The organism is Streptomyces sp. NPDC005263, assembly GCF_042872365.1.
GTDB lineage: Bacteria > Actinomycetota > Actinomycetes > Streptomycetales > Streptomycetaceae > Streptomyces.
Genome location: NZ_JBIAKJ010000009.1, coordinates 284,219 through 396,461, shown reverse-complemented (window position 1 = coordinate 396,461; position 112,243 = coordinate 284,219). Strand labels below are relative to the sequence as shown.

The following is a 112,243-nucleotide window of genomic DNA, read 5'->3' as shown; positions in this document are numbered from 1 at the left end:
GTGCTGGCCGAGCTGCGTTCGCTGGCCGACCGGAACCAGGTTCTCGACTCCATGGTCGGCCTCGGGTACTACGGGACGTTCACGCCGCCCGTGATCCTGCGCAACGTGATGGAGAACCCGGCCTGGTACACGGCGTACACGCCCTACCAGCCCGAGATCTCCCAGGGGCGCCTGGAGGCGCTGCTGAACTTCCAGACCATGGTCGCCGAGCTCACCGGCCTGCCGACCTCGGGTGCCTCGCTGCTCGACGAGGGCACCGCGGCGGCCGAGGCGCTGGCGCTGTCGCGGCGCATGGGCAGGAACAAGAAGGGTCTCTTCCTGGTCGACGCGGACACGTTGCCGCAGACCGTCGCCGTGATCCGGACGCGGGCCGAGCCGACCGGCGTCGAGGTCGTGGTCGCGGACCTCGGTGACGGCATTCCGGCCGAGATCGCCGGGCGCGAGATCAACGGTGTGCTGCTCCAGTACCCGGGCGCCTCCGGTGCCGTACGCGACATCAAGCCGCTGATCGAGCAGGCCCACGAACTCGGCGCGCTGGTGACGGTCGCCGCCGATCTGCTGGCGCTGACGCTGCTGAAGTCCCCGGGTGAGCTCGGTGCGGACATCGCCGTCGGGACGACCCAGCGGTTCGGGGTACCGATGGGCTTCGGCGGGCCGCACGCCGGATACATGGCGGTGCGCGAGAAGTTCGCACGCAGCCTGCCGGGGCGGCTCGTGGGCGTGTCCGTCGACGCCGACGGGAACAAGGCCTACCGGCTCGCCCTGCAGACGCGGGAGCAGCACATCCGGCGCGAGAAGGCGACCAGCAACATCTGCACCGCGCAGGTGCTGCTCGCCGTGATGGCGGGCATGTACGCCGTCTACCACGGGCCGGAGGGCCTGAGGGGCATCGCGCGGCGCACCCACCGGTACGCCACGATTCTCGCCGCGGGGCTGACGGCCGGCGGGATCGAGGTCGTGCACGGCTCCTACTTCGACACCCTGACCGCCCGGGTGCCGTCACGGGCAGCCGAGGTCGTCGCGGCCGCGCGCGAGAACGGCGTCAACCTGTGGCTCGTCGACGACGACCTGGTGTCGATCGCGTGCGACGAGACCACCTCGCGGACGCAACTGGCTGCCGTGTGGGCCGCGTTCGGGGTCGAGGGGGACATCGAGGCGCTGGACGCGGCCGCCGAGGACTCCCTTCCGGCCGCGCTGAGGCGTACCGACGCGTACCTCACGCACCCCGTCTTCCACCAGTACCGCTCCGAGACCGCGATGCTTCGCTACCTGCGTCGGCTGGCCGACCGGGACTACGCGCTCGACCGCGGCATGATCCCGCTGGGCTCCTGCACCATGAAGCTCAACGCGACCACCGAGATGGAGCCGGTCACCTGGCCCGAGTTCGGTCAGCTGCATCCCTTCGCGCCCGCCGAGCAGGCCGAGGGCTATCTCGTCCTCATCCGCGAGCTGGAGGAGCGTCTCGCCGAGGTCACCGGCTACGACACGGTGTCGCTGCAGCCCAACGCGGGTTCGCAGGGCGAACTCGCGGGACTGCTCGCCGTACGCGGATATCACCGGGCCAACGGGGACGAGCAGCGGACCGTGTGTCTGATCCCGTCGTCGGCGCACGGCACCAACGCCGCCAGTGCCGTGATGGCCGGGATGAAGGTCGTCGTGGTGAAGACCGCCGAGGACGGCGAGATCGACGTCGAGGACCTGCGGGCGAAGATCGAGCAGCACCGGGACGAACTGGCGGTGCTGATGATCACGTACCCCTCGACGCACGGTGTGTTCGAGGAGCACGTCGCGGACATCTGCGCGCAGGTGCACGAGGCCGGCGGCCAGGTGTACGTCGACGGCGCCAACCTCAACGCCCTGGTGGGGCTGGCCAAGCCGGGACACTTCGGCGGAGACGTCTCGCACCTGAACCTGCACAAGACCTTCTGCATCCCGCACGGCGGCGGCGGTCCGGGCGTCGGCCCGGTCGGGGTGCGCGCCCACCTGGCGCCCTACCTGCCGAACCACCCCCTGCAGCCCGCGGCCGGTCCGGAGACCGGTGTGGGGCCCGTCTCGGCCGCGCCCTGGGGCTCCGCCGGGATCCTGCCGATCTCGTGGGCGTATGTGCGGCTCATGGGCGGTGAGGGGCTCAAGCGGGCCACGCAGGTGGCCGTGCTCTCCGCGAACTACATCGCCAAGCGGCTGGAACCGCACTTCCCGGTGCTCTACACCGGTCCGGGCGGCCTGGTCGCGCACGAGTGCATCATCGACCTGCGGCCCCTGACCAAGGCGACCGGTGTGAGTGTCGACGACGTCGCCAAGCGGCTCATCGACTACGGGTTCCACGCGCCGACGATGTCCTTCCCGGTGGCCGGGACGCTGATGATCGAGCCGACCGAGTCCGAGGACCTGAACGAACTCGACCGATTCTGCGAGGCGATGATCGCCATTCGTGCGGAGATCGAGAAGGTCGGCTCGGGCGAGTGGTCCGCGGACGACAATCCGCTGCGGAACGCGCCGCACACCGCGGGCGCGCTCGGCGGGGCCTGGGAGCACGCGTACACGCGTGAGGAGGCCGTCTTCCCGTCCGGTGTGTCGGTGGCGGACAAGTACTGGCCGCCGGTGCGCCGTATCGACCAGGCCTACGGCGACCGGAACCTGGTCTGCTCCTGCCCGCCGCTGGACGCGTACGAGGACTGATCTGACGTAGGTGGGAAGGGCTCCGACCGGTCGTGCACCGGGCGGAGCCCTTTCGCGTCAGGTGAGCCCTTGCGCCTCCCGGGGCGTGCGGTGCGACGCGGTGAGGTCACACCGTCGCCAGGGAGACCTCGGTCGACTTGATCAGGGCGACGACCGGGATGCCGGTCGTGAGGCCGAGGTCGGTGACGGCGTCGTTGGTGATCACCGCGGTCAGGTCGGCGCCCTCGACGCTGATCCGGACGGCGGCCATGGCGCCGCCGGTCGCGATGTCACTGATCATGCCGGGCAGCTGGTTGCGGATGGACAGGCCGTCGACCGGCGCGGTGGCCAGGGAGACTTCCGTCGACTTCACCAGGGCGTGTACGGCCGTTCCCGCGGCGAGCCCCAGCTCCTCGGCGGCTTCCCGGGTGATCGCGGCGGTGAGGTTCTGACCGCCGGTGAGGCGGATCTTGACCGTGGCCATCACCTCTCCCGGGGTGCTGGCGGTGACGGTGCCGGAGAGCTGGTTGCGGATGGACAGGCTCATGGGAGGCCTCACTGGATGCGGTGGGGTGGGGATGGGTCCGGGGAATCCCACCGTAGCCGTCTGGAGGTCTTATGCCGGGTATGCGTGTGTCTGGGTTGCCTTGACGGTCGCCCAGACCGATGCGCCGGGGTGCAGGTCGAGTTCGGCCGCGGCGACCGTGGTGAGGTCGGCGGTGAGGGGGAGTTCGCCGGTGAGGTCCGCTCGGATCTGATCGCCGTGGGTCTCCAGGCCGACCACGTCGCAGCGCCAGAGGTTGCGTGCGCTGGAGCCTGTGGGCTTGTCCCGGTAGAGGGTGACGGCGCTCGGTGGGAACGCCACGAACACCGGCCCGGCGAGGTCCTCGGTGGTGGTGAGGGCGGAGCCGGTGTCGAGACGGACCGTGTGGCCTTCGGCGTGGCCCTTGTAGAGGTTCAGGCCGACCAGTTGCGCGATGTAGTGCGTACGGGGGTGGCGGGCGATGTCGGCGGGAGCGCCCTCCTGGACGACCTGGCCGTGTTCGATGACGACGAGTCGGTCCGCGAGCACCATGGCGTCCAGCGGGTCGTGCGTGACCAGTACGGCGACCGCCTCGAACTCGGCCAGGTGACGGCGGAGTTGGGCGCGTACTTCCAGGCGGGTGCGGGCATCCAGGGCGGCGAGCGGCTCGTCGAGGAGGAGCAGGCGCGGGTGGGTGGCCAGGGCGCGGGCGACGGCGACGCGCTGGGCCTGGCCGCCGGAGAGCAGGCGGGGCTTGGCGGCGGCCTGTTCGGCCAGGCCCATGCGCTCCAGCCACTCCGCGGCCTCCGCGCGGGACTCCGATTTGGTGGCGCCCTGACAGCGTGGGCCGAAGGCCACGTTGTCGAGGGCGGACAGGTGCGGGAAGAGCAGGTAGTCCTGGAAGACCACGCCGACCGGACGGGACTCGGGTGGCGTACGGTCCATCGCGGCACCGTCGAGGCGCAGATGGCCGCCCGTGAGGGGGACGAGACCGGCGAGTGCACGCAGGGCGGTGGTCTTGCCGGCACCGTTCGGACCGAGCAGGGCGACCACGTCACCGGGGGCGGCGTTGAGGGCGACGTCCAGGCGGAAGGTGCCGCGTTCCACGACGAGACGGGAGTCGAGGCCCGCGTCGTGTCCGTCCTCGGTGACGGGGTCGGCTGTGGTGGCGTCGGTCATGAGGGGGCGTCCAGCTCGGTCTTGGGGGGCATCGGCTCAGGAGGTGGTCATCCAGCGGTCCCGCAGGCCCGCCAGTACGGCGATGGAGACGGCCAGCAGGACCAGGCTGAGGGCGATCGCGGCCGCCGGGTCGTTCTGCAGGGCCAGGTAGACCGCGAGCGGCATGGTCTGGGTACGGCCCGGGAAGTTGCCGGCGAAGGTGATGGTCGCCCCGAACTCACCCAGTGCCCGCGCCCAGGCCAGGACCGAGCCCGCGGCGATGCCCGGCGCGATCAGTGGGAGCGTGACCCGGCGGAACGCGGTGAAGCGGGAGGCGCCCAGGGTGGTGGCCGCCTCCTCGTAGCGCGGGTCGGCGGCGCGCAGGGTGCCCTCGACGCTGATCACGAGGAACGGCATCGCCACGAACGTCTCCGCGAGGACGACACCCGTCGTGGTGAAGGGGAGCGTGATGCCGAACCAGGCGTCCAGCCACTGGCCCACGACTCCGTTGCGGCCGAGGGCGAGCAGCAGGGCCACACCGCCGACCACCGGGGGCAGCACCAGGGGCAGGGTGACCAGGGCACGGACCAGACCGCGGCCGGGGAAGTCGGTGCGGGCCAGCAGCCAGGCCAGTGGGACGCCGATGACCAGGCTCAGCGCGGTCGCACTCGTGGCGCACAGCAGTGACAGGCGCAGAGCCTGCCAGACGTCGGCGCTGGTCAGCTGGTCGGGGAGGCTGCGCCACGGGGCTCGGACCAGCAGGGCGACGAGGGGGAGGAGCAGGAACGCCAGACCCGCCAGGGCGGGGAGCAGTAGGGGCAGCGGGACGCCGCGGCCTCGTCGGTGACGCCGGGACGCGTCGTGGCCTTTTCCGGCCCGGTCGGCACCTCGGCGCCGTGGGCCGCTCCGCGGAGTGACGGTCGCGGGGGTGGTCGGGGTCCTGCCGGGTTCGGTGGGGCGGGAGGGGGAGGTCCCGGACCCGGCGGGATCGGGCGTCGCCTGGTCCTGGTCGGTCATGGCTTCAGGAACCCGGCCCCGGTCAGGACCTTCTGCCCTTCGGCGGAGCTGACCAGATCGATGAACGCCTTCGCCGTTTCGGGGTTCTGGGCGTTCTTGAGGAGGGTGATCGGGTAGTCGTTGATGGCCTCGGCCGACTCGGGGAAGTCCACCCCCCGCACCTTGTCGCCCGCCGCATGTACGTCGGTCTTGTAGACGACGGCGGCGTCGGCCTCCTTCAGCTCGACCTTGGTCAGGGCGGCCTTCACGTCCTGCTCGTAGGAGACCGGGGTGACCTTCAGCTTGGCGGCGTCCAGTGCCTTCTGGGCGGCGGCGCCGCACGGCACCTCCTTGTCGCACAGGACGACCTTCAGCTTCGTGTCGGTGAGGTCCTTCAGGGTGGCGATCTTGTCGGGGTTGCCCGGCAGGGTGGCGATCTCCAGCTGGTTGCGGACGAAGGTGCTCGGGGTGCCGGCGGCGTCCTTCGCGCCGGTGACGACGGCCATCGTCTTCGGGCTGGCGGAGGCGAAGACGTCGGCCGGTGCGCCGCTGGTGATGCTCGCGGCGAGGCTGTCGCTGCCGCCGAAGTTGAAGGTGACCTTCGTGCCCGGGTGATCCTTCTCGAACTGCCTGCCCAGCGTCGTGAAGCTCTCCTTGAGCGAGGCGGCGGCGAAGACGGTCACCTCGCCGGACAGCTTCGCCGACGAGGAGGCCGAGGAGCCGGAGCCCGAGGCGCCCGCGTCCGCGTCCGAATCCGAGTCGGACGAGGAGCAGGCGGACAGCGTCAGCAGCGCGGCGATTCCCGCACCGGCCACCTGCAGCGTACGGCGGGTCCGGCGTACGGAACGGGTCATCACGGGTCCACTCCCTGGGTCTGCCTGGAGAAGAGTCGGCGGACCCTTCCGATGCGCAGATCATACTTCCGCATGTGCGAGGGGGTGTTCCCTGGTGCATCGCAGGTGCTGGCTCAAGTGGGGATCGAGGTACGCATATGCGTTTCTGCGGATTCCGCTGTTCGGCGACTCAGACGCGGTCGATGTGCACGTTCGTCGACTTCACGCGGGCGGTGGCCTCCATGCCGATCTCCAGACCGAGTTCCTCGACGGCCTCCCGGGTCAGGAGGGAGACGAGTCGGTGCGGGCCGGCCTGGATCTCGACCTGGGCGGCGACATCGCCGAGCTTGATGGCGGTGACGATGCCGGGGAAGGCGTTGCGGGCGGACGTGTACGGCGTGTCCTCCTCGCTGCTCCCGGCCTTGGCGAGTTCCACCGAGAAGGCGGCCAGGTCCCGCCCGTCGACGAGCCGCCTGCCGCTGTCGTCGCGGTGGGTGGCCACCCGGCCGGCGTCCGCCCAGCGTCGCGCGGTGTCGGGGCTCACGCCGAGCAGCCGTGCTGCCTGGCCGATTGTGTAGGACTGCATGCCGGTCACGATAGGGCGCCGGTGGGGAACCGCGGGTGGGGGGTTGGCCGTTGGGTATAACGCGATATAGCTTTAGTGCGACCTTTGGTGCGACGAGGGAGGGGTGGGGGCGCATGACAGGTGGGTCATCTCAGGAGAGCGGGGATCCTGGTGTCGTCGCGGAGCTCGGGCTGAGGGCCTCGCACGAGGACCGGGACCAGGTCGTGGACGTGCTGCGGGTCGCCGCGGGGGACGGGCGGCTGACCGCGGAGGAACTCGATGAGCGGGTGGGTGCCGCGCTGACCTCCCGCACGATGGGAGAACTGGCCGTACTGACGGTGGATCTGCCGACGGCGGTCACCGCGCGTCGGGGCTCGGCCGAGGTCAAGGACGTCGTGCGGATCGAACAGGAGGGTGCCTCGACGCGGCGGGGCGCGGGCTGGGTGGTACCGCGGCGGATGGAGATCCGTTCGGCTTGGGGCGAGGTGGTACTCGATTTCACCGATGCCGTGATCACATACGACACGCTGCGCCTCGACGTCGACATCCGCGGCGGCTCCCTGAAGCTGCTCACCCGGCCTGGCGTCGTGGTGGACACGGACGCCCTGGTGACTAACTACGCCAAGATCAAGGCGCGGCGGTCGGCTGAGCCGAAGACATCTGTGGTGCTGCGTGTGGAGGTGGCCGGTGAGCTGACCTTCGGGCAGGTCGTGGTACGTCCGCCGGGGAGGTTCGGGAGATAGCCGGGGAGGTCCGGGAGGTAGCCGGAGGTGGCGGAGGCGAGGACTTCGCCCCGTACCTCTGCCGCCGTACCTGGCCCCGGTGTCCCAGCTCGGACACCAGCCGCAAACCAGCCGGGTGATCACGCGCCCGCCGCCGTGGAGCACCCGTCGGCTGATCAGCGGTGGGGCCGGGGGGCGGGCCGGCGCCGGGTGGCGTGGATGGAACCGAGCAGATTGAGGGACTGGGCACTGGGGCTGCCTGGTTCGGCGTGGTAGATGACGAGCTGCTGGCCGGGGGCGTCGCGTACGTCGAAAGCCTGGTAGGTGAGGGTGAGGGGGCCGACGTCCGGGTGGAGGAGGTGTTTGGCGTCCTGGGTCTTGCCGCGCACGGTGTGGGCGTTCCAGAGGCGGGTGAAGTCCGCGCTGTGCTCAGTGAGAGTGCGGACGAGTTCGCGCAGCCGTGGGTTGTCCGGGTCGAATCCGGTTGCCTCGCGAAGGTTGGCGACGGTGGCCTGGGCTGCCCGGTCCCAGTCCGTGTAGAAGGTGCGGCCCGCGGCGTCGAGGAAGGTCATGCGGGCCAAGTTGTCCGCCGGCTCGAACGGGGCGTAGAGGGCATCGGCCAGGGCGTTGACGGCGAGGAGGTCCAGGGTCCGGCTCATGACGAACGCTGGAGTGTTCGGGTAGCCGTCCATCAGCTGTCGCAGCGAAGGGCTGACCCGCTCGGCGGCGTGGACGGAGGGCTGGTCGTTCGGCGTGACCCCGGCCAGCCGGTACAAGTGCGCGCGTGCGTCCGCGTCGAGGCGCAGCGCGCGGCTGAGCGCGTCGACCACCTGGGGTGAGGGGTTGCGCTCGCGGCCTTGTTCCAGGCGGGTGTAGTAGTCGGCGTTCACTCCGGCCAGGACGGCGACCTCCTCGCGTCGTAGTCCGGCGACTCTGCGGGCCCCGTAGCTCGCCATGCCGACGTCCTCCGGCCGCAGGCCGGCGCGGCGTGCGCGCAGGAAGTCTCCCAGGTGGTTGTCATCCATATGTGCAGGCTAGGCGCCGGCCCGGTGTGCTGCCTGGGTGTGCCGCACCCAGGCAGCACGCGTCCTGGTTGATGGCCGCTGACCTGCCCAGACTCGGTGGAGCGAGAGGGACCACACCATCCGAGGAGAGGAGTCCGCCATGGCCGGGACCGTTGAGGGCGACCACGTCGACGTGGTCGGGATGTGGGTGACCGCGGATGGTCACATCCGTCAGGAGCTGCTGCCGGACGGCCGCTACGACGAAGCCCGCGGCGAGCGGCGCAGCGCGTACACGGGTCGGTACACGGTGACCGGCAGCCACCTGGACTACGTCGACGACACCGGGTTCACCGCCACGGGCGACATCCGGGACGGAGTGCTCTATCACGAGCACCTCGTGCTCTACCGGGAGCAGAAGTCGTCGTAGAGGAGGCCGGGCCACGGCCGCCCTGGCGCCGGGGGCGAATCCGCCGTCGGCGGACCAAGAAGTCCCGACACAGCAGCCAGTCAGTCAGCAGCAACGAGAATCAAGGACCATATCCATGCCAGGACAACGACTTGACGGCAAGGTCGCGCTGATCACGGGCGCGACCGGCGGCCTCGGCACAGCGACCGCCGAACTCTTCGCCCGCGAAGGCGCCCGGCTAGTGATCACCGACATCGCCGAAGGCCCCCTGCGGGACCTGTCCCACCGGATCGGGGCAGGCGGCGCGGACGTCGTCGCTGCCCGCCTCGATGTCTCCTCCGCGCGGGAGTGGGACGAAGTGATCACCGTCGTACGCGACCGGTTCGGAACGCTGGACGTGCTCGTGAACGTCGCCGGCATCCTGGACTGGCCAGGTATCGAGGACACGCGGGAAGAGGCGTGGGACCGCGTCATCGACGTGAACCAGAAAGGCACATGGCTCGGCATGAAGGCGGCGATGCCGCTCCTGCGCGCGAGCGGCAACGCGTCGGTGATCAATACGTCGTCAGTACTCGGCCTGGTAGGAAGCGGTGCGGCTGCGGCCTACCAGGCGTCCAAGGGGGCCGTGCGCCTGTTGAGCAAGACCGCCGCAGTCGAGTACGCCCGGCAGGGAGTACGGATCAACTCGGTGCATCCCGGGGTGATCGCCACACCGATGATCCAGGACCTCCTGGACGACCAGGGCGACCAGCAGCCTGACATCCAACGCACCCCCATGCGCCGAGCCGGCCGCGCGGACGAGATCGCACCCGCGATCCTCTTCCTGGCCTGCGACGACTCCTCGTTCGTCACCGGCGCGGAGCTGGTGGTCGACGGCGGGCTCACCGCGCACTGAACCACCCGGCCGTACGACGTCCACGTGGGCCTGCCGTGAATGCGTCAACGGCGCGGCCCACCCGGTCCGCGCACCGCACCCCTGCACAGCACTTCAGCTGCCCTGCACCGGCGCCCGCACTCACCTTCTCCAGGGACCGCACCATGACACCTGCAACCGCATCCGCCGCAACATCCGAATCCACCGAGTTCGCTGGGAAGATCGCCCTCGTCACTGGAGCCGCGCGAGGGGTGGGCCGGGAGACCGTGGCGCTCCTCCACGCCCGCGGCGCCCGGGTCGTCGCCCTCGACCTCCGCGCCGACGTCACGAACCTGGCGGAAGAGTTTCCCGGCGTCATCGCGACAATCGGTGACATCACCCAGGAGGAGACCGCCCACCGTGCGGTGGCAACGGCCCTGGACGCCTTCGGCGGACTGGACATCCTCGTGAACAATGCCGGGCGCACCCAGAACAAACCCGTCACCGAAACCACGGCCGAGGACTGGGACACCGTGATGGCGGTCAACGCCCGCGGCTCCTTCTTCTGCGCCCGCGAGGCGTTCCGGGCCATGAAGAGCCGCGGCGGCGGCGCCATCGTCAGCACCGGCTCGTATGCCGCCACCGTCGCCCTGCCCGAAGGCGTCGCCTACAGTGCGTCGAAGGGCGCTCTGGCCCAACTGACCAAGGTGCTCGCCGTCGAGGGCGGCCCGCTGGGCATCCGCGCCAACCTCGTGGCCGCGGGCGTCATCGAGACGGACTTCCTCGACACGATCCGCCCCGACAGCCGCGCCTACCTGGCGTCCTTCGCCGCCGCGCAGCCCCTGGGACGTGTCGCGCAGCCCGAGGAGATCGCCGAGGCCCTGTGCTTCCTCGTCTCGCCCCGCTCCAGTTTCGTCACGGGAGCCGTGGTCGCCGCTGACGGCGGTTTCACCGCAATCTAGCGACGCATTCTTCTCGGAGAAGCGGGGTGTCTGCCTCAGCCGGTGTGGACCCGTGGCCGTCGCGCACGGTCCGGTTCGGCCCCGCGGAGGACCTCTCGGGTGACCGGGGCGACCTCGCCCTGGCCGAAGAGGAAGAAGCGCAGGAAGTTGGCGAAGGGGTTGCCCTCGGTCCACTCGAAGTAGATGTGCGGGGTGCACCTGGTCGTGTCCCGGACGTGCAGGAGCAGGGCGGCCAGGGCGTTCGGTATGGAGGAGGACTCCAGGGTCAGGACGCGGTACCGGCTGTGCAGGACCTCGCCGCGCACCGTCAGGCCGGCCTCGAACTCGGACGGGTCGAGGACCGTGACCTCGACGAAGACGAAGTCCTCACCGGGGATGTCGTTGTCCTGCTGGATCTGCTCGATCTTGTCGCGGTACTCGGCCTTGTCCCGCTGGTCCGGCTCGTTGGCGATGAACCGTATCTTGCGGCTGGCCATGTCGCGGATGAAACGTTCCGCCATGTCGTCGAGCGTCACGCTGGTCACGCGGAGCTCGAAGGCGCGGGCCAGCCGGGACAACAGCGACACCAGGATGATGCCGGCGATGAAGCAGGCGCCGATCTTGACGCCGTCGGGGCGCTCGATGACGTTCATGACGGTCGTGTAGAGGAAGATCGCCGAGATGATCGCGAAGCCGACGGTCCAGTTGCGCTGGCCGGCCTTGCGGGCGGCGATGGTCACGGCGATCGCCGCCGAGCTGATGAGGACCAGCACGCCGGTGGCGTAGGCGCCGCCCTGTGCGTCGACGTCCGCGTCGAAGATCCAGGTGACCAGGAAGGCGATCAGGGTGAAGACGATGACCATGGGGCGCACGGCGCGGGCCCAGTGCGGGGCCATGCCGTAGCGGGGCAGATAGCGGGGCATCAGGTTGAGCAGCCCGGCCATCGCGGAGGCGCCGGCGAACCAGAGGATGGCGATGGTCGAGACGTCGTAGACCGTGCCGAAGGCGTTGCCCAGGTAGTTGTGCGCGAGGTAGGCGAGTGCGCGTCCGTTGGCGTCGCCGCCCGGCTCGAACTCCTTCTCCGGGATCAGCAGGGTGGTGATGAAGCTGGTGGCGATCAGGAAGCCGCTCATGACCAGCGCGGCGGTGGTGAGCAGCTTCTTCGTGTCCCGGATGCGCCCGGTCGGCCGTGCGTCGGTGTCGTCCGGGTCGCCCTGGACGTGCGGCATGACGGCGACGCCGGTCTCGAAGCCGGAGAGGCCGAGGGCGAGCTTGGGGAAGACGAGCAGGGCCACGCCGACCATGGCGAAGATGTTGCCGTGCTCGACGGTCAGGGCGCCGGCCCAGTCGGTGACCACATGGCCCGCCGTGATCACGTGCCACAGACCGACGAACACGACGACGAGGTTCAGGGTGAGGTAGATGCCCACGAGGGCGACCGCGACCCCGATCGCCTCCAGGAAGCCCTTCAGGAACACCGCGCCGAGCAGCGCCACGAGGGCGAGGGTGATCAGCATCTTCTGGTCGTGCAGGGTGCTCGTCAGGTGCGGGTTCTCGATCAGGTGGGTCGAGGCATCCGCCGCGGAGAGGGTGATGGTGATCAGGAAGTCGGTGGCGGCGAAGCCGAGCAGGGTGAGGACGAACAGCTTGCCCTGCCAGAAGGACAGCAGCCGCTCCAGCATCGCGATCGAGCCCTCGCCGCGCGGGCTCTCCTCGGCCACTCGCCGGTACACGGGCAGAGCGCCGGCGAGCGTGACGATCACCAGCACGATGGTCGCTACGGGTGACAGCAGGCCGGCCGCCAGGGCCGCGATGCCTGGCTGGTAGCCGAGGGTGGAGAAGTAGTCGACCCCGGTCAGGCACATGACCCGCCACCAGCGCTGGCCCTTGTGCGCGGGTTCCGGTTCGGCATGGGGTCCCTGGTGGCCGCCGCCCTTTCCCATGTCGGACAGCCCCTCCAGCATCCAGGTCCGCAGACGAGTGGGAGGAGGGTGTTCGGTGGTGGCCATCGAGGATGCTCCTGAGGTGCGGCTCAGCGTGTGGATCCGGCCATCACGCGTACGGCGGGACCAGCGTAAGCAGAGAGTGACACCCGGCCCCGCGGATCAGGACGCCGCGGGCGTCAAGCTTCCGTTAAGACTGACGGAGTGAGCGGCGGGTTTCGATCTTGTCCGGGGGCAGCTGACCTCGTCCTTCGTGCCCCTCGACATGTCTCGCCCCGTTCGTGGAGGCCGGCCGTCCCGCGGTTCCGTAACGTTCGCCAGATCATCCGAAACTTTCGCGATCAAACGCTCAGCTGCTCGCCGGAGGCGGTACCGTGCGCGGTCGCACGTCGGCCCTGGTGCGCGAACGACCGGGCGCCGACGGCCCGGCAGGTTCGCCGACGACCCGTCGCTCGGTGAACCAATGGCTCCCCGGGGCGAGTTGCAGGGAGCTTCCGCCGCGATTCCCCGTGTACAAGGGGTTGCCACCGTTTGGCAGCTGTCTCTAGGGTGCGGCAACGACGAACCTTTCTGGAATATCTCCGAAACTTTCGGTCCAACGGACGGGCGTGGATGCGCCCTCCCGTACCCAAGGAGCGCATGATGGGCGACCCGGCACTGTCCCGCCGCGGCTTCCTGGCGGCCTCCGCCGCGGCCGGTCTGAGCATGACGGCACTGAGCGGCTGCGGCGGCGACTCGGACGGAGGGTCGTCCGGGACGACCACCATCGAGTGGTGGAACATCTCCACCACCCAACCGGCGAAAAGCGTCTGGGCGTCTTTGGCCAAGAAGTTCGAGGCACAGAACCCCAAGGTCAAGATAAAGATCGTCCAGTTGGAGAACGACGCCTACAAGTCGAAGATGACGGCGCTGACCGCTTCCGGGAAGCTGCCCGACGTCTTCCACACCTGGGGCGGCGGCGTCCTGAAGCAGCAGGTCGACGCCGGGCTGGTCGAGGACCTCACCGACAGGACCAAGCCGTGGGCCGACGGTCTGCTGAAGGCCGCGAAGGCGCCGTACCTGCTCGACGACAAGGTGTACGGCATTCCGTTCGACATCGGCATGATCGGCTTCTGGTACAACAAGGCGCTGTTCAAGCAGGCCGGGGTCAGCACACCCCCGACCACCTGGAGCGACTTCCTCGCCGCTGTGGGCAAGCTCAAGGCCAAGGGCATCACCCCCATCGGTCTCGCGGGCAAGGAGAAGTGGCCCGGTATGTACTACTGGGCGTACCTCGCCATGCGCACGGCCGGCGCGGACTCGCTGCAGAAGGCGTACGCCGACAAGGACTTCACCGGAGCCGACTTCGTCGCGGCCGGCGAACACCTCAAGGAACTCGTGAACCTGCAGCCCTTCCAGAAAGGGTTCCTCAACGCCGCCTACAACAGTCCCACCGGCCAGGCCGCGGCCGTCGGCAACGGCAAGGCGGCGATGGAACTCATGGGCCAGTGGGCCCCGTCGGTGCAGGCCGACGCGGGCAAGGGCCTCGGGGGCGACCTCGGCTTCTTCCCCTTCCCCGCCGTGGAGGGCGGCAAGGGCACCATCACCGAGGTTTTCGGCGGTGGTGGCGGGCACGCGCTGCGCAGGGGCGCCCCACAGGCTGCCGTCGACTTCCTGAAGTTCTTCGCATCCGAGGCGACCGACCTGGAACTGGTCAAGAAGACCAACACGCTGCCAGTGATCCCTGGAGCCGAGAGCGCCATCACCGACCCCAACTTCAAGGCCGTACAGGCGCAGTTGAACGGCGCCACCGGATTTCAGCTCTACCTCGACCAGGCGTACGCCCCCGCTGTCGGCCAGGAGGTCAACGACAGCGTGGCCGCGCTCATCGCCGGCTCCAAGTCCCCCGAGCAGGTCACCCAGTCGATCACGCAGGCCACGAAGGAAGAGCAGTAGCCGGCGATGACCTCCACGTTCCTTCCGGACAAGCGGACCGGCCCTGACGTCGATCTCCCGCCTCCGGCCGCGGCCGCGGCCCGGGAGAGAACCCGGCGGCGCGTGCTCCACTGGCTCACCGCGACGGCCTTCCAACTGCCCGCCCTGGTGCTGTTCATCGGGCTCGTGCTGCTGCCGATGCTGTTCGCCCTGTACGCGGCCTTCTTCCGGTGGGGCGGCTTCGGCATGCCCTCCGACTACGTCGGCGTCGACAACTTCGACCGGCTCTTCGACGACCCGGTGTTCCTGGGCGACCTGTGGCGCTGTCTGGTCCTGGTCCTGCTGTCGCTGGCTCTCCAACTGCCGTTCGCGCTCGGCATGGCGGTGTTGTTGAACCAGCGAGTGCGGGGCCGGGCGGTCTACCGGATGCTGTTCTTCGCGCCGTACATCCTGTCGGAGGCCATCACCGGCGTGCTGTTCAGCATGATCTTCGCCCCGGACGACGGTCTCGCCGACCAGGTCCTGGGCAGCGTGGGCCTGGACGGGCTCGGCAGCACCTGGTTCGCCGACCCCTCCACCGTGATGGCGACCCTCTTCCTCGTCATGACCTGGAAGTTCTTCGGCTTCCACATGATGCTCTACCTGGCCGGACTGCAGTCCATCCCGGCCGAGTTGACCGAGGCGGCGCTCATCGACGGCGCGAACGCCTGGCAGCGTTTCCGCAACGTCACCCTGCCGCTGCTCGCACCGACCCTGCGGATCAGCGTGTTCCTGTCCGTCATCGGCTCGATCCAGCTGTTCGACCTGGTGTGGGTGATCACGCAGGGCGGCCCCGACCACCACTCCGAGACCATGGCCGTGACCATGTTCCAGTACGGCTTCAAGCGCTACCAGGTCGGCTACGCCAGCGCGGTCAGCGTGGTCATGTTCGGCATCAGCCTCGTCTTCGCCCTCGCCTACCAGCGGTTCGTGCTCCGCCGCGACCTCGAAGGGGCCACCACGACCATGCGAGGAGGCGGGAAGTGACCCTCACCCAGAAGGCACCGGCACCCGATGCGCCGACGCGGAAGGCGTCCAGCAGGACGTCCCGCGGCAAGACGCTCCCCATCCATGTCGTCCTCGTCACGGTCGGCGCGGTGATGGCCGTACCCCTGCTCTACGCGGTCCTCTCCGGCTTCAAGTCCACCGACCAGCTCTCCCGCAACCCGATCGGGCTGCCCGACCCGTGGGTGACCTCCAACTACACCGGCATCCTCGGCTCGGGCTCGTTCTGGCAGCTGGTCGGCAGCAGCACGGTCATCGCGATCGGGACGACCGTCATCGTCGTCGCGGCCTCCGCGCTCGCCGCCTTCTCCTTCGCCCGGTTCGCCTTCCGGGGCCGGGAGGTGCTGTTCACGCTGTTCACGCTGGGGCTGATGTTCCCCTTCGCGGTGGCTGCCCTGCCGCTGTTCCTGCTGCTGCGGTCGCTGGGCCTGCTGGACAACCCGCTGGGCGTGATCCTTCCGCAGGCCGCGTTCGGACTGCCGATGACGATCATCATCCTGCGCGGGTTCTTCCAGCAGATCCCCGGCGAGCTGGAGGAGGCGGCCACGCTCGACGGATGCGGCCCGTTCGGGTTCTTCTGGCGGGTCCTGCTGCCCATGGCCCGGCCCGCGCTCGGCACCGTCTCCGTCCTCGCCGTGGTCGCCAGCTGGAACAACTTCTTCCTGCCGCTGCTGGTGTTCACCGACTCCACGTGGTGGACCATCCCGATCGGCGTGCAGCAGTTCCAGGGTCAGTACTCCGCGGAGTACGCCAAGGTCTTCGCCTATCTGGTGCTGGCCATGGTCCCCGCCCTCGCCTTCTACTCGGTCGCCGAGCGTCAACTCGTCGGCGGCCTCACCGCGGGCGCCACGAAGGGATGAGCGGCACCCGCGACCGTACGGCTCACCCTCCCCGGCCCCGGACTTCGGCCCGGCCGGGGGCACCCCGTCCGCACGTGAGGAGTCGCACCATGCGCAGTACGACCACTCGCTCCCGCACCCGGCTCAGATTCGCCGGCGCCCTCGCGGCCCTCCTGGTCGCCGCGGGTGTCGCCACCGGCCCGGCGGCCCAGGCCGGCGAACAGCACGGCAGGCAGCACGGCAAGCAGCCGACCCTCGCCGACCTCGCCCAGCGCCACGGCCGCTACTTCGGCAGCGCCACCGACAACCCCGAACTCACCGACGAGCCGTACAAGGCCGTCCTCGGCAGCGAGTTCGACATGATCACACCCGGCAACGGCATGAAGTGGTACGCCACCGAACCCCAGCAGGGGGTCTTCGACTGGTCCAAGGGCGACGAGATCGTGAACCTCGCCCGCGCCAACCACCAGCGGGTGCGCGGCCACACCCTGGTCTGGCACAGCCAGCTGCCCGGCTGGCTCACCGGCCGCACCTGGACGGCGCCCGAGCTGCGGGCCGTACTGAAGAAGCACATCCAGACGGAGGTCCGCCACTACCGGGGCAAGGTCTACGCCTGGGACGTGGTCAACGAGGCCTTCAACGAGGACGGCACGTACCGCGAGACCGTCTTCTACAACACGCTCGGCCCCGGCTACATCGCCGACGCCCTGCGCTGGGCCCACCAGGCCGACCCGAGGGCCAAGCTCTACCTCAACGACTACAACATCGAGGCGATCGGCCCGAAGAGCGACGCCTACTACAAGCTGGCCCAGGACCTCAAGGCCCAGGGCGTCCCGCTGGACGGCATCGGTCTCCAGGCGCACCTGGCCCTCCAGTACGGGTATCCGACCACCCTGGAGGACAACCTCCGCCGCTTCTCACGGCTCCGTCTGGACACCGCGCTCACCGAGGTCGATGTCCGCATGTTCGTGCCCGCGGACGAGGCGAAGCTGGCCACGCAGGCCGAGTGGTACCGGGACCTGACGCAGGCGTGCCTCGCGGTGCGCCGCTGCGTGGGCATCACGCTGTGGGACTACACGGACAAGTACTCCTGGATCCCGGCGTTCTTCGAGGGCCAGGGCGCGGCGCTGCCGTGGGACGAGCAACTGGCGCCGAAGCCGGCGTACTTCGCGATCCGGACGGCGCTGAGGTAGGGCGACCGCCGGCTCAGAACCCGTTCCCGGGCGCTTACGAGGGGGGCGCCCGGGAACGTCATCACTACGCTTCGGCCATCGGCGCCGTGCTGGACCTGACCACCAGCTCGGTGCCGAGCTCGACCCTCGGGGAATCCGGCTGTTCGTCGCGGGTCATCCGTAGCACCGTACGGACCGCCAACTTGCCCATGTCGGCGAGCGGTTGGCGCACGGTGGTCAGCGGCGGAGCCGACCACCGGACTTCCGGAAGATCGTCGAAACCGACCACACTCATGTCCTCCGGTACCCGCAGCCCCCGCCGTCGCAGCGCCTCGATCGCGCCGAGGGCCATCTGGTCGCTGGCCGCGAACACGGCGGTCGGCGGCTCGGGCAGATCCAGCAGGACGTTGCAGCCGGTGAACCCGGACTCCGGGTGGAAGTCGCCGGGGACGACGAGCGAGTCGTCCACCGTGAGGCCCGCGCCCTCCAGCGCGGCACGGTAGCCGTCGAAGCGGGCCCGGGAGCACAGCAGCCGGGGCGGGCCGGCGATCAGAGCGATCCTGCGGTGCCCCAGCGACAACAGGTGCTCGGTGGCCGCCATGCCGCCCGACCAGTTGGCGGCGCCGACGGTCGGCACATCGAGGGCGGGGGAGCCCGCCGGGTCGACGACCACCAGCGGGACGCCGAGGATGCGCAGTTCCGCGTGCAGCACCGGCTCCAGCGCCGAGGTGACCAGGATGACGCCGTCGGAGGCGCGGGCCCGCAGATTGCGCAGCCACTCCCGGGCGTCGCCGGTGCGTCCATGGATCGCGGACACCACGGTGCCGACCCCGGCCGCGTGGGCGACCTCCTCGACGCCCCGGATGATCTCCACCGCCCAGGGGCTGTCGAGGTCGTCGAAGACGAGGTCCAGCAGGGCCGCCCGGGTGCCGGGGGCGGCGGGGCGCCTGCGGTAGCCGTGCTCTCGCAGCAGGTCCTCGACCCGGGCCCGGGTCCGCGGCGAGACGTCGGACCGGCCGTTCACCACGCGCGACACGGTCGGCACCGAGACCCCGGCCTGTCGGGCGATCTCCGTGATCGTGACCTTGCCCCGCGCCTGCGGCGCCGTTCCGGCGTCGGCCTCCCCTGCTGTCACTTCCCACCTCCGTCGACGGTGGCCCCGTCGGCCCTCAGCGCACCGGACGGACCCACGAAACTTCCAGAAGTCTTCCGGAAGGAGGTGGACCGTGGGAAGAGTTCGCCCCGGAACGGGCGTGGACGGCGTCCGCGGGATCGCAGCACGCACGAGAGGCTACGGGGAGTGACCGGCCCCGGACATGGGTCGGGGCCGGCGCAGTCAGGCTGCGAGCCGGCCCCTCACGTACTCCGGGCGGCGCGGTGGACCGCCCGGTCAGGCTCAGGCGACGTTCAGTACCTGGCCGGCCAGTGGACGGTGCGGGGCGATGACCCGGCCGTCCGGCAGGAGCTCACCGGTGTCCTCGAAGAGCAGGACGCCGTTGCACAGCAGACTCCATCCCTGTTCCGGGTGGTGCGCCGCGAGGCGGGCGGATTCCCGGTCGGCGGAGTCGGCTGTCGGGCACGGCGGCTGGTGCTGGCACATTGATGGGATCTTTCGCTCTGTCGTGACGGATGAGATGGACGTCGTGTCAGTCTCGCGGCTTGAAGTGTCGTTCATGGCCGCCCCCCGTTGGATAAGTCGGTCCGAACCCAGTGTTGCCCCACGGGCGTCAATCCGCAGGGATTTAGCGGCACCGCTTCTCACAGGTTGATGACGCATCACTCGCCCGGACGGTTCACTCCAACTGCACTGTCACTTCAGGTGATTCACCGTAGTCGGATGGGACGGGGCCGGACGGGGCCACCCGCCGGCCAGGCTCTTACGAGGCGCAAAGTGCTCGCATGAGCGAAGAGGCTTGTGTGAATCCCCGCACAAGCGTAAGGGCGCCGGAAACGGCCTCGTGCCCCGCCACGCGGAATTCGGGGCGGGGCACAGAGATCGCCGGGGCGCGGAATGTCAGGCCGGAGAGCTGAGCAGAGGCGCGGGAGTCACCCGATGGGTGAGCACCGGGAGCAGGTCGGCCACCCGGTATGGGCGGTGGGCCGCGATGCCGGGCGGGGCGGGAGCCAGCGGGACCAGCAGATCGGTGCCGGCGGGGTGACCGGTCGCGCCGTCGGCGGCGCAGTCGCCGTGCAGCCAGAGCGTCAGCATGTAGAGGCCGGGGATCGACAGCAGGCGCGCCTGGCAGGGCTGCTGGATGGTCTCCGCCTGGCGCAGCGCCTGTTCGGTGGAGGCGATGTACGGGCCCTCGAAGAAGTGGGAGAACGCCCATCCGTCGGGCGTCAGCATGGTCTCGGCCGCCGCGACCGCGCGGTCGCCGCAGCGGATCAGGAAACGCCAGCCGGCCAGCCGGGTGACGGGGACGCCGACCGCGTCGATCCCGTCCAGGACGTGCACGGGCAACGGCAGCTCGGGCGTGGCCGGGCCCTGGGCGTTCAGCAAGGAGGGGGTGTGGGCCTCGCGGACCGCGGTGGGAGAACCGAGGGCGGTGAGGACGGTACGCAGGGCCGGTGCGGGAGCCGGGGGGACATGCAGGGGCATGGTGGGTCGCCTCTCATTCGACAGGCACAGTGGCGCGAGGGCGGGGCGGGGCGTGGCGGACGGCGGTGTCAGCTCGCGAGGCAAGAGAGGCGGGGGTCCTGTCCGGTGAAACCGGGGCTGAGGCCTGCCGTATGTCACCTGACGGCAGTCGAGGGCCGTGGGCGCCAGCCTTCTACCTTGTTCGCGAGTTTATACGACATATGTTCCTACGGTGTTTCATCTAACCGTTTCCCGCGAGTACGGCAAGGTTTCATTCGGTCGGCGATTCGCGGGAAACATCCCGATTCCCGGATGGCCGCACGACGGTGACCTCGGGGAATGCCCGGGCGACGGACGGCTCATTGCCGTCGGCGTTTTTTACGAGTTCCTCAGGGAACTCGAAACCGCACCGTGCACCATGCCCGGCGAATGTGCCACCGGTCACATCCGCAAGAGTAGCGGCTGCCAGGACCGTCCGGGACGTTATCGATCGTCTCGGCGGGGCATCATCCCACCTGACCCGGACATCGGCGGCCGGCTCGTCGGCCCGCCCAATCGAGGAGGACGCTCCGATGGGGGAGAAGGTCGTGGCAGGCCAGTTCGACCTGTCCGATCGCCAGCGCTACCGCGACAAGCTCCGACAGTGCCTGACGGGGCTCGAGCGACTCCTGGCCGAGAAGCGGTTCGATCGGCCCAAGAACCTCATGGGGCTGGAGATCGAATTGAATCTCACCGGTTCGGACGGCATGCCGAAAATGCTGAACGCGCAGGTGCTTGAACGCATCGCAAGTCGAGATTTCCAAACAGAACTCGCCATGTTCAACCTGGAAGTCAACATTGCCCCACACCGTTTGGGTGGGCGGGTATTCGACCGGCTCGCCGAGGAACTCCGCACCTCTCTGGCATATGCCGACCGAAAAGCGGGCGAGCTCGACGCGGGAATCGTGATGATCGGCATTCTGCCGACTCTGGACCGGGACGACCTGGTCTCCTCCAACCTCTCCGACGTCGACCGCTACGCCCTGCTCAACGACCAGATCGTGGCCGCCCGCGGTGAGGACTTCACCCTCGACATCGACGGTGTGGAGCGTCTGACCTGCACCTCCAAGTCCATCGCGCCCGAAGCCGCCTGCACCTCCGTGCAGCTTCACCTGCAGGTCACCCCGGACCGTTTCGCCGATGTGTGGAACGCCGCCCAGGCCGTCGCCGCCGCGCAGATCGCCGTGGGCGCCAACTCGCCCTTCCTGTTCGGCCGCGAACTGTGGCGCGAGTCCCGCCCGCCGCTGTTCCAGCAGTCCACCGACACCCGGCCGCCCGAACTCCAGGCCCAGGGCGTACGCCCCCGCACCTGGTTCGGTGAGCGCTGGATCTCCTCCGCCCACGACCTCTTCGAGGAGAACCTGCGCTACTACCCGGCCCTGCTGCCGATCTGCGACGAGGAGGACCCGCTCGCCGTCCTGGACGCGGGAGGTGTCCCGAAACTCGCCGAACTCGTCCTGCACAACGGCACCGTCTACCGCTGGAACCGCCCGGTCTACGGCATCGCCGACGGGGTCCCGCACCTGCGCGTCGAGAACCGCGTGCTGCCCGCCGGCCCCTCCATCACCGACGTCATCGCCAACGCGGCCTTCTACTACGGCGTGGTCCGCGCCCTCGCCGAGGAGTCCCGGCCGGTGTGGACCAGGCTGCCGTTCGAGGCCGCCGCCGCCAACTTCGACGCCGCCTGTCGGCACGGCATCGACGCCCGCTTCACCTGGCCCCGACGCGGTCGCTACAGCGGTACGGCCGAGATCGACGCGGTGAGCCTCGTACGCGACGAACTGCTGCCGCTCGCCGAGGCCGGGCTGGAGGCGTGGGGAGTCGAACCCGCCGACCGCGACCTGTATCTCGGGGTGATCGAGGAGCGGTGCCGGCGTCGGGTCAACGGTGCGTCCTGGCAGTCCGCGACGTTCCACCGGGCCCTGGAGGGCGGGCTGTCGAGGGAGGCCGCGCTGGCCGCGACGACCCGTCGGTACCGTGAGCTGATGCATGAAGGCGAGCCGGTGCACACCTGGCCGGTGGGCCTGCCGGAACCGGCGCCGCTGGGCTGAGGACGAGACGCCGGGCCGAGGGACTTCAGCCCTGACATCTCGGCCCGGGGACCGGCCGACGGCGCCCACGGGTGTGAGTCCGGCGTTCCTCCCCCGTCCGTCCGCTTCTCGCCCGCCTCCAGCGAGCCCCGTGACCTTGCACGCCTCCGGCTGCCTCCCCGGCGGCGCGTGGCCGGGGGGTGCTGCCGCCCGCCCCATACTGATCGGGCAAGCTGTGACGTCCCACGATGGTGGCGCCTCTCCCTGTCGCCTTGCTGAAGGACGTGCCCGACTGAGTAACGTGCCGGGATCCGGCCGTACGGCAGGCAGGAAGGCGAGCCCTGGCCGAGCGGCGGTGGGGATGCGGCGGGATGACTCAACTGGAGGCAGGCGTGCAGTCGGAGGCGGGCCCGGTGGCCGATTCCTTTCCCCCGGAGCGGCTCTCGCGACGGATCTTCCGCGATGAGACCCTGCTCGTTCTGGGACTCTCGCTCGGTGCGAGTGGCGTGTCCGCCCTGATCAGCTTTGTCGGATCGGTCACCAAACCGGGGGGTCTGAAGGATCAGGCGGCCACCCTCAACGCCTCGGCCGCGCCGGGCCGCCCCTGGCTCGATCTCGCCTGGCAGTTGTTCGGGATCACCTCGGCGCTGATTCCCGTGGCGCTGGTCGCGCACCTCCTGCTGCGTGAGGGGCACAGCCTCAGAACGCTCGGCTTCGACCGCACGCGGCCCTGGCCGGACCTGGGCCGGGGCGCCGCGGTCGCGGCGGTGATCGGCGGCAGTGGTATCGCGTTCTACCTGGCCGCACGCGGTCTCGGCTTCAACCTCACGGTGGTGCCGGAGGCGCTTCCCGACGTGTGGTGGAAGTACCCGGTGCTGATCCTTTCGGCGTTGCAGAACGCGATCCTCGAAGAGGTCATCGTCGTCGGCTATCTCCTGCGGCGCCTGGGCCAGCTGGGCTGGACGCCGGGCACGGCCCTGGTGGCCAGTTCCGTGCTCCGCGGCTCCTACCACCTCTACCAGGGCATCGGCGGCTTCATCGGCAACATGGTGATGGGCGTGGTGTTCGTCTACCTGTACCGCCGCTGGGGCCGGGTGGGTCCCCTGGTGGTGGCGCACTCCCTGCTCGACATCGGCGCGTTCGTCGGCTACGCCCTGCTGGCCGGGAAGGTGGGCTGGCTGCCGACGGGGTGAGGCGCTCAGGCGAGCAGGTCCCCCTCGATGACGGTGACCGCGGGGCCGCTCAGCAAGGTGCGGTCACCGCGCAGTTCGGTGCGGACGCGGCCGGAGCGGGGCGAGGCCTGCAGGCCGGTGAGTTCAGCGCGGCCGAGGCGCTGGGACCAGTACGGGGCGAGGGCGGTGTGCGCGCTTCCGGTGACCGGGTCCTCGTCGATGCCGACGTTCGGGAAGAAGCAGCGGGAGACGAAGTCGTAGCCCCGAGTGGGGTCTTCGGCACCCGCGGTGGCGATGACGCCGCGCGCGGAGAAGGCGCCCAGTGACCTGATGTCCGGCGTCAGGGCACGGACCGTCTCCTCATCGGCGACCTCGACCAGCAGGTCGCCGATGTCCGGGCCGGTGTCGAAGACGGCGAGCGGCTCGGCGCCCAAGGCCTCGGCCACTCGGTCCGGGATCTCTACGGGAGTGAGCGACGCGGTCGGGAAGTCCAGGGTGATCGAGCCGTCCTCGCGGGGCGTGGCGATCAGGACGCCGCTGCGGGTGGCGAACCGTACCGGGCCCTGGTGGGCGCCGGTGGTGTGCAGGACGTGAGCCGTGGCGAGCGTGGCATGGCCGCACATGTTGACCTCGGTGGCCGGGGTGAACCAGCGCAGCGCCCAGTCGGCCCGACCGCCCTCGGGCAGCCGGTGGGCGAACGCGGTCTCGGCGTGATTGACCTCCAGGGCCACCTGCTGGAGCCGTTCGTCGTCCGGGAACGCGTCGAGGAGCATGACTCCGGCCGGGTTGCCGGTGAAGGGGCGGTCGGTGAAGGTGTCGACGATTCGGATGCGCATCCCTCGACGCTAGAGGTGCGGCGAGGCCCCGGCACAAGGCCAATTCCCGGACGGTGGCCCGATTTCCACGGCCGGCCTCCGCCTGTCCCGTCGCACGCCGGCTGCCCTGTACTGGTCTGGCCTTCAAGCTCTGGCGCTGGCAGTTGTGTCAGCAGGCCGCGCTGTGCCGACTCCGCCGAGCCCGCTAACGCGGCTGCGCGTTCCGCTGCTGGTCGCCCGCCTGCTCCAAGGCGGACTCGTAGGCGTGCAGGGCGGTGATGACTGTGGCGCGTTCCGCGGGGTCGAGACCGCGCATGACGCATTCCCAGGCAGAGGCGCTGCCAGAAAGCCATTCGCCGATCGGTGCGGCGTACGCGGGGGCGATGGCGATGATGCGGCGCCGACGGTCGGCGGGATCGGCAGTGCGCTGCAGCGGTAGTAGGGGTGGAACGGGCTCCACCGTGTCTCCGGGTCGGCGGTCCTGGGTTCGCTGAGGCAGAAGCCCGAACGACTCGGTTCGTTGAGACGGGCGCCCGAATGACTCGGTTGAGTGAGGCCGGTCAGGTCCTCGCCGCCGAGGGGGTTGTCATCGAAACGCTTCCGATATATCGTTGAGGCATCGCGACAGATCAACGATGGAATGGAGTGATTGCGATGCGTACCCACGGATTCGAGCACGGATTCGAGCGTGGACATGGACGTCGACAGGGTGGTCCGGGCCGTCGTGGCCGGGACGGCTTCGACGGGCGGCGGGCCGCTTTCGGGCCCTTCGGGCCGGGTGGACCCGGCGGCCCCGGCTTCGGTGGACCCGGCTTCGGGCCGGGACCCTGGGGGCCGAGGGGGCGGGGAGGGCCACGAGGGAGGGCCCGGCGCGGTGATGTGCGCGCGTCGATCCTCGCCCTGCTGAAGGACCGGCCGATGCACGGTTACGAGATGATCCAGGAGATCGCCGAGCGCAGCGGCGGGGCGTGGAAGCCCAGTCCGGGCTCGGTGTATCCCACCCTCCAGCTGCTGGAGGACGAGGGGCTGATCGTCAGCGAGTCGGAGGGCGGCAAGAAGCTGTTCGCCCTCACCGACGCCGGTCGCACCGCGGCCGACGAGGGACCCGACGCGCCCTGGGAGGAAGCCTCCCGCGGCGTCGACTGGGAAGCACTCGGTGAGATCCGCCAGGCCGGTTTCGGCCTGATGGAGGCCTTCGGACAGGTCTGGAAGACGGGCAGCAAGGAGCAGCGCGAGAAGGCGCTCGCCGTCATCAACGAGTCCCGCAAGAAGCTGTACCTGATCCTCGCCGACGAGGACTGACCGTCGTACGGCGGAGCGGGGCGCCCCGTGGAGAAATTCCGCGGGGCGCCTTCGTGTCCCCGGCAGGCGCCGCCGTCAGGTCACCAGGCCTGCCAGTTTGCGCAGTGACTCGTTCAGGGCGGCCGTGGCCGAGTCCTTCAGCTTGCCCGCCATCAGGGAGACCGCGGCACCGGTGAACTCGCCGTCGATGCGTACGGTCGTGGCGTCGCCCTCGGGCGTCAGGGTGTAGCGGTTGGCGACGGTCACCGCCATCGGGCCCTTGCCGCGGACGGCGAACAGCCGAGCCGGCTCCAGCTCCTCGATGGTCCACTCGATCTCGGCCGGGAACCCCATGAGCTTCATGTTCTCCTGAAAGGTCCCGCCCACGGCGAAGGTCTCCGGGCCGCCCTTGGGGAAGCTGGTGTGGGTCGCGTTCCACTCGCCGTACGCGGACCAGTCGGTCAGCCGGGCCCAGACCTTCTCCGCGGGTGCCTCGATACGTGCCTCCGCGCTGACTTCGGCCATGCGACCACCTCTTCGTGTCGGGCTACGGTGTCGCGGAACGTAGCCGCGGGGCCCGCAATATTCAATACTGATGAACCGTCAGGAAATTGCGCGGCGGGTCGGGTCGGCGTTCGGGGTGCGATGCAAGGCGGCGCGCGCAGTAGGGGAAGAACGGCGCGATCTCATCCGTGAGGAGGAGATGCCGGCGTGCCGGGTCCCCTTCCCGTGGGACGTGAAGATGCTTCCTTTCGCGGATGCCCCGAAGGGGAGGGGCTGATGGGATGGCGGATGTGCAACCCCGTATCCCCGGGCAGTCGGCCCACGAGCCCGACGGTCGGCCCCGGGTCCCTCCGGACGACGATGTCAGGCTCAGTGCCGAGCTGGCAGCGGTGGTCTCCGGTGCTCGCCGCAGGGCGGTCAGGGACGGGGACCGGCAGATCGACACCGCCCATCTGCTGCACTCGCTCCTGGAGTCGGACCCCGAGGTGCGGTCCGTCTTCGACGGTGAACCACGCCTCGCCCGTCTGATGGGCTACCTCGTACAGCGCAGCATCGGCTACGGGCTGCGCTGGCAGGGCAGCGTCGAGGACTCCGGTGCCGTACCCGCGGTGACCGGCGTGGAGGGCTACTCGCCGCTGGCAGGCGGAGCGATGGAGGACGCCTGCGCGCGGGCCGGCCGCCGCGGCGGCCCCGTCCTCGGTATCGACCTGCTCGCCGCGATCCTCGTCGACCCCGAGGCGCGGGCCGTCGAGGTACTGGACCGCGCCGGGATCGACGCCAACCTGGTGTTCGTCCGGGCCGACAGTCACTTCCGGCCGGCCGTCTGAACGGATCGCTCGCGCGACCAGGGGGACCGTGGCAGGTGTCGTTCCAGTCGGTGAGACAGGTGTGAATGCGGGTGACGCTCATGTCATCGGCTGCCATCATGTGCCGGTGCATACGTCTGGGAGCAGTCAGGGCCACCGGGGCAGGGGCGTCGGTCTCGGTCTCGCGGTGGCGTCCGCGGTCGCCTTCGGCGGGTCCGGCGTCGCGGCCAAACCGTTGATCGAGGCGGGACTCGACCCGCTCGACGTGGTGTGGCTGCGAGTGGCGGGCGCCGCCCTGCTGATGCTGCCGGTCGCCGTCCGCCACCGCGCGCTGCCGCGTAGCCGTCCCGCCCTGCTCGCCGGGTTCGGTCTGCTCGCCGTGGCCGGTGTCCAGGCCTGCTACTTCGCCGCGCTGTCCCGGATCCCCGTCGGGGTCGCGCTGCTCGTCGAGTACCTCGCGCCGGCGCTCGTGCTCGGCTGGGTGCGGTTCGTGCAGCGGCGGCCGGTGACGCGGGCCGCCGCGCTCGGGGTGGTCCTCGCGGTCGGCGGGCTCGCCTGTGTCGTCGAGGTCTGGTCCGGCCTGAGCTTCGATGTTCTCGGCCTGCTGCTCGCACTCGGGGCCGCGTGCTGCCAGGTCGGCTACTTCGTGCTGTCCGACCAGGGCAGTGATTCCGACGGCCGGGCACCCGACCCGCTGGGGGTCGTCGCGTACGGCCTCCTGGTCGGCACCGCCGTGCTGACCGTCGTCGCGCGCCCTTGGGGCATGGACTGGTCCGTCCTCGGGCGCACCACGGACATGGACGGCACTCCGGTCGCGGCCGGTGTACTACTGGGCTGGATCGTGCTCGTCGCCACCGTCCTCGCGTACGTCACCGGCGTGCTGGCGGTGCGGCGGCTCTCCCCGCAGGTCGCCGTCGTCGTGGCCTGCCTCGAAGCGGTCGTCGCGACCGTGTTCGCCTGGATCCTGCTCGGCGAGCACCTCTCGGCGCCGCAGATCGTCGGTGGTGTGGTCGTGCTGGTCGGCGCGTTCATCGCGCAGTCGTCCGCACCCGTCGAGAACTCCGCCGAACCGGTGGCCGGCGGTGGCGGCGAAAAGGAATTGCCGGCCACCAGGACAGCTGCCTAGGCTGCCGATCATGCATTCCCGCGCACTCGTTCTGCCGCCGCCCGCCGCCTGAGGCGGGCCTCCGAAACGCACGCCCGGCGTACTGCCGGGCGTCACGGTGCTGCCCGCGGACGAGGTCCGTGGACCCCGCCGAGAGAGCGGGCGTCCTTCCCGAACTTGTGCGCACGGGCCACCGCGCTCGGGCGCGTCTGCGGAGAGAACGCGTGTCGAATGCCGTTGTCGGCCTGCCCGTCGGGCGAGGCCTTTCCTATCTGATCGTCGCCGGTGTCGCCTGGGGCACCGCGGGAGCGGCCGGCTCCCTGGCCTACCGGGCCAGTGACATCGGTCCGCTCGCCCTGTCCTTCTGGCGCTGCGCGGCCGGGCTCGTCCTGCTGGCGGTCGCCCGTCTGCTGCGTCCGCGTGCCCGGACCGACGTGGCCGAACCGCTGGGACGCAGGGCGCTCCGGGCCGGTGTCACGGGTGTCGGGCTTGCCGTGTTCCAGACGGCCTACTTCGCGGCCGTCGCCGCCACCGGACTCGCCGTGGCCACCGTCGTCTCCCTCGGCGCGGGGCCTGTCCTCATCGCACTGGGCGCCCGCCTGACTCTGGGGGAGCGGCTCGGACGGGGCGGGATCATCGCCGTCGCCGGGGCGCTCGCCGGCCTCGGAGTGCTCACCCTCGGCGCCGGTGGTGCGACCGTACGGCCGTCCGGGGTCCTGCTGGGGCTGCTGTCGGCTGCCGGGTACTGCCTGACGACCCTGCTCACCCGCCGATGGGGTCGCGACGGGCGGGTGGACGCCGCCGGTACGTCCGTGGCGGCGTTCGCCGTCACCAGCCTGTGCCTGCTGCCGTTCGCCCTGGCCGAGGGCATGGTGCCGCACACCGCCGACCTCGGTCGGCTGCTGTGGCTGCTGGCGTACCTCGCGGCCGTTCCCACGGCCCTCGCCTACGCCCTCTACTTCGCTGCCGCCGCCGTTGTCCGGCCCGCCACCGTGTCCGTGATCATGCTGCTGGAACCGGTGAGCGCGGCGGTGCTGGCCGTGGCCCTGCTGGGGGAGCGGCTCACCCTCGGGACCCTCGTCGGCACCCTGTTGATGCTCGCCTCGGTCGCGGGGCTCGCGGTGGCGGAGACGCGGGGGACGGTGGATACGCGAGGGACGGTGGAGACGCGGGGCGCGGCGGATGAGGAGGCCGCGCGCGTCTGACGGCAAGAGGTGCTTCCCGCATGCGCACGCCAGGCATCCGGGTCACTCGGGCCTGGTCCGCGGCCTCGCCCGGGTGAGTGCCGCGCCCGCCAGCACGATCGCCGCGCCGACCGGCGTCGACCAGTTCAGCGACTCGCCGAGGATCGCGACACCGGCGGCCGTGGCGATGACCGGGATGAAGTACGTGACCATCTGCGCGGTCGTCGGGCCGACCTCGGCGACCAGGCCGTACTGGACGAGCATGGCGAGTCCCGTGCCGAGGGCGCCCAACGCGGCCGTCGCCAGCAGGGGGACGACCGGGAAGCGGCTCGGTGCGCTGGTGAACAGGGGGGTGACGACCGCCAGTTGCAGCGTGGCGAGCAGCAACTGGGCGCCGGTCAGCGACAGGTTCGAGTGGCTGGAGCCGGCCAGGGTGCGACGGACGTAGATCCAGCCGATCGGGTAGCTGAGGGAGGCCGCCAGGGCCATCGCCGTGCCCGCGGCGTCCAGGCCGTGGAAGCCCTGCCAGGCGCCGAGCACGGTCAGGACGCCCAGGAACCCGAGGCCGAGACCCGCCACCCGGGTCCTGGTCGGCCGGTCCTCGGAGAGGGCGACCAGGGAGAGCGCCATGCCCCACAGCGGTGAGGTGGCGTTGCAGATGCCCGCGAGGGTGGACGGGATCGTCAGCTCCGCGTAGGCGAACAGGGAGAACGGCAGCGCGTTGAGGAGGAAGGCGGCGACTGTCAGATGCATCCACGTGCGTGCGCCCCGTGGAAGCCGCTGCCGCCTGACCGCCATCGCCGCGGCGAGCACCGCCGTGCCGAACACCAGACGGCCGAGCGTGACCTGGAAGGGGGCGTAGCCCTCCGTGCCGACCTTGATGAGCAGGAAACTGAAACCCCAGATCAGCGAGAGGGCGCCGAAGCGCAGCCGCCAGTCCAGGGCGGGGCGGGGGCGGGAGACGGCCGGGGCGGGCGTCGAAGTGGGGGTGACGGTGGTCATGGCTGCAACGATGGCGTGCGTGATCTCGTAGCACAAGCAAGATATTCAGCGAGGTACCTCGTAGTATTGCTTACATGTTGAACCTGGAGCGCCTGCGCACCCTCGACGCCCTCGCCCGGCACGGCTCGGTCAGCGGGGCGGCCGAGGGCCTGCACATCACGACCTCCGCCGTCTCGCAGCAGATGTCCAAGCTGGAGCGCGAGATCGGCCAGCAGCTGCTGGCCAAGAACGGCCGGGGGGTGCGGCTCACGGACGCCGGCCGGCTGCTCGCCGAGCACGCGGCGCGCATCCTGTCGCAGGTCGAACTCGCCCAGTCCGATCTGGAGGCCCAGCGCGGACAGGTCGTCGGTGAGCTGCGGATGGTGGCGTTCCCCACCGCACTGCGGGGGCTGTTCCCCGAGGCGCTCGCCGCGCTGCGCACCGACCATCCGGCGCTGCGAGTGCGATCGCGGGAACTGGAACCGGAGGCGGGGGTGAACGCAGTGCTCCGCGGCGACGCCGACCTGGCGGTCGTCCTGGACTGGTACAACAAACCGCTGCCCATGCCCCAGGGACTCGCCAAGGCGTCGATCCTCGACGATCCCGTGGAGATCGCCGTGGCCGAGGGGCACCCGCTCGCCGACCGGGACGAGATCGACCTGGAGGACTTCGCGGAGGACGAGTGGGTCGCCTGGCCCGAGGGCGAGTTCTGTCACGAGTGGCTGCTCTACACGCTGCGCGCCAAGGGCATCGAGCCCCTGATCGCCCACAGCGCCGAGGAGCACCACACCCAACTCGCCCTGGTCGCCGCCGGGCTGGGCGTCTGCGTGGCGCCCCGCCTCGGCCGCGACCCGATGCCGGAGGGGGTGCGGGTGGTGCGGCTGCGGCATCGCGTCCATCGGTACATCTACGCGGTGTGGCGCGCGGACGCCGACCGCCGCCCGTCCATCCGGGCGGGGGTCGAGGCGCTGCGGACGGCGGCTTCGACCATCGACTGAGGAACCCCGCCGAACGGGGGGCGCCTCGCCGAACGGGCCGAAGGAGACGCCCAGCCGACCGGTCCGAAGGGGACGCGCCCTGCCGGCCTACGCCGGGCCCCGCAGGACTACGCCGGGCCCAGCTTCCGGAAATCCCAGGAGACGATCTTCTCCGGCGTCAGCCGCACCCATGCGTGCCGGCCGTCGTGCGGCATCTCCTCCAGGCGGAAGTTCTTACGGGCGAACAAGGTCTCCGGGAGGTCGAGCTCCGCGCACAACTCCCCGATGCGCGGTGCCTCGCCGACGAAGTCCACCGCCCCGGACAGCTCCACGCCGCGCAGCTCGTCATACTCCTCACCCGTGTCGACCACTATCGCGACCCGCGGATCGCGCCGCAGATCGGTCCACCGCTTGCTGCGCACCACCGAGTAGAGCCACATCGAGGTGCCGTCCCAGGCGAACCAGAGCGTGCTCACGTGCGGGGCGCCGTCCACGGACACGGTGGCCACCCGGCAGGTGCGCTGACTGGTCAGGAACTCGTCCAGCTCCCCCGGCGTCATCATGATCTTCCGGCCCCTGCGCTGAGTGACGGTCATCTCGGCCCCCTCTTTCTCCCACGTCGTGTCAGAGGAGATCCTCTGACATCACGTCAGAAAAGGATGGGTCGTCTTCCGTCCCCGCGCAATGGTGGCTAGTCTCGCCCGCCCGCACCGTCGGCCACCAGGGGGAGCCGTGCCGTCGTACGACCAGCTCAGCGAACTCCTCGATCCCGCGACCACGGTCCTGCTCACCGTCGAGTGCCAGCAGGGCGTCGTCGGACCCGACAGTGCCCTGCCGGAACTCGCCGAGGAGGCACGCTCCTCGGGCGCCCTCGCCAACGTCGCCCTGCTGGTCGCCGCCGCGCACGAGAGCGGCGTCCAGGTGATCCACGCGATCGCCGAACGCCGCCCGGACGGCCGGGGCGCGAGCCGCAACGCCCGCCTCTTCCGCGCCGCCGAACGACTGCCCGTCCAGCAGTTGTCGGGCACCCCGGCGGTCCGGGTGGCGGCCCCGATCGAGGTCACCGAGCAGGACCTCCTCGTACGACGGCTGCACGGGCTGTCACCGATCCAGGGCACCGACGCCGACGCGCTGCTGCGCAACCTGGGCTGCCGGACGCTGGTCGTGACCGGCGTGTCGGCCAACGTGGCCATACCCAACACCGTCTTCGACGCCGTCAATCGCGGCTACACCGCCGTCGTGCCGACGGACGGCATCGCCGGGGTGCCCTCCGACTACACCCCGGCGATGATCCGCCACACCCTCGCGTTGGTCGCCACGCTCACCAGTACGGACGAGGTGCTGTCCTGCTGGAGACGCCGCCCCCGGATCAGGCCAGCTTGATCGAGTCCCCGTCCACGCTGATCTGCTTGGCGGCCAGCGGCTCGGTCGCGGGGCCCTTCTTCACGCTGCCGTCGGTGACGGAGAACTGGCTGCCGTGGCAGGCACAGGACAGCACGTCGCCCTTGAGATCCGTCATCGGGCAGTCGCGGTGGGTGCAGATGGTCGAGAACGCCTTGTAGTCGCCCGCCTTGGGCTGCGAGACGACCACCTTCTCGTCGCTGAAGACCTTGCCGCCGCCCTCCGGTATGTCGGAGGTCTTCGCGAGCGCGGCACCGCCCGCTGCTCCGGAACCGGCGGCGGTGCCTCCGTTGTCGGCGGGGGCGCTCTGCTCGGTGGACGAGCCGGACGCGTCGTCGTCCGACCCGCAGGCGGTCAGCGCGACGGCGAGCCCCGCCGCGCCCAGACTCGCCACGACGGTACGGCGGCTGGGGGCCGGGACGGGGGTGTGCGATTCGCTGGCCATGCTGACGATCCCTTCAACGAATACTCGTGAACTGCCCACAGGTACGGGCCCGGACCGCCGGTTGTTCAGTCACACCCCGGCAACCTGCGGCGATGCTCAAGGGAGCCACCGCGCACGGGCGGGAAGCCGAGTCCGCCGACGAAGCGCGCCGCACACGCCCCGCGTCCGAGTTCTTTGGGCCGCACTCTCACAACTCGCGGTCGCGCGGGATGGTGGACGGGGACATTCGGTGGGTACTAGGTGCATACCGGGATATATGCACCATGCATCCTCGAAGCAGGAGGAGATCATGACCGACCAGACTCATAGAGCTATGGAGTCACACCCGGACATTCTGGAGATGCGGGAGCGCCACGCCCGGGCCGAGCGAGCGGTGACGACCCAGCAGGGACAGGCCGTCGAGGCGCTGGCCCTGATCACCGGGGTGTACCTGTCCGCATCCCCCTGGATCGCCGGCTTCAACGGCTTCAGCACCCTGGCCGTGAACAACCTGATCACCGGCATCGCGTACGCGCTGCTCCTGGGCGGCTTCGGACTGGCCTACGAGCGCACTCATGCCCGCGCGTGGGCCGCCGCGATGATCGGCGTCTGGACCATCATCTCGCCATGGGTGGTGGCCGGGAACGTGGACACCACACGCACCATGGTCAACAACATCATTGTCGGAGCCGTCGCCCTGCTGCTCGCACTCGTGACCAGCGCGACGGCGGGCGCCACAGACAGGGGTGAACGTGGCCGCTCGACCCGGATGGCTCGCTGACCGGGTGCTCGCAGCGAAGACATCGCGACGCTCGGAGCGAAGAAGGAGTCGACAAGGACGGCGACCGTGGATCACGCGGTCGCCGTCCTCCCGTGTAATCGGGTACCCGGCGGTCACGTGTGGGAGAGGGCGAAGGAAACGAGGAAGCCGCTCACGGTGATCAGTCCGATGGCGAGGTGGGCGTCCTCGAACGCCTCGGGGATCATCGTGTCGGCGATCATGGCGAGGATCGCCCCGGCCGCCACCGCGGTCACCGCGGCGATCACGGAGGGGGAGAAGGAACCGACCACCGTGTAACCGAGGACGGCCGACACCGTGCTCGCGGCGGCGATCGCCGCCCAGACGCCGAACACGTACCCCTTGGCGCGGCCGGCCTTCTTCATCCCCGCCGAACTGGACAGCCCCTCGGGAACGTTGCTGATGAACACCGCGGCCACCGTCACCAGGCTGACCGCGCCGCCGTCGAGAAGGCTGACGCCGATGACCGCGGACTCCGGCACCCCGTCGAGCAGCGCGCCCAGCGCGAGCGCCGCCCCGGACCCGCCCTGCTCGGCCTCCGAGGGCTGTGCCTCGGCATCCCGGTGACCGGAGCGCTTGCGGTGGCGCGCGCCCCGGCGGGCCAGCCACACGTTGCCCGCCGTGTAGGCCGAGGCACCGATGAGGGTGCCGACTACGGCGGGAGCGAGCCCGGCCTCCTCGTACGCCTCGCCGACCAGTTCGAAGGACACCGCCGACAACAGCACGCCGGCGCCGAAGGCCATCACCGTCGCGATCACCTTCTGCGGCACCCGCAGCCCGTACCCCAACGCGGCACCGAGCAGAAGCGCCGAACCCGCCACCAATCCCCACAGTCCAGCCTGTACGACCTCAGCCATGCCGACCCGTCTACCCACTGCGGATGTGGATCAACGGACGACCGGCAACCGGCGACTCGGTGCAGGGGTGTCGCGTCACGGTGCCCCTCCTCGGTCGGCTGTCACGCTCGGTTACTATGCTCACTTCATGCCGGAGGCTGGGAGCGCCTGGGAAAATGCTGACTGAAGTCACCGCCACCCGCTACATCACCCCGCTGCGTGAGGGCGGCTCGCTGCCGGGGCTCGTCGAGGCCGACGACCACGGGACCTACGTCATGAAGTTCACCGGCGCCGGGCAGGGCCGCAAGACGCTGGTCGCCGAGGTGGTGTGCGGCGAACTCGCCCGACGCCTCGGCTTCCGGGTGCCCCGGCTGGTGACGGTCGACCTCGACCCGGACCTCGGCCTCGGTGAACCCGACCCGGAGGTGCAGGGTCTGCTCAAGTCCAGCGGCGGCACCAACCTCGGCATGGACTTCCTCTCCGGCGCCCTCGGCTACGACCCCCTCGCCTTCACGGTGAGCCCCGAGGAGGCCGGGCGGATCGTGTGGTTCGACGCCCTGGTGAACAACGTCGACCGCTCCTGGCGCAACCCCAACCTGCTGCGGTGGCAGGGCGAGGTGTGGCTCATCGACCACGGCGCGACCATGATCTGGCACCACAACTGGCCCGGCGCCGAAGCCTCCGCGGCCCGTCCGTACGACGCCACGGACCACGTGCTGAGCTCCTTCTCGCCGGATGTCGCCGGGGCCGCCGCCGCGCTGGCGCCGCTGGTCACCGAGGAACTCCTCGCCGAGGTCACCGCTCAGATCCCGGACGTGTGGCTCACGGACGAGCCCGGTTTCGCCACGCCGGACGACCTCCGGCGGGCCTACGCGCGCCCCCTTCTCGCGCGGGCCGCCGCCGTCCACGAGCGCGTCGAGGTCACCGGAGGATCCAAGTGAACGAACGCCACATCATCAAGGGGGGACGCCGCGGCGACCGCGAGGTCTTCGAGTACGCGTTGCTGCGGATCGTGCCCCGCGTCGAGCGCGGGGAGTGCGTCAACGCCGGGGTGCTCGTGTACTGCCGGGCCAAGGCGTACGTCGGCGTGCGCACCCACCTCGACGAGGCGAGGGTGCTGGCGCTCGACCCGGACGTGGACGTGCCCGGCGTCCGGGCCGCACTGCGCGCCGTCGAGGGGATCTGCGCGGGCGGGCAGGCCGCGGGGCAGGCCGCGTCCGACGACGCCGGCCGCCGCTTCCGCTGGCTGATCGCTCCCCGGTCGACGATCGTCCAGCCCGGTCCGGTGCACACCGGCCTGACCGTCGACCCGGCCGCGGAGGCCGACCGACTCCTCGGCCTGCTGGTGCGGTGACAAGCCCGCGACACCCCCCTCGGCCCGTGACACAGCCCTCAGCCCCGGCGCCGCCTCACCACGATGCCGGCCGCGAGGACCCCGCCGGCCACGAAGGCCAGCCCGATCCCGGTGTCCCAGCCGCTCGGCCCGGAACCGGAGCCACCTCCCAGGCCGCCGCGCACGCCACCCGTCGGGGTGACGGCCGTCGGGGTCGCGGAACCGCGCGGGCGGCTGGTCGAGGAGATGACGGGCGCGCCGCGGCGGGGCAGCGCCTCGCAGGCGATGCCGTCGTCGTCCTCGTCCAGCCGGTTCGGGTCACTGGGGTCCGTGTTGAGGACTGCCTGGGCTTCCTCCTGGAAGGTGAAGTCGGGGCAGTCCAGATCCTGGGCGTGAGCGGTGTCGGCCGACGGCACGATCGCGGCGAGCGCGATCAGCGTGCCTATGGCACCGGTACGACGACGCATGGAGCGCCTCCTTTCCGGCCACGAGTGGCCCGCGGCTTCGACGCTATGGGCCACCTGGCGCACCGGCGTGCGGTGCGGGCCCGAACGGGTGCTTCCGGGGGCGTCGGTGCGGGACGATGGGGGGCGCGCGGGGCCCGTCGAGGGGCTGGCCACGCGGGTGATGGATCACACGTGACCGAACTGCCGTTGACACCGCGTGCCAGGGCTTCTAGCGTCACGTCTGCTGAAGGTACTAAGCGGTCGCTCACTTGATGGGCGTCCTTCTCGAGGGCGAGGAGAACCAGCAATGTCCACCACTGAGCAGCGGGTCGCCGTGGTCACCGGCGGAGCGCGCGGCATCGGTGCCGCCACCGCCGTACGACTGGCCGCCGAGGGTCGCGCGGTCGCCGTGATCGACCTCGACGAGGCGGCCTGCAAGGACACCGTCGAGAAGATCACCGCGGCGGGAGGCAGGGCGATCGCGGTCGGCGCGGACGTCTCCGACGAGGCTCAGGTCGAGGCGGCCGTCGCGCGCGTCGCCGCGGAGCTCGGCGCCCCGACGATCCTGGTCAACAACGCGGGCGTGCTCCGCGACAACCTGCTGTTCAAGATGAGCGTCTCCGACTGGGACACCGTCCTGAACGTGCACCTGCGCGGCTCCTTCCTGATGACCAAGGCCGTGCAGAAGCACATGGTGGACGCGGGCTTCGGCCGGGTGGTCAACCTGTCCTCGTCCTCCGCGCTCGGCAACCGGGGCCAGGCCAACTACTCCGCCGCCAAGGCCGGTCTGCAGGGCTTCACCAAGACCCTGGCCATCGAGCTCGGCAAGTTCGGCATCACCGCCAACGCCGTCGCGCCCGGTTTCATCGCCACCGACATGACCGCCGCGACCGCCGCCCGGGTCGGCATGGACTTCGAGGAGTTCAAGGCCGCGGCCGCCACCCAGATCCCGGTGGCCCGTGTCGGCGAGCCCGACGACATCGCCAACGCCATCGCCTTCTTCACGAACGAGGCCGCCGGCTTCGTCTCCGGCCAGGTGCTGTACGTGGCCGGCGGACCGCTCGACTAGGGGCTCGGGAACATGACTTCGGTGGAACTCTCCGGCAAGGTCGCGCTCGTCACGGGCGCCAGCCGCGGCATAGGCTACGGCGTCGCGGAGGCGCTCGTCGCGCGCGGCGACCGCGTCTGCATCACCGGGCGCAACGAGGACGCCCTCAAGGAGGCCGTCGAGCAGCTCGGCGCCGACCGGGTCATCGGCGTCGCGGGCAAGGCGCACGACCTGGACCACCAGGCGGCCGCCGTCGAGCGCACGATGGAGGCCTTCGGCCGCGTCGACTTCCTGGTCAACAACGCCGGTACGAACCCGGTGTTCGGGCCGATCGCCGACCTCGACCTGGACGTCGCCCGCAAGGTGTTCGAGACCAACGTGGTCTCGGCCCTCGGCTTCGCGCAGAAGACCTGGCACGCCTGGCAGAAGGACAACGGTGGCGCGATCGTCAACGTCGCCTCCGTCGCGGGCGTCTCCGCCTCGCCCTTCATCGGCGCCTACGGCATCAGCAAGGCCGCGATGATCAACCTGACCCTCCAGCTGGCGCACGAGTACGCGCCCAAGGTGCGAGTCAACGCGATCGCCCCGGCCGTCGTGAAGACCCAGTTCGCGAAGGCCCTGTACGAGGGCCGGGAGGCGGAGGCCGCCGCGGCCTACCCCCTGGGCCGGCTCGGGGTGCCCTCCGACATCGGCGGCACCGCCGCCTTCCTCACCTCGGACCAGTCGGACTGGATCACCGGCCAGACCCTCGTCGTCGACGGCGGCATCTTCCTGAACGCCGGTGTGAGCTGACCTTCGGCACACCGTGACACGGGCGCCCGTCGACGCGGACGGCGCCCGTGTCGACGTACCGGAACCTCACCGGACGATGACAACGTCGTCATCGAATCAGCGGTAGAGAAGAGGTTTGACGAGGAGGTTCAGCGGGCGGAACGCTGCGGTATGGTCTGCCGACCCTTGGTACGGCAGATCGAGGAGCGTGCGCGTGTTCAACCGGAACCGAGGCCTGCGGCAGGTGGCGGCCATCGCATCCATATCGTCCCTGGCCGGCGGTTGCGGTGTCCTGTCGTCCGACTCCTCCGACGACGCCGGGCCGATCGTGGTGGGCACCACCAGCACACCCAGCACCCTGGACCCCGCCGCTTCCTGGGACGGCTCCTGGGAACTCTTCCGCAACATCTACCAGACGCTGCTGGCCTACCCGAACGGCGCCACCACGCCCCAGCCGGACGCCGCCGAGAGCTGCGCGTTCACCGACGGATCCAACCAGACGTACCGCTGCGAGCTGCGCGCGGACCTGGAGTTCTCCGACGGGCACCCGCTGGACGCCCGGGCGGTGAAGTACTCGATCGACCGCATCAAGGCCATCAAGGCACCCGGCGGCCCCGCCGGACTCCTGGGCAGCCTGGACCGGGTGCAGGCGCTGGGGGAGCGCGAGGTCGTCTTCCACCTCGACAAGCCCGACGCCACCTTCCCGTTCGTGCTCGCCACCCCGGCCATGTCGATCGTCGACCCCGAGGACTACCCGGCCAGATCCCTCCGTGAGGACGGCGAGGTGTCCGGGTCCGGCCCGTACGCCCTCACGTCGTACGAGGAGGGCGAGAAGGCCGAGCTGGTCGGCAACAAGAGCTACCAGGGCTTCGCGAAGCGCGAGAACGACGCGGTGACGATCCGCTACTTCCAGGACTCGTCGTCCATGGTCAAGGCGCTGCGGGACCAGCGGATCGACGTCACCTACCGCGGCCTCGCCGCCGACGACGTCGTCTCCCTCGAGAGCGACAAGGACGAGGACCTCCAGCTGGTCGAGGGATCCGGCACCGACATCAGCTACCTGGTGTTCAACCCGAAGGACCCGTGGGCGAACAAGCGCGCCGTACGCAGGGCCGTCGCCCAGCTCGTCGACCGGGCCGCGATCGCGCACAAGGTCTACAAGGACACCGTGGACCCGCTGTACTCGATGGTCCCCAAGGGCCTCACCGGCCACACCACCGGCTTCTTCGACGACTTCGGCAACCCCAGCACCTCCAAGGCCCGCCAGATCCTCTCCGAGGCCGGCATCACCGAACGCGTCCCGCTCACCCTCTGGTACACGACCGACCGCTACGGCTCCGAGACCGCCCTGCAGTTCCAGGAGCTCAAGCGGCAGCTGGACGATTCGGGCCTCTTCACGATCACCCTGAAGAGCCGTCCCTGGAAGACCTACCGCGGGGGCTACGAGAAGGGCGAGTACCCGGTGTTCGGGCGCGGCTGGTTCCCCGACTTCCCCGACGCGGACAACTTCATCGCCCCGTTCGTGGGGAAGGAGAACGCGCTCGGCACGCCCTACCCGGCGCCCAGGATCACCGACGTGCTGCTGCCCCGCTCGCGCGGCGAGAGCAACCGGGCCGACGTGGAGAAGGACTTCGAGGAGGCCCAGCAGATCCTCGTCGACGACGCGCGGCTGCTGCCGCTGTGGCAGGGCCGGCAGTACGTGGCGGCCAGCGCGGACATCTCGGGGGCGGAGCGGGCGCTGGACCCGTCGACGATCATGACCGTGTGGCACCTGTACCGGAAGACCAGCTGGTAGGGGCGGTTTCGTCGCCCCAGACGGCGATTGTCAGTGCGCGCCTGTAGGTTCGGTGGCCTGGACGTGACCGCACGTCGTAGTGACCGCACACCGTAAGGACGTTGACGTGACCGACACCGCCATGCTGCCCGAGTCCTGGCGCGGGGTTCTGGGCGACGAGCTGCAGCAGCCCTACTTCAAGGAGCTGACGGAGTTCGTCGAGGAGGAGCGGGGGCGGGGCCCGGTGTACCCGCCGCGCGAAGAGGTCTTCGCCGCGCTGGACGCGACGCCGTACGAGCGGGTGAAGGTCCTGATCCTCGGCCAGGACCCCTACCACGGCGAGGGCCAGGGACACGGCCTGTGCTTCTCGGTTCGGCCCGGAGTGAAGACCCCGCCGTCGCTGCGCAACATCTACAAGGAGATGCAGGCGGAGCTGGGTCTGCCCGTTCCGGACAACGGCTATCTGATGCCCTGGGCCCAGCAGGGTGTGCTGCTGCTCAACGCGGTGCTCACGGTCCGTGCCGGGGAGGCGAACTCGCACAAGGGCAAGGGGTGGGAGAAGTTCACGGACGCGGTGATCCGCGCGGTGGCCGACCGGCCCGACCCGGCGGTCTTCGTGCTGTGGGGCAACTACGCGCAGAAGAAGCTTCCACTGATCGACGAGACCCGGCACGTGGTGGTCAAGGGCGCGCATCCCTCCCCGCTGTCGGCGAAGAAGTTCTTCGGCTCCCAGCCGTTCACGCAGATCAACGAGGCGGTGGCCCGGCAGGGGCACGAGGCGATCGACTGGCGCGTCCCGAACCTGGGCTGACCGAGACGGGCGGTCGCTCATCTCCGAAGCGATCTTCTCCGGACCTGCCGTCGCGGCCGCCGGGCCGGTAGCGGCCGGTTCCGGCCCGGTGCCGCCTGACGGGGATTGTCGGTGCCTGCGGTTAGCGTCGGGAGGGACACCCGACGAGTGGGCGGAGGACGTGATGGCGGAGCGACGGGGACAGGCGGCCGCGGACGCCGTGATGACCCGGATCGGGCAGGTCGTCATCCTGCATCACGCGGGCGATCGCGAGGAGGCCCGGCACCGCTTCCTGGATCTGTGGGCGGAGATCGGGGAGGACGGCGACCCGCTGCACCGCTGCACCCTGGCGCACTACCTGGCCGACACCCAGGACGATCCGTTCGACGAACTCGCCTGGGACCTGCGGGCATTGACGGCCGCCGAGGAGTTGACGGACGACCGGCTCGCCGACCACGAGGGGGCGCTCGCGGTGCGGGCGCTCTACCCCTCGCTGCACCTGAACCTGGCGGCGGACTACCTGAAACTCGGCCGCTCCGAAACTGCCCGCACCCATCTGCGCCGGGCCCGAAGAGCGTCCGAGGCACTGGCCGACGACAGCTACGGCGACGGGGTGCGGGCGGCGATCAGCCGACTGGAGCTGCGGTTGGGGGAGGGGGACCCGGGCGGAGGGGGAACCTGGGGGCCGCCGCGGCAGCGGCCCTGAGCAAGATGCCGACGGGATGCTCAACGCCCGTAGGTCTGTCGGCAGATCGTCGCCTCCGGACTGCCCGGCTGCCAGCCGCCGTACTTCTTTCCGAGGGCGCAGACGTCCTGCGGGCCCTGCGGGACCGTCCGGGGCACGTCGGGGATCTCCACGCGCGGTGCCCGCGGTTGCCCGACGGCAGGGTGGCGCGGGTGGAGGCGGCCGGGATCGGGGCGGCGCGGTTCGGGGCGCGCGGGGCGGACCGGTTGGGTGCGGGGCGGCTGCTCCTGCCGTGTCCGTGCCGGGGCCGCCGACGGGGGCGCGGCGGGTTCCGGGCGGCGGGACGGGCCGATCATCTCCAGGGCCTCCCGGGCCGGCGCCTGCACGACCTGCGGCTTCTCCCGGCCGTCGGGCCGGGGCGCCGACGGCCGGGCGGGCGCCGCCGGGGGACCGGACACGGGCGGACGCTGGACCGTCACACAACCCGCGAGGGCCGAGACAGCCACGGTGACCAGGAGCGTTGCGGTGGTCGTCGTCGTTCGATGCACGCGCGCCACTCTGCTGGGTCCGGCGGCCTTTGGACAGCGGACAAGCGGAGGATGCCCCGCACGGGTGATCTCCGGCCCCATAAGGCGGGGTTCGAGCCCGCCGCCGCTGACTTCCGCGGACGGAGCGCGGCGCCCTGCGCGTCAGTCTCCCGTCGCGCCGTCGAGGCGCTCGCGGACCAGGTCGGCGTGGCCGTTGTGGCGGGCGTACTCCTCGATCATGTGGGTGTAGATCCAGCGGAGGTTGAAGGGCTCGTCGGTGGAGCGGCTCTTGCCCCGGGAGAGATCGTCCAGGGCGAAACCGGCCGCGTTGCGGCGGGCGATCTCGATCTCGGCCTGCCAGGTGGCGTGGGCCTCTTCCCAGGTGTCCGCCTCGGTGAGATGGAACTCGCCGTCCGGGTCCTCGTCGGTGAAGTAGATGGGGCCGGGCTCGTCGCCGACGAGTACCTTGCGGAACCAGCCGCGCTCGACCTCCGCCATGTGCCGCACCAGCCCCATCAGGGACAGCTCGGACGGGGCCACCGAAGCGGTCCGCAACTGGGCGTCGGTCAGACCCTCGCACTTCCACGCCAGGGTCTGCCGGTGGTAGTCCAGCCAGCCCTCCAGCATGGTGCGTTCGTCGGCGTTCTGGGCGGGCTCACTGCGCGGTGTCGTCATGCACGCATCATCACCCGATCCGCCTGCTCCCACCACGTGTTTTCGGGGCCACTCGTGTCCTGAAGGCCGGTCCCGAGCGCCCGCCGCGCGTTTTCGACGGCATCGCCGGCCGGCCCCCGCAGCCGGCGCCCGTATGCTGCCCGGGAGGCACGCGCAGGCGAGCAGTGAGGGAGTCCCCGTGAAGGTCGGCTGCATCGGACTGGGCGACATCGCGCAGAAGGCCTACCTGCCCGTGCTCGGCGGGCAGCCAGAGGTCGAACTGCACCTGCAGACCCGTACCCCCGCGACGCTCGCCCGGGTCGCCGACGGCCTCCACGTCCCCGCGGCCCGGCGCCACGCCGACCTGGACTCCCTGCTCGCCCAGGATCTCGACGCCGCCTTCGTGCACGCGCCGACCGCCGTGCACCCCGAGATCGTGACGCGGCTGCTGGCGGCGGGTGTGCCGACGTACGTCGACAAGCCGCTGGCGTACGAACTCGCCGACTCCCAGCGGCTGGTGGCCCTCGCGGAGGAACGGAACGTCGGCCTGGCCGTCGGGTTCAACCGGCGCCACGCCCCCGGATACGCGCAGTGCGCCGATCATCCGCGCGAGCTGATCCTCATGCAGAAGAACCGGATCGGGCTCCCGGAGGAGCCGCGCGCGATGATCCTCGACGACTTCATCCACGTCGTGGACACGCTCCGCTTCCTGGTGCCCGGCCCGGTCGACGACGTCACCGTCCGCGCCCGGGTCGAGGACGGGCTGCTGCACCACGTCGTGCTCCAGCTCGCCGGGGACGGATTCACCGCGCTCGGGGTGATGAACCGGCTCAGCGGCTCGGCCGAGGAGATCCTCGAGGTGTCCGGTCAGGACACCAAGCGTCAGGTGGTCAACCTCGCCGAGGTGATCGACCACAAGGGCCAGCCGACCGTGCGGCGGCGCGGGGACTGGGTACCGGTGGCCCGGCAGCGCGGCATCGAGCAGGCGGCGCTCACCTTCCTCGACGCCGTCCGGGCGGGCCAGGCACTCAGTGCCCGGGACGCGCTGGCGACTCATGAGCTGTGCGAGCGGGTGGTACACGCGGTTCAGGAGCGGGGCGCCTGATCCGCAGCGTCCGCACCCCCTCGGTGACGGCCCACACGGCGAGCACCACCAGCGCCCCGTGCACCGGCCAGTCGCCGAGACGGACGTACGGGGTGACGCCCTTCGCCAGCGGTACGTCGTACACCTGGGCGGCGCTGCTGTCGGTCCCGAGCCACGAGCCGACAGGCCGGCCGTTCGCGTCGTAGACGGCGGACACGCCCGTCAGCGTCGCGTGCACCATGGGGCGCCCCGTCTCGGCGGCGCGCAGCGCGGCCAGCGAGGCGTGCTGCTTCGGGGCCCAGCTGTGCTGGAACGACGACGTCGACGACTGGCCGACCAGTACGTCGGCGCCGTCCTTGGCGAGATGACGGGTCATGTCGGGGAAGGCGGTCTCGAAGCACACCATCGGGCCGATCCGCAGCCCGTGCCCGACGTTCATCACCACCTGCCGGGACCCCTGCCTGCGGTCCTCGCCCGCCGCCTTGCCGACGGAGGTCACCCAGCCGAGCAGCTTGCGCGCCGGGATGTACTCGCCGAAGGGGACGAGCCGCATCTTGTCGTAGCGGTCGCCGGTGAGCCCGTCCGCACCGACGACGACCGAACTCTTGTAGATGCCGGGTTTGTCGGAGCGCCGGGCGTCCACGTTGACCAGGATGTCGGCGCCGGTCTCACGGGAGAGGGCGGCGATCCGCCGGGCGAGGTCGGGACGGTCGTCCAGGTCGTAACCGACGCTGCTCTCGCCCCACACGATCAGGTCGACGTCCTGCCCGACCAGCCGCCGGGTCAGCCGTTCCTCCAGGTCGAACCTGCGGTCGGCGCTCTTGGCGCCGTCCACGACGCCCGCCTGGACGACCGCGATCCTGGACCGGCCGTCGGTGTCGGGGCGCGGTGACCAGACCCAGGCCGCCGACGCCGCGGCGGCCGTGGCCACGAGCCCGGCCAGGGCAGGCAGCCGCGACTCACGGATCACGAGGAGAACGGCGACCGCCACATTGACGGCCACCAGCAGGAAGCTGAGCAGCCACACCCCGCCCACCGAGGCCAGCCGCAGCGCGGGGGACACCTCCCACTGACTGGCGCCGAGCACGCCCCACGGGCCGCCCAGCCCCTGCCAGGAGCGCACCAACTCGATCCCGAGCCACCCCGACGGCAGGACCAGGAGGGCGGCCGCGATCCTGCCCCGCGAGGGCGTCCCGGCCAGGAAGCGGTGCACCAGCCAGCCCCAGGGCGCCCACAGCGCGCCCAGCAGGGCGGCGAGGACGAACGTGAACACGTTCAGGCTCGGCACCAGCCAGTGGTGCATCGCCAGCATGAAACCGAACCCGCCGCACCAGCCGTCGTACGCCGCCCGTTTCCCGGTCGGCGCCGAGCGGACCAGCACGATCAAGGGGACGACGGCGACGTAGGCCAACCACCACAGCGACGGGGCGGGGAACGCGAGCACGGGCAGGGCACCGGCCAGCGCGGCGGCGACCGAGCGCCGCCACGGGGAGGCGAGCCATTGGCCGAACGAAGTCATACGGCGCCTTCTACCCTGTATGGCTCAGTTGATCACAGACGCCGGGGCCCGGCCGGGCAGGCGCCGCCACTTCTCCCGGACGACCACCTCGCGCAGCCGCCAGCCGTCGTCCGTGCGCAGCAGCCCGAAGTCGTACCGGCCGCCGCACACGAAGTCGGGAGTGCCCGGGCCGGCGCCGTCACCTTCCTCGGCGAGGCGCATGGGATTGACGTAGTCGGCCTGGACCTGGGCCGTGTCCCCGGTGTCCTGGTTCAGGACGCCGAAACGCAGCCGACGGTTGACGATCAGATGCTGGCGCATCGCGAACACCCGCATGCTCTCCGCGAGCCAGGTGGCGACGTGCCCGGCGTCCCCCTCGATCCCACCGGCAGAGCGGTAGTCCGCCCGCCCGTCGGAAGTGAACAGACCGCGGTACGTCGGCCAGTCACCGTCGTCCACGGCCACCGCGTAGTCGGTGATCAGCCCGTCGACAGCCAGTCGGTCCATCACGGCGGCAAGCTCCACACGCTGCGTCATCGGCTCAGTGTTGGGCATGGAGGGGGCGGCGCCAAGGGGGCGCGGAGGAAACCACCCACCCGCCGACCGCCGTCAGGAACTCAGGGGCGATGGTGTGGGTGTCAGGCCGCCTCGACGATCTCGCCGCGCATCGCGGCCGCCCACTCGACCACCAGCAGCTCGTACTCCGCGCGCTCCTGGGTCGACAGGATGCCGCCCGCGCGCATCCAGAGGGCCCGGATCTGCTCGTTCAACTCGGCAGCAGACCGCACGGAACCAGGAGCCACGGTATTGGGGGACATGCGCACAAGCCTAGGGGCAAGCACTGACAGTCCGCTACGGAATGGCTACCGATCCCGTATGTGCTTGGTCACTGATTTTTCGGCCCGGCCGCTGGAACAGGCGGGCGGGCGAAGCGAGTTGGCGGGTCCCAGCCCGAGGTCTCAGCCTGCGGACTCAGCCGCGTGCGGGCTCAGTGCACCCACGCTGACCAGCACGATCACCGCTATGCCCAGGGCCACCCGGTAGTACACGAACGGCATGAACGACTTGGTCGAGATGAACTTCATGAACCAGGCGATGACCGCGTAGCCGGTGCCGAAGGCGATCACCGTGGCGAAGATCGTCGGGCCCCAGGATATGTGGTCGCTCTCCATCGCGTCCTTGACCTCGAACAGGCCCGAGGCGAGCACCGCCGGGATGGCGAGGAGGAAGGAGTAGCGGGCCGCGGCCTCGCGGGTGTAGCCCATGAACAGGCCGCCGCTGATGGTGGCCCCGGAGCGGGAGACACCCGGGATTAGGGCGCAGGCCTGGCACAGGCCGTAGATCAGGCCGTCCTTGACGCTCAGGTCCTTGATGGTCTTGCGCTGCTTGGGCGCCCGGTGCCGGCCGCCGTTCTCGTCGCGGGCCGCCAGCCGGTCGGCGATGCCGATGACCACGCCCACCACGATCAGCATCGTCGCGGTGATCCGCAGATCGCGGAACGGCCCCTCGATCTGGTCCTTCAGCGTCACCCCGAGCACGCCGATCGGGATCGAGCCGACGATGACGAGCCAGCCCATCTGCGCGTCGTGGTCGGCGCGCATCTCCTTCTTGGCGAGCGAACGCGTCCACGCGGAGATGATCCGCCCGATGTCCTTGCGGAAGTAGATCAGCACCGCGGCCTCGGTGCCGATCTGGGTGATCGCGGTGAAGGCCGCGCCGGGGTCCTTCCAGCCCGAGAAGGCCGCCGTCAGGCGCAGGTGCGCGCTGGAGGAGACGGGGAGGAACTCGGTCAGCCCCTGGACGAGTCCGAGGATGAGGGATTCAAACCAAGACATGAAGTTACGGAGTCCAAGCGCTGATCGTGGTGAGGAGCGACGGGCACACCGAGCCGCCGGGCGCGGCGATCAGATGTGTTGAGGGGCAGCGTAGCGTCCTGAAGTGACCGTCCTGGCACAGGGGTTTGGAAGTGAGGGCGTGCGCTGCGGGGCTGTTGGGCCCGTCATCGTCCAGCCCCGGCGGCTGCGGGTGGGCCGCCGGATCCTGGTGGCGGACCGGTGACCCGGTTACCGGATCCCGCGCAACTGGTGCCGCTTGCGCCAGGCTATCGCCGCGCCCACCAGCGCCGGCAGCGCGATGCAGGCCATCGCGATCAGGAAGGCCGGTGACGTCGGCGTCGAGGCGCGGGCGCCCGCGACGACATAGGCGGCGGTGTTCGGGATCGAGCCGAGCCCGGTGGCGACCAGGAACGGGACGTAGCCCATGCGGGAGACGGCCGCGCAGTAGTTGGCGGCCCAGAACGGCACTCCGGGGAACAGCCGCGCCGCCAGCATCGAGCGGAAGCCGTGCCTGCTGAGCTGCCCGTCCGCGGCCTTCAGCCATCGCCCCCGCAGCAGCGGGCGCAACGCGTCCTGGCCGAGGATGCGGCCCAGGCCGAAGGAGATGCCGGCGCCGAGGACCGTGCCCGCGAGAGCCGAGGCGATCCCGAACTGGGAGCCGAAGAGCGCGCCCGCCGCCAGGTTCAGCAGGGGGCGGGGCACGAAGGCGACGGTGCACAACCCGTACGCGACCGCGAAGACCAGGGCCGCAGCGGCTCCTCCGAGCTGTGGTGGCCAGCCGTCCGCCAGCAGCCGCTGAGGCTCGAACAGCAGCACCGTCGAGGCGGCGCCGGCGAGCAGCGCGACGAGCAGGGACAGGCGCGACCACGGCGACAACAGCACTCTCGAACAGCGTGCGGTGAATCCGACCGGCGCGGCGGTGGGGGTGACGAACTCCGTGGCGAGGGCGAGCTCCGTGACGGTGGCCCGGGGAGAGGCCGTTGCGGTGCCCCCAGAGCGGGTGGTGGCATCGAGCATCCTGCGACGGTAACCGACAGACATGTGTGATCGCCGTATGGATCCTGACCGTTGTACCTTTTGTCCCCGCGGAAAACCATTCGACGTGGGACGACGCGTCGGCAATGATCTGCGTCATGTTCCGGTACGCCTTCCTCCTCGCAGCATCCGCAGTCGCGGATGCGCCGAAGGCTGCCGTTCCTTTCTTCGCGGCTGCTGTCGACGGCGCTCGAAGCTGACCCTCTCCGGAACGTCCGGCGGACCCCGCAGGGGGAGGGTCGGCAAGTCCTCGGGGTCCCATCACCTACGCAGAGGCTTCGAGGTACCGCCATGTCCAAGACCGCGTACGTCCGCACCAAACCGCATCTCAACATCGGCACGATGGGTCATGTGGACCACGGCAAGACCACTCTGACCGCCGCCATCACCAAGGTCCTGGCCGACCGCGGATCCGGCGGCGGCACCCACTACGTGCCGTTCGACCGCATCGACCGGGCGCCGGAGGAGGCCGCGCGCGGCATCACCATCAACATCGCGCACGTCGAGTACGAGACCGACACCCGCCACTACGCGCACGTGGACATGCCGGGCCACGCCGACTACGTCAAGAACATGGTCACCGGCGCCGCGCAGCTCGACGGGGCGATCCTGGTCGTCTCCGCGCTCGACGGGATCATGCCGCAGACCGCCGAACACGTGCTGCTGGCCCGGCAGGTGGGCGTGAACCACGTCGTCGTCGCCCTCAACAAGGCCGACGCGGGCGACGAGGAGCTCATCGACCTCGTCGAGCTGGAGGTGCGCGACCTGCTCACCGCGCACGGCTACGGCGGCGACGCGGCGCCCGTCGTACGGGTCTCGGGGCTCAGGGCCCTGGAAGGGGACCCGCGCTGGACGGCCTCCATCGAGGCGCTGCTCGACGCGGTCGACACGTATGTGCCGATGCCCGAGCGGTACCTGGACGCGCCGTTCCTGATGCCGGTGGAGAACGTGCTGACCATCACCGGTCGGGGGACGGTCGTCACCGGAGCGGTCGAGCGGGGCAGGGTGCGCGTCGGGGACCGGGTCGAGGTGCTCGGGGCCGCCGTGGAGACGGTGGTCACGGGACTGGAGACCTTCGGCAAGCCGATGGAGGAGGCGGAGGCCGGGGACAACGTGGCGCTGCTCCTGCGGGGAGTGCCGCGGGACGCGGTGCGCCGGGGGCATGTGGTGGCGGTGCCGGGGAGTGTGGTGCCACGGAGTCGTTTCTCGGCGCAGGTGTACGTGCTCTCGACGCGTGAGGGTGGCCGTTCGACGCCGGTCGCCACGGGGTACCGGCCGCAGTTCTACATTCGCACCGCGGATGTGGTCGGTTCCGTGGACCTGGGGGAGATCGCCGTCGCCCGGCCCGGGGAGACGGTCGCCATGACCGTCGAGCTGGGGCGTGAGGTGCCGCTCGAGGCGGGGCTCGGGTTCGCCATCCGTGAGGGCGGGCGGACCGTGGGGGCGGGGACCGTGACCGCCGTCGAGTGAGAGGACGGCCCGGGTGCGGGGGACCGCGGGATCGGTGTGACCGGTCGCGCGGTTCCCCGCACCCCTTCGGGGCGGGTCCGCGCGGGCGGCTCAGCGGGGTTCCACCGGCACAATGGATCTCGTGAACGAATCCGTCCCCGTCATCCGTGCCGTCGATCACGGCACCGCCAAGCTCATGCCCGACGTCGATCGGGAACGCGCCTGGCTGCTCACCGTCGACGGGGCGCCGCAGTCGTACGTCGACCTGGACGAGCCGGAACACCTGGAGTTCGAGTACGCGCGGCGGCTCGGGCACGTCCTGGACACCGTCGCCGAGGCGGGGCGCCCGCTGGACGCGCTGCATCTCGGCGGGGGCGCGCTCACCCTGCCCCGGTATCTGGCCGCGACCCGGCCAGGCTCCCGGCAGGACGTCGTCGAGGCCGACGGCGCCCTGCTGGACCTGGTCGTGGAGCAACTGCCGTTGCCCGAGGGCGCGGATGTCGCCGTGCACGCGGCGGACGCCCGGGCCTGGCTGGAGGCGGCCCCGGCGGACTCGGCCGACGTCCTGGTCGCCGACGTCTTCGGCGGCTCGCGGGTGCCGGCCCACCTGACGTCCGTCCCCTACGCCCGCGCGGCCGCCCGGGTCCTGCGCGGTCACGGCGTCTATCTGGCCAACCTGGCCGACGCGGCGCCCTTCGCCTTCCTGCGCTCACAACTCGCCACCTTCGCGACGGTGTTCGCGGAGCTGGTGCTGATCGCCGAGCCGGGCGTGCTGCGCGGGCGCCGCTTCGGCAACGCGGTGATCGTCGCCGCGCACCACCCCGTGGACACGGTCGCGCTGGCCCGGCTCACGGCCTCGGACGCCTTCCCCGCGCGAGTCGAACACGGGGCCGCCCTGCGGGACTTCATCGGCGCCGCACGGCCGGTCCGGGACGAGGACGCCGTACCGTCGCCCGAACCCCCGGACGGGGCGTTCGGCATCGGGTGACCCGGGCAGGCGTCCCGCGTCGTGCCGGGCGGCTCAGTCGGTCGGATCCCCGTGCAGCCGTACCGTGCTGAGGATCTTCATGATGGTCTTCTCGGGAACCTCTTCCTTGACGCCCTTGGCGCCGTAGAAGTTCCACGACACGAAGTCGCCGGCCGAGTTCTTGAAGCCGAAGGTGATCGCCTTGCCGTCGGTGACGCACTTGCCCTTCGCCGGAGTGTCGGTCGACGAGGCCCAGGAGTAGCTGCCCTTGACGCCGGACGCGGTGGTGTAGGGCGTGGCCTTCTTCGCGACGGTGATGCTCTTCTTGTCCGGCTGGGTGTACCCGCCGTAGACCCACCAGGCGGGGTTGTTCAGCGCGATCTCGTCGGTGTCCTTGGCGCCGTTGGCGCCCTTGGTGCCGGTCGCGGCCAGGGACATGGTGTCCATCCGGCCGTCCTTGTCGTCGTCGGACTCGCACCAGTTGGACTTGAGGAACGCGGGCGCCGACATCGTGATGAGCGGCTTGGCGTCGTCGGACTTCTCGTCCTCGAAGGCGACCACGGAGCCCGGGGACCGCACCTCCCAGTCCGCCGGCACGTCGAAGGCGGTGCCCCACTTGGGATTGACGACGATCTTCCAGCCCGCCACGGTCGCCTTCTCGGCGTCACCGCCGCGCGGGTCCTCCTCGGACGGGGAGGTGGACGCGCTCGGCTCGGTGGACGTGCTGGTCGACGGCTTGGTGTCCTTGCCGCCGTCCGCCTCGTCGTCCTTGTCCCCGCCCAGCACCAGGAAACCGGTCACGCCGGCCGCCACGACCACCGCCAGGGCCGCCACGATCGCGACCACCTTGGTCCGGTTTCCGCCACCACCGGACGGCGGCTGGGGGGAGCCCACCGGCGCCGGAGCGCCCCACTGCGGCTGTTGCGCATAGGGGTTGGGTTGCTGGAATCCGGGCTGCTGATACGGATTCGGCTGCTGGTAACCCGGCTGCTGGTACGGGTTGTTCTGCTGCTGCGGGTTCTGCTCGCCCCCGGGCGGCTGCTGTTCTGGCCACATATCAGCCACCCTAGTGCCGAGAGGGAAACGATTCGGTCACTGCCAGTTGTCAGGGACGTAGCGATCAAGGCTCGTCCGTGGTTCGTGGACACGGAGGGGTGGCGATCGAGGAACAGCCCTGGTCACCGATGACTACTCGTGGGTAACATGCGGGTATGAGCGCAGATCAGATGTCGATCGGCGAGTTGCTCGCCGCCACGGTGCCGATGGTTCGGACCCTGAACCTGGAGTATCTGGAGACCACTCCGGAGAAGGCGGTGCTGGCCCTTCCGGACCAGAGCGAGTACCGCAATCACGTGGGCGGGCCGCACGCCGGAGCGATGTTCACGCTGGGGGAGTCGGCCAGTGGGGCGATCGTGCTGGCCGCCTTCGGGGACCAGCTCTCCCGGGCCGTGCCGCTTCCGGTGACCGCCGAGATCGCGTTCAGGAAGATCGCCCTGGGGCCGGTCACCGCGACCGCGACGCTCGGTCGTCCCGCCGCCGAGGTCGTCGCCGAACTCGACCAGGGCAAGCGCCCGGAGTTCCCGGTGACCGTCGCCATCCAGCGCGAGGACGGGGCCGTGACCAGCGAGATGACGGTGACCTGGACGCTGCGGCCCAACGGCTGAGCGGCCGGCGTCCGACCATGCGCGGCCCCCGGGTCGGTGTCTGACCGGCCCGGGGCCGCGCGCGTCGTCCGGCGCGGCGTCGCCGCCTCGTCGCCGCGTCAGGCCACGAGCCGACGGCCGTCCGGGGTCCCGCCGCTCTCCAGGCTCGTGACGAACTCCTTGAGCCAGGCCGTGAACTCGGGACCGAGATCCGGGCGGTCGCAGGCCAGCCGGACCACCGTGCGCAGGTAGTCCGCCTTGTCGCCGGTGTCGTAGCGCAGTCCGTCGAAGACCACTGCGTGCACCGTGCCGCCCGCGGCGAGTTCCTGAAGGGCGTCGGTCAGCTGGATCTCTCCGCCGCGGCCGGGCGGGGTGCGCTCCAGGGCGTCGAAGACGCCGGGGTCGAGGACATAACGGCCGATCACCGCGTACGCGCTGGGCGCGTCCTGCGGCGAGGGCTTCTCGACCAGGCCGGTCACCCGGACGACGTCGTCCTCCCCGGTCGGTTCCACGGCCGCGCAGCCGTAGAGGTGGATCTGCTCGCGGGGCACCTTCATGAGGGCGACCACGCTTCCGGCGTACTGGTCGCGGACGTCGAGCATCCGGCCGAGCAGGGTCTCTCGCGGGTCGATCAGGTCGTCGCCGAGGAGGACCGCGAACGGCCGGTCACCGACATGGCGGCGGGCGCAGAGCACCGCGTGGCCCAGGCCCAGGGGCTCGCCCTGCCGGATGTGGTGGATGTCGGCCAGTCGTGCCGGGTCGCGCACCGCGTCCAGGCGTACCGCGTCGCCCTTGGCGGCGAGTGCCTGTTCCAGCTCGAAGGCCTGGTCGAAGTGGTCCTCGATGGCCCGCTTGTGCCGACCGGTGACCATCAGTACGTCATCGAGTCCGGCCGCGGCGGCCTCCTCCACAACGTACTGGATGGCCGGTTTGTCGACGACCGGCAGCATCTCCTTCGGCGTCGCCTTCGTCGCGGGGAGGAAGCGGGTGCCGAGGCCGGCGGCCGGGATCACCGCCTTGCGGACCGTGCGGGCGGCGGGGGCAGGGGTCGGGTGGGGGACGATCATGGGGCACAGGGTGGCGTACGGGGATGGGAGTACCCCGGGAGAGAGCCCTGAGTCCGCTGTGGACCGGTTCCCGGAAGTTGGAGATCTCGTGTGCCAACGGGCATGCGTCGCACACAACTTGGCGGACCTTTGGTGAAGTCATTCGAATGCGGGTGCTGATACCTTCGGTAACTTTTCTGAAGTCACCGCTTTTTGAACATGGGTCACTCCACCTTCTTGTTTCCTGTGTGGCGATTATGCAATCGTGAGCCGCCCCTGCGGTCCGACCAGTCGGTTTTCGAGCTGCCCCATCCGCACCCGCTGCAACACAGGTATGCACCAATCAGGCACCTGCTTTCCGGCGGACGCACATTCGCTGTGCGTCCTGCGGCTTGGAAGGAAATGGTTCAGTGCAATCCCCACACCCGCCCCGTCCCCCTTACCCGCCACGGCCCGGGTCCGGCTCAGGGGGCTCCGACCGTGAACTCGTCGCCCGGCTGGGCGGGACCACCCCGGACGCGCACGCCGTCGCGCTGCTGATGGCCCGGCACTGGCGGGCCGCGCACGACTACGCGGCCATCTGCCTGGCCTCCTCGGCTGATTCGGCGTCCATGGCGGCCGCCGCCGCGTTCCACCGGGTGTTGGAACGGGCGGGTGCCGGTGCCGTACGGCCGCAACTCCTCGCGGCCGTACGGGACACCGTGAAGGAGTGGGCCGCGGACGACGTCATCACCGTCGTCCTGCCGGAACTCCGCAAACCGACCGGCGGTCGTGGTCTGCGCGCGGCGAGGTCGCTCACCCCTGAAAGGCGGCAGCTCGCCGAGCGCGCGTTCCGGGCTCTTCCCGGGGCCTCCCAATGCCTGCTGTGGCACACCGAGGTGGAGGCCGAGACCCTGTCCGTCACGGGCGCTCTGCTCGGGGTGGACGCGACCACGGCGGCGGCCGCGCTGGAGCGGGCCCGTGAGGAATTCCGGACGGGCTGTGTACGGGCCCACCGGGAACTCGCGCCCACCCGCGAATGCCGTTTCTACAACCGTCTTCTCGACATCCCGATTCGCCGCGGCGGAGACCTGCTGCCCGATGTCCAACGGCATATGGCGGTCTGCCGCCACTGCCGTCACGCCGCCGAACAGCTCAGCCATTTCGACGGCGGCCTGGAAGTGCTGCTCGCGGAGACCGTGCTGGGCTGGGGCGCCCGCCGCTATCTCGACTCGCGGCCCGGCCGCGCCCACGACCACGAGACGCGACCCGCACGGCCGACCGCACGACCCAGGTCCGGCGGCCGGCACCGCCCCGGGCCGACCGGTCCGCTCGCCCCGGCCCGCAGGCGCACCAAGGCCGTACTCGTGGGCGCGAGTGTCACGGCCCTGGCGCTGCTCGCGACCGTGCTCGTCACCCGGAGCTGGTCCGAGGGCGACGGCGAACCCGGGCCCGACACCAGCTGGGGAATGGTGAGCGGCAACTCCGTCTCGCCGGGATCCCCCGACGGCTCGTCCGCCCCCGGACCCCCGCCCTCCGCCACCGCCGACGATCCCGTCGAGGTGGGGCGCGGCAGGCTCCGCAACACGGGCGCCGACCTCTGCCTCGACCTGCGTGGCGGCCGCCCCGATGAGGGCATCCGGACCGTCCTGGCCCGGTGCGCCTCGGCCGGTTCCCAGCAGTGGTCGTACAAGGACGACGGGCTGCTGCGCTCCGTCACGTACCCGACCCGCTGCCTCGATGCCGACGCCGACAACGACGCCGTCGTCCTGGCCGACTGCGTGGTGCACGCCGGCGAGGTGCGCTACGACCTCACCGTGCGCGGCGAACTGCTGCTGCGCCGGGGCGGCGGGCTGCTCGTCGCCCGGGGACCGGAGCGGACCGTGGTCGTCGCCGACCGGAACGGATCCGCCGGACAGCGCTGGGTGCTGGAAACAGGCAGCGGCCGCCACGGGTCCACCCGCGAGGAGGTGCTGCCGGGCATCGGCCTCAAGGGCGGTGGCCCGCCCCCGCCGTCGGAGCAGCCGAAGTCCGCCCCGGCGTCAGCAGCCGCGAACTCTCCGCGCGGGGCCACCGCCGCGCCCGAGAGCGATCAGTCACCGCCCGCTGGACCGAGGGCCCCGGCGGGGCACTCCGAGACCCGGTTCGCCCAGGTCGGCGGCTGTGCCAAGACGGCGTCCGCGTGCGGGCCGGGGGCTGCACGGCCGACGGTGAGCGTGCTCGGCGTCGGCTTGGGCGGGGCTGCCGTGCGCCCGGCAGGACCCCGGGGGTTGCCGGTGACCCGGTAGGCTTTCCGGGGTGCGTCCGGCCTGGGCGCACGCCGGGAATGCGCCGAGGCGCACGCCGGGGGGAATGCAGGACGCGATTGGGGAGGAACCGGCGTTGCACGTCCAGGACTGGCTCGACACGGTGCCCGCGGCAGCCGTCTACGCCCTCGTGGGACTGGTCATCGGCCTGGAGAGCCTGGGCATCCCGCTCCCCGGCGAGATCATCCTGGTGTCCGCCGCGCTGATGTCCTCACAGCACGCCGGCATCGACCCGGTGATCCTCGGTGCCTGCGCCAGCCTCGGCGCGGTCATCGGCGACTCCATCGGCTACGCCATCGGCCGCCGGGGCGGACGTCCGCTGCTGGCCTGGCTCGGCAAGAAGTTCCCCAAGCACTTCAGCGAGGGGCACATCGCCACCGCCGAGCGGTCCTTCGAGAAGTGGGGCATGTGGGCCGTCTTCTTCGGCCGTTTCGTCGCCCTGCTGCGGATCTTCGCGGGACCGCTGGCGGGCGTGCTGCGGATGCCGTACTGGAAGTTCCTGATCGCCAACGTGCTCGGCGGCGTGCTGTGGGCGGGCGGCACGACCGCCGTCATCTACTACGTCGGGATCGTCGCGGAGTCGTGGCTGAAGCGGTTCTCGTGGCTGGGCCTGGTGGCCGCGGTGCTGGTGGGGCTCACATCGATGCTGGTGCTCAAGCGCAGGGCCGCGAAGGTGCAGGCCGGTCCGCGGGACGCCGAGGTGGAGACGGTGCCCGCCGCCGACTGATGCCGGGGTGGGCCGCCGCTTGTGGCTGGTCGCGCCCGCGGGGCGAAGCGGCGCGTCGACACCGCCGCGCGCCTCGGGCGGACCGGACTACTCGTGGATTTCCCGGTGCGCCTTCGCCAGGTCCGCGTACAGCGTTCCGTTCAGGGTGACGCCCTGGCGCTCCTCCTCCGACAGCTCACGCCGTACCTTCGCCGGGACGCCGGCCACCAGTGACCCCGGCGGCACCTCCATCCCCTGCGGTACCAGCGCCTGCGCCGCGACCAGCGAACCCGCCCCGATCACAGCGCCGTTGAGCACGGTCGCGCCCATCCCGATCAGACAGTCGTCCCCGACCGTCGCCCCGTGGACCACGGCATTGTGACCGACCGAGACCCGCTCGCCGATGCTCACCGGGAAACCGGGGTCGGCGTGCAGCGTGCAATTGTCCTGGACGTTGCTCCGTGCTCCGACGGAGATCCGCTCGACGTCGCCGCGCACCACCGCGCCGTACCAGACGCTCGCGCCCGCCTCCAGTGTCACGTCCCCGATCACGGAGGCCGTGGGGGCCACGAACGACTCCTCGTGGATCTTCGGTTCCCGGCCGCCGATGCCCGTGATCAACGCCTTGTGCGCCATAGCTTTCTCCTCGTCGTCGCCGTCCGGGGGCACCGTAGCCCACCCGGTGGGGCGAAGATCACAGCCCCTCGACGTCCTGCGCGTACGTCACGCTGAGTACGGTGAGCGGGTGCCGAAGCGCAAGAACACGTTCTCATCATGGCGCCGTCGTGCCGTGCAGCGGGCCGTGCACACCGGGTGGGCCTGGGTGCAGCGCACCGGCTCCGTCACCGCCGAGCGCCCGGGCCGCTTCCGCTTCGGTGCCCTCGGTACGGGCACCCGGCTCGCCTTCCCCCTCGGCACGGTTTTCGGGGAACCCTGGATCCAGTTGGGCGCCCACTGCATCGTCGGCGAACAGGTCACCCTCACCGCCGGGATGATGCCCGACCTCGACCTGGGCCCGGACCCGATCCTGCGCATAGGGGACGGGGTCGTCCTCGGCCGGGGCAGCCATGTCATCGCGGACACGACGGTCACCATCGGCAGCGACTGCTACTTCGGTCCGTACGTCTACGTCACCTCCACCAACCACTCCTACGACGATCCCCAGGAGCCCATCGGCAAGCAGTGGCCGCGGATGGAGTCGGTCGAGATCGGGCCGGGCTGCTGGATCGGAACCGGTGCGGTGATCCTGCCGGGCGCACGGATCGGGCGGAACGTCGTGGTGGCGGCCGGTGCCGTGGTGCGCGGTGCGGTGCCCGACCACGCCGTGGTGGCGGGCGCCCCGGCGCGGGTGGTGCGGCGCTGGACCCCCGCCGACGGTTGGCAGCCGCCGCTGCGGACACCGCCCCCGGTGCCGATCCCCGCGGGCGTCACCCCCGAGCAGCTGCTGGCGCTCGCCGAGCTGGACGAGACGGACGTGGCCCGGCTCGCGGAGCTGGACGCGGAGGCGTAGCGGCCGTCCGGACCCGGGCCCGGTCCGCCGACGGCGGCAGCGTGCGCTGCCAGGGGGCGCCTCGCAGTACAGTTCGGTGCACGATCTGGTGCACCACATCGCAGTACCTTGCAAGAGACTCTGTCATTCATCATCTTGGACGGAATGTGTCGGACCTCGACCTGCTGACCCAGTCCTTGGCGCGCACCGTCAAGCACTGGCGCTCGGTGCGTGGCTTCACCCTGGACGTGCTCGCCGCCCGGGCCGGAGTCAGTCGCGGCATGCTCATCCAGATCGAGCAGGCCCGGACCAACCCGAGCCTCGGCACCGTCGTGAAGATCGGTGACGCGCTCGGCGTCAGCATCACCACCCTGCTCGACTACGAGCAGGGCCCCAAGGTCCGCGTGGTCCCCGCCGACCGGGCGGTACGGCTCTGGTCCACCGACGCCGGCAGCTACAACCGGCTGCTCGCGGGCACCGAGGCCCCGGGCCCGCTGGAACTGTGGGACTGGCGGCTGATGCCCGGAGAGAGCAGCCAGTCGGACCCGCACCCCACCGGCACCGTCGAACTGGTCCACGTCACGGCGGGCGACCTGACGCTGACCGTCGACGGAGTGGAGCACCGCGTCCCGACGGGCGCGAGCGCCACCTTCGAGGCCAACACCCCGCACACCTACGGCAACCAGGGCGACGTCCCGATGGAGATGGTCCTGGCCGTCTCGGTCCCGCCCGTGCGCTGAACCAGCCCAGGACGGCACTGTCAGCGTGCCGTCATGGACGCACCCAAGGGCCCTCGCCGCGTGTGTCGTGCTGTCCACCACCCGGGTCGACGTCAACGGCGTCGTCCGTTCCCGGGAAAGGCGTTCGCCCACCTGCCGGGCGCGTTGGTGGTGGAAGGGCTGGTGGTCGCCTGACCTCTCAGGTCAGGCCGTGGCGTGGTGCGCCAGCGGCAGATGCGGATCCGTCTCCCCCGCCACCGGCGCCGGATCGGCGTGCACCAGCGCGGCCGTGAGCCGTGGCATCGCGTGCAGCAGGGCGTGCTCGGCGTCGACGGCGACGGCGTGCGCCTGACGTACCGTCGTATCGCCGTCCACCACGATCGCCACCTCGGCACGCAGCCGGTGCCCGATCCAGCGCAGCCGCAACTCGCCCACCTCGCGCACCCCTTCGACCTCCCGTACGGCCCGCTCGGCCCGGTCCACCAGGGCCGGATCGACGGCGTCCAGGACCCGCCGGAACACCTCGCGCGCCGCGTCCCGCAGGACCAGCGCGATCGCGGCGGTGATCGCCAACCCCACGATCGGGTCGGCCAGTCGCCAGCCCAGGGCGGAGCCACCGGCACCCACCAGCACGGCCAGGGACGTGAACCCGTCCGTGCGGGCGTGCAGCCCGTCGGCGATCAAGGCGGCCGAGCCGATGGAACGGCCGACCCGGATCCGGTAGCGGGCCACCCACTCGTTGCCCGCGAAGCCGACCAGCGCGGCCACCGCGACCGCCGGGAGGTGCGTGAGGGGGCGCGGGTCGAGCAGCCGGTCGATCGCCATCCAGCCCGCGAAGGCCGCGGACGCGGCGATCGTCAGCACGATCGCGATGCCCGCCAGGTCCTCCGCCCGGCCGTAGCCGTACGTGAAGCGCCGGGTCGCCGCCCGCCGGCCCAGCATGAAGGCGATGGCGAGCGGTACGGCGGTCAACGCGTCCGCGGCGTTGTGCACCGTGTCACCGAGCAGCGCCACCGACCCGGAGACGGCCACCACGGCCGCCTGCGCCAGGGCCGTCACGCCGAGCACCGACAGCGAGATCCACAGGGCGCGCATACCGCGGGCCGAGGACTCCAGCGCGGAGTCCACTTTGTCGGCGGTCTCGTGGGAGTGGGGCGCGAGCAGGTGGGTCAGGTGGTGGCGAAGGCGGGAGAGTCGGGAGGGCGCGCGGTCGTGCGGGTGCGGGTGGCCGTGTCCTCGTGACTGGTCGTGCGCGTGCGAGTGGGCGCGTCCGTGGTCGTGCCCGTGCTGGTGTCCGTGGTCATGTCCGTGGTCGTGCCGGTCGCTCACGTGGATCCCCTTCCGGTGGGCGGGAGTGGACGCGGGACGCCCACCTTGCCATTATGTGCGTATGAGCGCACGCATGCACCTGTCACCTGCGCACCATGCGCATCCGCGTACCCCGGGCGAGGAGCAGTTCGCGCTGGCCGCGGAGTTGCTGGCGCTGCTCGGCGACCGCACCCGGCTCACCCTGCTGCACGCCCTGAGCACGGGTGAGGCCGATGTCACGACGCTCACCGAGGCGTGCGGGGCGGCGCGGCCCGCCGTCAGCCAGCATCTGGCCCGGCTGCGGCTGGCCGGCCTGGTCCACACCCGCAAGGAGGGGCGCCGGGTGGTCTACGCGCTGCGCGACGGCCATCTGCGCCGTCTCCTGGACGAGGCCCTGAACGTGGCCGACCACCGCATCAAGGACCGGCCGCCGCACGACTGACCCACGCGCGGGAGGCGACTCAGTAGGCGGGTGCCGTGCCCAGGTACTGCTCGGCGAAGGCCGCCGCGGCGGCGGGGGAGGTGAACAGGCGCCGGAGCCGGGCGAAGGTGGTGCCCGCACGGTACGCGTCGCCCGACGAGGTGCCGTGGTACACCTCGGACAGCCACTGCGAGAACTCCTGGTAGTCCCACACCCGTCGCAGACACGCCTCCGAATAGCCGTCCAGGCCGGTCTCCTCGCCCTCCGTGAGGTACCCGACGAGCGCGTCACCGAGCAGGAAGGCGTCGTGCAGGGCGAGGTTCATGCCCTTCGCCGCGATCGGCGCGGTCAGGTGGGCGGCGTCACCGGCGAGGAAGAGCCGGCCGAACACCATCGGTTCCACGACGTGACTGTGCATGTCGAGAACGCGTTTCTCGATCAGCCGCCCCTCGGTCAGCGGCCCGGTGTCCGTCGCCGCGAGGCGCTCCTGGAGCTCGGACCAGACGCGCGCGTGGGACCAGTTCTCCGGGTCGTCGCCCGGCGGGCACTCCAGGTAGTAGCGCGTCACCTCGGGGCTGCGGGCCATGTGCCCGGCGAAACCGTTCGGATGGATGCCGAACACGACGCAGTCGTGGGACGGCGGCGCCTCGGCCAGCAGCGCCAGCCAGCCCGTGCCGTAGTCGTGCCGGGAGATCCGCGCCGAGTCGGGCAGGGCGCCCCGCGTCACCCCGCGTGCCCCGTCGCAGCCCGCGACGAAGTCGCACCGGACCTCCTCGCGCAGCCCTGTCTCCGCGTCGAGGTACGACACCGAGGGCCGGTCCGTGTCCAGGTCGTGCAGCCGCACGTCCCGCACACCGAACCGGATCTGCCCGCCCCGCTCGTCCGCGTACGCGCGCACCAGGTCGGTCACCAGCAACGGCTGTGGATAGACGTAGTGGTGATGCCCCGTCAATTCGACGTAGGAGAAGCGGAATCGCTCGCCCGCGAACCGGAACTCGCACTCGGTGTGCAGGTCCGCCCGCTCCAACAGGGTGTCGGCGAGGCCGCGTCGCTGAAGACCGCGCACCGCCCACTCCTCCAGCACCCCGGCCCGGGGCCGCCGCTCGATGAACTCGCGCGTCTCCGTCTCCAGCACGAGACAGTCGACGGAGGCCGCCCGCAGGATGTTGGCGACGGTGAGACCGGCGGGGCCGGCGCCCACGATGACGACCGGGACGTGTCGAGGGCCGGCGCTGTCGGGGCGGGGGGTGGGTGACGTCACCCGGACATTATGTCGACGGCCCGCGGGCGGGACTCAGCCCAGGCGGGGAATCTCGATGGCGGGGCAGCGGTCCATGACCATGTCCAGACCGGCCTCCCGGGTGCGTTCGAACGCGGCCTCGTCGATGACACCGAGCTGGAACCACAGAGCGTCGGCGCCCTTCGCCACCGCCTCGTCGGCGACCGCCCCGGCGAGCTCGCTGTTCACGAACACGTCGACGACGTCCACGTCGAAGGGGATGTCCGCGAGCGAGGCGTAGCCCTGCTCGCCGTGCACGGTCTCCGCCTTCGGGTGGACCGGGACGACACGCTTGCCGTAGCGCTGCAACACCTCGGCCACGCCGTACGCGGCGCGCTGCCGGTTCGAGGACAGGCCCACCACGGCCCAGGTGTCACCCAGCTCGGTGAGAATCTTGCGGACCGTTGCCTCGTCGCCGTACACGGTGAATCTCCTCGGACTCGCGGGCGGACTGGTGTAGGGGGCAACAGCGCACGGTCCCGTGTGATTCCCGGCCGGGACGGCTCCCCGGACCCGATCCGACCGGTCCCTGGTTTGAACGTCTGTTCGGTTGCACGGTGGCGCGCTGCGGCCCGCGCGCCTACGCTCGGCCCGTGCTGCGCATCATCGACGCCCGAACCGGCGAGCCCGTCGACGCCGCCCCCGCCCGCCGCGGTCTGACCCGGGTCGTGGCCCACGCGGTGGGCCACGACACGACCGCCCTGCGGGTGCTGCTGGTCGCCGACGTTCTCGTCCGCGCCCTGGAAATGGGCGGTACACCCGTCTGGGCGCTGCTGGGCGGTCGAGGGGAGCAGCCGGAACTCACGGCGGCGGCCGCGGCTCTCGGCATCCGGCCCTTCGAGGACAGCTGGGTGTCCGGCACCGGTCCGGGCGAGGCGCAGGTGCTCAGTGTGGTGGGCGAGACCACTCAGGGCCCGGCGGGCAGCGGGACGGAACCCGACCCGGAGCTGCTGCCGAGCGGTGTCCGTGTCCTGGTCGCCCCCGCCGACCCGGCGGCCACCGTGATCCCCGAGGACACCGACCCCACCGTCGTCCGTCTGGCGCTGCTGACCCGGCGCCGGACCCTGCCGGTGCGGCTCGACGCGGACGCCCTGGACGAGGCGCGGGGCACGCTCGTACGGTGGCGTCGCGCGGTCGCCGACTGGGCCAGGCAGCCGTCACGGGCCATCCCGGAGGACGTGCGCGGACAGCTCCGTGCCGCCTGGGAGAACGACCTGGACATGCCCGGTGTGCTCCGGGTCCTGCACCGGGTGGAGACCTCCGAGCTGCCGGAGGGTGCCCGCTTCGAGACGTTCGCCTACGCCGACCGGCTGCTCGGCCTCGAACTCACCCGCGACCTGGGATCCGCGGCGTGACCGGCCCGGCGGGTACGGGCCCGCTGCGTCACCTGGTCGTGCTGCGGCACGCCAAGTCCGCCTGGCCCGAAGGCGTACCCGACCACGAACGCCCCCTGGCGCCGCGTGGCCGCCGGGACGCCCCGGCCGCCGGCCGCGCGCTCGCCGAGGCGGGCCTGCTGCCCGATCTCGCCCTGTGCTCCACCGCCGTACGGGCCCGACAGACCTGGGAACTGGCCTGCGCGCAGTGGGACACACCGCCGCCGGTCCGGTTCGAGCCGGAGGTGTACGCGGCCGACGTACCCGACCTGCTCGACGCCGTGCGGTCCGCGCCCGCCGAGGTCGGCACGCTGCTGCTGGTCGGGCACAACCCCGGACTGGAGGACCTGGTCCTCGATCTCGCCGGGGACGGCCTCGACGACACGCTGGACCAGGTCGGCGTGAAATTCCCGACCTCGGCGATCGCCGTGCTGGCCTGGCGCGGCACGCACTGGCACGACCTCACCCCGGGGACGGCCCTGCTGACGAAGGTGATCGTGGCCCGGGGCGGCGGCTGAGGAGGGTACGCCTAGGCTGGCCCGATGCAGGACGAGTACCGCACCGTCGCCCGCGCGGGTGTGCACGAGACCGAGGTCAACCGCTCCCGTTTTCTGTGCTCCCTGGCCCCGGCGGCCACCGAGCAGGAGGCCCAGGACTTCGTCGCGGGCGTGCGGAGGGAACACGCGGACGCCACCCACAACTGCTTCGCGTACGTCATCGGCGCCGACGCCGCGATCCAGCGGGCGAGCGACGACGGCGAACCCGGCGGCACCGCCGGCGTCCCCATGCTCCAGATGCTGCTGCGCCGCGACATGCGGTACGTCGTGGCCGTCGTCACCCGCTACTACGGCGGCGTCAAGCTCGGTGCGGGCGGCCTCATCAGGGCGTACGGCGGAGCGGTCGGCGAGGCGCTCGACACCCTCGGCACCCTCACCCGCCGCCGGTTCCGGCTCGCCACGGTGACCGTCGACCATCAGCGGGCGGGCAAGGTGCACAACGACCTGCGGGCCACCGGACGTGAGGTGCGGGACGTGCGCTACGGAGAGGCGGTCACGATCGAGATCGGGCTGCCGGACGCCGACGTGGCGGCCTTCCGGGCCTGGCTGGCCGACGCCACCGCCGGGACGGCCGGGTTCGAACTGGGGGGAGAGGCGTACGGGGACGCGTGAAAGCGCGGGTGCCTTCACAGCGACCGCTCCCGAGGCATGCGCCGGTAGTGGTCGATCCCTTGACAAAGGGTGCAGGACAGTCGTCCTGGGCAAGGGTCATGACGGGTCGATACGGGAGTAACCGCCCGTGCTGTCAGACCCGGCCGTTAGTCTCGAGGATCATGAGGCTGCTGCACACTTCCGACTGGCATCTGGGCCGGGCGTTCCACCGGGTGAACATGCTCGACGCCCAGGCCGAGTTCATCGGCCATGTCGTCACCACCGTGCGGGAGCAGCGCGTTGACGCGGTCCTCGTGTCGGGAGACGTGTACGACCGGGCCGTGCCGCCGCTGGCCGCGGTCGAGTTGTTCGACGACGCCCTGCACCGCCTCGCCGACCTCGGCGTGCCCACGGTCATGATCTCCGGCAACCACGACTCGGCCCGCCGTCTCGGTGTGGGCGCGGGCCTCATCGACCGCGCCGGCATCCACCTGCGCACCGAGCCGTCGGCGTGCGGGATCCCGGTGGTGCTGTCCGACGCCCACGGCGACGTGGCCTTCTACGGCCTGCCCTATCTGGAACCCGCCCTGGTGAAGGACGAGTTCGCGGTGGCCAGGGCCGGACACGAATCGGTGCTCGCCGCCGCCATGGAGCGTGTCCGCGCCGACCTCGCCACCCGCGCGCCCGGCGCGCGTTCCGTCGTCCTCGCGCACGCCTTCGTCACCGGCGGCGAGGCCAGCGACAGCGAACGGGACATCACCGTCGGAGGGGTGGCCGCGGTGCCCGCCGGCGTCTTCGACGGAGTCGACTACACGGCGCTCGGGCATCTGCACGGCAGCCAGACCATCACCGAGCGGGTGCGCTACTCCGGCTCCCCGCTGCCGTACTCCTTCTCCGAGTCCGAGCACCGCAAGAGCATGTGGCTCGTCGACCTGGACGCCGAGGGCGCGGTGACCGCCGAACGCGTCGACTGCCCGGTGCCCCGCGCCCTGGCCCGCATCCGCGGCACCCTGGAGGACCTGCTCGCGGATCCGGGACTCGCCCGGCACGAGGAGGCGTGGGTCGAGGCGACACTCACCGACCCGGTCCGGCCCGCCGACCCCATGGCCCGGCTCGCCGAACGTTTCCCGCACACGCTCAGCCTCGTCTTCGACCCGGAGCGGGCGCCGGACGACCCGGCCGTGTCGTACGCCAGGCGGCTGGCCGGGCGCAGCGACCAGCAGATCGCGGAGGACTTCGTGGCCCATGTGCGCGGCGCCGGACCCGACGCGCGCGAACAGGTGGTGCTGCGGGACGCGTTCGACACGGTCCGCGCGGACGCGACGGTGCGCGAGGTGGCGCGGTGAGGCTGCACCGACTGGAGATCACCGCGTTCGGCCCCTTCGGCGGCTCCCAGACCGTCGACTTCGACGCGCTGTCGGCGGCCGGACTCTTCCTCCTGCACGGACCGACGGGGGCCGGGAAGACCTCCGTCCTCGACGCGGTGTGCTACGCGCTGTACGGATCGGTGCCGGGGGCCCGTCAGAGCGGTCAGGGCATGGCCCTGCGCAGCGACCACGCCGCGGCGGGCGTACGCACGGAAGTCAGTCTCGAACTGACCGTCGCGGGGCGCCGGTTGGAGGTCACCCGGCAGCCGCCCTGGGAACGCCCGAAGAAGAAGGGCCGCCCGGGCACCACGGTCGACAAGGCCCAGAGCTGGCTTCGCGGGTACGACGCGACGGCCGGCGTCTGGAAGGACCTCAGCCGCTCCCACCAGGAGATCGGCGAGGAGATCACCCAACTGCTCGGTATGAGCCGGGAGCAGTTCTGCCAGGTGGTGCTGTTGCCGCAGGGCGACTTCGCGCGTTTCCTGCGTGCCGACGCGGAGGCCCGCGGCCGGCTGCTCGGACGGCTCTTCGACACCCAGCGCTTCGCCGAGGTCGAGAAACGGCTCGCCGAGCGCAGGCGGGCGGCCGAGGCCCAGGTACGCGACGGGGACGCCGCGTTGCTGGCCGACGCCCACCGCATGCAGCAGGCGGCCGGCAGCGTCATGGAGCTGCCCGAACTGACGCCCGGTGAACCGGGCCTCGCCGACGCCGTGCTGAGCGCGGCGGCCGTCGCCCGCAGCACCGCCCGCGAGCAGCTCACCGTCGCCCACTGCCGGCTCACGGCCGCCGAGTCCGCCCAGGCGGCGGCCGACCGCGACCTCTCCGACGTGCGTGAACTGGCCCGACTCCAGAGCCGGTACGCCGAGGCGCGGGAGCGGGCCGCACGCCTGGAGGGGGGCGCCGACGCCTACCGCGAGGCTCAGGCGCGGATGGAGCGGGGCCGCAAGGCGGAGATGGTGGCGCCGGCCTTGGAGCTGCGCGAGGCGGCCGACAGTGAACACCGGCGGGCCGCGGCGGCGGAGGCACACGCGCGCGACCTGCTGCGTGACGCCCTCGACGGCGACCCCGGCCACGTCCTCGGCGACCTGGAGACGGACCTGCGGCGCGCCGGCGCCTTCGGGGAGGGAGCGGACGCCGGGACGGAGGAGGCCCCCGCCGACGCCTACGCGCCGTTCACGGCCCAGGCCGCTTTCGCCGACGCCGGTGCCGTCTCACTCGCCGCTGCCGCCCGGCGGGCCGCGGAGGAACTGGGCGGCCTGGAGTCGGCTCGCCGGGCCGAGCGACGGCTGGCCGACCTGGTGGCCGAGCGTGCCGACCTGGACCGGCAGGAGCGGGCCGACGAGGAGGTCCGGCAGGACGCGCGGGCCTGGCTCGCCGAATGGGAGACCACCCGGACCGCGCTGCGGAGCCGTATCGAGTCCGCGCAGGAGGCGGCGACCCGGGCCGAACAGCTCTCCGTGCAGCGCGAGCCCGCACAGAAGCGGCTGAGCGCCGCACGGATGCGGGACCAGCTGACCGGCGACACGGAAACGGCCGCCGAGCAGGCCCGCCACACCCAGGAGCGGGCGCTGACGGCCAAGGCGCACTGGCTCGACGTCAAGGAACAACGCCTGAACGGCATCGCCGCCGAACTCGCCGCGCACCTGTCGGAAGGCGACCCCTGCGCCGTCTGCGGTGCCACCGAACACCCCGCCCCCGCGCGCAAGGACGCCGGGCACGTGGACCGGGAGGCGGAGGAGCGGGCGCTGGCCGCCTACCAGCAGGCAGAGGAGCTGCACACGAAGGAACAACGGCACCTGGGCGTCGCACGGGAGGCCCTGGCCGCCGCGACCGCCGAGGCCGGCGACATACCCACGGATCAACTCGCCGCAGAGGCAGAAGAGTTGGAGCGCCAGTACGCGCGGGCGCGCGCGGACGCCTCCGCGCTGCACCCCGCGCGCGAGGAGCTGCGGCGGGCCGAGGGCGAGCACGAACAACGCACCGCCGCCCAGCAGCAGGCCGCCGTGCGGGCCGCCGCGCGGGTCGGACATCGCGAGCGGCTGGACCGTGAGAAGAGCGCCCTGGAGGGCGAGTTGGCCCAGGCGCGTGGAAACGCCGAAAGCGTCGCCGCGCGGGCAGCGCAGTTGGAGCGCGGGGTCGCGCTGCTCGGCGACGCCGCCGAGTGCGCGCGGGCCGCCGAGGACTCCGCCCAGCGCCTCAAGGACGCCGACGCCCGCCTCGCCGACGCGGCCTTCCGGTCCGGCTTCGACACCCCGCAGGCCGCGGCCGCGGCCCTGCTGGACGACACGGCCCACCGTGAACTCCAACGACGCCTGGACGCCTGGCAGTCGGAGGAGGCCGCCGTACGGTCCGTCCTCGCCGAGGCCGACACCGCGGCCGCCGCCCAGCGCCCGTCCGCCGACCTCACCGGGGCGGAGCGGACCGCGGCCACCGCCGCCCAGCGGCTGCGGGACGCCGCCTCCGGCCGCGACGCGGCGGCCCGGCGCTGCACCGAACTGGACCGGCTCTCCGCGCGTGCCGTCGCCGGCGTGCGACGGCTGGCCCCGCTGCGGGAGGAGTACGAGCGCGTGGCCCGCCTCGCCGGCCTCGCCGCGGGCACCTCGGCGGACAACGACCGCAGGATGCGCCTGGAGTCGTATGTGCTGGCGGCCCGGCTGGAACAGGTGGCCGCCGCCGCGACCGTACGGTTGCAGCGCATGTCCTCGGGCCGCTACACCCTGGTCCACTCCGACGACCGCACCGGCCGCGGCCGCAGCGGGCTCGGGCTGCACGTCGTCGACGCCTGGACCGGACGTGAGCGGGACACGGCCACGCTGTCCGGCGGGGAGACCTTCTTCGCCTCGCTCGCCCTCGCCCTGGGCCTCGCGGACGTCGTCACCGACGAGGCCGGCGGGGTGCGGCTGGACACCCTCTTCATCGACGAGGGCTTCGGCAGCCTCGACGACCAGACCCTCGACGAGGTCCTCGACGTCCTCGACTCCCTGCGCGAACGTGACCGCAGCGTGGGCATCGTCAGTCACGTCCCGGATCTGCGGCGGCGCATCCACGCGCAGTTGGAGGTCGTGAAGGGACGAGCCGGGTCGACGCTGCGGCAGCGGGGCGTCTGAGGCTCGGCGAGCCGCTCGGTGGGCGCGGAACTACAGGTCCTGAGGTCGGAGTTCGCTGGAATTTGCGACCGTGTAGGTTCTGGCGCATGGTGCGATACGCGGAGCCGGGCGTGGCGGAGTGGGTGGAATCGGGCGGTGGCCCGCTCATAGTGGTGCCGGAGACGGTCCTGCCGTTCTGGGCGGGTGCCGACGGGGACGAGACGGCCTCGGACTACGACCGGGCGTGCGAGGTCGACGGCTTCGTCGGACTGCTTCCGGTGGGTGACTCCGCGGCGCTGGTCCTCGGGGACGAACCGGCCTCGACCGCGTTTCTGCCCGAGCACGCCGTCTTCGTCCGCTGGGGCGCCGCGGACGGTGAGGACGAACTGCTCGCCGAAGTACCGGCCGCCCTCGCCACCGCGGCCTGGGAGGACGAGGTGCGCTGGACGGTGCCCGGACCGGTCGTCCTGTTCGACGCGGCCTGGCCGGGCCACGACTGTGCCCGTACCGACAACCTGCGGGTCGCCCTGGAGCCGGGCAGCTACGCGGTCCGCGCGGCCCAGGTCAGCCCCGGCCCCGAGACCTGGCTCGGCCTCGTACAGCTACGACGGCTGTGACCCTCTCCGCCTTCCCGTCCGTCTCCTCGCGCGGGCGGCCCACGCGAGGAGACGGGCAAGGAGCGCCGGGCAGCTGACCGACCCGGCGGGGCCGGGCCGGTGGCCCCGCCCCGCGGGCGGCTACAGCTGCGACAGCTCGTCCACCAGGTCGTCCAGGCCCAGCGAGCCCTGCGACAGGGCCGCCATGTGCCAGGCCTTGAGGTCGAAGGCGTCGCCGCGCCGCTCGCGGGCCTTCTCCCGGCCCAGCAGCCAGGCCCGCTCGCCGAGCTTGTAGCCGATCGCCTGCCCCGGAATCGTCAGATAGCGGGTCAGCTCGCTCTCCACGAAGTCCGCCGGGCGGCTGCTGTGAGCGCCGAAGAACTCCTGCGCCAGCTCCGGCGTCCAGCGCTCGCCGGGGTGGAACGGCGAGTCGGCCGGGATCTCCAGCTCCAGATGCATGCCGATGTCGACGATGACCCGGGCCGCCCGCATCATCTGCGCGTCGAGGTAGCCGAGCCGCTGCTCCGCGTCCGTGAGGAAGCCCAGCTCGTCCATCAGCCGCTCCGCGTACAGCGCCCAGCCCTCCGCGTTGGCGCTGACCATGCCGATCGAGGCCTGGTAGCGGGAGAGGCTCCCGGCGACGTGCGCCCACTGGGCGAGTTGCAGGTGATGGCCCGGGACACCCTCGTGGTACCAGGTCGAGACGAGGTCGTAGACCGGGAAGCGGGTCTGGCCCATCGTCGGCAGCCAGGTGCAGCCCGGACGCGAGAAGTCCTCCGACGGGGGCGTGTAGTACGGAGCCGCCGCGCCGCCGGGCGGGGCGATGCGGGACTCCACCTTCCGCACCCGCTCGGCGAGTTCGAAGTGGGTGCCGTCCAGCGCGTCGATCGCCTGGTCCATCAGGCCCTGCAGCCAGTCGCGGACCTCGTCGACGCCCTCGATGTGCCTGCCGTGCTCGTCGAGGTGGGCCAGCGCCACCCACGGCGTCTCGGCGCCGGGCAGGATCTTCTCGGCCTCCTGCTTCATCTCGGCCAGCAGACGGTGGTACTCGGCCCAGCCGTAGGCGTACGCCTCGTCGAGGTCGAGGTCGGTGCCGTTGAAGTAACGCGACCAGCGGGCGTAGCGCTCCCGGCCCACCGTGTTCGGGGCACCCTCGATCGCGGGCGTGTACACCTCGCGCATCCAGTCCCGCAGCTCGGCCACGGCCGCGGTCGCCGCGCGGGCCGCCTCGTCGAGCTCCGGGCGCAGCGCCTTTGGGCCCGCCGCGGCGAAGTCCTCGAACCAGCCGGTGCCCTTGCCGTCGGTGTCCGCCCACTCGGTGAGCTGGCCGACGAAGGTGGCGGTCGGGCGCGGACCGGCGTACAGCTTGCGTTCCAGGCCCAGCGCGAGGGACTCGCGGTAACCCGCCAACGCGGTCGGCACCGCCCGCAGCCGCTCCGCGATCGCCGCCCAGTCCTCGTCGGTCGTGGCCGGAGTGACGGTGAAGATGTCGCGCACGGAGTGCGCCGGCGTTCCCAGGTTGCCGACCGCGCGCAGACCCTCGTCGGCCTCGTGCACCTGGAGCTCGGCGGTCAGCCGCTCGCGCAGCAGACGCGCGCACCGGCGCTCGATGTCGCTGTCCGCGCCGGGTTGCCGTTCGGCCTCGTCGAGCCGCGCGAGGGTCCCGCGGGCCAGGTCCGCGAGCGCCTGCTGGCCCGCGGGTGAGAGGTCGGGCAGGCGGCGCGAACTCTCCGGTACGCCGAGGTACGTACCGGTCACCGGGTCGAGGGCGATGAGCTCGTCGACATAGGCGTCGGCGACCTCGCGGGGAAGCGGGCTCTTGGTCTCTGACATGCGGTCCATCCTCGTACGACGGACCGTCGCGCGTCACTCCGATTGTGCCGAGGACGCGGTCCGGCCCGCCCGTCCGGCCCCGCACGTCAGTCCCGCACGGCCTCCTCGGAGAACTCCCGCTCCCGTTCACGCGACGACCGCGCGGTGACCGGCGCCATGTCCAGGCGGGCGGTGATCACCAGGGTGCCCTCCTCGACCTGGTAGTCGAGGGGGAGCCCGAGCCCGCGCATCGCGGCGACCATGCCGGTGTTGGACGACCGGGTCACCGCGTACACGCTCGCGCACCCGGCCTCGACGGCCATCGCCACCAGCCGGTTGAGGAGTTCGGCGCCGATGCCGCGCCGCTGCCAGGCGTCCTCGACGAGCAGCGCGACCTCCGTCTCGTCCCCGTCCCACAGCAGGTGCCCGAGGCCGACGACGCGGCCGGAGGCGGTCTGCACGGCGAGGGTCCGGCCGAAGCGCGGGCTGAGCAGGTGCCCCAGATAGCGGTCGGCGTCACCGACCGGCCCGTGGTAGCGCATCCCGAGCGTCCGCGCGGAGCACCGCTCGTGCATCGCGGTCGCGGCCTCCAGATCGCCGGCGTCGGCCCGGCGCACGGTGATCGCGTTGCCCGCGGGCAGTGTCAGCACGTCCTGGCCGCGCGGCACCCGCGGGCCGAGGTGCGCGTCCAGCTCCACCAGGGCGCGCGCCCGCGCGAACTCGGTCGGGGTGAACGGCAGATACGGCCGCTCCACGGTGATCACTCCGCCTTCCGGCGCCCGCAGCCGCATCACCGTGTCCTCCAGCACCCCTTCCACCGGCACGGCCGCAGGCCCTCGGCCGGTTCCGGACGCGGACGTGGCGGGCAGGTGACGGATGGTGCAGCGACCCAGCAACTGCCGTAGCGCCAGCGGCAGTTCAGCGGCGTCCAGGGCGGTCCGGGCGGCCAGACCGAGGATCCGGGTCGGCGCGTCCACCAGGTCGTGGGCGTCGGCCCGCTCGATCCAGGTGTCGGCACCGCCGGCCGTCGTCACCGCCCGGGTGATGTCGGAACCGGCGACGTCGGCGGGGGCGCGCAGCAGGAACTCGTCCACCGTGCCCTCGGCCAGCGGGTGCGCCTGCAGGCTCAGGATGTCGACCCGGTGCCCGGCGAGAGCCGCGCACAGGGCGGCCAGCGAGCCCGGTTCGTCCCGCACCGTCGTCCGCATCCGCCACAGCGTGTTCTCCCCGGCCCGCTCCTCCCCGGGCAGCTCTTCCTCGGGTAGTGGGCGGGCGCCGGTATCACTCGTCGGTGGGGCGTGACCGTGGCGGCGTGACAACCATGTGCGGAAGGCCGCCGAGACGATCCCCCAGGGGTGTACGGGACGCGCGTCCCCGGTACCTGTCACAACAGAGATATTCGGAGTCATGCAACCACTGTGGAGGAATGGTGTTGCGTGATCACGAACGCCTTGTGACTGCTGGGTAAAGTGTGCTTCCCCGTACCGTTCGTCGCTCTTTGTACCGCAATTGCCGCGCACCGGGAGATGACGCCGGTGCGCGGCATGCCTTCGAGTTTACGGGAGTTGGGGGTACGGGAATTACTGGCCGACCCGGCCCGGCTGCAGCACCTGGGTGAACAGCACGGTGCCGTCCTGCTCGCGCAGCCGCACGGTCAGCTCCCCGCTGTCACCGTCGATGTCGACCTCGCCGAAGAACTGGTAGCCGCCCGCGGGCGACACGTTCGACGCGGTCGGCGCCTTCACGAACACCCGCTCCGGGCCGAAGGTGTTGTCCAGCGCGCTGGCCGGGAAGGCGCCCGCGTTGAGCGGCCCGGACACGAACTCCCAGAACGGCTCGAAGTCCGTGAAGGCCGCCCGCGAGGGCTGGTAGTGCTGTGCCGAGGTGTGGTGCACGTCGGCCGTCAGCCACACCGTGCCGGTGATCCGGCGGTGCTTGACGTACCGCAGCAGCTCGGCGATCTGCAGCTCACGCCCGAGCGGCGCACCCGGGTCGCCCTGCGCCACCGCCTCGATGTTCTGCTTGCCCTCGGTGGTGTCCGGCACGACCAGCCCCAGCGGCATGTCGGAGGCGATCACCTTCCACACCGCGCGGGACCGCGACAGCTCCCGCTTGAGCCACTCGAGCTGTTCCCGGCCGAGGATGCCCTGCGGGTCCACGGCCTGGTCGTCGGCCGAGTTGGCGTTGCGGTACGTCCGCATGTCCAGCACGAACACGTCCAGCAGCGGACCCTGCCGCAGCACCCGGTACACCCGGCCGTCACGCGCGCCCGGTGTCAGCGTGGAGATCGGGAAGTACTCGCTGAACGCCCGTCGGGCCCGCGCCGCGAGGACGTCCACGTTCTTCTCGGTGTAGCGGGTGTCGGTGGCCGCGATCGTCTCGCCCGGGTACCAGTTGTTGCGGACCTCGTGGTCGTCCCACTGGATGATCGACGGCACCTGCGCGTTGAACCTCTTCAGGTTCTCGTCCAGCAGGTTGTAGCGGAAGTTGCCGCGGAACTCGGCCAGGGTCTCGGCGACCTTGGACTTCTCCTCGGTGGTGATGTTCCGCCAGGTGCTGCCGTCGGGCAGGGCCGCGGTCGCCGTGATCGGGCCGTCGGCGTAGATGTTGTCGCCGCTGCAGAGGAAGAAGTCGGGGTCGAGCCCGGCCATCGCCCGGTAGATCGTGTAGCCGCCGAAGTCGGGGTTGATGCCCCAGCCCTGCCCGGCCAGATCACCGGACCACAGGAAACGCACCCCGTTGCGCCTGCGCGGCGACACGGTGCGGAAGGTGCCGGTGACCGGCTCGCCGGTGCGGCGCGGATCATCCGGGTCGGCCAGCAGGACGCGGTAGTTGATCTGCTCGCCGGACGGCAGCCCCCGCAGCCGGGTCGTGCCGGTGAAGTCGGTGTCCGCGCCGAGCAGCGGACCATGCCATCTGCGGGGGTTGCGGAACGACTCGGTCGCGGACGTCTCGACGATCATCCGGGCCGGCCGGTCGGAGCGCACCCACACCAGTCCGGAGTCGGCGGTCACGTCTCCCGTCTGCACGCCCCAGCCGGCCTTCGGACGTCCGGACAGGGCGAAGGCCGGTGCCGCGCCGAGGGCGGTGGGCAGGGCCAGGGCCGCCGAAGCGGCCAGGGAGCCGCGCAGGACGCTGCGGCGACCGGGGAGCGGATGGTGTGACATGGATACGCCTCCAGCGACGGGATCCGGCCAGTGTGCAGTGCCACAACTACTGGGGCGCCGCAGCGCGCACGGAAACCGCAAGTGAACAACTGGTCGCGGGAACAAGGGAACCTGTGTGCGATTCGCTGGGGCGATTCACCGTGGTGGTGCGTGGTGCGTGGTGCGTCGTGCGTCGTGCGCGGCGCGGAGTGCGCGCCGGTCAGTGGGTGACCGCCGCGGCCATCATCCGTACACCGTCACGGATCCGTGCGGGGGAGAGGTGGGCGTAACCCAGGACAAGGCGGATGTCCCCCTTGCCGACGGACTGGCACTCGGTCCCGCCCCCGGCCTCATCCGCTGCCGCTGCCTCCGCCTCGGTGCCCGGGTGCCGGCAGTCCGACAGTGGGCGTACGGCCACCCCGGCCGAGGCCACCTCCGCCAGGAACCGTTCCTGCGGGCCGTAGCGCTCCGGCAGGGCGGCGATGACGTGCAGTCCCGCGGCGATCCCGGACACCTCGGTGCCGGGGAAGTGCTCCCGCAGCGCGTCGAGCAGGGCGTCCCGGCGTTCCCGGTAGGCGCGTCGGCAGCGGCGCAACTGGCGGTCGTAGTCGCCGCGCTCCACGAACCGGGCGAACAGCGCCTGGTCGAGCGCGGGATGCCCCAGGTCCAGGGTCCGCTTGCGGGCGACGACCTCCTCGACGAGCCGCTCCGGGACCAGCAGCCAACCCAGCCGCAACCCCGGTGCGAGCGACTTGCTGGCCGAGCCCGCGTAGGCCACGTGGTCCGGGTCGAGCCCCTGCAACGCTCCCACGGGGGCACGGTCGTAACGGAAGTCGCCGTCGTAGTCGTCCTCCAGGACGAGACCGTCCACGGACCGCGCCCAGTCGAGCAGCTCCGCGCGTCGGCGAGCGGAGTAGGCGACCCCGGTGGGGAACTGGTGGGCGGGGGTGGTCACCACCGCCCGTACGCCCGAGGACCGCAGTGCGCCCACGGCGAGCCCCTCGTCGTCCAGCGGGACGGGCACCGTGGTGACACCGGCCGCCGCGTACAGCTCGGCGTGCTGGGGGCTGCCGGGGTCCTCGACGCCGACGGCGCGGACACCGCGCGCGTGCAGGACGAAACCGAGGAGGGTGGTCGCCTGGGTCACCCCGGAGACCACCACGATCCGCTCCGGGTCCGCGACCACACCGCGGCGGCGCGCGAGCAGTTCGGCCAGCGCGGTACGCAGCCGGGGCAGTCCCCGCGGATCGGGATAGCCGAGGTCCGGGTGCGCCAGTTCGGCCAGGACGGCGCGCTGGGCGGCGGACCACGAGGCCCTCGGGAAAAGTGACAGGTCCGGCGTCCCGGGGACGAAGTCGGCCCGCGCGCCGACGGGGCGTGGAGCGAGGTCGCGCGCGGGAGGGCGCGTGGCCCGTACCGCGTCCCCCACCCAGGTCCCGGCCCCGCGGCCGCTGCGCAGATAGCCCTCCGCCGTCAACTGCTCGTACGCCTCCGTGACCAGGCCCCTCGACACGCCGAGGTCGGCCGCGAGGTCGCGGCTCGACGGCAGCCGGGTGCCCACCGCGAGCCGCCCCGAGCGGACCGCCTCACGCAGGGCCGCCTGAAGGGCCCGACCACGCGAGCGGGCCGGTGCCGACGCGGCCTGGAGCAGCAACTCGGACGTCATGCGACGGGACCCTAGTCCGAGGACGCCGGAACCGCCTTCGCTCGTGCGAGGGGTCGCACCCGCTCGCGCGTAACCAGGGGTGAAAGGAGCGCCTGTGGACGCCAAGAACAGATTCGAGACGAAAACTACCTTCGCGCTCTGCCGACTGGAATGGCTGGCCGTTCTGGTCGTGTCACTGGTGCTCGCCTTCCAGCACCTTTCGGAGATTCGCTGGGGCGTGTTCATCGCCTTGTTCGCGGTGATCGACGTCATCGGCTATCTCCCTGGGGCGCTCGCCTTCCGGAGCGGGGGCGGCCGACGGATCGCCCGGGGCTACTACGTCGCCTACAACGTGATGCACAGCCTGGTCACGGCCGGGGCACTGGCCGGAGCGTGGGCCTGGTTCGTCCGGCCGGAATGGGCGCTGCTCGCCCTCCCCATCCACCTCATGGGCGACCGCGCGCTCTTCGGCAACTCCCTGAAAACGTTCAGTGTCCCTTTCGAGCCGAAGGATTCCCTGGAGGGCCCGTATGCCGTCCGTGCTTGACACACTCGCCGAGCACAGCGACAACCCCAGCGCATTCCTCGCCCTCAACAGCGGGAACGAGTACTTCCGTGACGGCCGATCCGAGGGCACCTGCGCCTATCGCCGATCAGGGCGCCATGTTCTGCAGTTCGGCGGCCCGTTCGCGGCGCCGGAACACCGCGAGCGGCTGCTCGATGCCTTCCTGGCCGAGACCGGGCCCCGGCTGGTCGCCGTGCAACTCCAGCGTGCGGACGCCGAGTTGTATGCCAGGCGCGGCTTCACGGTCAACCAGCTGGGCGCCTCGTACGCCGTCGAGCTGTCCCGTTTCACCCTGCGTGGCTCCCGGTTCGTGCGGCTGCGCAACAAGATCTCGCGGGCCCGGCGGGCGGGCCTCGAGGTGACCGAGGTCCAGCACGACGACTGCCGGGAGCTGGACCTGCTCGACGACCGCTGGCTGCGGGACAAGGGCCGGCACGTCAAGGAACTGCGCTTCCTCGTCGGCCAGCGGACCGGGCCCCTGCAGGGCCACCGCCGGCTGTTCGTGGGCCGGATCGCCGGCCAGGCCGTCGGATACATCAACTACTCGCCCGTCTACGGCAGTCGGCCCGGCTGGCTGCACGACCTCAGCAGACGCCGTCCCGACGCGCCTCCCGGCGTGATGGAGGCACTCAACGCCACCGTCATGGAGCGTTTCCTCGCCGACGGCGCCGGTTGGCTCCACTTCGGGTTCACCCCGTTCGCCGGGCTCGGCGAGGAGCACGAAGTTCCCGGCGCCAGCCGGGTGTTCGCCCGGTTCGCCCGTCTGCTGGCAGAGCGCGGCAAGGCGATCTACCCCGCGGCCTCCCAGCTGGAATACAAGGAGAAGTGGGCCCCGCACGCGGTCCTCCCGGAGTACATCGCCTTCTTCGGCAGGCCCCGCGTCGGCGCCGTATGGCAGCTGCTGCGCGCCACCAACGCCGTATGACCCAACGGGTGTGCCGCCCCGCCTCATCCAGGTGTGGTGCCCGCCCCGCCCTGTCCGAGCATGCCCGCCCCGCCCTGTCCGCACGTGTCCACCCCGTCCTGGAGGTCCACACGTCCATGCGATTCCTCGAATGTGAACGCGCCACCCTGGCCAAGCTGCTGCCGGACCTGGATGCCGCCCTGAGCGAGACACCGCTCATGGAGCTGGAGCGGCCGAGCAGCCCCGGTGTCCGGCTCTTCCGGGACAGCGGTGGACCGGGTCTCCTGGTGCCCCAGGCCCACCAGGGCCGCGGCGCCACCGCCCTGGACGCGCTGCGGGTGCAGCGGGCCATCGGCAGCCGCTCGCCGTCGCTGGCCGTGGGAACCACCATGCACCACTTCTCGATGGCCACCCTGGTCGGCCTCGGTGACCTCGGCGGGCAGCCCGACGGCCTGGAATGGATGCTGATCGAGGGTGTGGCCTCCACCAACCGGATCATCGCCTCCGGCTTCGCCGAGGGACGGGGCGGCGCCGGCATCCTGCAACCGTCGATGACCGCCACGCTCACCGAGGACGGGGTACGGATCAACGGGGTCAAACGCCCGTGCAGCCTGGCCCGCTCCATGGACGTGCTGACCGCGAGCGTCATGGTCCCCCGCGAGGACGGACAGGGCGAGGAACTCGCGGTGGCACTGGTACCCGCCGAGAGCGAGGGACTGAGCGTCAGCGGCTTCTGGTCCAGCGCCTTCCTCGCCGGAGCGGAGAGCGAACAGGTCACCCTCACGGACGTCCTCGTCCCGCCGGAACTCCTGCTGCGCACCGCCACGCCCGCCGGGCGGGGACAGGGACTCGACGAGCTCCAGACGGCCGGTCTGATCTGGTTCCAGGCACTGATGACGGGCAGCTACCTCGGCGTCGCGAGCGCCCTGGTGGAACGCGTCCTGCTCAACGACCGGATCCCCGAACACGAGCGGGTGCGCCTGTTCGTCGAGACCGAGGCCGCCATGGCCGCCGCCGAGGGCATCGCCCGCAGGGTGGACAGCGGAGACCTCGGCGAGTCCGCGCTCGCCCAGGCCCTCTGCGTCCGCTACGGGGTCCAGGACACCCTCGCCCGCATCGTGCCCCGCGCGGTCGAACTCCTCGGCGGCCTCAACTTCATGACGTCCGACGAGGTCGGCCACCTGGCCGCCTGCGCCAACGGACTGTCCCTGCACCCGCCTTCCCGGTCCCGCATGACCGAACCGATCGCCGGCTATCTCGCCGACCGGCCGCTCGCCATCGCCTGACACCCAGGCCCTCGTACGGCCGTCCGGATCGCAGCCTGCCCACTCCAGCCGAGTCCCGTTGGGGGAGTACGCCCATGCCGCCGCACGTACCGCACCACCCTCCGAGTCCGACCGACCGGCCCACGCTGCTGCTGACCGGCGGCTCCGGAGTGCTCGGGAGGGCCCTGATCGACGAGCTGTCCGCCGACTTCGACCTGGTCTGCCTGCGTCGGAACAGGCCCCTGCACGACCCACGGGTACGCGAGCTCCAGGGCGACCTGCTCGCACCCCGCCTGGGCCTGCCGGAGCGGGCCTGGAACCGGCTCGCCGACGAGGTGGACGTCGTCCTGCACTCCGCCGCCGAGACCAACTGGCGCACCGCGCCCGAGAACATCCTGCGCACCAACACGTCCGGAACCCGGGCCGTCCTCGATCTGGCCGCTCGCGCCGACGCGCCCCTGCACCTGGTGAGCACCGCGTTCGTGGCGAGCGCGCCGGCCGCCGAGGACCGGCGGCGCTTCCCGGGCGCCGCCGCCTACCTGGTCTCCAAGACGGCGGCCGAGCAGATGGTGCGGGACGCCGGCCTGCCCGGCGTGATCGTGCGGCCGTCGGTCGTGATGGGTGACTCCGTCACCGGGCGGATCGCGGGACAGCAGGGCCTGACCAAGACGCTCGGTTCGATGGTCCTGGGGCAGGTGCCGGTGCTGCCGGGAGCCCCCGAGGCCCGGATCGACATGGTCCCGCAGGACTTCGTCACCCGGGCCGTCGGCGACCTGATCCGGGGCGAGGTGCGCCACGGGGAGTACTGGCTGACGGCCGGCCGGGAGGCCCCGCCGCTGCGGGAGATCTCCGAGGTCTGCGCCAAGTTCGCCGTGGACCACGGCCTGCCCGAGCCCCAGCGCCCCCGGCTCATCCCCGTCGAGGCGGTGCACCGACTGCTGCTGCCCATGCTGCAGGGCACCGCCATGCCCGAGTCGCTGCGCCGGCGCCTTGAGCACTACGCCGAACTCCTGCTGGTGTTCCAACGCGAGTTGCCGTTCGCCTCCTCGCTCGGAGACCCCGGCTGCGGAACCCGGCTGACCCGCACCGGCATCCGCGCCGCCCTCGTACGCAACCTGGAGAGCTGGGCCGCGGACCGGGCCGGGCTGCTCAGGCGACACCGCGCCCGTCCGGCCGCCGTGACGATCCCGAGGGAGGCGGCATCATGACGGTCTCGTCCTCCGCGCCGCCCCCCGCCCCACCGTCCGCCTCCCCTTCCGCGGCACCACCCGCCGTCCCCCGCGCGGCCCCGGCCCTGGCACACCCCGTCTCACCGGCCGCACCCCTGCCCGGCGGTACCGAACTCGTGGAGCTGTACCGGCGGCACATCGGCTCCGGACGGGCGGTCATGGGCCGGGTGCTGGGAGGGATGGCCGAGGTCCGGTCCGAGGGCCCGTGGATCCACACCGACGACGGCCGCCGCTTCCTGGACTTCGGCGGCTACGGCGTCTTCATCCTGGGCCACCGGCACCCGGCCGTCGTCGAGGCGGTGCACCGGCAGATCGACACCCACCCGCTGGCCAGCCGGGTCTTCCTCGAACCGGTCGCCGCGCGGGCCGCCCAGGCGCTGGCCGCGCACACCCCGCCGGGCCTCGACCACGTCCACTTCGTCAACTCCGGCGCCGAGGCGACGGAAGCCGCCCTGAAACTGGCCCGCGCCCACGGTCGTCACGAACTGATCACCACCCGCGGCGGCTTCCACGGCAAGACCCTCGGCGCCCTCAGCGTCACCGCCAACGCCACCTACCAGACACCGTTCCAGCCCCTCCTCCCCGACACCACACAGGTGCCCTTCGGCGACCCGGGCGGGCTCAGGCAGGCGCTGGCCGCCCGCCGGGACCGGGCTTGCGTCATTCTCGAACCGGTGCAGGGCGAGGGCGGGGTGCGCATCCCGGAACACGGGTATCTCCGTGAAGTGGCCGCGCTGTGCAAGGAGTTCGGCGCGCTGCTCGTCATGGACGAGATCCAGACCGGGATGGGACGACTGGGCACCTGGTGGGGAGTGAACGCCGAGGACGTCCGCCCCGACCTGCTCCTGGCGGGCAAGGGGCTCAGCGGGGGAGTGGTGCCGATCGCCGCGATGGTCGCCACCGAGCAGGCGTACGCCCCCTTCAGCCGCGACCCCTACCTGCACACCTCCACCTTCGGTGCCTCCCCGATCGCCTGCGCGGCCGCCCTCGCCACCGTCGAGACCATGGAACGGGAGGACACCGTCGCCCGGGCGGCGACCCTCGGCGCGCGCATCCTGGCCGCCGTACGGGAGGTGTGCGCGCCCTACCAGGATGTGCTGGTCGACCAGGTGCGGGGCCGGGGCCTGCTGATCGGGATCGAGTTCGGCGAGGAGCGCGCGGTCGGCGAGCTGCTGCTGGAGCTCATCGCGCGGGACGTCCTGGTCAACCACTCCCTCAACGCGACCCGGGTGCTGCGGCTGACGCCACCCGCGGTGCTCTCGGACGAGGCGCTCGACCTGTTCTTCACCACACTCGCCGAGGCCCTGCGGACCACTGCTCTGCGCATGACGCGGTGACGCGATGACGCCCCGCAAGTCCGCCCGGCCAACGAAAGGAAACGAGACCATGCGCCACGTGGCCCTGCACGCTGTCGCCGACGACCTCGCACCGGCCGACGTCTACCGACGCATCACCGACTTCCGCCGCTACCCCGAACTCACCGACACCGTCCGCGAGGTCCGCGTGGACGCCCCGCTGTCCGACGGCTCGGTCGTGTCGGATTGGACGGTCACGTTCCGGGGCGGGTTGATGCGGTGGCGGGAACGCGATGTGTTCTCGCCCACGACGCTGTCCCTCACCTTCGAGCAACTCAGCGGCGACTTCCAGACGTTCGAGGGCAGCTGGCGCTGCGAACCGCGCGACGGCGGCACCCTCGTCGTCTTCACCGCCTCCTTCGACCTCGGCATTCCGACCCTCGCGGACATCCTCGATCCGGTGGCCGAATCGACCCTGCGGACCAACATCGCCCGCATCCTCTTCGGCCTGGTGGGTGCGGAGGTGATCGATGACCGCGCCACCGCGGCTCGCGGCTGAACGGGCGGGCGGAGAGAGCGGGGCCCTCTCGTACGGGGATCGGCTGCGCGACGAGCCGGGCCCGGGGGCCGCCCGCTGTCTGGGGCTGTACGCCAAGCTGGCCGCCGGGGTGACCGTGGTGACGGCGCGTGGCGAGGACGGCCCGCTCGGTATGACCGTCTCGGCGGTGACCTCCCTGTCGGCCCGGCCGCCGCTGCTCCTGGTCTGTCTGCGCGAGGGCTCCCGCACGCTCGCCGCGGTCCGGGCCCGCGGGGTCTTCGCGGTCCACCTGCTGCGCGAGGACCAGCACGACCTGGCCGGCCGGTTCGCCCACCCGACGACCACCGCGGCCCAGCGGTTCGCCGGCACCCCGGCCCGTCAGGTGCTCGGCGTCCCGGTGATCGATGGAGCGCTTGCCTGGTCCGTGTGCCTGGTCGAGGACGTACGCCGCTACGGCGACCACCATCTCGTCGTCGGCCGGGTCGCGGCGGTCCACGTCGGCGGCGGGCGCCCCCTGCTCTGGCACGACCGCCGCTTCGGGAGAATCACGGACGCGTCTGATCCCGGCGCGGTGTCCGCGCCAGCGCCCGCCCCCGGACCGGACGGCTCCGGATGACCCGGCCGCTCGCCGGAGCGCCCGCCTGGGAGCCGGCCGACGTGCCTGCCCAGCCGCCGCTGCACGGTGTGGTCACCGCGGACGTGGCGGTGGTGGGTGCCGGTCTGGCGGGACTCGCCTGCGCGTACCATCTCGCGGACCGCGCCCCCGGGCTCGACATCGCCGTCGTCGACGCGGAACGCCCCGCCGCCGGGGCCAGCGGCCGTGGCACCGGACTGCTCGGTCCCCGGGCCGGACCGGCGATCGACCGCGCGGTACGCCGCTTCGGGCCGGTGACCGCCCGCCGGATGCACCTGGCCAGCGTGCACGCGGTGGACCAGGTCCTCGACCTGTGCGCCCTGCTCGACGTGCGCTGCGGACTGCGGACCGGCGCGCAGGTCGTGGCGACCCGCTCGCCCGGACACCTGGCGGCCCTCACCCGGCAGGCCAAGGCCTACCAGGCGCTCGACCTCGACGTGCCGGTCCTGTCCGGGGCCGCGATCCGCACCAGGATCGGCGTGCCGTACACCGCCGGGCTCCTCCACCGCGTCGCGGCCACCCTGGACCCCGCCGCCCTGACCTGCGCTCTCGCCCGTGCGTGCGCGGCCAAGGGCGTGCGCTTCTACGGGCACAGCCCCCTGCGGGCCGTGCACCCCGGAGATCTGGTCGGAGCCGAACTGGTCTTCCCGCACGGCAGGCTCCACGCCGGGCAGGCGGTCCTGGCCGTCAACTCCGCCGCGCGGGAGGTGGGTCTGCCGGTCGGCACGGTCCTGCCGCTGGAGGTGTACGCCGTGGCGACCGCACCCGTGGGTGCCGAGGCGTACGCGGCCCTCGGCGGGCGCGCCGGGGACGCCTTCGTGGACGCGGCGCCGATGGCGCCGTACTTCAGGCTGCTGCCGGACGGGGGACTGGTGGCCGGTGGCGGTACGGTCACCGCCCCGGCCGGACTGGACGCGGTCCGGTTGGATGCCGTCCGCGAGCGGGCCTGGAGCTGGTTGGGGCGCTGGGTGCGTCGCCTGCACCCGGACCTGTCCGACGTACGCGTCGTCCACCGCTGGTCGGGCCGGGTCGGCATGACCTTCGACGGCCTGCCGGTGGTGGGCCCGGTCCACGGTCTGCCCGACGTCTGGTACATCGGCGGCTGCTGCGGCCACGGCCTCGCGATGTCGGTGGCCCACGGCGCCCACGTGGCCGGCGCCCTGCTCGGCGAGCCGGAACCCGGCGGCCCACTGCCCTGGCATCGGTCCCAGGCCCCCCGGGTGCCCGTCGACGGTCCGGGCCGCCTTCTCCTGCGGGGATACGTGAACACGCTGGGCCGGGCCGCACGACGCAGGTGCTGAGGGGCCTGCGAGAACCCGCAGCCCGCGCGGCCGTGCCGACGTGAACCCCCGTCCCGCCACACCCCGCACGTCAGAAAGGAAGGCCCCGCTGATGCGCCTCCACCCCGTCGCCGACGGCAGCCTGCCGGCCACCCTGCCCATGGGAACCCCGGACGCCGCCTATCACCTGGCGACGCACGGCAGGCCCCTGCCCGTCGGTCTGCTCTTCCGGTACGACGGACCGGCCCCGGCCCTGGACGTCGTACGCGCACGGGTGGCCGAGCGCGCCCACCGGATCCCGGCGTTGCGCTACCGCGTCGCGTCCGACGGCAAGGTCTTCCGGCGCGTCGACCGGATCGAGGTGGAGCAGCACGTGCGCGAGGTCCGGCTGCCCGAGGACGGCCCCGACGGTTCGGGAGCCGGCCGGCTGATGCTGACGCGGCCCATGAGCACGGCCGAGCGGCCACCCTGGGAGGTGTGGCTGGTGCACGGGGCGGGAGGCGGTCACACCCTGTGCTACCGCACCGACCACACCCTCCAGGACGGTGTCGGAGCCGCCCACACCGTCCGGGCGCTCCTCGACGACCGTCCCGAGGGCGGCCCGGCACCGCACCACCGTTCCCGGCCCACCGCCCGGGGCCTGGCCGCCGCCCTCGGTGACGTGGCGGCCTCCTTCGGCCCGCCGACCGCCAAGCCGGCCTTCGACCTGCCGGGCTGCGGACGGACGGCCGTGTGCCACGTGGACACCCCGCTGGTGAGGCTGCGCGGTATCGGCCGAGCCCACGGGGGCACGGTGAACGACGTCTATCTCGCGGCCCTCTCCCACGCCTTCCGCACCTGGCACCTGAAGGCCACGGGCTCCCCGCATCCTCCCGGGCCGCTGCCCGTGGCGGTGCCGATGTCGGTGCGGGCACCGGGCGAGGAGTGCGCGCCCGGCAACCGGATGGTCGTCGCCCGGCTGCTGCTGCCCTGTGACGAACCGTCACCGCTGCGGGCCCTCGCCCGTGTCACGGCCCGCACCTCCCGGATGCGCGTGAGCCGTCAGCGTGACGTGCTCAGTCTGCTGCTGGCAGCGACCCCGCGGGCGGTCGGCGCCCGGGTGGGAACGCGGATGGTGAACGGCGCGGTTGTCGCCGCGCCGACGAGCAGCGTGAACTTCGGCCCGGCTCTCGTCCACCAGGGAGCCGTGGCCCGCCGCGCCGCCCTGCTGACCGGCCTCGCGGCCGGCATCCGGTGCATGACGACCCTGACGAGTCAGCACGACGTGGCCTGCCTGACGATCGTCCACGACGAGGCCCTGGCGACCGCCGACGCCCTGCCCGACCTGTGGCTGACGGCACTGCGGGAGCTGGAGCGGGCCTGAGAGGGTGCTCGTGCGCACGAGACACGCACGAGAAGGGAGCCCGGAGCGACGCGTCCCCGGGCTCCCTTCTCGCGTGCACGGCTGCCGCTCGTACGGTCAGCTCCGCAGCGTTCCGGTGGTCAGGAACACGCACGTCGCGGCGGCCTCGGTGAGCAGCGGCAGGTAGGGGGAGAGGCGCTGGACGGCGTACGGCAGGGTGAACAGGTCGGCGGGCCGGGCCTCCCAGCCCCGCTCGGCCCACCACGTCCGGGGCTCGGCGAGCTGCCATCGCCAGGCGATGCCGGTGGCCGACAGGGCGTCGAGGAAGGGGGCGACGAACGAGGAGGAGACCGACTCGGCGTTCACACACTCGGCGCCGAAGGTGCTGCCGGGGGCGGAGAGCTCCGTCATGGTGGAGACGACCGTTTCGACCACGCTCGGCGGGAGGTGGTAGAGCAGGGTCTCGCCGAGCCACGCGGTGGGCCGTCGGGGGTCGAACCCGGCGGCCAGCAGTGCCTCCCCCCAGGAACCGGACGCCGGGTCGACGCCGACGACGCTACGGCGTCCGCAGGTGGGCGGGGTCCAGCCCAGCACGTGGTCCTTGAAGGCGAGGACCGCGGGGTCCTCGACCTCGAAGACATGCACGGGGGCCGGCCAGTTCAGGCGGAGGGCGCGGGTGTCGAGCCCGGCCCCCAGCAGCACGACTTGGAGGCAGCCCGAGCGGGCCGCCTCGATGAGGTGCTCGTCGAAGAAGCGGGTGCGCACCACCGCCCAGTCGGGCAGCAGCCGTTGCAGGGGGCCGTCACCCGGGGGGCCTCCGGTGAATCCGGCCGTGCGCAGGAAGTCACCGGCCCAGGGATCGAGGACGTACGGCACGTCACGACGGGACTCCGCGGCATGCGCGGCCGCCGTCCAGAGCGCCACAAGCGGAAGTGTGCCGGCCAGGGTGCCGTCCGGCACGCCGAGGCCGGGCGTGGACGGCGAGGGCGGCCCTGTGTAGTCGGACATGGTGAAACTCCCTGTGTGCGTGCTGAGTCGGGCGAGGGCGAGGGCATGGTCGATCGGTGCGGTCAGCGGGGGCGGCGACGGCCGAGCAGGAACGCCAGCGCTCCGAGGGCCAGCAGAGGGCCGGAGGGTCGGGTCGGGCGCTGCCCGCCCATCGCCGCGGAGGTACGCGGTTCATGGATGTTGAGGGCGAACTGCCGGTTGGCCACGTCACCGAGCACTCCGCGCAGCTGCTCGGGGCCGGTGACGGCGGCGAGCAGCAACTCCATGGAGTTCCTGGCGATTTGGTGACGGCCCAGGAACTCCCGGCCCAGCGCCAGAAGGATCTTCGGGACCTCGCCCTGGAACACCTCGGGGAGTGTGATCTCGGGTGCGAGGCAGCGCACCGACCCGTCGAGGTTCGCGAACGACTTGCCCAGCAGGGACACCGCGGGCGGTGAACCGATGCCCCGCTTGGTCGCCTTCGCCAGCACGGTGGTCAGTGAGACACCGAAGTTCATCTCGTCCAGGGAGAGATGAGAGACCTTGGGCACGAACGCCGCCATGTCCGCCGCGAACGCGGGCATGTTGGACCACGCCGTCATCCGTCCCATCTCCGCCCAGTGATGCGCCAGACCCGACCCGTCGTTCTGCGCCAACGTCATGAACAGCGGCAGCAGTTGGAGACTGGTCCGGCGGTCCAGCCGGCCGACCATGCCCCAGTCGATCAGTGTCGCCGGGCCGCCGGGCACCGCGAAGACGTTGCCCGCGTGCGGGTCGGCGTGGAACACCCGGTGCACGAAGTAGCCGTGGTACATGAAGCGCAGCAGGTCCTTGCCGATCTCGATGCGCTCGTCGTCGGTGAAGTGGGCGCGGTCGATGTGCCGTACCGACGTCCCCGGGGCCAGCGACTGGACCAGGACCCGGGGTCCGGCGTGCAGGACCCGGGGGACCTCCAGGGTGCGGAAGGGGCGGATGTTCTCCCGGGCCTCGTCCATGGCACGGGCCTCGCCGGTGAAGTCCAGCTCCGGCTCCATCGCGTCGAAGACCGAGCCGAGCATTGCCTCGATGTCGATGACCTCGTTGAACCGGGGCGCGACCCGGGCCACGAGCCGGGAGGCTCTGCGCATCAGGGCCATGTCCGCCAGCACTCCCTCGCGGATGCCGGGCCGCTGGATCTTGACCACGGCCGGCCGTCCGCCGGGCAGGGTCACCCGGTAGACCTGGGCGAGGGAGGCCGCGCCGAGCGGGGCGACGGTGTCGACGTCGTCGAAGCGCAGTTTCCAGTCCGGCCCGAGATCGCCCGCCAGCACAGGCTCGAAGACGGAGAAGGGCTGCACATCGACCTGGTCGTGCAGGTTCTGCAGCTCGTCCCGGATGGACTGCGGCACCATGTCGGGCCGTGTGGAGAGGATCTGGCCGAGCTTCACATAGAAGGGGCCGAGACTCTCCAACGCGTGCCGCACCGCTTTCGCGCGCCGCTGTTCGGCCCCGGCGGAGACGTCGGCCGCCTCCGCCGGAGCCCATGCGCCCCGTTTCGTCTGTCTGCGCAGCCGGGTGGCCTGTCCGACCTCGTCGGCGACGAGGCTCCCCAGGACCTTGACCACGAGACGCAACCGATCGCCGACGACAGACGCCATCGTGTGTGACCTCCTCAGGCCCCAGGACCACTCCGGGGACGGCAGTCGGGGCGCCCGGCACGGCGGGCCCAGCAGGACGCGGTCGAGCGGTGAACCGGCGTGCGAGGGCTCAGCCCTTGGCGGCGCTCAGCCCTTGGCGGCCCTGCCGCCGCCGGACTGTCCGCCGCCGGCCTGTCCTTGCAGTGCCTGGATGAGTTTCGGGAGCAGGTCCAGCAGCTGGGCGAGCTGCGCCGGCAGGGAGAGCAGATCGCCCAGGCCCTCGGCGGCATGCCCGACCCCGCCTGCCAGTTGCCCCACGCCTCCGGCCAGCTGCCCGGCCCCGCCCAGGGCGTTCGCCGCACCGCTGAGCGCGGCGAGCGGACTGGCGGCACCGCCGAGGGCCGCCAGCGGGTTGGCCGCTCCGGTGAGCGCCGCCAGCGGATTACCAGCGGCCCCGGCGGTCCCCGCGAGCGCGGCGAGCGGATTGCCCCCACCCCCGGCGGCGGCCGCCAGCGGGTTGGCGGCCTGGGCGAGGGCCGCGAGCGGGACGCCCGCTTGGGCTGCGCCGATGAGCGCGGCGAGCGGGTTGCCCCCGCCGGTGAAGCCGCCCTGCTGATTGCCCCCGCCGCTCGCGAGTGCGGCCAGCGGATTGCCCCCACCCCCCACGAGCGCGGCCAGCGGATTCGCCGCGCCCGCCAGCGCCGCGGCCGGGTTCACGACACCGGCGAGGGTGCCCAGGGCGTTCGCGGGCAGACCGGCCAGCGCCTCGACGGCGTTGCCGGACGACGACTTGCCCGGCCGGTTGAGAATGTCGTCGAAGGCCTCCTTGCTGCTGTCGGCCATATTTCCCATCAGATCCTTGAGGATGTCCTGCATGTTCTTGTTGTTGGACATGCGTTTTCCTTTCGGGGTGCGTGATGCGTGGCGCCCTGTTCAGGCGTTATCCCATATGGTCTTCCATGGCCTTCGCGCACACCGTTTTCAGGCGTGCTCGGCCCCGGGTGAAAGCGGCTTCGGCCGCTTTTACGGAGATGTTGTGCGTGCGGGCGAATTCTGCGGTGGACATTCCCGCGGCGCGGGCCAGTATCACTTCCTGTTCACGGCCGCGCAGGTGCCGGACCTGGTCCAGGAGCCATCTGCCGAAGTCCTCGTCACAGACGTCCTCCTCGGTGGTCCCGGGATGGTTCAGCAGGGCCGCACGCTGTAACAGGCGGCTGCGGCGCTCCAGTTCGCGATAGAAGTCGATGCAGAGCCGAAGCGCCACGGAGGTCAGGAAGGGACCCAGTCGACTCCGGTCCAGCGCGGCGTGCGCGGCCGCGCGGGTCATCGTCTCCTGGACGCAGTCCTCCGCGTCCTGATAGCTCGGGAGTCTTCGGCGAACCAGCCGCATAAGACGGTCCTGGTGCTGGGAAATCTCTTCCCAGGAGCAGGAGGCGGGCGATGGGCAGATGGAATTGTGCGCCATTTTTTATTGCAGCCCGTTGTCTCTCGATCAAGCAGGGGGAATCGAGCCGGATTTAATTCTCGGCCACGTTGTTTTCCTACCCGAGGCAATCTGACGGCAAACCGGGACTTGCTTTTCCGGGGGGCGCAGGAATGATTTTTCTGTCTGTGGATCTGCGGCTGGATCTGCGACCGGATCTACCGCTGGATCGACCGCTGGATCCCGTGACCCGGCGTCTGCGCGCGCGGACCCGGCCGGCGCGTCCAGTCCCGGTTCCAGTTGACCCACATGTCCCGTGCCGTCTGGTGCACCAGCGAGGCGCCGCGCCGCAACTCGGCGCCGTAGACCTGGAACGCCTCGCCACCCACGAGTCGCGCACCGCCCGTGAAGTAGGCCCCACGGACGTGCCGCGGCGATCGGTACCTGCCCCACAGGAGGATCTTCATCAGCGGCCAGAGGGTGAACACGCCCGAGGGGCAGCGGTCTTCGGGGTCGAGCGTGCCCCAGACCGCCGGACACAGTTCGCTCTCACGCAGCAGCTCGTAAATGCGGGCAATTGCCTGATCCTTCGTCAGATTACCGGCCCCATAAGCCAGTACGGCGTCGCGTGCCTGGTTGAAAAGGCGCTCGACCCAGGGATTGTCGACCCCTTGGAGACCGCGATAGGGCGGCGTCTCCAACACGTCGAAACAGGCTGGGTCCCCTGTCTTCTCGAAGGTCACGGCCGCCTGGTTCTGGGCGTTGGTCCCGTAGAGCGTGGTGATGGTCCACACACGGTTCCAGGCGTTCCACAGGTCGAAGTCGTCGAAGGACAGATAACTGCAGGACACCAGGTCGTCGTAGAACCGGAACATCCGCTTGATCCAGTACTCCAGATAGGAGAACCGGGCCGTGTCGAAGTCGTCCTGGCGCACCGCTTCGATGAGCCGGTGGCTCAGCGCGTTCAGTGCCATCACGGTCACCGCGAGTCCACTGGAGAACAGGGGGTCGATGAAGTCGCTGGCGTGCGGCAGCAGACACCACCGGTCGCCGACCACCGTCCGTGAGGCGAACTGGGTGCGGTCGGTCGACACATACGGCCTCACCGACCTCGCGCCCTCGAACTGCCGGGCCACGCTGGGGAAGCGCCGCACATGACTCCAGAACTCGTCCTGAGCGGACACCCCTTCGGGACGCGGATGACGGTCCAGGTCGAGATTGACACCCACGCTGCACAGTTCGCTGGTGCTCGCCGTGTGGTTGTCGAAGGGGATGACCCAGAACCAGCCGCCCTGGAACAGGTGGTGGAGGGTGCCCTGGCTGAACGGGCTGGGCATCCGGTGCTGTTCCCGCGGCGGCGCCACGGTGTCGAAGGGCCGCACGTCGACCATGTGCGTGAAGATCGTGCGCGACCGGGTGCGGTAGGGCGGATCCTCCCTGAGCCCCAGCCGTTCCGGGAGCAGCGCCCGCATGCCACCCGCGTCGACCACGTACGACGCGTGGAACGTGCCCCTCTCCCGGGTGACCAGGGTGGCCCCGTCCTCGTCGAACTTCACGTCCTCAACGACGGTGTGGGTGTGGGCGGTCGCGCCGTACGAGACCGCCACATGGAACATGTAGGCGTCCACGTCCTGCCGGAGGTAGTGCGAGTCGGGGCCGAGCGGTGGCCCCCAGGTCGGGTACTGGGTGCACTCCTCGGCGCGGGTGGGCTCTCCCTCGCGGTGGTAGACGAAGCTGAAGTTGCGCTTGACCCCACAGTTCGAGGACACATGACGGCGCAGCGCCCCGTTGGTGGCGAGATGCTCGATCTCCGGGACGTCGTAGCGGCGGGCCAGTACCCGCAGTCCGAAGGTGGTCTCGGGGACGGTGGACTCCCCGATGGCGAACCGGGGATGACCGCTTCCTTCCAGAAGCAGCACCCGCACGCCGTGGCGCGCGAGGATCGCCGCCAACATGGTCCCGCCGATGCCGCCTCCGACAATGGCGACATCGTAAACACGCTGGTCCTCTTGCATGTCTGCGCTCCTTTCAGGACGGGAAGAGCGAGTGGCCGGGCCGGGGTTCAGCGGGTGGCCGAGGACGCCGGCAGTACCCGGCGCACCCCGTGTCCGGCCAGCCGGGCGGAGAACGAGAGGGCGAACCAAGGCGTGCCGGCCATCGCGGCCAACCGCCGCCGTTCTCCCGGAACTTGGCGGCTTCCGCGGCCGGTGACGTCCAGCCAGGCGCCGAAGTGCAGCAGCCGCTCCTCAGGTCCGGCGTCGCGGGCGGGGAACGGCCGCATGTGCTCGCGGACGGCGCGGGTCAGCGCCGCTCGCCGCGTCACGTCCACCCCGTGACCGGCCAGGAAGCGGTCCAGCAACTCGGCGGAACGGGACGGGAATCCGCCGCGCGGCGCCGGAGCGCTCCCGGTCAGCCCGGTGTCGTGGAACACCGCGGCGGCCAGCAGTCCGGTCCGGTCGTAGTCGATGCCCCGGGCCCGGGCGCGGGCGTCGGCCAGCAGGAACGCCCGCAAGGAGTGGGCCGCGACGGAGGGGGGAACCAGGCGGGGCAGCTCCGACAGGGCCGCGTCCACGAGCGGGTCGCCGCGCAGCCCGGCCAACGGCGGTTGGGTGAGCAGCGGTTGCCACGGCCCCGATGACGACCCGGGTGGAACGCCGCGTGCTGCGTCCATATGTGCTGCCCCCTCGTGTATGCGCCTGACCGATCCGCCGGGCCCGTGGCGCCATCTCACCTCTCTTTACGCTCGGGCCGCACTTCCCCCCTCCGCGTGTCGGCGGGTCGCCTCGACTTGGCTGATCCTCGCCCCCTGGTGCCCGTCGAACGGGGAGCGGTAAGACCAAGGGGCGTCTGTGGAACAGCAGTTGAGGCCATGCCCGGCCGCCGAGTCGTAGCGGCGTTTATCGGTCAGCACGGGCGCGAAGCCCGGCGCGCGGCACGCGGCAGTGCTCCGGGCGCACTCTGCGGTGCCCCTTTCGAGGGAGTTCTCCGAGGGGGCGGCCCGGGCAGTCAGCACACCGTGATCGCTGTGCTGAACGTCCACCAACGCACGCTCCCCGCCGCGGCCGGGGCCGTCGGCGCGTTGATCGACTCCCTGGGCGGGGAGCGGGATCGCCTCTGGCCGTCCGACTGGCCTCCCATCCGCTTCGAACGACCGCTGGCCGTCGGCCTGTCCGGCGGCCACGGTCCGGTGCGGTACGTGGTCAGCCACTACGTACCGGGCCAGTGGGTGCGTTTCCGCTTCACCGGCCCGAGAGGGTTCCACGGCTTTCACGAGTTCACCGTCGAGCCCCTCGGGCCCGCGCGTGCCGTCCTGCGCCACACCCTGGTGCTGCGTCCGCGAGGGGTGCGCTGGCTGGGCTGGCTCCTGTTCTTCCGCCCACTGCACAACGCGGCCTTCCGGCACAGCCTCGACTGCGCCGAGCTCGCCCTGACCGGCCGGGTCGCCCACCCGGTCCGGTGGAGCCGTCGCGTACGCCTGCTGCGGGCGGCGGCGGCCCGCCTGGCACCGCGATGGGCCGCATGACCGTGCCGTCGCCTGCCGTTCGTGCTCGGACGGGACGCGGGAGATCCTGCCGGCTGCTCCCCGGCACATGCCCGAAGCCCGACGCCGCCCAGCGGTCGGTCGTGCCCGGCGACCGCACCGCGCACGCGGCCGTGTCGTACGGCCCGACGGTCCTGTCGGAGGTGCTGACGGCCCTCAGCGGCTGCCGTCGAGGATGACGCGCGCGACCAGTGCGGGATCGTCGTTCATCGGGCAGTGGCCGCAACCTGGCAGTCGCACCAGCCGAGCCCGGGGGATGATCCGCTTGGCCCGTACTCCCTGCCGCGGCACCAGCAGCCAGTCCCGTGAACCCCAGGCCAGGGTGACCGGTATGCCGGGGACGTCGTCGGTGAACTGGACGGTGGCGCCGGACCGGAGTGTGTCGGCGAACCCGGTGGCCCCTGCCAGCGCCAGCGTCTCCGCCACCACGGCCTCGGGTGAACGCAGGCCCGGGCGGGCGTAGATGGTGCTGGTCAGGGCGGCGCGACCGACGGCCGTGCGGGAGAGCCGTTCGACCAGGGGGAGGGGTATCCGCTCGGCTATTCGCCGCATCGTGAGGAGCACACCGAAGGCGTAGCGCCGCTCGGCCTGCGTCCAGAAACCGGCCGGGGACAGGGCCGTGACCGACCGTACGAGCTTCTCCCGGCCGAGTTCCAGGGCGAGCAGGCCACCGAGGGAGTTGCCCGCCACGTGCGGCCGGTCGAGTTCCAGCGCCTCGCAGAGGGCACCGAACACCGACGTCGTCGTTCGCAGGTCGTACGCCAGGCCGTCCGGCAGGCCGGGGGAGGCGCCGAACCCGGGCAGGTCGACGGTGATGACGTCGCGCTCGGCCGCGAGGATGTCCACCACCGGGTCCCACGCCTGCCGGTGGTGCCCGATCCCGTGCAGCAGGAGCAGGGGGTCTCCGCTGCCCGCGCGCGTGTACGAGACGGTGACGGCCCGGGGTCCCTGAGGGGAGGGCACTTCGAAGGAAAGGGTGGACGCGGACATGCGGATGCTCCTCGGCGGGGAGTCACTGACGGCCATGGGGTAGACAGCTTGTCAGCAATCATTACCGGCCGGTAGCCCCAGATTCCCCGAATTCCCCTGACGGCCCTGACACCCCAGGCGCCCTCGACGTACCTGATGCCGACCGGTGCAGCTGATGCTCCCGAGACGACGCGCCCGGCAATCGCCTGGACACGGCCGTGCGACTCGGCTGGGATGGAGAGGTGAGCGCCGACACCGCGACCGACGTCTTCGAAGAACACCGCCCCGTCCTCCAGGGCGTCGCCTACCGCATGCTCGGGCGGGTGGCCGACGCCGAGGACGTCGTGCAGGAGGCCTGGCTGCGCTGGTCGGCCGCCGACCGGAGAGAGGTGCGCGAACCGCGCCGTTACCTGGTGCGCGTCGCCACCCGCCTGGCCATCGACCGGCTGCGCCAGGTCAAGGCGCGGGGCGAGACCTATGTCGGCCCGTGGCTGCCCGAGCCGTACCTCACCGACTTCGCGGACACCGTGCCCGACGTCGCGGAACAGGCGGTCCTCGCCGACACCGTCTCCCTCGCCGTTCTCGTCGTCATGGAGTCGCTGTCACCCCTGGAACGCGCGGTGTTCGTCCTCAGGGAGGCGTTCGGCTACCCGTACGCCGAGATCGGGGCCATGCTCGACCGGGGCGAGCCCGCCGTACGTCAACTCGCCGGACGGGCTCGTCGGCACGTCGAGGAGCGACGGCCCCGCTACGAGGTCGACCCGGCCGAACGGCGCGACCTGACCGAACGGTTCCTGGCCGCCACCGCGGAGGGCGACCTGGAGGGGCTGATGTCCCTGCTCGCCCCCGATGTCCGGCTGGTCGGCGACAGCGGCGGCAAGTCCAAGGCGCCGCTGCGGGTCCTCGAGACGGCCGACAACGTGGGCCGCTTCCTCGTCGGTGTGGCCCGGAAGGGGATCCCGGACGTGTCCGTCCGCGTCCTGGAGCTCAACGGCGGGCCCGCGGTCCTCGTCCTGTCCGGCGACAAGCCCGACTCCGTCTTCCAGCTGGACGTCCTGGACGGACGCATCCAGTCCGTCTACGTCATCCGCAACCCCGACAAGCTGCGAGCGCTGGCCACCGTCTGAGGTCCGGCCTTGACGTCGTGTCACGCACGCGCCGGGCCGCGGACGCCGCGTGAACGCTTCGCCGCGATCCGTCCGGATTTCGCCCCGGGGGTCGAGGATTGGTCTTGACCAAGGGTGGGGCCCGACCTATGGTCGCAGAGAAGTGCAACAACCTTTAATAAACAAGGGCGCTAAAACGCCGCGGACCACGGCGATTGCGGAGGACAGGGTGGGGACCACGCAGCTCGAAACGGTGCCGGAACCGAAGTACTGGCATCTCAAGACGGTGCTCAGTGAAGCACTGGACTCGGAGTTCTCCGTGGGTGAGATCCTGCCCAACGAGCGCGACCTCGCCGCCCGCTACGGTGTCGCCCGCGCCACGCTCCGCCAGGCGTTGGAGCAACTCGAACTGGAAGGCAGGCTGCAGCGCCGCCGCGGTGTCGGTACGACCGTCGCCCCGCCCCGTGTGGGGGTCGCCGTCGGCATGGAGCAGCAGGAGTGGCAGGGCACGGCCGGGGATGTCTGGCAGCCCGTCGACTCCACCCTGGAGGTACCGCCCGCGGCCGTCGCCGCCGCACTGGAGACCGGCGACGGCCGGCCCGTGCACACGGTGCGCCGCTCCCGTACGACGCACGGTCAGCCCGTCGCCGCCGAACTGCTGTACGTCGCGGAGTCGGCGGTGCCGGAACTCTCCGCGATCGACGCGCCGTCCGGGGCGGCACGCGCGCGTGGCGTGCTGCGTGAGCTTCAGCGGCTGGAGCTGGAGGGCCAGGAGAGCGCCGTCGAACTCGGGTCCGCGCGCGCCGACGACGCCAAGGAGCTGGACCGGCTCCCCGGGGCGCCCGTCCTCGTCGTCACCACCCGCTACTTCGCCGGCGGCCGCACCGCCGCCGTCTCCGTGGCCACCTACCGCGCGGACACCTGCCGGCTGACCTTCGGGGACTCGGGCGGGGTGGAGATCGACCAGCGCCCACAACGCCAGGCGTCCTGACCCACCCCGCCACAGCGTCAGCGCCCCGGGAACACCCCGGGGCGCTCCTGTGTCACCGGCGGGCCGTCACCGTGCCCTCCACCGCGAAGAGTTGCTCCTCCACATGGTCGAGGGCCAGCCGCAACGCACCCGTCGCCACGGCGGCCTCGCCCAGAAGGGACAGGGAGACCTTCGGGGGCCGCAGACAGTACCGGTCCAACTCCCGGCGCAGCGGCTCCAGTACGCCGTCCAGGCCGGCCGCCCAGCCGCCGACCACGACCAGTTCCGGGTCGAGGGCCAGCACCAGCGCCGCCACATCGTGCACCAGCCGCTGGATGAAACGGTCCACCGCCGCACGGGCCCGCCGGTCGCCCTCACGGGCCTGGGCGAAGACAGCGGCGACCGCCTGCTCGTCGAGCGGGTGCAGGGGCTCGTCCGTGGTGGACAGCAGCGTCTCCGGGGTCGCCTCCCGGCCCAGCAGGTGCAGCGCGCCGATCTCGCCGGCGGCCCCGCCGTAGCCCCGGTGCAGCCGTCCGCCGATCAGCGAACCGGCGCCCGGGCTCAGCCCGGCCAGGACGAACACCACGTCGTCCGACTCGGTCGCGGCGCCCTTCCAGTGCTCGGCGACCGCGGCGGCGTTGGCGTCGTTCTCCACCAGGACCGGGCACTTGAAGGAGCGGCTGAGCCGTTCGCCCAGGTGCAGCCCCGTCCACTCGGGCAGCGCGGTGCCCAGCCGTACCGTGCCGTCCGCCTCGATGATCCCCGGCGTGCCGACCCCGACGGCGCGCAGGGAGCCGCGCGCGACCCCGGCCCGGCGCAGCAGATCGGCCACCGCGGTCCGCAGCCGTTCCAGGCGCTCGTCCGCGGACGCCGTCTCGTCGACCTCCTTGGCCTGCGCGCCGATCACCTTGCCGTCCAGGTCGGACAGGAGCACGGCGACGCGGTGCGCGCCGATCTCCAGTCCCAGCAGGTGACCGGCCTCGGCCCGGAACCGGAAGCGCCGCGCCGGGCGCCCCTGCCGTCGGACCACGCTCTCGTCGGCCGCCTTCTCGACGACGTACCCGGCCTCGATGAGCCCCTCGACGACACCCTCGACCGTCGGCCGGGACAGACCCGTCACCCGGGTGATCTCGGTCAGGGTCGCGGAGTCAGTGGCGCGCAGCGCGTGCAGCACCACCGCGGAGTTGATCCTCCGCAGCAGCGAGGGATCCCCGCCGGTCAGCCGACCCAACGTCCGTCCTCCCAGCTTGTGCCCGTGTTGGCCGGATCGTACTCGGCGCGGTGGACCCCGGCGAGTCGCGGGAGGCAGGAGACGCCACGGCGACCCCGGATGCGCCCCAGCGGGATGCCGGTCACCCGGGCGCGACGAACCCCGACTCGTACGCCGTGATCACGGCCTGCGTACGGTCCCGTGCCCCCAGCTTCGCCAGAACGGCGCTCACATGCGACTTCACCGTCTCCGTTCCGACGACCAGGCGGGCGGCGATCTCCGCGTTCGACAGTCCCCGCGTCATCAGCCGCAGCACCTCCGCCTCTCGCTCGGTCAGCCGGGCCCGCTTCAGCACGTCCCGCGCCGCGCGGTTTCCGCCGTCCTCCCCGTACTCGGCGGCCAGACGCCGCACCGACGCCGGGAACAGCAGCGACTCGCCCGCGGCGACCAGCCGTACCGCGTGCACGATCTCGGCCGGCCGGGCCCGCTTCAACAGGAATCCGTCCGCGCCGGCCCGCAGCGCCTCGTACACGTACTCGTCGTTCTCGAACGTCGTCACGACGACGATCTTCGGCGGGTCGTCGACCGTCCGCAGCACCGCGCGGGTGGCCTCGATCCCGTCCAGCAGCGGCATCCGTACGTCCATGGCGACCACGTCCGGCCGCAGCCGCCGCACCAGCGGAATCACCGCCGCCCCGTCCGCCGCCTCCCCGACGACCTCGATGTCGGGCTGCGCCTCCAACACGGCCCGCAGACCGGCGCGGACCAGGGGCTCGTCGTCGACGAGGAGAACGGTGACCGGCATGCGGCCAGCGTAGATCAGCGCAACGGCAGTTCTACATGTACCTGCCAGTCGCCCTCGTCCGGTCCGGTCCGCGCGCGTCCCCCGAGCAGGGCCGCGCGCTCGCGTATCCCACGCAGCCCGCTGCCCCGCCCGGGGCCCGGTATCCCGGCGCTGAGCGGGTTGCGCACCAGCAGGTCGAGCCTGCCGTCGCCGACCGTGACCCGCACCCGGACGGGTACCGCCCCCGCGTGCCGCAGCACGTTCGTCAGGGACTCCTGCAGGATCCGGTAGCCCTCGCGGGAGACCGGACCGGGCACCGTGTCCAACGGACCGGTCAACTCGGCGTCGACCTTCGCGCCGGAGACCCGGGCGGACTCCAGCAGCCGGTCGGCGTCGGTCAGCGTCGGCCGGCTGCTCACCGGGCGCTGTGACTCCCGCAGGACGCCGAGCACCCGCTCCAGATCCTCCAGCGCGGTCCGGCCGGTCTCCTCGATGGCCTCCAACGCCCGGTCGGTGAACGCCGGATCACCGGCCGCCCGCGCCGCACCCGCCTGCACGACCGCCACCGTCAGGGCGTGCCCGATGGAGTCGTGCAGCTCCCGGGCGATGCGGGTGCGTTCCATGAGTTGTTCGGTGCGTTCTTCGAGAGCGGCGAGCCGTTCCGCCGGAGAGGGCCCGAGGAGCCGGTGCGCGAGCATGGTGATCAACTCACCGAGGCCGACCACGAGTCCGTAGAACGCCACCAGCGGGATCGGCACCAGCAACGCGAACGCCCAGTGCGGAGGTGCCTCGTCGAGGACCGGAACGCCCTCGCGCACTCTCCCGTACGCCAGTTCCCCCAGCGTGTACGACAGCGCCGGCAGCCAGACGGTCGCCACCGCCGCCACGCCGCCCAGCACCATGCGCGCTTCCAGCCACAGCACGGTCCGCAGCCGGTCCCGCCAGGTCGACGACGGTTCCACGGAGATCTCCGGGCCCTGCTCGCCCGGGGTCAGCAGTAACCGCGCCTGCACTCCCTCGCCCCGGCGCACCGCCGGGATCAGGCCGACCGGGATCAGTATCAGCGCGGGCACCCACGGCATGGACATCTCGACCCACAACCACACGCTGACGACCAGCATCGGCACCCACAGGTGCAGAAAGCGCGTGTACGTCGTCCCGCGGAAGAGCGGGCGCAGGAAGCGGGCCATGGAGTCATCGTGGCAGCCGGCACTGACAATCGGCCTCCCCCGCACGGGGGAGCGGATCTCCACCCACGGGGGAGGCACAGACCCGGCGCGGACGGCCAGGCTTGCCGACATGACCAGCATCGACGTCCAAGCCCTCACCAAGGAGTACGGCACCCGGCGCGCCGTGGACGCCCTCACCTTCCGTGTCCTGCCCGGCCGGGTCACCGGTTTCCTCGGCCCCAACGGCGCCGGCAAGTCGACCACCATGCGGCTCGTCCTCGGCCTCGACCGGCCCACCTCGGGAACCGCCACGATCGGCGGCCGCCCCTACGCCACACTCGACGAACCCCTGCGCCATGTGGGCGCGTTGCTCGACGCCGAGGCCGCGCACGGCTCCCGCACGGGCCGCGACCACCTCCGTGCCCTGGCGGCGAGCAACCGCATCGCTCTCACCAGGGTCGACGAGGTGCTGGCGGAGACCGGCCTGGCGTCGGTGGCGCACCGCCGGGTTCGCACGTACTCGCTGGGAATGCGGCAGCGCCTCGGCATCGCCGCCGCCCTGCTCGGTGACCCCGGGGTGGTCATGCTCGACGAGCCGTCCAACGGTCTCGACCCCGAGGGCATCATCTGGATCCGCGAGTTGCTGCGCCGGCTGGCGGCAGAGGGACGCACGGTGCTGGTCTCCAGCCACCTGATGAACGAGACCGCCTCCTTCGCCGACCATCTCGTCGTCCTGGGCAAGGGACGGCTGTTGGCCGACACGCCGATGCGGGAGTTCATCCACGCACGGGTGCGGCCCCGGGTGCGGATCCGTACGACCGACGGTGCGGCGCTCACCAGTGTCCTCACCGCCCACGGTCACGAGGCCGTGCGGCAGGAGGACGGGCACTGGACCGTGCCGGAGGCGCGCGTGGACGACATCGGCCGCCTCGTCTCGGCCGCCGGCGTCCCGATCCTCGAACTCGCCTCGGAGGAGGCCACGTTGGAACAGGCCTATCTCGATCTGACGGCGACGTCGACGGAGTTCACCGCAGCGCACCAGGAGGTCTGACCATGGCGTTCTCTTCCGTGCTCCACTCGGAGTGGATCAAGATCCGCACCCTGCGGTCACTCGTCGCGACACTGTGCGCCTTGCTGCTCGTGACGACCGCCTTCTCCGCGCTCGGCTCGCTGGACACCGCCGACGAGGACTTCGACCCGCTGTTCTCCACGTTCTTCGGGTTCAACTTCGGACAGATGGCGGCGATCGCGTTCGGTACGACGGCCGTCTCGTCCGACTTCCAGGGCGGCGCCCTGCGGGTCGCGTTCACGGCGGTGCCCCGGCGGGGCCGGTGGTTCGCGGCCAAAGCGGTCGCGATCGCCGTCCCGACGCTGGCCGTCGGTCTGCTCACGGGCGCCGCGAGCCTGGCCGTGGGCAGGGCGGTTCTCGGGGCCGACGCACGCGGGATGAGCTGGGCCGACGGTGTGCGAGGTGTGGTCGGCTGCGGGGTCTACTTCACCCTCATGGCCCTGCTCGCCGCCGGTCTCACCGCCGTGTGGCGCAGTGGGGTCACCACGCTGAGCATCCTCATCCCGTTCCTGCTGATCGTCTCCTTCGTGGTCGGGGACGTGTCGGGAGGCGTCGCCGACTACCTGCCCGACCGCGCGGGCCAAGTGGTCTTCCACCAGAGCTGGGACGGCTCCCTCGGCCCCTGGACGGGTCTCGCGGTGACCGCGCTGTGGGCGGCGGCCGCGCTGCTGGTGGGGGCGTGGAGCGTACGGCGTCGGGACACCTGAGCCGGGAAGCGCCTGGCGGACCCTCGATTGTCAGTGCCGCCCGCTTTACTGGATCACATGGACAGCGCGAAATACCTCGACAGGATCGACTCGCTGTGCACCGGGGACCTCACCGTGCAGCACAGCGAGTCGGACGTGCTCATGGAGGGACCCGGTTACCGCATCGTGTCGTTGGAGGCGACCCACGGGACGTGGACGGGCGACGGGGCGCGTCGGGAGCGGACCGTGGAGGACTTCCACGCCCTCAAGGAGCACATATCCCTTCTGCTGGACGACCGTTGGGGTGCGCAGCAGCCACCGTGGTGGATGGGCACGCTCGTGGTGCGCATCGACCGGGGCGAGCCGATACCGGAGCCCTGGGCGACGGCCAGCACCCTGGTGGACGAGCTGAACCTGTGGCAACCGGACGGCACCTGCCGCTGGGTCGCCGTCGGCGTGGCGGACGCGGACCTGGGCGACGGGATCCACCTCCTCGTCCTGGTCACCGAGACCGACCCGCCGTGACCGGCCGGCCAGGCCTCAGTCCGCTTCGGCAGCCACCCGCAGCCGTGCGAACTCCTCCGCCATCGTCTGCGCGGTCCAGTGCGCGTTCAACCCGCTGGGGTTGGTCAGCACCCACACCCGCGTGTCGCCGATCGTCCGCTCCTGAGGCCCCACCCGGGCCTTGCGGTCGTCGAAGGCGGCCCGGTAGGCGGTGACCCCGACCACGGCCAGCCGGCGGGGCCGCAGCCGCGCCACCTTCAGCGCCAGCAGGCGCCCGCCCTCCCGGTACTCCTGCGCACTCAGCTCGTCGGCCCGCGCGGTCGCCCGCGCCACCACATTGGTGATACCGAGCCCGTACGACAGCAACTCCTCCTGCTCCGACGGCTTCAGGAGCCTCGGGGTGAACCCGGACAGCCGCAGCACCGGCCAGAACCGGTTCCCGGGACGGGCGAAGTGGTGGCCCGTCGCGGCCGTCATCAGGCCGGGGTTGATACCGCAGAACAGCACCCGCAGACCGTCCGCGACGACGTCCGGCACAAGACGGTCGCGGGCGGCCTCCAGCTCCTCGGGCGTGAAGCGGGTCAGAGGATCGCTCCAGGGGTGTAACCGGCGGCCTGAGGATGCTGCTTCGCGATCTCCTCGATGCGGCCGACGACGACGCCCACCTGGTCGGCGGCGGCGCCCGTGAAGGACAGCTTGTCGGCCATCAGCGCGTCCAGCTCGGCGCGGCCCAGCGGAATGCGCTCGTCGGCGGCCAGCTTGTCGAGGAGCTCGTTGCGCTCGGCGCCCTGCTCGCGCATCGCGAGCGCGGAGGCGACGGCGTTCTCCTTGATCGCCTCGTGTGCGACCTCACGGCCCACACCCGCGCGCACCGCGCCCATCAGCACCTTGGTGGTGGCGAGGAACGGCAGGTAGCGGTCCAGCTCCCGCGCCACCACCGCCGGGAAGGCGCCGAACTCGTCGAGCACCGTCAGGAACGTCTCCAGCAGGCCGTCCAGGGCGAAGAACGCGTCCGGCAGCGCCACTCGGCGCACCACCGAGCAGGACACGTCCCCCTCGTTCCACTGGTCACCCGCCAGCTCGCCGGTCATGGACGCGTAACCACGCAGGATGACCATCAGGCCGTTGACGCGTTCGCAGGAGCGGGTGTTCATCTTGTGCGGCATCGCGGAGGAACCGACCTGGCCCGGCTTGAAGCCCTCGGTCACCAGCTCGTGCCCGGCCATCAGCCGGATCGTCTTCGCCAGCGACGACGGCGCCGCCGCCAGCTGCACCAGCGCGGTCACGACCTCGTAGTCCAGCGAGCGCGGATAGACCTGGCCGACGGACGTGAAGGCCTGCGAGAAGCCCAGGTGCCCGGCGATCCGCTGCTCCAGCTCCGCGAGCTTGTCCGCGTCACCGCCCAGCAGATCCAGCATGTCCTGAGCCGTGCCGACCGGGCCCTTGATACCGCGCAGCGGGTAGCGGCCCAGCAGCTCCTCCACCCTGCCGAAGGCGACGAGCAGCTCGTCGGCCGCCGTCGCAAAACGCTTGCCGAGGGTGGTGGCCTGCGCGGCCACGTTGTGCGAGCGGCCGGCCATGACCAGCTCGCCGTACTCACCGGCCAGCTTGCCCAGCCGGGCGAGCACGGCCACCGTACGGTCGCGCGTCAGCTCCAGCGACAGCCGGATCTGCAGCTGCTCGACGTTCTCGGTGAGGTCGCGGGACGTCATCCCCTTGTGCACGTGCTCGTGCCCGGCGAGGTCGTTGAACTCCTCGATCCGTGCCTTCACATCGTGCCGGGTGACCTTCTCCCGTTCGGCGATGGAGCCCAGGTCGACCTGGTCGAGGACGCGCTCGTAGTCGGCGATCGCCGCGTCCGGCACCTCGATCCCGAGGTCCTTCTGGGCCTTCAGCACGGCGAGCCAGAGCTGACGCTCCAGCCTCACCTTCTGCTCGGGCGACCAGAGCGTGGCGAGCTCGGCGGAGGCGTAGCGTCCGGCGAGGACGTTCGGGATGCGGGGCTTGGCGGGAGCGGAAGTCACGTGTACGGATTCTACTGGCGATTCCTGCAGGCCAGCCCCGCGGGTGTCTTCGTGGGAACCTACGAGAGCGTCTCGGCGAGGTCGGCCAGCACCTGGGCGTGGCACGGCTCCGGCACGCACCAGCAGGCCAGCGTCCTGCCACGCAGGGCCGGCACCAGGGCCAGCAGCTCCGGCCGCTCCAGCAGATGGGCCCGGTACCGGGCCATCACCTCGGCCCGCGTCCCGTCCCGTTTCCTCGTCGGGGTGTCGTAGGCGAACGGGTTGTACAGCGGATGCCGGGGCAGGTCCCAGCCGCCCATCGTCCAGCGGCGTCCGACGTAGACGAGGTCGGCGGGGGCGCGTTCCAGCCGGGGCCCGTACTCGTGGATACGGCCCCGGAGGCTGATCACCCGCGTCGCTGCCACGGATCAGTCCAGGGGACGCTCGTACGGGAGCAGGTCGGGCCGTTTCGGCATCAGGCCGTCACCCGACGAGCGGCCGGTCAGCCGACGGCCGATCCACGGCAGCAGGTGCTGCCGGGCGAAGCGGACGTCCGCGACCCGGCGCATGGCCCACCCCGGCGGGGGCGTGAGGGGCAGCGGCGTGCGCCACTCGGTGTCCTCGGGCTCGTACCCGAGCCCCTGCCACACCGCCTCCGCGACCCTGCGATGGCCCTCGGCCGTCAGATGCAGCCGGTCCACGTCCCACAGCCGCGGGTCGGAGAGCGACGGGGCCCCGTACAGGTCGACGACCAGCGCGCCGTGCTTCTCGGCGAGCTCCTCGACGCAGACGAACAGCTCCTCCATGCGCGGGCGGAAACGTTCGAGGACCGGACCCTGGCGGCCCGGACTGCGCATCAGCACCAGCTGCTCGCAGGCCGGGGCGAGCCGCTCCACGGCCTGAGTCAGCAGGTCACGCACCCGCCCCATGTCGCACGCGGGCCGCAGGGTGTCGTTGAGCCCGCCCACCAGGGTGATCACGTCGGGCCGCATGGCCGCCGCCACATCGACCTGCTCAGCGACGATCTGCCCGATCAGCTTGCCCCGCACCGCGAGGTTCGCGTAGCGGAAGCCGGGGGAGTGGGCCGCCATCCGTCCGGCGAGCAGGTCGGCCCAGCCGCGGTAGGTGCCGTCCGGCAGCAGGTCCGACATGCCCTCGGTGAAGGAGTCGCCGACCGCGACCAGGCTGGTGTGTTCGGGGTTCTTGTGTTCGGGGTTCATCTGCATGGCGACAGAGATGGTAACCCGGTTCCATACCCGCCGGTCGGTCGGCCCGGGCGCCCGTTCCCGGCGGGCCGTGCGGCCGTGCTGCCGCTCAGGTCCGTTGACCGAACAGCTCCCGCAGCACGTCCTCCATGGTCACCAGCCCGGTCAGCCTCCCGTCCGTGCCCAGCACGGCCGCCAGGTGGGTACGGCTGCCCCGCATCGCGGTGAGGACGTCGTCCAGCGGTGTGCTCTCCCGCACCCGGGCGATGGGCCGCATGTCCCGCTGCTCGAACGGCAGGTCGCGCCGCGCCTTGTCCAGCGCGTCCTTGACGTGGAGATAGCCGATGATGCGGCGCGACTCGTCCACCACGGGGAAGCGGGAGTAGCCGGTCTGCGCCGACAGCGTCTCCAGCCGCTCGGGCGTGACCCCCAGGTACACGTAGGCCACGCGGTCCAGCGGAAGCACCACGTCCCGCACCGGCCGGCGTCCCAGCTCCAGCGCGTCCCGCAGCCGCTCCTGCGCCCGGTCGTCGATCAGGCCCGCCTCGCCGGAGTCCCGCACGATCCGGACCAGCTCGGCGTCCGAGAAGGTGGCCGCGACCTCGTTCCTGGTCTCGACCCTGAGCAGCTTCAGCAGGGCGTTCGCGAAGGCGTTGATCGCGAAGATCACCGGGCGCAGCGCACGGGCCAGGGCGACCAGCGGCGGCCCCAGCAACAGCGCGCTGCGCACCGGCTCGGCGAGGGCGATGTTCTTCGGCACCATCTCGCCGAGCAGCATGTGCAGATACGTCGCCGCCGTCAGCGCGATGACGAAGGAGACCGCGTGTCCGGCGCCCTCGGGCACACCCAGGGCATGGAACACCGGCTCCAGCAGATGCGCGATCGCGGGCTCCGCGACCACACCGAGCACCAGGGTGCACAGCGTGATGCCGAGCTGCGCGGCCGCCATCAGCGCCGACACGTGCTCCAGACCCCACAGCACGCTCTTCGCGCGCCGGTCGCCCTCCGTCCCCGTTTCGACGGACTGCTCGATCTGGCTGCGGCGCACGGAGATCAGCGCGAACTCGGCGCCGACGAAGAACGCGTTGACGACGAGGGTCGCCAGACCGATCAGCAACTGGACGGCGGTCACCTGCCCCCCACCTCCGTCCCCTCCTCGGCCGGCGGCGCGTGCAGCAGCAGCCGTGCGGCCCTGCGCCCCGACGCGTCGACCACGTCCAGCCGCCAGCCCGCGACCTCTACCCGGTCACCGACGGCGGGAATCCGGCCGAGCTCCGTCGCGACCAGGCCGGCCAGTGTCTCGTACGGCCCCTCGGGTGCCCGCAGGCCGACCCGCGCGAGCTGGTCGAGACGGGCGGAGCCGTCGGCGGAGTAGAGGGTGCGCCCCTCCTCGTCGTGGCCGGCGGGGGCCAGATCGGGCGTCTCGTGCGGGTCGTGCTCGTCCCGCACCTCGCCGACGACCTCCTCGACGATGTCCTCCAGCGTGGCCACGCCCGCCGTGCCGCCGTACTCGTCGATCACGACTGCCATGGTCCGCTTGCCGGACAGCCGGTCCAGCAGCCGGTCGACGGTGAGGGACTCCGGTACCAGGAGCGGCTCGCGCGTGATCTCGGAGACCCCGACCAGGGGGCGGCGGTGGGCGGGTACCGTCAGGACGTCCTTGATGTGGGCGATGCCCACGACCGAGTCCAGGCTGCCCCGGTAGACCGGGAACCGGGACAGGCCCGTCGCCCGGGTCACGTTCGCGACGTCCTCGCAGGTCGCCTGGACGTCGAGGGCGATGACCTGGACGCGCGGTGTCATCACGTTCTCCGCGGTCAGGTCGGCCAGGTTCAGGGTCCGCACGAACAGCTCGGCGGTGTCCGCCTCCAGGGCGCCCTCCCGGGCCGAGTGCCGGGCCAGCGCGGCAAGCTCCTGCGGACCGCGCGCCGAGGCCAGCTCCTCGGCGGGCTCCAGACCGAAGACACGCACCGCCCGGTTGGCGGTGTTGTTGAGGTGAGTGATGAAGGGACGGAAGGCGGCGCTGAACCAGCGCTGCCCGTTGCCCACCCGCCTGGCCACGGCCAGCGGCGAGGAGATCGCCCAGTTCTTTGGCACCAGCTCGCCGACGACCATCAGGAACACCGTCGACAGGGCCGTACCCAGTACCAGGGCGAGCGATTCCGCCGTGGACCGGGAGGCGCCCAGCGACTCCAGGGGGCCCGCGATCAGCGCGGCGATCGACGGTTCGGAGAGCATGCCGACCACCAGGTTGGTGACCGTGATGCCGAGCTGTGCGCCGGAGAGCTGGAAGGTCAGATTCCGTACGGCCTTCAAGGCGCCGGCGGCACCCCGCTCGCCGCGCTCCACCGCGCGTTCCAGCTCGCTGCGTTCGACGGTGGTCAGTGAGAACTCGGCGGCGACGAAGGCACCACAGGCCAGCGACAGCAAGATCGCCACCAGGAGGAGGAGCACTTCGGTCATCGGTTCACCTCCGTCCCATGGTCGGACAGGGCGCGGAGGAGCGCGATCGCGCGATGTCGCGTACCGGGAGGCTCGCCCATGGGCGGACGCTCACACCTTTCATGGAGGACCGAGTGCCCTCCCACCGTAAAGGATGGCCAAAAGCGTGATGGTCGGCCGCCGCGTCAGCCGCTGAGGCGGCCCGTGCCTACAGCGGCTTGACCCAGCGCCGCCAGTGGTCCTCGCGATGGTAGCCAGTCGAGGCCCATGTGTGGTGGGCCTGTTCGTTGGCTTCGAGGACCATGGCGTCGACGCGTCGCCCGCCCAGGGCGGCGAATCGTTGTTCGGCTGCTTCCAGCAGGGCGGTGGCGATGCCCTGGCGGCGGTGGTCGGGGTGCACGGCGAGTCGGTACGCGGAGCATCGCCATCCGTCGAAGCCGGCTATGACGGTTCCGGTGAGGGCGCCGTCGCGCTCGGCGAGCAGCAGGGCGTCGGGGTCTCGCGTGATGAGGCGGGCGACTCCGTCGTGGTCGTCGCTGATGCTCGTCCCTTCCGCGGCTTCGCGCCAGAACCGCAGCACGGTGTCGATGTCCGAGAGGGTGGCACTGCGGATGTGGAGATCGCTCATGGGGCGAGCGAAGCAGAGCGCCGGTCCGCCTGGCAAACGGTTTCCCGCCGATGGCGGACCTCACGGGTCGCGCAACGCCATCGGCAGGGTCAGAGGGAGCCGTCGTCCCTGCTGACCCTGCCGATGGCATGCGCCCTGCGGGCTCCGGAGATGACCGTCAGACCGGCAGGTGGAACTGCTGGTTGGTGGTGCCGGTGCAGGACCAGATCTGCAGGCGGGCGTTGTTCTCCGTCGACATCTCGGTGACGTCCAGGCACTTGCCCGACGCCGGGTTCATCAGCGTGTCGCCGTCGCCGCGCTGCCACACCTGGGCGGCGATGCCGTTGCAGTGGAACAACTGGACCTTGGACCCGTCCGCGGTGCCCGCGGAGGCGACGTCGAGGCACTTGCCGAGCGCGCGGAGCGTGCCGTCGCCGCCCACGGTCCACTGCTGGGCGTCGGTGCCGTTGCAGTCGTACATCTGGACCGCGGTGTTGTCGGCGCTGTTGGCCTCGGCGATGTCCACGCACTTGCCTCCGAGACCGGTGATCGGCCCGGTGGGCAGCTGGGTGTCGGGCTGCACCGGGTTGTTCGCGTTGGTCAGCGTCTCCCAGGCGACGAACAGGTAGTTCGTGCCCGCCGGCCGGCTGCGTTCGGTCAGCGCCTGGGTGTTGGCCATGACGATCCCCTGCCGGGTGTGCAGGGCGTTGAAACCGGTCTCGGTTACCGGGCCGAGACCGCGCTCGAGCGGCCCTTTGCCGCACAGGTCCGCCGGCTCCGGAGCCGCGCGCACCTCCTGGGTGGACTGCCACCCGAGTGCCTGCCGGAGCCGCTCACCCACCTGCGGATAGAGATCCGTGCCCTGCATGAGCGCCGTCTCGGCGATGTGCGACATGGAGGCGATGCTGTAGCCGGTGTGCACGAAGTCCCGGCACGTCTCCTGCGTCATCCCGGTGATGTACCGTTTCGCCGTCTCCCAGTTGAACGTGCCGTCCGGGCTCCGGTGCGGTGTCGGCCCGTCGGACTCGAGGTAGACGAAGGCGGGAACGCGTGCCAGGTACTGGTTGACGGCCTTGTCGAAGGTGACCCCGTCGTTGGTGAAGACGGAGATCCCGATCGAGGCCTCGGCCTCGGTGAGGTCCCAGTTGCTGGTCCTGTCGTCGCCGTTCACGACGACGGGCAGGTAGACCGAACGCAGCATGTTCGCGAAGCGACCAGCGTTCGGCCAGTTGTGGTACTGGTACTTGATGAGTTCGGCGGCCTTGACCCAGGAGGCGGCCGACCACGCCGTCTGGATGCCGGTGTTGGCGCCCGTGTGGCTCGTGATCGTGGACGACCAGGCGTCCATGATCTGGATCGCCTTCTGCGCGTACCGTTCGTCGCCGTTGATGGCCCATGCCAGCGCGTCGGTGTACGCGGCGATGGCGTCCTGCCGTTCGTCGGTGCATCCGTTGTTCGGATTGCTGCTCTGACCGCAGTTGACGACAGGCCGGGGTGCCGGTGTCCGGGAGAGCGAGGCAAGCGGATCGCCGACCATGTCGTCGTAGGCGGCCTTCCAGGGAGCGGCGCCCTGCTGGACCTTGGTCCGCACGAACTCCAGTTGCGTCGAGGTGATGTTGACACCCGGGTGCGCGAAGGTCTGCGGAGCGAAGCGCTGAGCGGTCGGCGCCGTCGGCGCCGCCGACGCGGTGGTCGTCGAAGCGACCGAGAGAGACAGAAGTCCCGACGCTGTCGCGAGGGCACAGCGTCTCAGGATCGTGTTCATCGTGCGTGATTCCCCGTCTGTCGAGGTCGAGGTCGAGTGCCGAAGTCGAATGTCGAGGTCGAGGTCGAATGTCGAGGTCGCCAGGAATTCGAAGTCCGGCCGTGAGAAGGGAGGGGCCTCAGCAGGAGAGGTTGTTGCCGGGGACGACTCCGAGGATCCCGGTGAACTTCTGGTAGGCGCTCACCCGGCTCTGCACCTGCCCGGGGTTCTTCCCGTCGCATTCGACAGAGCCGTTGATGGCGCGGATGGTCTGGCCGAAGCCTGCCTGGTTCACCATCGCGTTGTGCGGTGTCATCGTGCCGGCGCCGGTCGAGGTGTTCCAGAACCACAGGCCGGTGCGCCAGGCCACGGCGGAATCGTTCTGAACCAGCCAGGGGTTGTGAAGCAGGTCGATCCCGAGCGCGTCGCCCGCCGCCTTGTAGTTGAAGTTCCAGCTGAGCTGGAGGGGGCCGCGCCCGTAGTAGGCGGACTGACCGGCCGGGCAGCCGTAGGACTGGCTGAGGTCGCAGTAGTGCGAGTAGTTGGCGGTGTTCTGCTCCACCACGTAGACCAGGTGACCGGTCTCGTGGTCCACGTTGGCGAGGAAGGCAGCGGCCTCCTGCTTCCTGACCGTGTCACTGCCGGTGTTCGCGAACCCGGGGTAGGAGCTCAGTGCCTGCACCAGCCCGCTGTAGGTGTAGAAGCTGCTCCGGTTCGGGAACATCTGGTTGAACTGGGCCTCGCTGACCACGAAGCCGGAAGGGGTCGAACCGCCGCCGCTCGCGGGGGCCGTCCACTTCTGGTTGGCCTTGCCGGTGCAGGTCCAGATCTGCAGCCGAGTGGCGTTGGTGGGGTCGTTCTCACGGACGTCCAGGCACTTGTCGGCCGCGGGGTTGACGATGTCGCGCGCCGTGGTGACCACCCACTGCTGGTTGGCGTTGCCCGTGCAGTCCCACAGCTGGACGGATGCGCCGTCGGCCGTGCTGTGATCGACGACGTCGAGGCACTTGCCGAGGGCTCGGAGGGTGCCGTCACCCGGGTTCGACCAGATCTGGGCATTGGTCCCGTTGCAGTCGTAGATCTGGACGGCGGTTCCGTTGACGCTGCTCGCTCCGGCGATGTCGACACACTTGCCGGCCAGCCCGGTGATCCGCCCGTCGGCCGCCGAGGCGGTCGGAGCGGACACGAACAGAGCGATGACCAGCGCGGTGAGCACGGTGAACACCGTGGTCCTGCCCAAGAGGGCCTGCTTTTCGGGCAGCTGTCTGAAAAGGGGTAAGGGCATGGGGAACTACTCCTTGTCGTTGTCCGGTCAGGTGAGCCCGCGGCCCGAAAGACGAGGGCCGCTCGCGACGGGCTACGTGCCGGCCTTCTCCAGCAGATGGATCAGTCCGAGGGCGGCCGGCCGGGAGGAGGCCGGGTTCCTCGCGATATCGATGAGACGGAGAGGGGCAGCCGTTGCCCGCCTGACCAAGACAACCGCCAGGGCGTCTACAGCCCGTTGACAGCCGCTCCATGGAGGGTTGACATCCGGTTCGGTGCGCGGCTCGCGTCACACGGTGTGGACAGACGAGCCGCGTCCGGGGTGAGGGCGTGGTACGACCAGGAGAAGACAGCGCCAGCAGCAGCACGGCCAACACCGCCCGTTGCTAACCCAACCGACGCCCCGAGCGCGCGCACGTGAAGCTCAGCGTCGTCCGCGGGCTCGGCGGCAAGCCGCACAGGCAACCGCGGCAGGTGGTCCGGCAAGCCGAGCAGCCGTCATTCGTGGGCGATGGCCGCCAGCACGTTCATCCGGGACGCACGCAGCGCGGGCAGCAGCGCCGCCACCACCCCCACCACCGCCGAGCCGACCACCACCGCCACGACCGTGGTCCAGGGAATGGCCAGTGCGGTCAGGCCCTGCAACGCCAGGACCTGCTGGATGCACACGCCCCACACCAGCCCCAACACGAGCCCCAGTACCGCGCCGAACACCGCGATCACCACCGACTCCAGCCGGATCATCCGGCGCAACTGGCGCCGGGCCAGCCCGATCGCCCGCAGCAGCCCGATCTCCCGGGTGCGCTCCACGACGGACAGGGCGAGGGTGTTGACCACCCCGAGCACCGCGATGACGATCGCCAGGCCGAGCAGCGCGTACACCAGGTAGAGCAGGACCGAGATCTGATCGTGGATCAGTTTCTTGTAGTCGGCCAGGTCGCGCACCTGCACCTGCGGATAGGGGTCGAGTGTCCGTTCCAGGTTCGCGCGCAACTCGTCGTCACTGGTCCCCGAGGCGGCGTTCACATACAGCGCCGAGTCCTGCCCGCCCGGCGCGAACCGCTCCAGGGTGGCCAGGCCGAAGTACAGTCCGCCCTGGGTGCCGAACCCGTCGGCGGTCTCCTGGTCGGTGAGGGCGCCCACGGTCAGTTCGGTGGAGCGTCCGCCCTGGAACTCGACGGGGATCGCGCTGCCGACCCGTACGTCGTGATCGCGTGCGAAGTCCACATCCATGGCGATGCGACCGGTCGCCAGCGCCGCCGCGGTGTCGCCCTGTGCGTAGGTGATGTGGGCGACCTTGTCGAGCTGGGGGTCGTAGGCCGCGGCGGTCGTCTCCACCCGGTCGCCGTCCGGCAGGCGCACCGCGACCGGAGTCAACCGCGACCGTACGACCAGCCCGGCGCCCGGGGTCTCGCGCACCGCGTCGGTGAGCTCCCGCGGGAAGGGCAGGAAGTTGCCGTTCTGGATCACATAGTCGGCGCCCAGTGTCTTGTCGATCTGCTGGTCGAAGGACTTGGTCATCGACGCGCTCGCCACCGACATCCCGCCGACCAGGGCCAGACCGACCATCAGGGCGGCCGCGGTGGCGCCGGTGCGGCGGGGGTTGCGCAGCGCGTTGCGCTGGCTCATCCGGCCGACGGACCCGAACAGCGCGGGGAAGGCGCCGCCGAGCACCCGGATCACCGGGCGTACCAGCAACGGGCCCGCGATGACGGTGGCCAGCAGGGTCAGGACGACGCCGAGGCCCAGCAGGGAGGCCGCCGAAGCGGTCCTCGTCGCTGCGACGCAGCCCACGAGCGCGGCCACGCCCGCCGCCCCGACCGCCCCGCCCACGATCGCGCGGGTCCTGAGCGGCCTGCCGATGCCGGCGATCTCGGCGTCCGCGAGGGCCGCCATCGGCGAGATGCCCGCCGCCCGCCGGGCCGGCAGATACGCGGCGACGAAGGTGACGCCGACACCGACGACGTACGCGGCGACGGGTGTGCCCCAGCCGATCACCATCTCGCTCGACTTGATGTTCATGCCGAGCGTGTTCATGAGCGCGATCAGCCCGGCCGCGAGTCCGATGCCCGTGGCCAGACCCAGCGTGGAGCCGACCAGTCCGAGCAGCAGCGCCTCGGTGAGGACCGAGCGGCGGACCTGACGCCGGTCGGCGCCGAGTGCGCGCAGCAGGCCCAGTTCGCGGGTGCGCTGCGCGATCAGCATGGAGAAGGTGTTGACGATCAGGAACACACCGACCAGCACGGCGATTCCGGCGAAGCCGAGCATGACGTACTTGATGACGTCGAGGAAGCCGCCCAACTGCTCGACGTCGGACTTGGCCTGCTCGTCGGCGGTCCGGAACTCGTAGCGGTTCGCCCCGAGCGCGGCGGTCACCCGCTGCTTCAGCTGGGTGTCGCTCACGCCCTCGTCGGCGTCGACCGAG

Annotated in this window: 109 protein-coding genes (2 of these 109 cut by a window edge); 55 read left to right on the top strand and 54 right to left on the bottom strand. The window is 71.4% G+C overall.

Annotation, left to right across the window (positions count from 1 at the left end):
* On the top strand, positions 1-2,679 hold the 3' portion of the coding sequence (gene gcvP / locus ACFYRY_RS34675) for an aminomethyl-transferring glycine dehydrogenase (RefSeq protein ID WP_389154843.1). 207 nt of this gene lie to the left of the window's left edge; 2,679 of the gene's 2,886 nt are visible here — the last part of the coding sequence; its start codon lies beyond the left edge, outside the window; it ends in the stop codon at positions 2,677-2,679.
* Between the two features lie 106 nt (positions 2,680-2,785).
* On the opposite strand, the gene ACFYRY_RS34670 is transcribed toward gcvP, so the two are convergent.
* The 5 genes from ACFYRY_RS34670 to ACFYRY_RS34650 all read right to left on the bottom strand — a co-directional run bounded on the left by ACFYRY_RS34670 (position 2,786) and on the right by ACFYRY_RS34650 (position 6,754).
* Positions 2,786-3,205, bottom strand: a complete 420-nt coding sequence (locus ACFYRY_RS34670) for a molybdopterin-binding protein (protein WP_389154840.1) — start codon at positions 3,203-3,205, stop codon at positions 2,786-2,788.
* 69 nt (positions 3,206-3,274) lie between these two features.
* The gene (locus ACFYRY_RS34665; RefSeq protein WP_389154837.1) at positions 3,275-4,360 is read right to left on the bottom strand and encodes an ABC transporter ATP-binding protein; all 1,086 of its coding nucleotides are present in this window, start codon (positions 4,358-4,360) and stop codon (positions 3,275-3,277) included.
* Positions 4,361-4,396: 36 nt separating this feature from the next.
* On the bottom strand, positions 4,397-5,356 hold the full coding sequence (modB, locus tag ACFYRY_RS34660; RefSeq protein ID WP_389154835.1) for a molybdate ABC transporter permease subunit: 960 nt from the start codon (positions 5,354-5,356) through the stop codon (positions 4,397-4,399).
* Positions 5,353-6,189 carry a molybdate ABC transporter substrate-binding protein gene (modA, locus tag ACFYRY_RS34655; RefSeq protein ID WP_389154832.1) on the bottom strand — a complete coding sequence of 279 codons (837 nt, stop codon included), beginning with the start codon at positions 6,187-6,189 and terminating at the stop codon, positions 5,353-5,355. Before modA ends, modB begins: the two co-directional genes overlap by 4 nt.
* 169 nt (positions 6,190-6,358) lie before the next feature.
* The gene (locus ACFYRY_RS34650; RefSeq protein ID WP_389154829.1) at positions 6,359-6,754 is read right to left on the bottom strand and encodes a molybdopterin-binding protein; all 396 of its coding nucleotides are present in this window, start codon (positions 6,752-6,754) and stop codon (positions 6,359-6,361) included.
* 113 nt (positions 6,755-6,867) lie between these two features.
* Between ACFYRY_RS34650 and ACFYRY_RS34645 the strand changes: the two genes are divergently transcribed.
* On the top strand, positions 6,868-7,476 hold the full coding sequence (locus ACFYRY_RS34645; protein WP_389154826.1) for a DUF1707 domain-containing protein: 609 nt from the start codon (positions 6,868-6,870) through the stop codon (positions 7,474-7,476).
* Positions 7,477-7,631: 155 nt separating this feature from the next.
* Here the strand turns inward: ACFYRY_RS34645 and ACFYRY_RS34640 are convergent, their stop codons facing one another.
* The gene (locus ACFYRY_RS34640; RefSeq protein WP_389154824.1) at positions 7,632-8,480 is read right to left on the bottom strand and encodes a helix-turn-helix transcriptional regulator; all 849 of its coding nucleotides are present in this window, start codon (positions 8,478-8,480) and stop codon (positions 7,632-7,634) included.
* Between the two features lie 139 nt (positions 8,481-8,619).
* Here ACFYRY_RS34640 and ACFYRY_RS34635 point away from each other — a divergent pair, with 139 nt between their 5' ends.
* From ACFYRY_RS34635 to ACFYRY_RS34625, 3 genes are all read left to right on the top strand, one after another.
* Positions 8,620-8,886, top strand: coding sequence for an Atu4866 domain-containing protein (locus ACFYRY_RS34635; protein ID WP_086725498.1), 267 nt, complete (start codon positions 8,620-8,622; stop codon positions 8,884-8,886).
* A 115-nt stretch (positions 8,887-9,001) separates the two neighbouring features.
* A complete protein-coding gene (locus tag ACFYRY_RS34630; protein ID WP_389154820.1) occupies positions 9,002-9,760 on the top strand; it encodes an SDR family NAD(P)-dependent oxidoreductase in 759 nt (252 codons plus the stop codon).
* Positions 9,761-9,903: 143 nt separating this feature from the next.
* On the top strand, positions 9,904-10,680 hold the full coding sequence (locus ACFYRY_RS34625) for an SDR family NAD(P)-dependent oxidoreductase (protein ID WP_389154818.1): 777 nt from the start codon (positions 9,904-9,906) through the stop codon (positions 10,678-10,680).
* Positions 10,681-10,715: 35 nt separating this feature from the next.
* On the opposite strand, the gene ACFYRY_RS34620 is transcribed toward ACFYRY_RS34625, so the two are convergent.
* Positions 10,716-12,668, bottom strand: coding sequence for an amino acid transporter (locus tag ACFYRY_RS34620; RefSeq protein WP_389154815.1), 1,953 nt, complete (start codon positions 12,666-12,668; stop codon positions 10,716-10,718).
* Positions 12,669-13,244: 576 nt separating this feature from the next.
* On the opposite strand from ACFYRY_RS34620, the gene ACFYRY_RS34615 reads away from it, so the two are divergent.
* From ACFYRY_RS34615 to ACFYRY_RS34600, 4 genes are all read left to right on the top strand, one after another.
* Entirely contained in the window at positions 13,245-14,537 is a 1,293-nt protein-coding gene (locus tag ACFYRY_RS34615) for an extracellular solute-binding protein (RefSeq protein ID WP_389154909.1), read from the top strand.
* A 6-nt stretch (positions 14,538-14,543) separates the two neighbouring features.
* The gene (locus tag ACFYRY_RS34610; RefSeq protein ID WP_389154812.1) at positions 14,544-15,542 is read left to right on the top strand and encodes a carbohydrate ABC transporter permease; all 999 of its coding nucleotides are present in this window, start codon (positions 14,544-14,546) and stop codon (positions 15,540-15,542) included.
* Positions 15,543-15,655: 113 nt separating this feature from the next.
* Positions 15,656-16,420 carry a carbohydrate ABC transporter permease gene (locus tag ACFYRY_RS34605; RefSeq protein WP_389154907.1) on the top strand — a complete coding sequence of 255 codons (765 nt, stop codon included), beginning with the start codon at positions 15,656-15,658 and terminating at the stop codon, positions 16,418-16,420.
* A gap of 89 nt (positions 16,421-16,509) precedes the next feature.
* On the top strand, positions 16,510-17,592 hold the full coding sequence (locus tag ACFYRY_RS34600) for an endo-1,4-beta-xylanase (protein WP_389154810.1): 1,083 nt from the start codon (positions 16,510-16,512) through the stop codon (positions 17,590-17,592).
* Between the two features lie 64 nt (positions 17,593-17,656).
* Here the strand turns inward: ACFYRY_RS34600 and ACFYRY_RS34595 are convergent, their stop codons facing one another.
* From ACFYRY_RS34595 to ACFYRY_RS34585, 3 genes are all read right to left on the bottom strand, one after another.
* Positions 17,657-18,706: a LacI family DNA-binding transcriptional regulator gene (locus ACFYRY_RS34595; protein WP_389154807.1), complete on the bottom strand. Its 1,050-nt coding sequence runs from the start codon at positions 18,704-18,706 to the stop codon at positions 17,657-17,659.
* A 261-nt stretch (positions 18,707-18,967) separates the two neighbouring features.
* Positions 18,968-19,171, bottom strand: a complete 204-nt coding sequence (locus tag ACFYRY_RS34590; protein WP_356774883.1) for a DUF5999 family protein — start codon at positions 19,169-19,171, stop codon at positions 18,968-18,970.
* 414 nt (positions 19,172-19,585) lie between these two features.
* Positions 19,586-20,170, bottom strand: a complete 585-nt coding sequence (locus ACFYRY_RS34585) for a hypothetical protein (RefSeq protein WP_389154804.1) — start codon at positions 20,168-20,170, stop codon at positions 19,586-19,588.
* Positions 20,171-20,721: 551 nt separating this feature from the next.
* On the opposite strand from ACFYRY_RS34585, the gene ACFYRY_RS34580 reads away from it, so the two are divergent.
* Positions 20,722-22,239 (top strand): glutamate-cysteine ligase family protein, encoded by a 1,518-nt coding sequence (locus ACFYRY_RS34580; protein ID WP_389154802.1) that lies wholly within the window; start codon positions 20,722-20,724, stop codon positions 22,237-22,239.
* A 371-nt stretch (positions 22,240-22,610) separates the two neighbouring features.
* Positions 22,611-23,411 (top strand): CPBP family intramembrane glutamic endopeptidase, encoded by an 801-nt coding sequence (locus ACFYRY_RS34575; RefSeq protein ID WP_389154904.1) that lies wholly within the window; start codon positions 22,611-22,613, stop codon positions 23,409-23,411.
* A 5-nt stretch (positions 23,412-23,416) separates the two neighbouring features.
* On the opposite strand, the gene ACFYRY_RS34570 is transcribed toward ACFYRY_RS34575, so the two are convergent.
* Positions 23,417-24,226, bottom strand: a complete 810-nt coding sequence (locus ACFYRY_RS34570) for a PhzF family phenazine biosynthesis protein (protein WP_389154799.1) — start codon at positions 24,224-24,226, stop codon at positions 23,417-23,419.
* A 633-nt stretch (positions 24,227-24,859) separates the two neighbouring features.
* On the opposite strand from ACFYRY_RS34570, the gene ACFYRY_RS34565 reads away from it, so the two are divergent.
* Entirely contained in the window at positions 24,860-25,507 is a 648-nt protein-coding gene (locus ACFYRY_RS34565; RefSeq protein WP_389154796.1) for a PadR family transcriptional regulator, read from the top strand.
* 75 nt (positions 25,508-25,582) lie between these two features.
* Here ACFYRY_RS34565 and ACFYRY_RS34560 read toward each other — a convergent pair whose 3' ends face one another.
* Positions 25,583-26,011, bottom strand: a complete 429-nt coding sequence (locus ACFYRY_RS34560; protein ID WP_389154793.1) for an SRPBCC family protein — start codon at positions 26,009-26,011, stop codon at positions 25,583-25,585.
* A 269-nt stretch (positions 26,012-26,280) separates the two neighbouring features.
* Between ACFYRY_RS34560 and ACFYRY_RS34555 the strand changes: the two genes are divergently transcribed.
* From ACFYRY_RS34555 to ACFYRY_RS34545, 3 genes are all read left to right on the top strand, one after another.
* Complete coding sequence (locus ACFYRY_RS34555; RefSeq protein WP_389154901.1) at positions 26,281-26,817, top strand: Clp protease N-terminal domain-containing protein; 537 nt, start codon at positions 26,281-26,283, stop codon at positions 26,815-26,817.
* A gap of 100 nt (positions 26,818-26,917) precedes the next feature.
* The gene (locus tag ACFYRY_RS34550; protein WP_389154790.1) at positions 26,918-27,922 is read left to right on the top strand and encodes a DMT family transporter; all 1,005 of its coding nucleotides are present in this window, start codon (positions 26,918-26,920) and stop codon (positions 27,920-27,922) included.
* Positions 27,923-28,125: 203 nt separating this feature from the next.
* A complete protein-coding gene (locus ACFYRY_RS34545) occupies positions 28,126-29,106 on the top strand; it encodes a DMT family transporter (protein WP_389154788.1) in 981 nt (326 codons plus the stop codon).
* A 42-nt stretch (positions 29,107-29,148) separates the two neighbouring features.
* Here the strand turns inward: ACFYRY_RS34545 and ACFYRY_RS34540 are convergent, their stop codons facing one another.
* Positions 29,149-30,087 (bottom strand): DMT family transporter, encoded by a 939-nt coding sequence (locus tag ACFYRY_RS34540; RefSeq protein WP_389154785.1) that lies wholly within the window; start codon positions 30,085-30,087, stop codon positions 29,149-29,151.
* Between the two features lie 74 nt (positions 30,088-30,161).
* Here ACFYRY_RS34540 and ACFYRY_RS34535 point away from each other — a divergent pair, with 74 nt between their 5' ends.
* Positions 30,162-31,064, top strand: coding sequence for a LysR family transcriptional regulator (locus ACFYRY_RS34535; protein ID WP_389154782.1), 903 nt, complete (start codon positions 30,162-30,164; stop codon positions 31,062-31,064).
* Positions 31,065-31,171: 107 nt separating this feature from the next.
* On the opposite strand, the gene ACFYRY_RS34530 is transcribed toward ACFYRY_RS34535, so the two are convergent.
* The gene (locus tag ACFYRY_RS34530; protein WP_389154780.1) at positions 31,172-31,639 is read right to left on the bottom strand and encodes a pyridoxamine 5'-phosphate oxidase family protein; all 468 of its coding nucleotides are present in this window, start codon (positions 31,637-31,639) and stop codon (positions 31,172-31,174) included.
* A 136-nt stretch (positions 31,640-31,775) separates the two neighbouring features.
* Here ACFYRY_RS34530 and ACFYRY_RS34525 point away from each other — a divergent pair, with 136 nt between their 5' ends.
* On the top strand, positions 31,776-32,426 hold the full coding sequence (locus tag ACFYRY_RS34525; protein WP_389154777.1) for an isochorismatase family protein: 651 nt from the start codon (positions 31,776-31,778) through the stop codon (positions 32,424-32,426).
* Here ACFYRY_RS34525 and ACFYRY_RS34520 read toward each other — a convergent pair.
* Positions 32,413-32,889, bottom strand: coding sequence for a Rieske 2Fe-2S domain-containing protein (locus tag ACFYRY_RS34520; RefSeq protein ID WP_389154774.1), 477 nt, complete (start codon positions 32,887-32,889; stop codon positions 32,413-32,415). The two genes, ACFYRY_RS34525 and ACFYRY_RS34520, sit on opposite strands and share 14 nt — an antisense overlap.
* 289 nt (positions 32,890-33,178) lie before the next feature.
* On the opposite strand from ACFYRY_RS34520, the gene ACFYRY_RS34515 reads away from it, so the two are divergent.
* On the top strand, positions 33,179-33,649 hold the full coding sequence (locus tag ACFYRY_RS34515) for an SPW repeat protein (protein ID WP_389154771.1): 471 nt from the start codon (positions 33,179-33,181) through the stop codon (positions 33,647-33,649).
* A gap of 113 nt (positions 33,650-33,762) precedes the next feature.
* Here the strand turns inward: ACFYRY_RS34515 and ACFYRY_RS34510 are convergent, their stop codons facing one another.
* On the bottom strand, positions 33,763-34,524 hold the full coding sequence (locus ACFYRY_RS34510; RefSeq protein ID WP_389154769.1) for a ZIP family metal transporter: 762 nt from the start codon (positions 34,522-34,524) through the stop codon (positions 33,763-33,765).
* Positions 34,525-34,679: 155 nt separating this feature from the next.
* Here ACFYRY_RS34510 and ACFYRY_RS34505 point away from each other — a divergent pair, with 155 nt between their 5' ends.
* Both ACFYRY_RS34505 and ACFYRY_RS34500 read left to right on the top strand, forming a co-directional pair.
* The gene (locus ACFYRY_RS34505) at positions 34,680-35,444 is read left to right on the top strand and encodes a HipA family kinase (RefSeq protein ID WP_389154766.1); all 765 of its coding nucleotides are present in this window, start codon (positions 34,680-34,682) and stop codon (positions 35,442-35,444) included.
* Complete coding sequence (locus ACFYRY_RS34500) at positions 35,441-35,857, top strand: DUF3037 domain-containing protein (protein ID WP_389154763.1); 417 nt, start codon at positions 35,441-35,443, stop codon at positions 35,855-35,857. The genes ACFYRY_RS34505 and ACFYRY_RS34500 overlap by 4 nt, the downstream gene beginning before the upstream one ends.
* A 38-nt stretch (positions 35,858-35,895) precedes the next feature.
* Here ACFYRY_RS34500 and ACFYRY_RS34495 read toward each other — a convergent pair whose 3' ends face one another.
* Complete coding sequence (locus tag ACFYRY_RS34495) at positions 35,896-36,303, bottom strand: excalibur calcium-binding protein (protein WP_389154760.1); 408 nt, start codon at positions 36,301-36,303, stop codon at positions 35,896-35,898.
* A gap of 286 nt (positions 36,304-36,589) precedes the next feature.
* Between ACFYRY_RS34495 and fabG the strand changes: the two genes are divergently transcribed.
* From fabG to ACFYRY_RS34470, 5 genes are all read left to right on the top strand, one after another.
* Complete coding sequence (gene fabG / locus ACFYRY_RS34490; protein ID WP_356774921.1) at positions 36,590-37,351, top strand: 3-oxoacyl-ACP reductase FabG; 762 nt, start codon at positions 36,590-36,592, stop codon at positions 37,349-37,351.
* 12 nt (positions 37,352-37,363) lie between these two features.
* Positions 37,364-38,122 (top strand): SDR family oxidoreductase, encoded by a 759-nt coding sequence (locus ACFYRY_RS34485; protein WP_356774923.1) that lies wholly within the window; start codon positions 37,364-37,366, stop codon positions 38,120-38,122.
* A gap of 193 nt (positions 38,123-38,315) precedes the next feature.
* Entirely contained in the window at positions 38,316-39,896 is a 1,581-nt protein-coding gene (locus tag ACFYRY_RS34480; RefSeq protein ID WP_389154756.1) for an ABC transporter substrate-binding protein, read from the top strand.
* Positions 39,897-40,002: 106 nt separating this feature from the next.
* The gene (gene ung / locus ACFYRY_RS34475) at positions 40,003-40,686 is read left to right on the top strand and encodes a uracil-DNA glycosylase (RefSeq protein ID WP_356774927.1); all 684 of its coding nucleotides are present in this window, start codon (positions 40,003-40,005) and stop codon (positions 40,684-40,686) included.
* A 163-nt stretch (positions 40,687-40,849) separates the two neighbouring features.
* The gene (locus ACFYRY_RS34470) at positions 40,850-41,371 is read left to right on the top strand and encodes a hypothetical protein (protein WP_389154753.1); all 522 of its coding nucleotides are present in this window, start codon (positions 40,850-40,852) and stop codon (positions 41,369-41,371) included.
* Positions 41,372-41,391: 20 nt separating this feature from the next.
* Here ACFYRY_RS34470 and ACFYRY_RS34465 read toward each other — a convergent pair whose 3' ends face one another.
* Positions 41,392-41,898, bottom strand: a complete 507-nt coding sequence (locus tag ACFYRY_RS34465) for a hypothetical protein (RefSeq protein WP_389154751.1) — start codon at positions 41,896-41,898, stop codon at positions 41,392-41,394.
* Positions 41,899-42,039: 141 nt separating this feature from the next.
* Positions 42,040-42,552: a DinB family protein gene (locus tag ACFYRY_RS34460; protein ID WP_389154749.1), complete on the bottom strand. Its 513-nt coding sequence runs from the start codon at positions 42,550-42,552 to the stop codon at positions 42,040-42,042.
* A 178-nt stretch (positions 42,553-42,730) separates the two neighbouring features.
* Between ACFYRY_RS34460 and ACFYRY_RS34455 the strand changes: the two genes are divergently transcribed.
* Positions 42,731-43,636: a Gfo/Idh/MocA family protein gene (locus ACFYRY_RS34455; RefSeq protein WP_389154746.1), complete on the top strand. Its 906-nt coding sequence runs from the start codon at positions 42,731-42,733 to the stop codon at positions 43,634-43,636.
* Here ACFYRY_RS34455 and lnt read toward each other — a convergent pair.
* The 5 genes from lnt to ACFYRY_RS34430 all read right to left on the bottom strand — a co-directional run bounded on the left by lnt (position 43,560) and on the right by ACFYRY_RS34430 (position 47,965).
* Positions 43,560-45,134, bottom strand: a complete 1,575-nt coding sequence (gene lnt, locus ACFYRY_RS34450) for an apolipoprotein N-acyltransferase (protein WP_389154744.1) — start codon at positions 45,132-45,134, stop codon at positions 43,560-43,562. The genes ACFYRY_RS34455 and lnt overlap by 77 nt on opposite strands.
* A 24-nt stretch (positions 45,135-45,158) precedes the next feature.
* A complete protein-coding gene (locus tag ACFYRY_RS34445; protein ID WP_389154741.1) occupies positions 45,159-45,650 on the bottom strand; it encodes a nuclear transport factor 2 family protein in 492 nt (163 codons plus the stop codon).
* Positions 45,651-45,751: 101 nt separating this feature from the next.
* Positions 45,752-45,931 carry a hypothetical protein gene (locus tag ACFYRY_RS34440; protein WP_356774943.1) on the bottom strand — a complete coding sequence of 60 codons (180 nt, stop codon included), beginning with the start codon at positions 45,929-45,931 and terminating at the stop codon, positions 45,752-45,754.
* A gap of 141 nt (positions 45,932-46,072) precedes the next feature.
* Positions 46,073-46,948 carry an undecaprenyl-diphosphate phosphatase gene (locus tag ACFYRY_RS34435; RefSeq protein WP_389154738.1) on the bottom strand — a complete coding sequence of 292 codons (876 nt, stop codon included), beginning with the start codon at positions 46,946-46,948 and terminating at the stop codon, positions 46,073-46,075.
* A gap of 228 nt (positions 46,949-47,176) precedes the next feature.
* Complete coding sequence (locus ACFYRY_RS34430) at positions 47,177-47,965, bottom strand: TVP38/TMEM64 family protein (RefSeq protein ID WP_389154735.1); 789 nt, start codon at positions 47,963-47,965, stop codon at positions 47,177-47,179.
* Positions 47,966-48,274: 309 nt separating this feature from the next.
* Here ACFYRY_RS34430 and tuf point away from each other — a divergent pair, with 309 nt between their 5' ends.
* Positions 48,275-49,453, top strand: a complete 1,179-nt coding sequence (gene tuf, locus ACFYRY_RS34425; protein ID WP_389154732.1) for an elongation factor Tu — start codon at positions 48,275-48,277, stop codon at positions 49,451-49,453.
* Between the two features lie 121 nt (positions 49,454-49,574).
* A complete protein-coding gene (locus ACFYRY_RS34420; protein ID WP_389154730.1) occupies positions 49,575-50,420 on the top strand; it encodes a spermidine synthase in 846 nt (281 codons plus the stop codon).
* Between the two features lie 33 nt (positions 50,421-50,453).
* Here the strand turns inward: ACFYRY_RS34420 and ACFYRY_RS34415 are convergent, their stop codons facing one another.
* Complete coding sequence (locus ACFYRY_RS34415; RefSeq protein WP_389154727.1) at positions 50,454-51,455, bottom strand: hypothetical protein; 1,002 nt, start codon at positions 51,453-51,455, stop codon at positions 50,454-50,456.
* Positions 51,456-51,625: 170 nt separating this feature from the next.
* On the opposite strand from ACFYRY_RS34415, the gene ACFYRY_RS34410 reads away from it, so the two are divergent.
* On the top strand, positions 51,626-52,063 hold the full coding sequence (locus ACFYRY_RS34410; RefSeq protein WP_389154899.1) for a DUF4442 domain-containing protein: 438 nt from the start codon (positions 51,626-51,628) through the stop codon (positions 52,061-52,063).
* Positions 52,064-52,161: 98 nt separating this feature from the next.
* Here ACFYRY_RS34410 and galU read toward each other — a convergent pair whose 3' ends face one another.
* Complete coding sequence (gene galU / locus ACFYRY_RS34405) at positions 52,162-53,109, bottom strand: UTP--glucose-1-phosphate uridylyltransferase GalU (RefSeq protein ID WP_389154724.1); 948 nt, start codon at positions 53,107-53,109, stop codon at positions 52,162-52,164.
* 389 nt (positions 53,110-53,498) lie between these two features.
* Here galU and ACFYRY_RS34400 point away from each other — a divergent pair, with 389 nt between their 5' ends.
* Entirely contained in the window at positions 53,499-55,355 is a 1,857-nt protein-coding gene (locus ACFYRY_RS34400; protein WP_389154721.1) for a ricin-type beta-trefoil lectin domain protein, read from the top strand.
* A gap of 94 nt (positions 55,356-55,449) precedes the next feature.
* Positions 55,450-56,100 carry a DedA family protein gene (locus tag ACFYRY_RS34395; protein ID WP_389154896.1) on the top strand — a complete coding sequence of 217 codons (651 nt, stop codon included), beginning with the start codon at positions 55,450-55,452 and terminating at the stop codon, positions 56,098-56,100.
* Positions 56,101-56,187: 87 nt separating this feature from the next.
* On the opposite strand, the gene ACFYRY_RS34390 is transcribed toward ACFYRY_RS34395, so the two are convergent.
* A complete protein-coding gene (locus ACFYRY_RS34390) occupies positions 56,188-56,715 on the bottom strand; it encodes a gamma carbonic anhydrase family protein (RefSeq protein ID WP_389154719.1) in 528 nt (175 codons plus the stop codon).
* A 109-nt stretch (positions 56,716-56,824) separates the two neighbouring features.
* Here ACFYRY_RS34390 and ACFYRY_RS34385 point away from each other — a divergent pair, with 109 nt between their 5' ends.
* Together ACFYRY_RS34385 and ACFYRY_RS34380 are read left to right on the top strand one after the other, a co-directional pair.
* The gene (locus ACFYRY_RS34385) at positions 56,825-57,589 is read left to right on the top strand and encodes an acyltransferase (RefSeq protein ID WP_389154716.1); all 765 of its coding nucleotides are present in this window, start codon (positions 56,825-56,827) and stop codon (positions 57,587-57,589) included.
* A gap of 146 nt (positions 57,590-57,735) precedes the next feature.
* Positions 57,736-58,308, top strand: a complete 573-nt coding sequence (locus ACFYRY_RS34380; RefSeq protein WP_389154713.1) for a helix-turn-helix domain-containing protein — start codon at positions 57,736-57,738, stop codon at positions 58,306-58,308.
* Between the two features lie 183 nt (positions 58,309-58,491).
* Here the strand turns inward: ACFYRY_RS34380 and ACFYRY_RS34375 are convergent, their stop codons facing one another.
* Positions 58,492-59,616, bottom strand: coding sequence for a cation diffusion facilitator family transporter (locus ACFYRY_RS34375; protein ID WP_389154710.1), 1,125 nt, complete (start codon positions 59,614-59,616; stop codon positions 58,492-58,494).
* A gap of 61 nt (positions 59,617-59,677) precedes the next feature.
* On the opposite strand from ACFYRY_RS34375, the gene ACFYRY_RS34370 reads away from it, so the two are divergent.
* A complete protein-coding gene (locus ACFYRY_RS34370) occupies positions 59,678-60,037 on the top strand; it encodes an ArsR/SmtB family transcription factor (RefSeq protein WP_389154707.1) in 360 nt (119 codons plus the stop codon).
* A gap of 19 nt (positions 60,038-60,056) precedes the next feature.
* Here the strand turns inward: ACFYRY_RS34370 and ACFYRY_RS34365 are convergent, their stop codons facing one another.
* Positions 60,057-61,277, bottom strand: a complete 1,221-nt coding sequence (locus tag ACFYRY_RS34365) for a 4-hydroxybenzoate 3-monooxygenase (protein ID WP_389154704.1) — start codon at positions 61,275-61,277, stop codon at positions 60,057-60,059.
* A 33-nt stretch (positions 61,278-61,310) separates the two neighbouring features.
* Complete coding sequence (locus ACFYRY_RS34360; protein WP_389154701.1) at positions 61,311-61,718, bottom strand: CoA-binding protein; 408 nt, start codon at positions 61,716-61,718, stop codon at positions 61,311-61,313.
* Positions 61,719-61,888: 170 nt separating this feature from the next.
* Here ACFYRY_RS34360 and ACFYRY_RS34355 point away from each other — a divergent pair, with 170 nt between their 5' ends.
* From ACFYRY_RS34355 to ACFYRY_RS34330, 6 genes are all read left to right on the top strand, one after another.
* Positions 61,889-62,650, top strand: a complete 762-nt coding sequence (locus tag ACFYRY_RS34355; protein ID WP_389154698.1) for a hypothetical protein — start codon at positions 61,889-61,891, stop codon at positions 62,648-62,650.
* On the top strand, positions 62,647-63,186 hold the full coding sequence (locus ACFYRY_RS34350; RefSeq protein WP_389154696.1) for a SixA phosphatase family protein: 540 nt from the start codon (positions 62,647-62,649) through the stop codon (positions 63,184-63,186). Before ACFYRY_RS34355 ends, ACFYRY_RS34350 begins: the two co-directional genes overlap by 4 nt.
* Positions 63,187-63,210: 24 nt before the next feature.
* Positions 63,211-63,837, top strand: coding sequence for a YigZ family protein (locus tag ACFYRY_RS34345; RefSeq protein WP_389154693.1), 627 nt, complete (start codon positions 63,211-63,213; stop codon positions 63,835-63,837).
* A 161-nt stretch (positions 63,838-63,998) separates the two neighbouring features.
* Positions 63,999-65,162 carry an exonuclease SbcCD subunit D gene (locus tag ACFYRY_RS34340; RefSeq protein ID WP_389154690.1) on the top strand — a complete coding sequence of 388 codons (1,164 nt, stop codon included), beginning with the start codon at positions 63,999-64,001 and terminating at the stop codon, positions 65,160-65,162.
* Positions 65,159-68,290 carry an AAA family ATPase gene (locus tag ACFYRY_RS34335; RefSeq protein ID WP_389154687.1) on the top strand — a complete coding sequence of 1,044 codons (3,132 nt, stop codon included), beginning with the start codon at positions 65,159-65,161 and terminating at the stop codon, positions 68,288-68,290. The genes ACFYRY_RS34340 and ACFYRY_RS34335 overlap by 4 nt, the downstream gene beginning before the upstream one ends.
* Before the next feature lie 86 nt (positions 68,291-68,376).
* A complete protein-coding gene (locus ACFYRY_RS34330) occupies positions 68,377-68,886 on the top strand; it encodes an immunity 21 family protein (RefSeq protein ID WP_389154684.1) in 510 nt (169 codons plus the stop codon).
* A 120-nt stretch (positions 68,887-69,006) separates the two neighbouring features.
* Here the strand turns inward: ACFYRY_RS34330 and ACFYRY_RS34325 are convergent, their stop codons facing one another.
* The 4 genes from ACFYRY_RS34325 to ACFYRY_RS34310 all read right to left on the bottom strand — a co-directional run bounded on the left by ACFYRY_RS34325 (position 69,007) and on the right by ACFYRY_RS34310 (position 75,489).
* Complete coding sequence (locus ACFYRY_RS34325; protein WP_389154681.1) at positions 69,007-70,698, bottom strand: DUF885 domain-containing protein; 1,692 nt, start codon at positions 70,696-70,698, stop codon at positions 69,007-69,009.
* A gap of 86 nt (positions 70,699-70,784) precedes the next feature.
* Entirely contained in the window at positions 70,785-72,086 is a 1,302-nt protein-coding gene (locus ACFYRY_RS34320; RefSeq protein ID WP_389154678.1) for a GNAT family N-acetyltransferase, read from the bottom strand.
* Between the two features lie 171 nt (positions 72,087-72,257).
* On the bottom strand, positions 72,258-73,844 hold the full coding sequence (locus ACFYRY_RS34315) for an alkaline phosphatase D family protein (protein ID WP_389154675.1): 1,587 nt from the start codon (positions 73,842-73,844) through the stop codon (positions 72,258-72,260).
* A gap of 199 nt (positions 73,845-74,043) precedes the next feature.
* The gene (locus ACFYRY_RS34310; RefSeq protein ID WP_389154672.1) at positions 74,044-75,489 is read right to left on the bottom strand and encodes a PLP-dependent aminotransferase family protein; all 1,446 of its coding nucleotides are present in this window, start codon (positions 75,487-75,489) and stop codon (positions 74,044-74,046) included.
* 94 nt (positions 75,490-75,583) lie between these two features.
* Between ACFYRY_RS34310 and ACFYRY_RS34305 the strand changes: the two genes are divergently transcribed.
* The 9 genes from ACFYRY_RS34305 (at position 75,584) to ACFYRY_RS34265 (ending at position 84,541) form a co-directional block, all read left to right on the top strand.
* On the top strand, positions 75,584-76,015 hold the full coding sequence (locus tag ACFYRY_RS34305) for a hypothetical protein (RefSeq protein ID WP_389154669.1): 432 nt from the start codon (positions 75,584-75,586) through the stop codon (positions 76,013-76,015).
* Entirely contained in the window at positions 75,999-76,958 is a 960-nt protein-coding gene (locus ACFYRY_RS34300) for a bifunctional lysylphosphatidylglycerol flippase/synthetase MprF (RefSeq protein ID WP_389154667.1), read from the top strand. Before ACFYRY_RS34305 ends, ACFYRY_RS34300 begins: the two co-directional genes overlap by 17 nt.
* A gap of 116 nt (positions 76,959-77,074) precedes the next feature.
* Positions 77,075-78,223, top strand: a complete 1,149-nt coding sequence (locus tag ACFYRY_RS34295; RefSeq protein WP_389154665.1) for an acyl-CoA dehydrogenase — start codon at positions 77,075-77,077, stop codon at positions 78,221-78,223.
* A 74-nt stretch (positions 78,224-78,297) separates the two neighbouring features.
* On the top strand, positions 78,298-79,410 hold the full coding sequence (locus ACFYRY_RS34290) for an SDR family oxidoreductase (protein WP_389154663.1): 1,113 nt from the start codon (positions 78,298-78,300) through the stop codon (positions 79,408-79,410).
* Entirely contained in the window at positions 79,407-80,768 is a 1,362-nt protein-coding gene (locus tag ACFYRY_RS34285; RefSeq protein WP_389154661.1) for an aspartate aminotransferase family protein, read from the top strand. The genes ACFYRY_RS34290 and ACFYRY_RS34285 overlap by 4 nt, the downstream gene beginning before the upstream one ends.
* 49 nt (positions 80,769-80,817) lie before the next feature.
* Positions 80,818-81,285, top strand: a complete 468-nt coding sequence (locus ACFYRY_RS34280) for an aromatase/cyclase (protein ID WP_389154658.1) — start codon at positions 80,818-80,820, stop codon at positions 81,283-81,285.
* Positions 81,257-81,880, top strand: a complete 624-nt coding sequence (locus ACFYRY_RS34275; RefSeq protein WP_389154655.1) for a flavin reductase family protein — start codon at positions 81,257-81,259, stop codon at positions 81,878-81,880. Before ACFYRY_RS34280 ends, ACFYRY_RS34275 begins: the two co-directional genes overlap by 29 nt.
* Entirely contained in the window at positions 81,877-83,199 is a 1,323-nt protein-coding gene (locus ACFYRY_RS34270; RefSeq protein WP_389154652.1) for an NAD(P)/FAD-dependent oxidoreductase, read from the top strand. The genes ACFYRY_RS34275 and ACFYRY_RS34270 overlap by 4 nt, the downstream gene beginning before the upstream one ends.
* 91 nt (positions 83,200-83,290) lie before the next feature.
* Positions 83,291-84,541: a wax ester/triacylglycerol synthase domain-containing protein gene (locus tag ACFYRY_RS34265; protein ID WP_389154650.1), complete on the top strand. Its 1,251-nt coding sequence runs from the start codon at positions 83,291-83,293 to the stop codon at positions 84,539-84,541.
* A gap of 96 nt (positions 84,542-84,637) precedes the next feature.
* On the opposite strand, the gene ACFYRY_RS34260 is transcribed toward ACFYRY_RS34265, so the two are convergent.
* From ACFYRY_RS34260 to ACFYRY_RS34235, 6 genes are all read right to left on the bottom strand, one after another.
* Positions 84,638-85,528, bottom strand: a complete 891-nt coding sequence (locus ACFYRY_RS34260; RefSeq protein ID WP_389154646.1) for an SAM-dependent methyltransferase — start codon at positions 85,526-85,528, stop codon at positions 84,638-84,640.
* Positions 85,529-85,590: 62 nt separating this feature from the next.
* Positions 85,591-87,144, bottom strand: coding sequence for an ABC1 kinase family protein (locus ACFYRY_RS34255; protein ID WP_389154643.1), 1,554 nt, complete (start codon positions 87,142-87,144; stop codon positions 85,591-85,593).
* Between the two features lie 126 nt (positions 87,145-87,270).
* Positions 87,271-88,017 carry a hypothetical protein gene (locus ACFYRY_RS34250; RefSeq protein WP_389154640.1) on the bottom strand — a complete coding sequence of 249 codons (747 nt, stop codon included), beginning with the start codon at positions 88,015-88,017 and terminating at the stop codon, positions 87,271-87,273.
* Positions 88,018-88,063: 46 nt separating this feature from the next.
* A complete protein-coding gene (locus ACFYRY_RS34245; RefSeq protein WP_389154637.1) occupies positions 88,064-88,588 on the bottom strand; it encodes an RNA polymerase sigma factor in 525 nt (174 codons plus the stop codon).
* Between the two features lie 176 nt (positions 88,589-88,764).
* Positions 88,765-90,561 carry an NAD(P)/FAD-dependent oxidoreductase gene (locus ACFYRY_RS34240; protein WP_389154635.1) on the bottom strand — a complete coding sequence of 599 codons (1,797 nt, stop codon included), beginning with the start codon at positions 90,559-90,561 and terminating at the stop codon, positions 88,765-88,767.
* A 47-nt stretch (positions 90,562-90,608) separates the two neighbouring features.
* Positions 90,609-91,217, bottom strand: coding sequence for a hypothetical protein (locus tag ACFYRY_RS34235; RefSeq protein WP_389154633.1), 609 nt, complete (start codon positions 91,215-91,217; stop codon positions 90,609-90,611).
* A 345-nt stretch (positions 91,218-91,562) separates the two neighbouring features.
* Here ACFYRY_RS34235 and ACFYRY_RS34230 point away from each other — a divergent pair, with 345 nt between their 5' ends.
* Entirely contained in the window at positions 91,563-92,069 is a 507-nt protein-coding gene (locus ACFYRY_RS34230) for an SRPBCC family protein (RefSeq protein WP_389154630.1), read from the top strand.
* A gap of 174 nt (positions 92,070-92,243) precedes the next feature.
* On the opposite strand, the gene ACFYRY_RS34225 is transcribed toward ACFYRY_RS34230, so the two are convergent.
* Positions 92,244-93,077: an alpha/beta fold hydrolase gene (locus ACFYRY_RS34225; protein ID WP_389154628.1), complete on the bottom strand. Its 834-nt coding sequence runs from the start codon at positions 93,075-93,077 to the stop codon at positions 92,244-92,246.
* A 221-nt stretch (positions 93,078-93,298) separates the two neighbouring features.
* Here ACFYRY_RS34225 and ACFYRY_RS34220 point away from each other — a divergent pair, with 221 nt between their 5' ends.
* Positions 93,299-94,183, top strand: a complete 885-nt coding sequence (locus ACFYRY_RS34220; protein WP_389154626.1) for an RNA polymerase sigma-70 factor — start codon at positions 93,299-93,301, stop codon at positions 94,181-94,183.
* Between the two features lie 208 nt (positions 94,184-94,391).
* The gene (locus ACFYRY_RS34215) at positions 94,392-95,153 is read left to right on the top strand and encodes a GntR family transcriptional regulator (protein ID WP_389154625.1); all 762 of its coding nucleotides are present in this window, start codon (positions 94,392-94,394) and stop codon (positions 95,151-95,153) included.
* Between the two features lie 52 nt (positions 95,154-95,205).
* On the opposite strand, the gene ACFYRY_RS34210 is transcribed toward ACFYRY_RS34215, so the two are convergent.
* The 3 genes from ACFYRY_RS34210 to ACFYRY_RS34200 all read right to left on the bottom strand — a co-directional run bounded on the left by ACFYRY_RS34210 (position 95,206) and on the right by ACFYRY_RS34200 (position 98,316).
* Positions 95,206-96,363 (bottom strand): ROK family protein, encoded by a 1,158-nt coding sequence (locus ACFYRY_RS34210; RefSeq protein WP_389154622.1) that lies wholly within the window; start codon positions 96,361-96,363, stop codon positions 95,206-95,208.
* Between the two features lie 121 nt (positions 96,364-96,484).
* Entirely contained in the window at positions 96,485-97,147 is a 663-nt protein-coding gene (locus ACFYRY_RS34205; protein ID WP_389154619.1) for a response regulator, read from the bottom strand.
* A gap of 14 nt (positions 97,148-97,161) precedes the next feature.
* The gene (locus ACFYRY_RS34200; RefSeq protein WP_389154616.1) at positions 97,162-98,316 is read right to left on the bottom strand and encodes a sensor histidine kinase; all 1,155 of its coding nucleotides are present in this window, start codon (positions 98,314-98,316) and stop codon (positions 97,162-97,164) included.
* 109 nt (positions 98,317-98,425) lie between these two features.
* On the opposite strand from ACFYRY_RS34200, the gene ACFYRY_RS34195 reads away from it, so the two are divergent.
* Genes ACFYRY_RS34195 through ACFYRY_RS34185 form a run of 3 tightly spaced genes read left to right on the top strand, consistent with a single transcriptional unit; the run spans position 98,426 to position 100,575 of the window.
* A complete protein-coding gene (locus ACFYRY_RS34195; protein ID WP_389154613.1) occupies positions 98,426-99,346 on the top strand; it encodes an ATP-binding cassette domain-containing protein in 921 nt (306 codons plus the stop codon).
* 2 nt (positions 99,347-99,348) lie between these two features.
* The gene (locus ACFYRY_RS34190; RefSeq protein WP_389154610.1) at positions 99,349-100,071 is read left to right on the top strand and encodes an ABC transporter permease; all 723 of its coding nucleotides are present in this window, start codon (positions 99,349-99,351) and stop codon (positions 100,069-100,071) included.
* 57 nt (positions 100,072-100,128) lie between these two features.
* Positions 100,129-100,575, top strand: coding sequence for a hypothetical protein (locus ACFYRY_RS34185; RefSeq protein WP_389154608.1), 447 nt, complete (start codon positions 100,129-100,131; stop codon positions 100,573-100,575).
* A gap of 15 nt (positions 100,576-100,590) precedes the next feature.
* On the opposite strand, the gene mug is transcribed toward ACFYRY_RS34185, so the two are convergent.
* The 10 genes from mug to ACFYRY_RS34135 all read right to left on the bottom strand — a co-directional run.
* Positions 100,591-101,139 carry a G/U mismatch-specific DNA glycosylase gene (mug, locus tag ACFYRY_RS34180; protein WP_389154894.1) on the bottom strand — a complete coding sequence of 183 codons (549 nt, stop codon included), beginning with the start codon at positions 101,137-101,139 and terminating at the stop codon, positions 100,591-100,593.
* Complete coding sequence (gene purB, locus ACFYRY_RS34175) at positions 101,136-102,578, bottom strand: adenylosuccinate lyase (protein WP_389154606.1); 1,443 nt, start codon at positions 102,576-102,578, stop codon at positions 101,136-101,138. The genes mug and purB overlap by 4 nt, the downstream gene beginning before the upstream one ends.
* A 59-nt stretch (positions 102,579-102,637) precedes the next feature.
* A complete protein-coding gene (locus tag ACFYRY_RS34170) occupies positions 102,638-102,982 on the bottom strand; it encodes a DUF4326 domain-containing protein (RefSeq protein ID WP_389154603.1) in 345 nt (114 codons plus the stop codon).
* Positions 102,983-102,985: 3 nt separating this feature from the next.
* Positions 102,986-103,783, bottom strand: coding sequence for an SGNH/GDSL hydrolase family protein (locus tag ACFYRY_RS34165; protein ID WP_389154600.1), 798 nt, complete (start codon positions 103,781-103,783; stop codon positions 102,986-102,988).
* 88 nt (positions 103,784-103,871) lie between these two features.
* On the bottom strand, positions 103,872-104,894 hold the full coding sequence (locus ACFYRY_RS34160; RefSeq protein WP_389154597.1) for a hemolysin family protein: 1,023 nt from the start codon (positions 104,892-104,894) through the stop codon (positions 103,872-103,874).
* Positions 104,891-106,225: a hemolysin family protein gene (locus ACFYRY_RS34155; RefSeq protein WP_389154595.1), complete on the bottom strand. Its 1,335-nt coding sequence runs from the start codon at positions 106,223-106,225 to the stop codon at positions 104,891-104,893. The genes ACFYRY_RS34160 and ACFYRY_RS34155 overlap by 4 nt, the downstream gene beginning before the upstream one ends.
* 187 nt (positions 106,226-106,412) lie before the next feature.
* Positions 106,413-106,832, bottom strand: coding sequence for a GNAT family N-acetyltransferase (locus tag ACFYRY_RS34150; RefSeq protein ID WP_389154592.1), 420 nt, complete (start codon positions 106,830-106,832; stop codon positions 106,413-106,415).
* Positions 106,833-106,989: 157 nt separating this feature from the next.
* Positions 106,990-108,576 carry a ricin-type beta-trefoil lectin domain protein gene (locus ACFYRY_RS34145; protein WP_389154589.1) on the bottom strand — a complete coding sequence of 529 codons (1,587 nt, stop codon included), beginning with the start codon at positions 108,574-108,576 and terminating at the stop codon, positions 106,990-106,992.
* 118 nt (positions 108,577-108,694) lie between these two features.
* On the bottom strand, positions 108,695-109,840 hold the full coding sequence (locus ACFYRY_RS34140; protein WP_389154587.1) for a glycoside hydrolase family 19 protein: 1,146 nt from the start codon (positions 109,838-109,840) through the stop codon (positions 108,695-108,697).
* 476 nt (positions 109,841-110,316) lie between these two features.
* Positions 110,317-112,243, bottom strand: partial view of an ABC transporter permease gene (locus tag ACFYRY_RS34135; protein ID WP_389154584.1) — the 3' portion only. It continues 641 nt past the right edge of the window; the window shows 1,927 of its 2,568 coding nt (coding positions 642-2,568); its start codon lies beyond the right edge, outside the window; the stop codon is at positions 110,317-110,319.

Bases quoted from the DNA above. Each gene is read 5' to 3' on its own strand.
- ACFYRY_RS34640 (WP_389154824.1), bottom strand. From the start codon at position 8,480: ATGGATGACAACCACCTGGGAGACTTCCTGCGCGCACGCCGCGCCGGC.
- ACFYRY_RS34510 (WP_389154769.1), bottom strand. From the start codon at position 34,524: ATGGCTGAGGTCGTACAGGCTGGACTGTGGGGATTGGTGGCGGGTTCG.
- ACFYRY_RS34325 (WP_389154681.1), bottom strand. From the start codon at position 70,698: ATGTCAGAGACCAAGAGCCCGCTTCCCCGCGAGGTCGCCGACGCCTAT.
- ACFYRY_RS34505 (WP_389154766.1), top strand. From the start codon at position 34,680: ATGCTGACTGAAGTCACCGCCACCCGCTACATCACCCCGCTGCGTGAG.
- galU (WP_389154724.1), bottom strand. From the start codon at position 53,109: ATGATCGTCCCCCACCCGACCCCTGCCCCCGCCGCCCGCACGGTCCGC.
- ACFYRY_RS34260 (WP_389154646.1), bottom strand. From the start codon at position 85,528: ATGTCCGACTACACAGGGCCGCCCTCGCCGTCCACGCCCGGCCTCGGC.
- ACFYRY_RS34600 (WP_389154810.1), top strand. From the start codon at position 16,510: ATGCGCAGTACGACCACTCGCTCCCGCACCCGGCTCAGATTCGCCGGC.
- ACFYRY_RS34250 (WP_389154640.1), bottom strand. From the start codon at position 88,017: ATGTCCAACAACAAGAACATGCAGGACATCCTCAAGGATCTGATGGGA.
- modA (WP_389154832.1), bottom strand. From the start codon at position 6,189: ATGACCCGTTCCGTACGCCGGACCCGCCGTACGCTGCAGGTGGCCGGT.
- ACFYRY_RS34185 (WP_389154608.1), top strand. From the start codon at position 100,129: ATGGACAGCGCGAAATACCTCGACAGGATCGACTCGCTGTGCACCGGG.
- ACFYRY_RS34310 (WP_389154672.1), bottom strand. From the start codon at position 75,489: ATGACGTCCGAGTTGCTGCTCCAGGCCGCGTCGGCACCGGCCCGCTCG.
- ACFYRY_RS34200 (WP_389154616.1), bottom strand. From the start codon at position 98,316: ATGGCCCGCTTCCTGCGCCCGCTCTTCCGCGGGACGACGTACACGCGC.
- ACFYRY_RS34520 (WP_389154774.1), bottom strand. From the start codon at position 32,889: ATGGCCAGCGAATCGCACACCCCCGTCCCGGCCCCCAGCCGCCGTACC.
- ACFYRY_RS34560 (WP_389154793.1), bottom strand. From the start codon at position 26,011: ATGGCCGAAGTCAGCGCGGAGGCACGTATCGAGGCACCCGCGGAGAAG.
- ACFYRY_RS34515 (WP_389154771.1), top strand. From the start codon at position 33,179: ATGACCGACCAGACTCATAGAGCTATGGAGTCACACCCGGACATTCTG.
- ACFYRY_RS34240 (WP_389154635.1), bottom strand. From the start codon at position 90,561: ATGCAAGAGGACCAGCGTGTTTACGATGTCGCCATTGTCGGAGGCGGC.
- ACFYRY_RS34235 (WP_389154633.1), bottom strand. From the start codon at position 91,217: ATGGACGCAGCACGCGGCGTTCCACCCGGGTCGTCATCGGGGCCGTGG.
- ACFYRY_RS34665 (WP_389154837.1), bottom strand. From the start codon at position 4,360: ATGACCGACGCCACCACAGCCGACCCCGTCACCGAGGACGGACACGAC.
- ACFYRY_RS34435 (WP_389154738.1), bottom strand. From the start codon at position 46,948: ATGTCTTGGTTTGAATCCCTCATCCTCGGACTCGTCCAGGGGCTGACC.
- ACFYRY_RS34410 (WP_389154899.1), top strand. From the start codon at position 51,626: ATGTCGATCGGCGAGTTGCTCGCCGCCACGGTGCCGATGGTTCGGACC.
- ACFYRY_RS34145 (WP_389154589.1), bottom strand. From the start codon at position 108,576: ATGAACACGATCCTGAGACGCTGTGCCCTCGCGACAGCGTCGGGACTT.
- ACFYRY_RS34430 (WP_389154735.1), bottom strand. From the start codon at position 47,965: ATGCTCGATGCCACCACCCGCTCTGGGGGCACCGCAACGGCCTCTCCC.
- ACFYRY_RS34670 (WP_389154840.1), bottom strand. From the start codon at position 3,205: ATGAGCCTGTCCATCCGCAACCAGCTCTCCGGCACCGTCACCGCCAGC.
- ACFYRY_RS34315 (WP_389154675.1), bottom strand. From the start codon at position 73,844: ATGTCACACCATCCGCTCCCCGGTCGCCGCAGCGTCCTGCGCGGCTCC.
- ACFYRY_RS34370 (WP_389154707.1), top strand. From the start codon at position 59,678: ATGAGCGCACGCATGCACCTGTCACCTGCGCACCATGCGCATCCGCGT.
- ACFYRY_RS34155 (WP_389154595.1), bottom strand. From the start codon at position 106,225: ATGACCGAAGTGCTCCTCCTCCTGGTGGCGATCTTGCTGTCGCTGGCC.
- ACFYRY_RS34485 (WP_356774923.1), top strand. From the start codon at position 37,364: ATGACTTCGGTGGAACTCTCCGGCAAGGTCGCGCTCGTCACGGGCGCC.
- ACFYRY_RS34540 (WP_389154785.1), bottom strand. From the start codon at position 30,087: ATGACCACCGTCACCCCCACTTCGACGCCCGCCCCGGCCGTCTCCCGC.
- ACFYRY_RS34530 (WP_389154780.1), bottom strand. From the start codon at position 31,639: ATGACCGTCACTCAGCGCAGGGGCCGGAAGATCATGATGACGCCGGGG.
- ACFYRY_RS34610 (WP_389154812.1), top strand. From the start codon at position 14,544: ATGACCTCCACGTTCCTTCCGGACAAGCGGACCGGCCCTGACGTCGAT.
- ACFYRY_RS34645 (WP_389154826.1), top strand. From the start codon at position 6,868: ATGACAGGTGGGTCATCTCAGGAGAGCGGGGATCCTGGTGTCGTCGCG.
- ACFYRY_RS34605 (WP_389154907.1), top strand. From the start codon at position 15,656: ATGGCCGTACCCCTGCTCTACGCGGTCCTCTCCGGCTTCAAGTCCACC.
- ACFYRY_RS34570 (WP_389154799.1), bottom strand. From the start codon at position 24,226: ATGCGCATCCGAATCGTCGACACCTTCACCGACCGCCCCTTCACCGGC.
- ACFYRY_RS34390 (WP_389154719.1), bottom strand. From the start codon at position 56,715: ATGGCGCACAAGGCGTTGATCACGGGCATCGGCGGCCGGGAACCGAAG.
- ACFYRY_RS34470 (WP_389154753.1), top strand. From the start codon at position 40,850: ATGGCGGAGCGACGGGGACAGGCGGCCGCGGACGCCGTGATGACCCGG.
- ACFYRY_RS34590 (WP_356774883.1), bottom strand. From the start codon at position 19,171: ATGTGCCAGCACCAGCCGCCGTGCCCGACAGCCGACTCCGCCGACCGG.
- ACFYRY_RS34630 (WP_389154820.1), top strand. From the start codon at position 9,002: ATGCCAGGACAACGACTTGACGGCAAGGTCGCGCTGATCACGGGCGCG.
- fabG (WP_356774921.1), top strand. From the start codon at position 36,590: ATGTCCACCACTGAGCAGCGGGTCGCCGTGGTCACCGGCGGAGCGCGC.
- modB (WP_389154835.1), bottom strand. From the start codon at position 5,356: ATGACCGACCAGGACCAGGCGACGCCCGATCCCGCCGGGTCCGGGACC.
- ACFYRY_RS34290 (WP_389154663.1), top strand. From the start codon at position 78,298: ATGCCGCCGCACGTACCGCACCACCCTCCGAGTCCGACCGACCGGCCC.
- ACFYRY_RS34205 (WP_389154619.1), bottom strand. From the start codon at position 97,147: ATGCCGGTCACCGTTCTCCTCGTCGACGACGAGCCCCTGGTCCGCGCC.
- ACFYRY_RS34340 (WP_389154690.1), top strand. From the start codon at position 63,999: ATGAGGCTGCTGCACACTTCCGACTGGCATCTGGGCCGGGCGTTCCAC.
- ACFYRY_RS34275 (WP_389154655.1), top strand. From the start codon at position 81,257: ATGACCGCGCCACCGCGGCTCGCGGCTGAACGGGCGGGCGGAGAGAGC.
- ACFYRY_RS34580 (WP_389154802.1), top strand. From the start codon at position 20,722: ATGGGGGAGAAGGTCGTGGCAGGCCAGTTCGACCTGTCCGATCGCCAG.
- ACFYRY_RS34285 (WP_389154661.1), top strand. From the start codon at position 79,407: ATGACGGTCTCGTCCTCCGCGCCGCCCCCCGCCCCACCGTCCGCCTCC.
- ACFYRY_RS34265 (WP_389154650.1), top strand. From the start codon at position 83,291: ATGCGCCTCCACCCCGTCGCCGACGGCAGCCTGCCGGCCACCCTGCCC.
- ACFYRY_RS34280 (WP_389154658.1), top strand. From the start codon at position 80,818: ATGCGCCACGTGGCCCTGCACGCTGTCGCCGACGACCTCGCACCGGCC.
- ACFYRY_RS34345 (WP_389154693.1), top strand. From the start codon at position 63,211: ATGCAGGACGAGTACCGCACCGTCGCCCGCGCGGGTGTGCACGAGACC.
- ACFYRY_RS34150 (WP_389154592.1), bottom strand. From the start codon at position 106,832: ATGAGCGATCTCCACATCCGCAGTGCCACCCTCTCGGACATCGACACC.
- ACFYRY_RS34565 (WP_389154796.1), top strand. From the start codon at position 24,860: ATGCGTACCCACGGATTCGAGCACGGATTCGAGCGTGGACATGGACGT.
- ACFYRY_RS34625 (WP_389154818.1), top strand. From the start codon at position 9,904: ATGACACCTGCAACCGCATCCGCCGCAACATCCGAATCCACCGAGTTC.
- ACFYRY_RS34140 (WP_389154587.1), bottom strand. From the start codon at position 109,840: ATGCCCTTACCCCTTTTCAGACAGCTGCCCGAAAAGCAGGCCCTCTTG.
- ACFYRY_RS34415 (WP_389154727.1), bottom strand. From the start codon at position 51,455: ATGTGGCCAGAACAGCAGCCGCCCGGGGGCGAGCAGAACCCGCAGCAG.
- ACFYRY_RS34320 (WP_389154678.1), bottom strand. From the start codon at position 72,086: ATGACTCCGAATATCTCTGTTGTGACAGGTACCGGGGACGCGCGTCCC.
- ACFYRY_RS34330 (WP_389154684.1), top strand. From the start codon at position 68,377: ATGGTGCGATACGCGGAGCCGGGCGTGGCGGAGTGGGTGGAATCGGGC.
- ACFYRY_RS34615 (WP_389154909.1), top strand. From the start codon at position 13,245: ATGGGCGACCCGGCACTGTCCCGCCGCGGCTTCCTGGCGGCCTCCGCC.
- ACFYRY_RS34270 (WP_389154652.1), top strand. From the start codon at position 81,877: ATGACCCGGCCGCTCGCCGGAGCGCCCGCCTGGGAGCCGGCCGACGTG.
- ACFYRY_RS34225 (WP_389154628.1), bottom strand. From the start codon at position 93,077: ATGTCCGCGTCCACCCTTTCCTTCGAAGTGCCCTCCCCTCAGGGACCC.
- ACFYRY_RS34635 (WP_086725498.1), top strand. From the start codon at position 8,620: ATGGCCGGGACCGTTGAGGGCGACCACGTCGACGTGGTCGGGATGTGG.
- ACFYRY_RS34585 (WP_389154804.1), bottom strand. From the start codon at position 20,170: ATGCCCCTGCATGTCCCCCCGGCTCCCGCACCGGCCCTGCGTACCGTC.
- lnt (WP_389154744.1), bottom strand. From the start codon at position 45,134: ATGACTTCGTTCGGCCAATGGCTCGCCTCCCCGTGGCGGCGCTCGGTC.
- ACFYRY_RS34255 (WP_389154643.1), bottom strand. From the start codon at position 87,144: ATGGCGTCTGTCGTCGGCGATCGGTTGCGTCTCGTGGTCAAGGTCCTG.
- ACFYRY_RS34620 (WP_389154815.1), bottom strand. From the start codon at position 12,668: ATGGCCACCACCGAACACCCTCCTCCCACTCGTCTGCGGACCTGGATG.
- ACFYRY_RS34460 (WP_389154749.1), bottom strand. From the start codon at position 42,552: ATGACGACACCGCGCAGTGAGCCCGCCCAGAACGCCGACGAACGCACC.
- ACFYRY_RS34495 (WP_389154760.1), bottom strand. From the start codon at position 36,303: ATGCGTCGTCGTACCGGTGCCATAGGCACGCTGATCGCGCTCGCCGCG.
- ACFYRY_RS34300 (WP_389154667.1), top strand. From the start codon at position 75,999: ATGCCGTCCGTGCTTGACACACTCGCCGAGCACAGCGACAACCCCAGC.
- ACFYRY_RS34440 (WP_356774943.1), bottom strand. From the start codon at position 45,931: ATGTCCCCCAATACCGTGGCTCCTGGTTCCGTGCGGTCTGCTGCCGAG.
- ACFYRY_RS34295 (WP_389154665.1), top strand. From the start codon at position 77,075: ATGCGATTCCTCGAATGTGAACGCGCCACCCTGGCCAAGCTGCTGCCG.
- ACFYRY_RS34650 (WP_389154829.1), bottom strand. From the start codon at position 6,754: ATGCAGTCCTACACAATCGGCCAGGCAGCACGGCTGCTCGGCGTGAGC.
- ACFYRY_RS34535 (WP_389154782.1), top strand. From the start codon at position 30,162: ATGTTGAACCTGGAGCGCCTGCGCACCCTCGACGCCCTCGCCCGGCAC.
- ACFYRY_RS34245 (WP_389154637.1), bottom strand. From the start codon at position 88,588: ATGGCGCACAATTCCATCTGCCCATCGCCCGCCTCCTGCTCCTGGGAA.
- ACFYRY_RS34195 (WP_389154613.1), top strand. From the start codon at position 98,426: ATGACCAGCATCGACGTCCAAGCCCTCACCAAGGAGTACGGCACCCGG.
- ACFYRY_RS34165 (WP_389154600.1), bottom strand. From the start codon at position 103,783: ATGCAGATGAACCCCGAACACAAGAACCCCGAACACACCAGCCTGGTC.
- ACFYRY_RS34190 (WP_389154610.1), top strand. From the start codon at position 99,349: ATGGCGTTCTCTTCCGTGCTCCACTCGGAGTGGATCAAGATCCGCACC.
- ACFYRY_RS34445 (WP_389154741.1), bottom strand. From the start codon at position 45,650: ATGACGCAGCGTGTGGAGCTTGCCGCCGTGATGGACCGACTGGCTGTC.
- tuf (WP_389154732.1), top strand. From the start codon at position 48,275: ATGTCCAAGACCGCGTACGTCCGCACCAAACCGCATCTCAACATCGGC.